Source organism: Alteromonas sp. 5E99-2, from assembly GCF_017368475.1.
GTDB lineage: Bacteria > Pseudomonadota > Gammaproteobacteria > Enterobacterales > Alteromonadaceae > Alteromonas_F.
The window spans coordinates 115,343-204,103 of the sequence record NZ_JAFNJE010000006.1; the positions used below are offsets into that span (position 1 = coordinate 115,343).

85 protein-coding genes and 1 tRNA gene (1 of these 86 running past the window's edge) are annotated in these 88,761 nt (G+C 40.4%); 40 read left to right on the top strand and 46 right to left on the bottom strand.

The features are described 5' to 3' along the window. A protein-coding gene (locus J3L16_RS08285; RefSeq protein WP_207612502.1) for an efflux RND transporter permease subunit crosses the window boundary here: on the top strand, positions 1-2,748 show its 3' portion. It extends 573 nt beyond the left edge of the window; only the last 2,748 of its 3,321 coding nucleotides appear in the window; its start codon lies off the left edge, out of view; its stop codon occupies positions 2,746-2,748. Beyond that, on the top strand, positions 2,741-5,815 hold the full coding sequence (locus J3L16_RS08290) for an efflux RND transporter permease subunit (protein ID WP_207612503.1): 3,075 nt from the start codon (positions 2,741-2,743) through the stop codon (positions 5,813-5,815). The genes J3L16_RS08285 and J3L16_RS08290 overlap by 8 nt, the downstream gene beginning before the upstream one ends. A 115-nt stretch (positions 5,816-5,930) precedes the next feature. On the opposite strand, the gene J3L16_RS08295 is transcribed toward J3L16_RS08290, so the two are convergent. The 3 genes from J3L16_RS08295 to J3L16_RS08305 all read right to left on the bottom strand — a co-directional run bounded on the left by J3L16_RS08295 (position 5,931) and on the right by J3L16_RS08305 (position 8,995). Then, on the bottom strand, positions 5,931-7,310 hold the full coding sequence (locus J3L16_RS08295) for a class II fumarate hydratase (RefSeq protein WP_207612504.1): 1,380 nt from the start codon (positions 7,308-7,310) through the stop codon (positions 5,931-5,933). A 29-nt stretch (positions 7,311-7,339) separates the two neighbouring features. Continuing rightward, positions 7,340-7,669 carry a hypothetical protein gene (locus tag J3L16_RS08300; RefSeq protein WP_207612505.1) on the bottom strand — a complete coding sequence of 110 codons (330 nt, stop codon included), beginning with the start codon at positions 7,667-7,669 and terminating at the stop codon, positions 7,340-7,342. Positions 7,670-7,870: 201 nt separating this feature from the next. Beyond that, positions 7,871-8,995, bottom strand: a complete 1,125-nt coding sequence (locus tag J3L16_RS08305; protein WP_207612506.1) for a putative manganese transporter — start codon at positions 8,993-8,995, stop codon at positions 7,871-7,873. A 258-nt stretch (positions 8,996-9,253) separates the two neighbouring features. Here J3L16_RS08305 and J3L16_RS08310 point away from each other — a divergent pair, with 258 nt between their 5' ends. Then, positions 9,254-9,643: a hypothetical protein gene (locus J3L16_RS08310; RefSeq protein ID WP_207612507.1), complete on the top strand. Its 390-nt coding sequence runs from the start codon at positions 9,254-9,256 to the stop codon at positions 9,641-9,643. A 122-nt stretch (positions 9,644-9,765) separates the two neighbouring features. Next, on the top strand, positions 9,766-12,204 hold the full coding sequence (locus tag J3L16_RS08315; protein WP_207612508.1) for a TonB-dependent receptor: 2,439 nt from the start codon (positions 9,766-9,768) through the stop codon (positions 12,202-12,204). 201 nt (positions 12,205-12,405) lie between these two features. Here the strand turns inward: J3L16_RS08315 and J3L16_RS08320 are convergent, their stop codons facing one another. Then, positions 12,406-12,816: a GNAT family N-acetyltransferase gene (locus J3L16_RS08320; protein WP_207612509.1), complete on the bottom strand. Its 411-nt coding sequence runs from the start codon at positions 12,814-12,816 to the stop codon at positions 12,406-12,408. Positions 12,817-13,008: 192 nt separating this feature from the next. Here J3L16_RS08320 and fur point away from each other — a divergent pair, with 192 nt between their 5' ends. Then, entirely contained in the window at positions 13,009-13,431 is a 423-nt protein-coding gene (gene fur / locus J3L16_RS08325; protein ID WP_207612510.1) for a ferric iron uptake transcriptional regulator, read from the top strand. Here the strand turns inward: fur and J3L16_RS08330 are convergent. From J3L16_RS08330 to J3L16_RS08345, 4 genes are read right to left on the bottom strand one after another with little or no spacing between them, the layout of a single operon-like run. Continuing rightward, on the bottom strand, positions 13,428-14,294 hold the full coding sequence (locus J3L16_RS08330; protein ID WP_207612511.1) for an aminotransferase class IV: 867 nt from the start codon (positions 14,292-14,294) through the stop codon (positions 13,428-13,430). The two genes, fur and J3L16_RS08330, sit on opposite strands and share 4 nt — an antisense overlap. Then, positions 14,291-15,217 (bottom strand): biotin-dependent carboxyltransferase family protein, encoded by a 927-nt coding sequence (locus J3L16_RS08335; RefSeq protein ID WP_207612512.1) that lies wholly within the window; start codon positions 15,215-15,217, stop codon positions 14,291-14,293. Before J3L16_RS08335 ends, J3L16_RS08330 begins: the two co-directional genes overlap by 4 nt. Beyond that, on the bottom strand, positions 15,201-15,917 hold the full coding sequence (locus J3L16_RS08340; RefSeq protein WP_207612513.1) for a carboxyltransferase domain-containing protein: 717 nt from the start codon (positions 15,915-15,917) through the stop codon (positions 15,201-15,203). The genes J3L16_RS08335 and J3L16_RS08340 overlap by 17 nt, the downstream gene beginning before the upstream one ends. Next, complete coding sequence (locus J3L16_RS08345) at positions 15,907-16,623, bottom strand: 5-oxoprolinase subunit PxpA (protein WP_347564650.1); 717 nt, start codon at positions 16,621-16,623, stop codon at positions 15,907-15,909. Before J3L16_RS08345 ends, J3L16_RS08340 begins: the two co-directional genes overlap by 11 nt. Before the next feature lie 72 nt (positions 16,624-16,695). On the opposite strand from J3L16_RS08345, the gene J3L16_RS08350 reads away from it, so the two are divergent. After that, the gene (locus J3L16_RS08350; protein ID WP_207612514.1) at positions 16,696-17,544 is read left to right on the top strand and encodes a S1-like domain-containing RNA-binding protein; all 849 of its coding nucleotides are present in this window, start codon (positions 16,696-16,698) and stop codon (positions 17,542-17,544) included. A 124-nt stretch (positions 17,545-17,668) separates the two neighbouring features. On the opposite strand, the gene guaD is transcribed toward J3L16_RS08350, so the two are convergent. Genes guaD through xdhA form a run of 6 tightly spaced genes read right to left on the bottom strand, consistent with a single transcriptional unit; the run spans position 17,669 to position 24,497 of the window. Then, entirely contained in the window at positions 17,669-18,964 is a 1,296-nt protein-coding gene (gene guaD / locus J3L16_RS08355; protein ID WP_207612584.1) for a guanine deaminase, read from the bottom strand. A 15-nt stretch (positions 18,965-18,979) separates the two neighbouring features. Continuing rightward, entirely contained in the window at positions 18,980-19,303 is a 324-nt protein-coding gene (gene uraH / locus J3L16_RS08360; RefSeq protein ID WP_207612515.1) for a hydroxyisourate hydrolase, read from the bottom strand. A 38-nt stretch (positions 19,304-19,341) separates the two neighbouring features. After that, positions 19,342-19,848 (bottom strand): 2-oxo-4-hydroxy-4-carboxy-5-ureidoimidazoline decarboxylase, encoded by a 507-nt coding sequence (gene uraD, locus J3L16_RS08365; RefSeq protein ID WP_207612516.1) that lies wholly within the window; start codon positions 19,846-19,848, stop codon positions 19,342-19,344. Beyond that, positions 19,839-20,702 carry a xanthine dehydrogenase accessory protein XdhC gene (gene xdhC / locus J3L16_RS08370; protein WP_242698751.1) on the bottom strand — a complete coding sequence of 288 codons (864 nt, stop codon included), beginning with the start codon at positions 20,700-20,702 and terminating at the stop codon, positions 19,839-19,841. Before xdhC ends, uraD begins: the two co-directional genes overlap by 10 nt. Further along, a complete protein-coding gene (gene xdhB / locus J3L16_RS08375) occupies positions 20,699-23,041 on the bottom strand; it encodes a xanthine dehydrogenase molybdopterin binding subunit (RefSeq protein WP_207612517.1) in 2,343 nt (780 codons plus the stop codon). The genes xdhC and xdhB overlap by 4 nt, the downstream gene beginning before the upstream one ends. Further along, on the bottom strand, positions 23,034-24,497 hold the full coding sequence (gene xdhA, locus J3L16_RS08380; RefSeq protein WP_207612518.1) for a xanthine dehydrogenase small subunit: 1,464 nt from the start codon (positions 24,495-24,497) through the stop codon (positions 23,034-23,036). The genes xdhB and xdhA overlap by 8 nt, the downstream gene beginning before the upstream one ends. Before the next feature lie 120 nt (positions 24,498-24,617). Between xdhA and J3L16_RS08385 the strand changes: the two genes are divergently transcribed. Then, positions 24,618-25,247: a TetR family transcriptional regulator C-terminal domain-containing protein gene (locus J3L16_RS08385; RefSeq protein WP_207612519.1), complete on the top strand. Its 630-nt coding sequence runs from the start codon at positions 24,618-24,620 to the stop codon at positions 25,245-25,247. Then, entirely contained in the window at positions 25,247-26,143 is an 897-nt protein-coding gene (gene puuE, locus J3L16_RS08390) for an allantoinase PuuE (RefSeq protein ID WP_207612520.1), read from the top strand. The genes J3L16_RS08385 and puuE overlap by 1 nt, the downstream gene beginning before the upstream one ends. A 36-nt stretch (positions 26,144-26,179) precedes the next feature. On the opposite strand, the gene J3L16_RS08395 is transcribed toward puuE, so the two are convergent. Next, a complete protein-coding gene (locus J3L16_RS08395; RefSeq protein ID WP_207612521.1) occupies positions 26,180-27,505 on the bottom strand; it encodes an NCS2 family permease in 1,326 nt (441 codons plus the stop codon). Between the two features lie 238 nt (positions 27,506-27,743). On the opposite strand from J3L16_RS08395, the gene J3L16_RS08400 reads away from it, so the two are divergent. Then, positions 27,744-28,763 (top strand): adenosine deaminase, encoded by a 1,020-nt coding sequence (locus tag J3L16_RS08400; protein ID WP_207612522.1) that lies wholly within the window; start codon positions 27,744-27,746, stop codon positions 28,761-28,763. A gap of 288 nt (positions 28,764-29,051) precedes the next feature. Here the strand turns inward: J3L16_RS08400 and J3L16_RS08405 are convergent, their stop codons facing one another. The 9 genes from J3L16_RS08405 to J3L16_RS08445 all read right to left on the bottom strand — a co-directional run bounded on the left by J3L16_RS08405 (position 29,052) and on the right by J3L16_RS08445 (position 38,865). After that, complete coding sequence (locus J3L16_RS08405; protein WP_207612523.1) at positions 29,052-30,197, bottom strand: polysaccharide lyase family 7 protein; 1,146 nt, start codon at positions 30,195-30,197, stop codon at positions 29,052-29,054. A 598-nt stretch (positions 30,198-30,795) separates the two neighbouring features. Beyond that, positions 30,796-31,146: a hypothetical protein gene (locus J3L16_RS08410; RefSeq protein WP_207612524.1), complete on the bottom strand. Its 351-nt coding sequence runs from the start codon at positions 31,144-31,146 to the stop codon at positions 30,796-30,798. 17 nt (positions 31,147-31,163) lie between these two features. Continuing rightward, positions 31,164-32,411, bottom strand: coding sequence for an allantoate amidohydrolase (locus J3L16_RS08415; RefSeq protein ID WP_207612525.1), 1,248 nt, complete (start codon positions 32,409-32,411; stop codon positions 31,164-31,166). Next, the gene (locus J3L16_RS08420) at positions 32,404-33,627 is read right to left on the bottom strand and encodes an alanine--glyoxylate aminotransferase family protein (RefSeq protein ID WP_207612526.1); all 1,224 of its coding nucleotides are present in this window, start codon (positions 33,625-33,627) and stop codon (positions 32,404-32,406) included. Before J3L16_RS08420 ends, J3L16_RS08415 begins: the two co-directional genes overlap by 8 nt. Before the next feature lie 9 nt (positions 33,628-33,636). Next, positions 33,637-34,455 carry a sulfite exporter TauE/SafE family protein gene (locus J3L16_RS08425; RefSeq protein ID WP_207612586.1) on the bottom strand — a complete coding sequence of 273 codons (819 nt, stop codon included), beginning with the start codon at positions 34,453-34,455 and terminating at the stop codon, positions 33,637-33,639. An 8-nt stretch (positions 34,456-34,463) separates the two neighbouring features. Further along, complete coding sequence (locus J3L16_RS08430; RefSeq protein ID WP_207612527.1) at positions 34,464-36,071, bottom strand: gamma-glutamyltransferase; 1,608 nt, start codon at positions 36,069-36,071, stop codon at positions 34,464-34,466. Between the two features lie 6 nt (positions 36,072-36,077). Next, the gene (locus J3L16_RS08435; protein WP_207612528.1) at positions 36,078-37,286 is read right to left on the bottom strand and encodes an amidase; all 1,209 of its coding nucleotides are present in this window, start codon (positions 37,284-37,286) and stop codon (positions 36,078-36,080) included. Between the two features lie 111 nt (positions 37,287-37,397). Next, positions 37,398-38,228: a MurR/RpiR family transcriptional regulator gene (locus J3L16_RS08440; RefSeq protein ID WP_207612529.1), complete on the bottom strand. Its 831-nt coding sequence runs from the start codon at positions 38,226-38,228 to the stop codon at positions 37,398-37,400. Positions 38,229-38,343: 115 nt separating this feature from the next. After that, positions 38,344-38,865, bottom strand: a complete 522-nt coding sequence (locus J3L16_RS08445; protein WP_207612530.1) for a hypothetical protein — start codon at positions 38,863-38,865, stop codon at positions 38,344-38,346. A 123-nt stretch (positions 38,866-38,988) separates the two neighbouring features. Here J3L16_RS08445 and J3L16_RS08450 point away from each other — a divergent pair, with 123 nt between their 5' ends. From J3L16_RS08450 to J3L16_RS08475, 6 genes are all read left to right on the top strand, one after another. Beyond that, entirely contained in the window at positions 38,989-40,209 is a 1,221-nt protein-coding gene (locus tag J3L16_RS08450) for a pyridoxal phosphate-dependent aminotransferase (RefSeq protein WP_207612531.1), read from the top strand. Further along, positions 40,209-40,814, top strand: coding sequence for a 5'-deoxynucleotidase (gene yfbR, locus J3L16_RS08455; protein ID WP_207612532.1), 606 nt, complete (start codon positions 40,209-40,211; stop codon positions 40,812-40,814). The genes J3L16_RS08450 and yfbR overlap by 1 nt, the downstream gene beginning before the upstream one ends. Before the next feature lie 375 nt (positions 40,815-41,189). Then, positions 41,190-41,882 (top strand): hypothetical protein, encoded by a 693-nt coding sequence (locus J3L16_RS08460; RefSeq protein WP_207612533.1) that lies wholly within the window; start codon positions 41,190-41,192, stop codon positions 41,880-41,882. A 23-nt stretch (positions 41,883-41,905) separates the two neighbouring features. Beyond that, the gene (locus J3L16_RS08465; protein ID WP_207612534.1) at positions 41,906-42,274 is read left to right on the top strand and encodes an alpha/beta hydrolase; all 369 of its coding nucleotides are present in this window, start codon (positions 41,906-41,908) and stop codon (positions 42,272-42,274) included. Between the two features lie 200 nt (positions 42,275-42,474). Beyond that, positions 42,475-42,996 carry a hypothetical protein gene (locus tag J3L16_RS08470; protein ID WP_207612535.1) on the top strand — a complete coding sequence of 174 codons (522 nt, stop codon included), beginning with the start codon at positions 42,475-42,477 and terminating at the stop codon, positions 42,994-42,996. A gap of 224 nt (positions 42,997-43,220) precedes the next feature. Further along, a complete protein-coding gene (locus J3L16_RS08475) occupies positions 43,221-43,880 on the top strand; it encodes a carbonic anhydrase (RefSeq protein ID WP_207612536.1) in 660 nt (219 codons plus the stop codon). 189 nt (positions 43,881-44,069) lie between these two features. On the opposite strand, the gene J3L16_RS08480 is transcribed toward J3L16_RS08475, so the two are convergent. After that, entirely contained in the window at positions 44,070-44,573 is a 504-nt protein-coding gene (locus J3L16_RS08480) for a hypothetical protein (RefSeq protein WP_207612537.1), read from the bottom strand. 234 nt (positions 44,574-44,807) lie between these two features. Here J3L16_RS08480 and J3L16_RS08485 point away from each other — a divergent pair, with 234 nt between their 5' ends. The 7 genes from J3L16_RS08485 to J3L16_RS08515 all read left to right on the top strand — a co-directional run bounded on the left by J3L16_RS08485 (position 44,808) and on the right by J3L16_RS08515 (position 50,682). After that, positions 44,808-45,365 carry a hypothetical protein gene (locus J3L16_RS08485; RefSeq protein ID WP_207612538.1) on the top strand — a complete coding sequence of 186 codons (558 nt, stop codon included), beginning with the start codon at positions 44,808-44,810 and terminating at the stop codon, positions 45,363-45,365. A 75-nt stretch (positions 45,366-45,440) separates the two neighbouring features. Beyond that, positions 45,441-45,926 (top strand): hypothetical protein, encoded by a 486-nt coding sequence (locus J3L16_RS08490; protein ID WP_207612539.1) that lies wholly within the window; start codon positions 45,441-45,443, stop codon positions 45,924-45,926. A 205-nt stretch (positions 45,927-46,131) separates the two neighbouring features. Continuing rightward, complete coding sequence (locus tag J3L16_RS08495; RefSeq protein ID WP_207612540.1) at positions 46,132-46,614, top strand: T6SS immunity protein Tdi1 domain-containing protein; 483 nt, start codon at positions 46,132-46,134, stop codon at positions 46,612-46,614. A gap of 468 nt (positions 46,615-47,082) precedes the next feature. Next, positions 47,083-48,438 carry an anti-phage deoxyguanosine triphosphatase gene (locus tag J3L16_RS08500; RefSeq protein ID WP_207612541.1) on the top strand — a complete coding sequence of 452 codons (1,356 nt, stop codon included), beginning with the start codon at positions 47,083-47,085 and terminating at the stop codon, positions 48,436-48,438. 133 nt (positions 48,439-48,571) lie between these two features. Continuing rightward, positions 48,572-49,591: a protein-methionine-sulfoxide reductase catalytic subunit MsrP gene (gene msrP, locus J3L16_RS08505; protein WP_207612542.1), complete on the top strand. Its 1,020-nt coding sequence runs from the start codon at positions 48,572-48,574 to the stop codon at positions 49,589-49,591. After that, entirely contained in the window at positions 49,591-50,217 is a 627-nt protein-coding gene (locus tag J3L16_RS08510; RefSeq protein ID WP_207612543.1) for a protein-methionine-sulfoxide reductase heme-binding subunit MsrQ, read from the top strand. Before msrP ends, J3L16_RS08510 begins: the two co-directional genes overlap by 1 nt. Positions 50,218-50,349: 132 nt before the next feature. Further along, entirely contained in the window at positions 50,350-50,682 is a 333-nt protein-coding gene (locus J3L16_RS08515; protein WP_207612544.1) for a hypothetical protein, read from the top strand. Positions 50,683-50,746: 64 nt separating this feature from the next. Here J3L16_RS08515 and J3L16_RS08520 read toward each other — a convergent pair whose 3' ends face one another. The 4 genes from J3L16_RS08520 to J3L16_RS08535 form a co-directional block, all read right to left on the bottom strand. Continuing rightward, the gene (locus J3L16_RS08520) at positions 50,747-51,478 is read right to left on the bottom strand and encodes a TorF family putative porin (RefSeq protein WP_207612545.1); all 732 of its coding nucleotides are present in this window, start codon (positions 51,476-51,478) and stop codon (positions 50,747-50,749) included. 267 nt (positions 51,479-51,745) lie between these two features. Further along, complete coding sequence (locus J3L16_RS08525) at positions 51,746-51,988, bottom strand: EF-hand domain-containing protein (protein WP_207612546.1); 243 nt, start codon at positions 51,986-51,988, stop codon at positions 51,746-51,748. Between the two features lie 56 nt (positions 51,989-52,044). Next, positions 52,045-53,034, bottom strand: a complete 990-nt coding sequence (locus J3L16_RS08530; RefSeq protein WP_207612547.1) for a rhodanese-related sulfurtransferase — start codon at positions 53,032-53,034, stop codon at positions 52,045-52,047. 53 nt (positions 53,035-53,087) lie between these two features. Beyond that, positions 53,088-53,615 (bottom strand): hypothetical protein, encoded by a 528-nt coding sequence (locus tag J3L16_RS08535; protein WP_207612548.1) that lies wholly within the window; start codon positions 53,613-53,615, stop codon positions 53,088-53,090. A gap of 111 nt (positions 53,616-53,726) precedes the next feature. Here J3L16_RS08535 and J3L16_RS08540 point away from each other — a divergent pair, with 111 nt between their 5' ends. The 5 genes from J3L16_RS08540 to J3L16_RS08560 all read left to right on the top strand — a co-directional run bounded on the left by J3L16_RS08540 (position 53,727) and on the right by J3L16_RS08560 (position 57,743). After that, positions 53,727-55,379 carry a tetratricopeptide repeat-containing response regulator gene (locus J3L16_RS08540; protein WP_207612549.1) on the top strand — a complete coding sequence of 551 codons (1,653 nt, stop codon included), beginning with the start codon at positions 53,727-53,729 and terminating at the stop codon, positions 55,377-55,379. A gap of 9 nt (positions 55,380-55,388) precedes the next feature. Then, positions 55,389-55,679 carry a hypothetical protein gene (locus J3L16_RS08545; RefSeq protein ID WP_207612550.1) on the top strand — a complete coding sequence of 97 codons (291 nt, stop codon included), beginning with the start codon at positions 55,389-55,391 and terminating at the stop codon, positions 55,677-55,679. A 105-nt stretch (positions 55,680-55,784) separates the two neighbouring features. Continuing rightward, the gene (locus J3L16_RS08550) at positions 55,785-56,087 is read left to right on the top strand and encodes a DUF2282 domain-containing protein (RefSeq protein ID WP_207612551.1); all 303 of its coding nucleotides are present in this window, start codon (positions 55,785-55,787) and stop codon (positions 56,085-56,087) included. A gap of 16 nt (positions 56,088-56,103) precedes the next feature. Then, positions 56,104-56,964, top strand: a complete 861-nt coding sequence (locus J3L16_RS08555; RefSeq protein WP_207612552.1) for a DUF692 family multinuclear iron-containing protein — start codon at positions 56,104-56,106, stop codon at positions 56,962-56,964. Then, positions 56,961-57,743, top strand: coding sequence for a putative DNA-binding domain-containing protein (locus tag J3L16_RS08560; protein WP_207612553.1), 783 nt, complete (start codon positions 56,961-56,963; stop codon positions 57,741-57,743). The genes J3L16_RS08555 and J3L16_RS08560 overlap by 4 nt, the downstream gene beginning before the upstream one ends. A gap of 34 nt (positions 57,744-57,777) precedes the next feature. Here the strand turns inward: J3L16_RS08560 and J3L16_RS08565 are convergent, their stop codons facing one another. The 4 genes from J3L16_RS08565 to J3L16_RS08580 all read right to left on the bottom strand — a co-directional run bounded on the left by J3L16_RS08565 (position 57,778) and on the right by J3L16_RS08580 (position 61,499). Then, positions 57,778-58,683, bottom strand: a complete 906-nt coding sequence (locus J3L16_RS08565) for an EamA family transporter (protein ID WP_207612554.1) — start codon at positions 58,681-58,683, stop codon at positions 57,778-57,780. Between the two features lie 101 nt (positions 58,684-58,784). Further along, positions 58,785-59,492, bottom strand: a complete 708-nt coding sequence (locus J3L16_RS08570) for an AraC family transcriptional regulator (RefSeq protein ID WP_207612555.1) — start codon at positions 59,490-59,492, stop codon at positions 58,785-58,787. A 99-nt stretch (positions 59,493-59,591) separates the two neighbouring features. Next, positions 59,592-60,425, bottom strand: coding sequence for a LytTR family DNA-binding domain-containing protein (locus J3L16_RS08575; RefSeq protein WP_347564651.1), 834 nt, complete (start codon positions 60,423-60,425; stop codon positions 59,592-59,594). A gap of 3 nt (positions 60,426-60,428) precedes the next feature. Further along, a complete protein-coding gene (locus J3L16_RS08580; protein WP_207612556.1) occupies positions 60,429-61,499 on the bottom strand; it encodes a histidine kinase in 1,071 nt (356 codons plus the stop codon). A gap of 177 nt (positions 61,500-61,676) precedes the next feature. On the opposite strand from J3L16_RS08580, the gene J3L16_RS08585 reads away from it, so the two are divergent. After that, positions 61,677-63,449, top strand: coding sequence for a PDZ domain-containing protein (locus tag J3L16_RS08585; protein ID WP_207612557.1), 1,773 nt, complete (start codon positions 61,677-61,679; stop codon positions 63,447-63,449). A 188-nt stretch (positions 63,450-63,637) separates the two neighbouring features. Next, positions 63,638-65,284 carry a methyl-accepting chemotaxis protein gene (locus tag J3L16_RS08590; protein WP_207612558.1) on the top strand — a complete coding sequence of 549 codons (1,647 nt, stop codon included), beginning with the start codon at positions 63,638-63,640 and terminating at the stop codon, positions 65,282-65,284. A 12-nt stretch (positions 65,285-65,296) separates the two neighbouring features. Here the strand turns inward: J3L16_RS08590 and J3L16_RS08595 are convergent, their stop codons facing one another. The 8 genes from J3L16_RS08595 to J3L16_RS08630 form a co-directional block, all read right to left on the bottom strand. Then, on the bottom strand, positions 65,297-66,718 hold the full coding sequence (locus tag J3L16_RS08595; RefSeq protein WP_207612559.1) for an adenosine deaminase: 1,422 nt from the start codon (positions 66,716-66,718) through the stop codon (positions 65,297-65,299). A gap of 48 nt (positions 66,719-66,766) precedes the next feature. Next, positions 66,767-67,849 (bottom strand): purine nucleoside permease, encoded by a 1,083-nt coding sequence (locus J3L16_RS08600; protein WP_207612560.1) that lies wholly within the window; start codon positions 67,847-67,849, stop codon positions 66,767-66,769. 248 nt (positions 67,850-68,097) lie between these two features. Further along, on the bottom strand, positions 68,098-68,457 hold the full coding sequence (locus J3L16_RS08605; protein ID WP_207612561.1) for an MmcQ/YjbR family DNA-binding protein: 360 nt from the start codon (positions 68,455-68,457) through the stop codon (positions 68,098-68,100). 74 nt (positions 68,458-68,531) lie between these two features. Continuing rightward, complete coding sequence (locus J3L16_RS08610; protein WP_207612562.1) at positions 68,532-69,011, bottom strand: AAA family ATPase; 480 nt, start codon at positions 69,009-69,011, stop codon at positions 68,532-68,534. Between the two features lie 34 nt (positions 69,012-69,045). Beyond that, positions 69,046-69,540, bottom strand: a complete 495-nt coding sequence (locus J3L16_RS08615; RefSeq protein ID WP_207612563.1) for an HAD family hydrolase — start codon at positions 69,538-69,540, stop codon at positions 69,046-69,048. A 48-nt stretch (positions 69,541-69,588) separates the two neighbouring features. Beyond that, a complete protein-coding gene (locus J3L16_RS08620) occupies positions 69,589-70,083 on the bottom strand; it encodes a GNAT family N-acetyltransferase (RefSeq protein WP_347564652.1) in 495 nt (164 codons plus the stop codon). A gap of 251 nt (positions 70,084-70,334) precedes the next feature. After that, positions 70,335-70,628, bottom strand: coding sequence for an ACT domain-containing protein (locus J3L16_RS08625; protein WP_347564653.1), 294 nt, complete (start codon positions 70,626-70,628; stop codon positions 70,335-70,337). 120 nt (positions 70,629-70,748) lie between these two features. Then, the gene (locus tag J3L16_RS08630) at positions 70,749-71,420 is read right to left on the bottom strand and encodes a GDSL-type esterase/lipase family protein (RefSeq protein WP_207612564.1); all 672 of its coding nucleotides are present in this window, start codon (positions 71,418-71,420) and stop codon (positions 70,749-70,751) included. Positions 71,421-71,607: 187 nt separating this feature from the next. Here J3L16_RS08630 and J3L16_RS08635 point away from each other — a divergent pair, with 187 nt between their 5' ends. Next, entirely contained in the window at positions 71,608-71,817 is a 210-nt protein-coding gene (locus J3L16_RS08635) for a hypothetical protein (protein WP_207612565.1), read from the top strand. Between the two features lie 29 nt (positions 71,818-71,846). On the opposite strand, the gene J3L16_RS08640 is transcribed toward J3L16_RS08635, so the two are convergent. Next, positions 71,847-73,049, bottom strand: coding sequence for a bifunctional alpha/beta hydrolase/OsmC family protein (locus J3L16_RS08640; protein WP_207612566.1), 1,203 nt, complete (start codon positions 73,047-73,049; stop codon positions 71,847-71,849). Between the two features lie 175 nt (positions 73,050-73,224). On the opposite strand from J3L16_RS08640, the gene J3L16_RS08645 reads away from it, so the two are divergent. Next, positions 73,225-75,411, top strand: a complete 2,187-nt coding sequence (locus J3L16_RS08645; protein WP_207612567.1) for an NAD-dependent epimerase/dehydratase family protein — start codon at positions 73,225-73,227, stop codon at positions 75,409-75,411. A 59-nt stretch (positions 75,412-75,470) separates the two neighbouring features. On the opposite strand, the gene J3L16_RS08650 is transcribed toward J3L16_RS08645, so the two are convergent. Further along, positions 75,471-77,930, bottom strand: coding sequence for an immunoglobulin-like domain-containing protein (locus tag J3L16_RS08650; RefSeq protein WP_207612568.1), 2,460 nt, complete (start codon positions 77,928-77,930; stop codon positions 75,471-75,473). Positions 77,931-78,122: 192 nt separating this feature from the next. Continuing rightward, positions 78,123-80,417, bottom strand: coding sequence for a peptidase U32 family protein (locus J3L16_RS08655; RefSeq protein WP_207612569.1), 2,295 nt, complete (start codon positions 80,415-80,417; stop codon positions 78,123-78,125). 244 nt (positions 80,418-80,661) lie between these two features. Here J3L16_RS08655 and fos point away from each other — a divergent pair, with 244 nt between their 5' ends. The 5 genes from fos (at position 80,662) to J3L16_RS08680 (ending at position 83,784) form a co-directional block, all read left to right on the top strand. After that, positions 80,662-81,060, top strand: a complete 399-nt coding sequence (gene fos / locus J3L16_RS08660; protein ID WP_207612570.1) for a fosfomycin resistance glutathione transferase — start codon at positions 80,662-80,664, stop codon at positions 81,058-81,060. A 161-nt stretch (positions 81,061-81,221) separates the two neighbouring features. Then, a complete protein-coding gene (locus J3L16_RS08665) occupies positions 81,222-81,776 on the top strand; it encodes a hypothetical protein (RefSeq protein WP_207612571.1) in 555 nt (184 codons plus the stop codon). A 130-nt stretch (positions 81,777-81,906) separates the two neighbouring features. After that, positions 81,907-82,746, top strand: a complete 840-nt coding sequence (locus J3L16_RS08670) for an alpha/beta hydrolase-fold protein (RefSeq protein ID WP_207612572.1) — start codon at positions 81,907-81,909, stop codon at positions 82,744-82,746. 82 nt (positions 82,747-82,828) lie between these two features. Continuing rightward, positions 82,829-83,518, top strand: a complete 690-nt coding sequence (locus tag J3L16_RS08675) for a glutathione S-transferase (RefSeq protein WP_207612573.1) — start codon at positions 82,829-82,831, stop codon at positions 83,516-83,518. A gap of 59 nt (positions 83,519-83,577) precedes the next feature. Beyond that, positions 83,578-83,784 (top strand): hypothetical protein, encoded by a 207-nt coding sequence (locus J3L16_RS08680; RefSeq protein ID WP_207612574.1) that lies wholly within the window; start codon positions 83,578-83,580, stop codon positions 83,782-83,784. A gap of 55 nt (positions 83,785-83,839) precedes the next feature. On the opposite strand, the gene J3L16_RS08685 is transcribed toward J3L16_RS08680, so the two are convergent. Beyond that, positions 83,840-84,388, bottom strand: a complete 549-nt coding sequence (locus J3L16_RS08685) for a carboxymuconolactone decarboxylase family protein (protein ID WP_207612575.1) — start codon at positions 84,386-84,388, stop codon at positions 83,840-83,842. A gap of 112 nt (positions 84,389-84,500) precedes the next feature. Between J3L16_RS08685 and J3L16_RS08690 the strand changes: the two genes are divergently transcribed. Further along, positions 84,501-85,079, top strand: a complete 579-nt coding sequence (locus J3L16_RS08690; protein ID WP_207612576.1) for a TetR/AcrR family transcriptional regulator — start codon at positions 84,501-84,503, stop codon at positions 85,077-85,079. A gap of 127 nt (positions 85,080-85,206) precedes the next feature. On the opposite strand, the gene J3L16_RS08695 is transcribed toward J3L16_RS08690, so the two are convergent. Then, positions 85,207-85,283, bottom strand: a tRNA-Met gene (locus tag J3L16_RS08695). A 418-nt stretch (positions 85,284-85,701) separates the two neighbouring features. On the opposite strand from J3L16_RS08695, the gene J3L16_RS08700 reads away from it, so the two are divergent. The 3 genes from J3L16_RS08700 (at position 85,702) to J3L16_RS08710 (ending at position 88,649) form a co-directional block, all read left to right on the top strand. Beyond that, positions 85,702-86,100 (top strand): DUF3718 domain-containing protein, encoded by a 399-nt coding sequence (locus J3L16_RS08700; protein WP_207612577.1) that lies wholly within the window; start codon positions 85,702-85,704, stop codon positions 86,098-86,100. 122 nt (positions 86,101-86,222) lie between these two features. Further along, positions 86,223-86,480, top strand: a complete 258-nt coding sequence (locus J3L16_RS08705) for a hypothetical protein (RefSeq protein ID WP_207612578.1) — start codon at positions 86,223-86,225, stop codon at positions 86,478-86,480. A gap of 171 nt (positions 86,481-86,651) precedes the next feature. After that, complete coding sequence (locus J3L16_RS08710; RefSeq protein WP_207612579.1) at positions 86,652-88,649, top strand: extracellular solute-binding protein; 1,998 nt, start codon at positions 86,652-86,654, stop codon at positions 88,647-88,649. The last annotated feature ends 112 nt before the right edge of the window (positions 88,650-88,761 follow it).

An 88,761-nucleotide genomic window follows, 5' to 3' on the forward strand; every position in this document is an offset into this window, starting at 1 on the left:
AACGAAATTCAAGTGTTAGTCAATCAGCAACGTTCAAGTCAGTTAAACATCACTCTAGCCGAAATTATACAACGATTAAAAACAGAAAACGTAAATACAGCAGGTGGCCGAGTCGAAGACGGCTCTCAAGAATATTTAGTTAGAACACTAAACCAATTCCAAACACTAGACGAAATGCGGGATCTTTTCATCGCCACAAGAGAGGGGAAACACATTCGTCTTGGCGACATCGCAGAGGTTCAAGACACTTACAAAGAAAGAAGTTCTGTCACGCGCTTTCAAGGCTTTGAAGGGGTGGAAATTGCTATCTATAAAGAAGGAGACGCAAATACTGTCAAAGTCTCTGAAAATGTTCAACGTCGACTGCAAGAAATCGAACAAGAAATGCCTGAAATCTATCAACTTCAGATGGTTTATGATCAATCCACTTTCATTGCAAACGCGGTCAACGAAGTAAAAACATCGGGGATGATAGGCGGCATATTAGCCATGTTAGTGCTTTTCTTATTTCTGAAAAACGTTTGGCCAACACTCATTATCTCTATCTCTATCCCTGTCTCTATCGTTGCCACATTTAACCTTATGTATAGTAACGATATCAGCTTAAACATTATGAGTTTAGGCGGTATTGCATTAGCAATTGGCTTGTTGGTTGATAACAGTATCGTCGTTCTCGAAAACATCGATAGACATAAAAAGAAAAGTAAAAATAGTAAAAAAGCGGCGATTAATGGTACCAAGGAAGTATCTATGGCTATAGTCGCCTCTACGCTTACCACTATGGCTGTATTTATACCTTTAGTTTTCGTTGAAGGAATTGCGGGCCAATTATTTAGTGATCAAGCATTAACTGTAACCTTTGCTCTTGCCGCTTCACTGTTAGTCGCTTTGTCTATTATTCCAATGATGGCTGCTAGAGAGAAATCCAGTGCGCTCAAGTCCGAATTAGATTTAGGTGAAAGCCAAGTAAAAACTAAGCCAACCAGTAAACTCGGGTTAGTTTTCTATTACATTTTGTTTGTCCCCAAACTTGCCATTACAGGCATCAGTAAAGCTATTTACTTCACATTATTCGTTATCACTAGCTTGACGTTATTAATAACACGCGTGGTACGCAAACTGTTGACTATTTTGTTCACGCCAATTCTTTGGGCTTTTGACAAGGTTTATCAGTTTTTAGAGCGCCTTTATATCTCAGCGTTACGCAGTGCATTAAAAGCACGCTTAGTCATTTTGACTACTGTCATTGTCATTTCGGGCTTTTCAATTACTCTGCTACCCAAACTCGGGCTGGAACTTATACCCCCCCTCTCTCAAGGTGAGTTTTTTGTAGAAATAAACCTGCCAACGGGATCTAAACTGGAAAATACTGACGCCATATTGGCAGATTTGAGCCGTTTTGCAAAAGCATTACCGGAAGTAGAAAGAACCTATTCGTTAGCTGGAACGGGCAGCTTAATTAACGCATCACCTTCACAAGGCGGCAATCACTGGGGTAGATTAAACGTCGTGCTAAACAGCGAAACCACTGAAAAACAACAAAAACACGTTATTCACCTTATGCGCGATTACCTCGCTCAACAAGCAGGTGTGCAAAGCAAATTCGGCGAACCCGAGCTGTTTAATTTCTCTACACCGCTAGAGATACAACTTTCAGGTTATGACCTTGCTACATTAAAAAAATATAGCGATGTAGTCGTCGAAGAAATGAAAAAAGTTGATCGCTTCGCCGACATTAAATCGACATTACAGAATGGCAACCCTGAGTTAAAAATTCAATTTAACCATGCCAAACTTGCTCAACTTGGGCTTAATGCACCTGACGTATCTAATTTGATCTCTACCAAAGTTGGAGGTGAAATTGCGACACAGTACAGCATTGAAGACAGGAAAGTAGACATACTCGTACGCACATTAGAAAAGCAACGTGATTCTATTACCGATATTAGTCGAATAATTATTAATCCAGGTGCAACCAACCCTATTCCATTAGACGCTGTTGCCGACATAGACCTATCAACAGGCCCGAGCGAGATAACACGTGTCGGACAAGAGCGTGTGGCGCTTATATCAGCCAATTTAGCCTATGGTGATTTAGGAGAAGCGGTATTCATTGCGGAAGATTTACTAAAAAAACAACAATTCCCGTTGAGTATTCAAGCGCAAGTTACTGGTCAAAGTGAAGAAATGCAAAACAGCTTTCGGTCATTGCAGTTCGCTTTAGCACTAGCGGTATTTTTAGTTTACTTGGTTATGGCATCACAATTTGAATCCTTGCTCCATCCATTCCTTATACTATTCACTGTACCCTTGGCTTGTGCCGGTTCAATCTATGGGTTGTTTGTAACTGGCACCAGTATCAGTGTGGTCGTTTTCATTGGTGTAATAATGCTGGCAGGTATCGTGGTCAACAATGCCATCGTCCTTATTGATCGCATTAACCAACTCCGTGAAAAAGGTGAAGAAAAATCACAAGCAATCAAACGCGCAGCTGAAAGCCGATTGCGCCCAATCCTTATGACAACAATGACCACAACCTTGGGGCTCCTTCCAATGGCTATTGGGCTAGGTGAAGGAGCAGAAATCAGGACGCCCATGGCAATAACCGTTATATTTGGATTATTATTCGCGACATTCTTAACGCTCTTCTTAATTCCCGTTTTATACAGTTTATTTGATCGTAAAACGTTCGAACTAGCCGCAATTGAATCAACGATTAATGGCAACGAGGACACAGCTTATGAATAAGTTCCAATCAGCAGGTGCTTCATTAGCTTCCTTTGCCTTGAAACGCCCAGTAACAGTGTCTATGTTTTTTCTCTCAATGTTAGTCTTCGGTTTGATTTCAAGTCGATTGTTACCTCTTGAGAAATTCCCTGGAATTCAACTTCCATTTATGGTCATACACGTGCCTTACGCTAATGCTACACCTGAAGAAGTGGAAAAAAGCATTACTCGCCCTATTGAAGAAACATTAGCCACAATGTCTGGTGTTAATCGGCTCTGGTCTGAATCTAACGAAAACTATTCTGAGATATTTATGCTGTTTAGTTGGGGTGAGAATATAAAGGCAAAGAGCGTTGAAGCCAGAGAAAAAATTGATGCCATACGGCATCTGCTGCCTGACGACGTGGAACGTATTATCGTGCATAAGGAAAATACAGCCGATCAAGCTATTTTCCAAATGCGGATTTCCAGTGAACGAGACTTATCGAACGCATACGACTTACTGAATCGTAATTTAAAACAACCCATAGAGCGGGTGAAAGGTGTGTCTAGAGTTGCACTTTATGGTGTCACAGAAAAACAGATATCCATCCGCTTAGATGCTGAAAAAATTACAGCTTTACATGTTGATACAGCACAACTAACGCAAACACTCAGAAATGCCAACTTCTCAATGACGGCAGGCAGTTTCTTCGATTTAGAACAAAAAATTACAGTTAATCCCACCGGTGAATACAAAAGTATACAAGAAATAGAAGATCTTCTGGTTACACGAACCATTCGCCTTAAAAACATCGCCACCGTCACCTATGAAAAACCCGAGCGAGTTGAGGGAAGACACTTAGACCAAACATTTGCCATTGGTTTAGATGTCTTTAGAGAGTCTGGCGCAAACTTAGTTAACGTCTCTGACAACGTACTGAAAGTTGTCGAAGAAGCAAAATCTAATCCTGCGTTTCGTGGCATTAATATTCTCTATTTCAATAACGAAGCCAAAAGCGTTACTTCTTCCTTATCCAATCTCCTCAATTCAGGCTTAATTGGTGCCCTGCTTTCGGTTATTGTTTTGTATTTCTTTTTACGTAATATTTCATCTACGCTTATTGTTGTACTGTCAGTCCCATTCTCTATCTGCATAACCCTTGGTGTTATGTATTTAATAGGCTATACGCTAAATATTCTGTCCATGATGGGATTAATGTTAGCGGTTGGAATGCTGGTTGATAATGCCGTCGTCGTAACAGAAAGTATAGAACAAGAAAAAGTCAGTAATACCAACCTTACAGAAGCAACAAAGTCAGGTGTTGCAAAAGTGAGCTTGGCAGTAATAGCCGGCACAGCAACAACCGCTATCGTTTTTTTACCAAATATTGTTGGCGTAAAAATCGGCTTAACCATATTTTTGGAACACGTTGCAATTGCAATATGTATTTCCTTATTTGCGTCGCTGTTACTCGCTCAAACGTTGATCCCCTTGCTAACGTCCAAAATCAAATTTAAGCCCAAGCCCCAAACTAAAGTAAACAAACCTAGTAAATTTAAGATTATTTACAAGCACATGCTTGAATCAATGTTAAAAAATCAAGGACGTACAGCCCTTATAGCGTTTCTCCTATTGGCAAGCGCAGCAATTCCCATGTCGAATGTTTCTATGGATGGTGACGGAGATAGTGATGGTGATCGTATTTGGTTAAACTATGATGTGCAAGGCAACTATACCCTTGAAGAAGTTGAGAAAGCAGTAACCAAAATGGAGACTTTTTTATACGCAAACCAAGAGCGATTTTACATAACTCAGGTATATACGTATTACACTCCTGGCTCTGCGGTCTCAGGGATAACGTTAAACCCTGACTTTCCAGGTAAGATAGCTGATCTTAAGAAAGAGATTAAAGAAGCGATGCCAAGTTTTGTCCGCATAAATCCATCATTTGAATGGGACGGCGGTAACGACGGAGGTGTTCGTTTACTCTTACTCGGGCAATCATCGGAGGTTTTGAGTCAAATTGCAGATAACGTCGTTCCTGTATTAGCCAAGATCAAAGGCTTTACCGATGTTAAAACTGAATCTGACAGCCTGAAAAAAGAACTTCGAATATCGATTGATCGTCAAAAAGCATTTCGTTTTGGTTTAGATAGCTCTGAGATTTCAAATATTGTCTCCACCGCGTTACGAGGCACTAACTTACGTACATTTAGGCACTCTGTTGACGGAGAAGTTGATATACGCCTTATGTACGAGGAAGAGATGCAACATTCAGTAGAAAATCTTAAAAACTTAACGATAAAACGAGACGCAACTCAAAACGTCACATTAGATATGGTAGCGAACTTAACTATAAAACCAGTAAAATCGAAAATTCAGCGTCAATTTCGTCAGACATCACTCAGTATAGGAGCGAACCTTGAAGAAGGAATGACCACCGAACAAGCAAAAGAAAAAATTGAAGGTGTTATGCAACACATCCAACTTCCTTCTGGTTATCATTGGACGCTAGGCAGCGGATTCCAACGCCAAGACGAAGAACAATCGATTATGACCACCAATATGCTATTAGCTGTATGCATGATTTACATTGTTATGGCCGCATTGTTTGAATCTCTTTTGCTACCCACTGCCGTTATTACATCACTGCTTTTTTCTTTCACCGGTGTTTATTGGACCTTTTTCTTAACCGGAACACCAATGTCAATTATGGGCATGATAGGAATGCTGATATTGATGGGCATTGTGGTAAACAACGGTATTGTACTTGTTGATCGAATCAATCAGCTAATAGATACGGGTTGGTCTGTACAAAAAGCCATCATAGAAGCATGTTTAACACGCTCTAAACCTATTTTAATGACGGTAGGCACAACGGTTCTTGGACTTGTACCGCTCACGGTAGGCGGAGCAAGAATTGGTGGAGATGGCCCTGCCTACTCCCCTATGGCCATTGCTATTATTGGAGGATTAGTATTCTCAACAGCAACAAGTCTTGTATTAATCCCTTATGCGTACTTAATGTTGCTAAAACTCAGAGCTAAAACAGGAGAAATGATGACTAATAGTAAAGTACTAGTAGCAAGGTTAATCAAAGCTTGATTGCCTTACCCTATGAACGGCAAATTGCTGGGTCATTTTAAAGAAAGTGCGTTTTCAAACGATTAAGTCCTATCTTAAATGATAGGACTTAATCATTATTAACCCACGCTAACCGTTAAACTCCGCCTTCGGTTAGCTTCGTTGGATCGAGAAGTTGAGTTAACTCTTCTCTAGAAAGGTCAGTATTTTCCTCTGCAACATCAATAATGGGACGTTTTTCCCCATAGGCTTGTTTCGCTATTTTAGCCGCTTTTTCATAACCTATTATAGGGTTTAATGCAGTGACTAATATAGGGTTTCTGGTTAACGCTTCTTTTAATTTATCTTCGTTAACAGTGAAGCTCTTTATTGCTTTTTCTGCTAATAAAACACTCACGTTAGACAAAATTTCAATACTCGAAAGTAAGTTATTGGCAACTAAAGGCAGCATAACATTCAGTTCGAAATTACCGGACTGCCCCGCCACAGTTATTGCGGCATCATTACCAATAACTTGTGCACCCGCCATAGCCGCCGCTTCGGGTATTACAGGGTTCACCTTGCCCGGCATAATAGAAGACCCCGGCTGTAACGCTTCTAGCTCTATTTCACCTAGTCCAGCTAATGGTCCTGAATTCATCCAGCGTAAATCGTTGGCTATTTTAATAATAGATACGGCGGTTGCTTTAAGTTGACCAGACAAGGAAACAGCAATGTCTTGAGTACCAATATGAGTAAAGAAGTTGTTTGCCGGCGTAAAAGTAATGCCGCACATATCAGATAGAGTATTGGCAAATTCTTTTGAAAATTCAGGATGTGCATTAATTCCTGTCCCAACAGCGGTTCCGCCTTGAGCCAGGCTTTGAATACTAGCTTGTAGACTTTGAAGGTGTTCGATATTCAACTCTATTTGCGATGCCCACCCTCGCAAGCTTTGGCTTAAACGAACCGGCATAGCATCCATCAAATGGGTACGCCCAGTCTTTATATGATGGTGAACTTCCACCGCTTTCACTTTAATTACTGAAGCTAATGTAAGTAATGCAGGCAGTAGTTTGTCGTTTAACTCTAATGCCGCACTCACATGAATTGTAGTAGGTATTACATCGTTGCTACTTTGACCATAGTTAATATGATCATTCGCACCCACTTTTTCACCGTAAATAGAGCTAGCTAAAGTGGCTAAAACTTCATTGGCATTCATGTTCGAACTAGTGCCCGACCCTGTCTGAAATACATCTACAGGAAAGTGAGACATAAGTTCGTGATCGCTTAATAAGCGATCCGCAGCTGCGCTAATTGCCGCTCCCATTTCTTCGGGAATTTGCTCTAATTTAACATTTGCTTGGGCAGCAGCGCTTTTAATTAATAGTAACGCGCGAATAAAAGGCTCCGGCATTCTGTTTCCACTGACTGGAAAGTTATTAATTGCTCGCTGGGTTTGCGCTCCGTATAACGCATCTTTCGCTACATCTAGCTCACCCATACTGTCTCGTTCAATACGCGTATTCGTCATGTTTAATTCCTAATATCGAAGTCTTTTCATTAAGTAGCCAAACCGGCTTTAACGTAATCACTCATCACCCTGAGCTCATAGTAAAGTTGATTAATTTCATAATTTTGCTGGTCATTACGTGCTAGTTGACGCAGCTTAAACAAGGGCTTGTATATATGGTCAAGACACTGTTGGCGCCAATGTGGAGGTAAGCTTTCATCAGTCAGGGTGTCTAACAGCAAATGAAATTGATTTAAAAAGAAGTGCCACTGTTGCTGATGGCAACATACATTCCCTTCACCACAATTAAGTAATTGTGTGAATAGTTTTGGGTTTTCTACATTTTCAGCATATCTAATTTGTCTATGAAGGGTTTCCATAAGCCTCCCAATACCCTGCTGAATGCTCAATAAATCTCATTAACACAGAACTTATTTTTAATTTACAAGCAAAAAATGTAGGCCCCAATGAGAGGCCTACTAAAAGTAAAATAAACACACACATGTTTAATTTCAGATAGTCTAGGGTAAACTCACCTCAAACACAAATAAAAACAATTACCATTTAGATTAATAAAGGGGTTATTCAAAAAATAAGTAGTAACCGTACCCTGCAATTAACGCAGGTATTGTTGAATAAAACGTCGCGACAATGGCAGCTTTAGGTGCAAGAGCTATAGCAGGAAAAAGTGCATCTCCATCATTACTTATGGCATTGCCAATTTGAGCTGAAAATGGAATTGTATTTTGTAAATACAAGGTAGTTATCAAAATTTGAGGGCCACATCCTGGTAACAAACCTACTGCGATAGCCAAAAGAATAGCTAGTGGGCCTAAACTCTGAAAACTGGCCGCTAAATCAAACCCAGTCCACGTAATTACCAATTCAAAAGTAAGAAACGCGGTCACAACCCAGCTGGTAACAAATTGCGTATCTAGCGCGGCTTTCATAACCCAGTTACTTTTAACATTTAAGTTCTCTTCACTGGTTACCTCTTGATAAGAACTACCAATGGAAGAAATAGACCATAAAAACACAATAAAAAAACACGCTATAGCCCCTGCTTTTTCGACGGTTCCCAACTCAAAACCAAACAGACTATTCGGGTCTACTTGAAATGAAATTAACAAAGCAATAATTAACGTAGGAAAAAGCGCAACTCGCCAAAATTGATAAGACACTAGGCTAGCCTGAGTTTGTAATTTAGAAGGCGTTGAGTAAATTCTATTTGGTGTTGATGTGTCTATTTTTGTAGCGGGACGCATAAAATTTTCTTGATGAATACAATTGGTTATTCCTCCAGACACTACCCCTACCGAAAACCCTAACGCCATCACGACTAAGCCATCAAAGGGCTTTTGTGCGAGTAACAAAAAGGCTGCATCTCCCATGGTGGATGTTAACACCGCAACCACTGAACCAAAGCGCAGGCTACCTCGAGTAAATTGTGTAATAACAACAATCGCTCCCCCGCAACCAGGAAGTGCGCCTAAAAATGCGGAACCGATTAATTCAAACCAAGAGTTGTTTGTAATTACATGTACAGATATTCGGCTTTCCACATAATGCGTAATTAAATAATACAAAGCGAGCGTTGCGGCAACAAATGCCGAGACTTGAAGAAAGGCATCAGACAGCACTGATAATACTATTTTTTGTGTATTAGGTTGAAAGCACAGCACAACCAAAAACGCGGGCAATAACATTCTGCGATACCTAATTTTTAACGACTGGGCAAATACCACACCGTCGTTTCCAATGCGTTTAATATTTAAAATAATCAGTTATCCACTTGGGTTAATTTTGGCGAGCCAAAAACGTTATTTTCAACGTTTAATCAAAGTAAAAAAATCACAATTAACATTTGAAATTGATAATATGATGACAAGATACAAATAAAAACAATTATCATTTAGATATAAATAATATAGTATTTATACAAATACGCAATCGAGACGTTAATTATGCAAGTGACGTATTTAAGTCGACAAAAAGCTCAGTGGATACAACGCCATCCCGTTAGTGCATTGAACTTTTTAATGAATAGTGAACTTGTTGGTGAATTACACGCGACCAACGGAGAGTACAAAGATGCCATTGTGCAATATGGCTGTGCCTTTGAGATTGCGTCTATTTTATTGAAAATATATAAATCAAATACGGGTCCGTTACGCAAAAAGATTGCCTCTTTAGCGCTAACCATTTATCGCCTGTGCATACTTAGCCAAACCAAACATCAGCGCAACAGGGTTATCAAACAAGCAATATTTGACCTGTTCCCAAATCAGCCTTTATTAAACCAATCAAGTATAAATACTGCGCTGGAAGCATTAGCCAGCGAAGCAAAAGAATAAGCATTTGCTCACATTGAGGGCTATTTCTCGTTTGTTATTGATTAATTTGTGATACTTCTGTTAGAATACGCCGCAAATAATAATAACTATCATTTGCGTTTAAATTTAACACTCGAGGATCTATGAATATTTCACTCAACAAAATAACAACAGCGATTTCTTTATCATTAACCTTAGGAATAAGTGCCCCTTTCGCTTTTGCTGCTGACAGCACCGAAATTAGTGTCGAAAGTACTGAAAAAGAAATGGAAAAAGTCACAGTTTATGGCCGTCACAATAGACTTATACTCGAATCAGGCACTGCTACGAAATCTAATTTAAGTTTGCTTGAAACCCCAGCGCCAATAGTTGTTGTTGATGAAATACTTTTGCTCGAACAAGGCCAAAATACCCTTCAAGACGCCATTCGAAATGTGAGTGGTTTAACCCAAAGTGGAAACAACTACGGTATAGGTGACAACTTATCTCTTCGAGGTTTAGGTGTTAACTTTACCATTGATGGCGTATACGCTGGCGCTGATTTAGACAACAACTATAACCCTACTCGCTCGCTGACCAATATTGAAAGTATTGAAGTATTAAAAGGGCCAGCTACCGGCTTATATGGTACTGGCGCTGCTGGGGGGATCATTAATTTAATTGAGAAAAAACCCCAATTTATCCCCTCTTATGAAGCTAGAGCATCAATAGGTAGTTTCGAATCCTATTCCTTATTTTTTGATGCGACGAACAAAATTAATGACGACCTCGCATACAGATTGGTAGTCAACCACGAAGACTCTGAAGGCTATAGAGATAGAAGCTCAGAGCGTTCTGAAATATATGCCTCTTTGCGTTACAAAGCGTCAAAAAACCACGAGTTTATTTTTTCTTCAGCTTATATAGATGATGCAATTCAAATCGACTCTATTGGTGATCCTGTTCGTTTAATAGACTTATCCTTTTTTAATTTAGACCCAGCTACTATCACTGCTGATGATCTGGCCAATGGCCCTATTGCTGATGGTGGGTTGCAACTTACTGACGCCCAGCGTCAAATTCTCGCAGATACAATATTAAGCACAGACGGCGTTCAGCCTTTTGCTTTAGGCGACGACGTAAGCTTAGTGTCTCCACTTAGCACGCCAAACGAAGGGGAAGAATTTAGGTTAAAAATCCGCCATGACGCCGATTTGGGCGCCGACTGGTTTCTTACCCAACAACTACTCTATCGTACTTACGATAGCGACTATATTCGCCAAACAAGTGCTTACAATTACATCTATGTTGAACGTAATGGTGTAACTAACCTAGAGCCAAGAGCGCCATTAGTTATCGATGGTGAACTGTATCCTTATGCTGCCAGAAGACAAGAGTACAGAAATATCACCGCATCTGAAGACACTATTCAGTACTTCTTTGATTTATCAAATAGTTGGGAACTAAACTCTATCGAAGGTGAACACCTAATTACCTTTAACTATGAAAACCGAGATATTAGCTTTCAACAACTCTCTATATGGGATGGTGACGATTCAAGAAGCTTTGCTGTTCCCTACATTTTAGACATTCGCAATCCAAACTTCCCTACGGGTAGTTTTGAAGATTTCATCGACGAAGAAAACGGCGAATCTCTGCGCTCTAAGTACGATAAAACAATACAAGCATGGGGCATTAACTTGCAAGAAGTCGTGCACTTTAATGATGCTTTAATTGGTCGCTTTGCTGTTGCAGTTAGTGGCGTGAAACAAGAGTACACAAATCTAAGGCTAGACGCTGAAGAACGGGAAGAATTCGATTTTGACGATTCTGGTTTTACCTATAACTTAGGTTTGACGTACCGAATTACTGAAGAAATTTCGACATTTGTTAATTTCGCTAAAGGTCGCACGGCGGCAAGTGTGTTGGGCAGCCTTCAAGCTTTTGACAACACTCCTGACACAGAATCAGAGTCTTTCGATTTAGGCGTAAGGTTCACAGCATTAAATGAGCAGTTGTTAGGGTCAATAGTGATATTTGAAACATCAAGAACGAACATCAGACACTCCAACTTTTTGTTTGAAGACAACCCTGATGATCCAGCGTTTAACACTACAGTACCTGAGTTTTTATTTGATGAAAACGACAGTACACAAGGTGTTGAACTTGATTTGAATTTTGATATCAATGAACAATGGGCTATGAACGTGAATGCCACTTATCAAGACCCGATTACAGAGCCAGGCAGTGGCAGAGAAAGCCGTGAAGATGAAGAAACAAAAGGACTTCCAAAGACCTTTGCTCGTGCATGGTTAAGCTACTCAAACAACTTCGGTGTACTTAAAAACCCATTGAAATTAAGTTTAGGTATTAGCTATGAAGACGAAAGAAGTATTGATTCTTCTTCCTTTGGCATAGACCGCGCCTATGTAAATTCATACTCAAAATGGGATGCCGCAGTAAGTTATGAAGGCGACAACTGGAAAGCTCAGCTTAACGTTCGTAACTTAACAGACAAAGACTACTACAGTAATGCATTATTCCTAGGCGGATTGCCTGGTGCAGAGCGCAATGCGGAACTAACCGTAAATTATTTCTTTTAATCATTAAGGTTATAAGTAACATCACAGTATGCCCGTATAATACGGGCATACTTTCCACTAAAGATCATGCTATTTACCATCCGCTAAAATCATTGAAACTATTGAAGTATTTATGGAAGATACACCCGTTTTACACTACCGAATAAAAGACAAAAAAATGAGGGATTCCCAAAAGAGTTACTTGTTTAAGTGCAAACAAGCTTATTCAACAAATTTACAAAAACCATACCCCAAGGTTTCTCCATCCCTACACAAGTAGTTAAACTTTTTATAAAACCCCTCTTTACCTTTTGCCGCAAGTAAACCAACAGTGGCATTGGGTAGAGCGTTTTTTTCTAGATAAGATTCAATATACTGCATAATTTTTGCACCTATCCCCCGCCCCTGATACTCGGGAAGTACAATGACATCTTGAATGTAAAAGTACATGGCTCCATCACCAATTACTCTTCCAGTTGCAATTAAACGCTTACCATCATAATACGAGACCCAAAAAAGACTATTTTGAACACTTCTTGTAGTCGTTTTTCGATCACAATTCCTCCACCCTATACTTTTTCTTATCAACATGAAGTCTTCAATGTTAGGCTGAGAAAAAATTAAATTAAACATATGAGCTTAAATCTCGTGTACCAATTAAACGAAAACACACCATGACGCATGCTAATAGTAATAAATAAATTCAAATAATGAACTATCCTAAGTATAGTAATGACATTAGTTTTTGCTTTATGAAACTAAAACGTTAAAACTTTGCTATCATAGCTATTAATGTCGTTATTCACTCGAGATCGCTGACGAATTATGGACCAAAATAAAGAACTTAAAAAAGCGGGCCTAAAAGTTACACTGCCCCGTTTAAAAATATTAGAAATACTACAAAAACCAGACAACCAGCATATTAGTGCCGAAGACGTATATAAGTTACTAATAGAACAAGGTGAAGAAATTGGTTTAGCAACGGTTTATCGTGTCCTTAACCAATTTGACGATGCCGGCATTCTAAACAGACATCACTTTGAAGGTGGAAAATCTGTCTTTGAAATTAGCCACAAAGCACACCACGACCATTTAGTATGCCTAAAATGCGGTAAAGTGATTGAGTTTGAAGATCCAATCATTGAAGATCGCCAAGAACAAATAGCGAAAAAACACAATATCAAGCTTACTCACCACAGCTTATATTTGTATGGTGAGTGTACCGATGGCGATTGTCAGCCTGATTAATCGTATTTGATTTTAGAGAGAGCAATTATCGCTCTCTCCCATATTTCCCCAGCTTTTCCATCAGCAATAACACGACCATTGACACGGGTTACCGGCGCAATTTCTTTAGTAGAGCTAGTTAACCAAACTTCGTCTGCTGAATACAGAGTCTCTAAATCGAAAAATTGCTCTTCAACCTGTATATCTGTGTGCTCTTGAATTGCTTTAATCACCAACTGCCGCGTAATACCAGGTAGTAATTGATTATCTAAAGGCGCAGTTAAAACCACACCATTTACAACTACAAAAACATTACAGGCACTGGCTTCTGTTACTTCATTGTTACCGTTATACAAAATAGTTTCGCTATAACCACCGTCAGCCCCTTCTTGAAAATGCAGTACATTTCCTAACAGTGAGGTTGATTTAATATGGCAACGACGCCAGCGTAAATCTTGCTCAACTCCCACTTCCAAGCCTTTCACCAATGTTCGATCCTGCACCGGTGGAGAAGCCATTTCGAACATAAACGCAAATTGCGTGGGCGCTATATTTTGTGGAAAACTATGGTGACGCTTGATATCAGCACCGCGAGTAATTTGAATATATAGCCCCTGGTAGGGGCAGTCTTCACTGGTGTTTTTTTCTATAATCTCGGCAATGATAGTGCGTATAGAAAGCAAAGCCTTATCAGTATCAATGCCAATAGCACTTAACCCTGATTGCAAACGTTCAATATGTGCTTCTAAAGCAATGGGCTTACTGTGATGCACAGGAATAACTTCGTAAATGCCATCGCCAAACAAGAACCCTCGGTCCAAGACATTCACTTTAGTCTCTTCAAGTGGAGACCATTGTCCATTTAAATATGCAATATTGTTCATACCTGACTCTCAGTAATTAATCGATTCATTTTTTGTTTTTGCAAACGCATTAGGTTTCGCGCTTGGTAAACGTCAATAGGACTAAAATGTAACTTTTCACCTGGTAAGGCTTGTACCAAACGTGGAATATCCACCGCTGCAACGGCACCAATTTTAGGGTAGCCCCCTAAGGTTTGACGATCTGCCAGCATCACAATGGGTTGTCCGTTAGGCGGAATTTGAATCGCTCCTTTATCAAGTCCTTCAGAGTATAGACTTGTACTGGGTAACGAAAGTGGTTTTCCTTCAAGACGGTACCCCATACGATTACTGTTAGGTGACACTTGATATGTTTGATTAAAAAACTGGGCCAGCACAGCGCCTGACATACTGTTTCCTTGATAACCGACAATCACCCGAAGCGGTTTGTTCAACGAATAATCAGGGCTAGGTAAGCTCACTTCCTCCACATCTTGTTTCGATGTGTTTTTTGACGTATTTGTTGACAACAAGGATTGCCCTTTTTGTAGCGGCTTAATCCCCATCAATGTGTTATCCGTTACGCCAAAACCGCCTTCAATAGCGAAATAATAACGCTGTCCTAACTGCCCATTTTTATTCGGCTTTATTGTAATTTCACTGTTTTTTGCAACAAATAATGAGGCCCAAGCCAATACTTCATTACCATTAACATACACACTGACGTTAGGACCCGTTACCGCTATATAAGTGTCTTGCAAGGCTGTTAAGGTTATTTCGCCTATGCCTTCTAAGGTAAACGACTGTGCACATAATTCATTGCCTAATAATAAATTAGCACAACTAAATGCTTGTTCGTCCATTGGTCCAGCTACCGTTATGCCTTGATGCTGAAAACCGCGATTTCCACTATTTACCAGTAAACTCAATAGGCCAGTATTGTCTAGTTTAACTATTGGCTTCATACCAGGGCATTCCTTCACGTTTTTTATATTCATTGGCGTCGATAACTTCAAAGCCCACCTGTTGCCCAACATCAAAGGGAGACACTTTTTTATACTCAGGCGTCACTAAATTCAAAGGGCAGTAACCAACAATATTCCAACCACCTGGCGATGATGCTGGGTAAATAGCTGTTTGTGCGTCGGCTATGGCGACAGCCCCCTTGGGTACACTAACTCTGGGTGTGTTTTTTCGTGGCACTGCTAATTGTTCAGGAACAAAGCCCATGTAGGCAAACCCTGGTGCAAACCCTACGGCATAAACTTGATAACAAGATGAGCTGTGTAAACCCACCACCTCGTCTTTACTCAATTGAGTACGTTTAGCGATATCGGCTAAATCATTCTCGCTATCAAGAGAATAGCAAATAGGTAGAGTTAACCGGTTGATATCCGTACTTATATCAGTCTTGATCTTTAATGAAGACAACCACTGGAAGACGTCGTGTTGGTCAACATTCATTCCGTCAAAATGCAACATAACACTGTCATAAGAAGGGACAACGTCATACAACCAGTTAGGTCGCTGTTGATTAAAAGCACTTTGGGTAAAGGCTCTGCATACGCTATTTTTTTCGCTGATGTCTCCACTGCGTGCATACAAGATAACTGCACCTTCTCCTACACAGTGAAATTCAAAAAGGTCGTTGGTGTTATTTTTCATTAGGGATCAAAGCTCGTATCGATTTAACCATAGCAATTGCCGAAGGCGAATCACCATGCACACAAATAGAATCTACAGGAAACGGGCTCCCACCACTAATGAAATTTTTCGCTTGGGCAATAGCGTCAGTTTCGCTTAACACAGCATCGGATTGAGAACGAGCCGTCAGTGCTCCTTCTTCGGTATAACGTCTATCAGCAAAGGCTTCAAACCTGAGTTTTATTCCTAACTTTTCAGCTTTTTCTTGAAAGTCTTTATAATTTGGCGTAGCTAAAATCATTAAATCAAGACTATTTGGCAACTTAGACACTGCCTGCAAAACCGTATTGAAGATAGCTTCATCTTTCATCATATCGTTGTATAAGGCGCCATGGGGCTTTATATAACTCACCGCAATTCCATGTATTTTAGCTAACCCTACCAAGGCACTCACCTGATACAAAATGCAGGCTTCAAGTTCTTCCGCTGACATTGCCATACTGCGACGTCCAAAGCCTTGGCGGTCTGGGTATGACGGGTGTGCCCCTACACTGACATTGTGCTGCGCACATAAGGATAACGAGTCCATTAACGTGGTAGGATCACCGCCGTGAAAGCCACAGGCAATGTTTGCTTGGTCAATAAGAGGAATAATAATCCGCTCATCCGTTAAGGTATATACGCTATACCCTTCACCTAAATCACTATTTAATGCTATTTGTTGCACCTATCTCACCGTTTTCATGTGGTTTTTGGTAGTATAACGTTTTAACTCGTTATGCTTAAGCCTTAGGTTTTTATGTTTACTGAAAACACATCTGAATTACACATTGGTTCTATTGTCGAACTATCTATTGAAGAATCTCTTCCTACTGGATATTGGTTGTCAGTAAGCAGCGAGCAACGGTTGTTTTTACCTATAGAAAATTGCCCGCAAGCCACCACGGACAAGGTAAAGGTGTTTATCACTGTTGATAAAAACGGCCAAAAAATCGCAGACGCACAATTACCAAAATCGGAATTGGATAAAGCAACAGTATTAACAGCGAAAGATGCCACCGACACCGGCGCATTTTTTGATTGGGGAACCAGTCGCGACTTATACGTACCGCAAAAATGGCAGGAATCCCCCGTTAATCCGGGTATGGATTACTTGGTTGTGCCTTTTGTTGATGAAAAATCTCAGCGTATTGTAGGCTGCACTAAGCTTAAGCACTTTTACCCTGAAACCAATGAATGGCTAAAACCCAAACAAACTGTTTCTCTACAAGTATTTGCTAAAACTGATTTGGGTTACAAAATGCTCATTGACGAGAGCACACTGGGTTTGTTGTTTCACAGTGACGTACATGTTGCATTGCGTATCGGCGACAAACTACAAGGCAGTATTAAAGAGATTCGAGACGATGGCAAAATAAACTTATCTATTGGCCCACAATCAAAAGACACTCGGAAATCTTTAGCACAAGCCATACTCGACGATTTAGAAGCCCATGATGGCTTATCTACGTTAACAGATAAAAGCTCACCTGAAGAAATATATGAACACTTTAAAGTCAGTAAAGCGGCGTATAAAAAAGCACTGGGTAACCTTTTTAGAAATAAAAAGGTATTGCTTGAGAAAGGTATTGTTAAGTTAAACAAATAACAAATTGTGAAGTGCAAGGTGTAAAAGTCATGTAATAGTGATTCTATTGCTGGCTTTTACAACGCATTAATTCGCACTTCTAGCAGTATTGAGCGCCGTATATTAAACAGCAATTCAGGTTAATTTATGTGTTTGGCGTTAACATCTCCTGACCTGCAACATAGGTTTGCTCAACAGCTCTATCATCACCTAAAATACTCAGCGCAAACAACACATCACTCACTTGCTTTGCGTTTTCATTTCGCAATGCTGATAATTCGTCATAACACGGATTTAGCACAACAAAGTCTGCATAGGTTCCAGGGTTTAAATTACCTATTTCGTGTTCCATACCATGAGCAGCGGCTGCGCCTTGAGTCATCATGTATAACCCGGAAAGCGCATCAACAGGATTTTGTTGTAACTGGCACACTTTATACGCCTCACCATAAGTTCGCAGCATATTAAAACTGGTACCTGCCCCTACATCACTGGCTAGCACAGTGGGAATATCGTATTGATTTGCAGACGCCAAATCGAATAAACCACTGCCTAAAAATAAATTAGAGCTAGGGCAAAAAGCGATACTGGCACCCTTTTCACTTAAGGTTTGCCACGACGACTCGGGCAAGTGAATGCAATGTCCAAATACAGCACGTTCTCTTACTAACCCATAATGATCGTAGACATCTAAATAGGAAGCTCGCTCGGGAAAACGGGCTGCAACAATTTCAATTTCTGTTTTGTTTTCTGACAAATGCGTTTGTATAAACACATCTTTATATTGGCTGGCTAATTCACCTAAAGCACCTAATTGAGCGCCAGTACTTGTCGGCACAAATCGAGGTGTGATTGCATATTTACAACGGCCGTTATTGTGCCAACGGTTAATCAGCATTTCAGACTCTTTTACCGCTAAATCCGCAGTATCACGCAGGTTCTCAGGGCATTCGGCAGCAAAATCCATACAGGTTTTCCCCGTAATCAACGCCATATTTTTACTTTGTGCCGTTGAAAACAAGGCATCAACTGAATGCGCATGAACAGTGGCATAAGCCAAGGCCGTTGTTGTACCATTTTTTAATAACTGGTTTAAGAACACATCGGCTATCTGATTACAGTATGCTGGCTCGGCAAACTTCATTTCTGTTGGAAACGTATAATTTTCCAACCACGCCATTAATTGTTCGCCGTAGCCGGCAATCATTTCTGTTTGTGGAAAATGCACATGGCTGTCGATTAAACCAGGAATAATCAACTTTCCGCGGTAATCATGTACTCTTGCTTGAGGGTAACTATCCTTGATAACACTATAAGTATCGAGGGCCAGAATTTTAGTACCTTCCACCAGCAAACCACCGTCTTCATAATAACAATGTTCTTTGCTTGGTTCTCTTGTTGTAGATGGAAAATGAACAATGCTAGCGCGGTAAATATGCATGTCTGAATTCAACGTTTAACTACCTCGATACGTACTAAAACCATAGGGAGTAACCAAAAGCGGTACGTGATAGTGGGCGTCGTCGCCGGTGATCTCGAATGCAATGTCGACATAAGGATAAAAGCTAGCGCCGTGGTGCGCTAACAAATACTCTTTGCACGCAAAACGCAGTGAATATATGCCTTCAGAAAACTGAATGTCGCCCCACTCGTTGCATCGTCCATCGTCATTAGTAACAGCGGTTACACTTTCTCCATTAGGTGTTGTTAACGTCAAAACCATATTATGGGCTGGTTTGCCCAGTGTAGTATCAAGTACATGGCTAGAAAGTGTATTCATTCCCAAGTTCCTTTAAAAGTGTTTAGCACAAATGCTGATTAGCTAGCGAAGGCTTTCGCTATGCGTAATTTGGTTATTTTCAATTGTTCCGCTGCTGCAGTGGCAAACTCTTGCTCTGTGATGTTGTTCACTCGCAATTGAATTTGATGCAACATTTGCGCAGCCGTTAGCCCCGACGCACAAATAATAAAAATGAAGCCATGTTTTTCTAGATAAGCGTGATTCAAGTTTTTTAGTTGCTCGAACACTTCATCACTCGCGCTATCCATGCCACCTTGCTCGTTTTTAGCAAGGCTTTCCGTGTTCGCATATTTGGCTTTTAGCGATGTAATATCCCCAATCATAGGGTGTCCAGCAAAGGCTTCCATCACATCATAGTGTTCCATTTTGGCCCAGTGCAGCTCGCTTTTTTCAATCACATCATGTTCAGATAAAAAAGGACGGCTTGAAGCCATTAGTTCGCACCAACGGCTTGCCGTACATGTGAGAGCAAACCATTCAATTGCTGCTGTTGCAGAGAGTTCATTTAATTGTTTTACACACATTGAGTGGTTTGCTCCCCCACCGTTTCTGTCGTTAACGGCTTAGTGTTTGGTTGAGTGCTGTTTGGCTGAATACCGTTCAATAAATTTATAATTTGAGCACTAATGGAAACCGCCACTTCCACGGGGCGTTTTCCTTGTACAGATAAGGCCCCTATCGGACTTACCAGCGAATCTATCTGGGATTGTTCAAACCCTCTATTTTGCAGGCGTAGGCGGAACCGTTCTGCTTTTGTATCAGACCCAATCATGCCTAAAAAGCCTAGCTGATTATGTTTTAACCCCTGCTCTACAAGCTCGTAATCTAGCTGATGGTTATGGGTTAAGATAATGGTCCATGCATTGGTGGGCAAATGCTCCATCTCGCTCACAGCATCATCGTTAAATAAACACGTCACGTTGCTAGGTAATGCCGACGTATCAAAGGTTGGTGGACGGTTATCAACCCAACGTATTTGCAGTGGTAGCTGAGCCAAAATAGGGACCAATGACTGAGCTACATGGCCACCACCAAACACAGCCAATGTTTGCCCATGGTGAACATGGGTTTCGAATAACACTTTCACTGCACCACCACAGCATTGCCCCAGTTTTGCAGCCAACGGAAATGATTCAACTGATTGAGATTGTTTACCGACGATCAGTAACTGGCGAGCTTTTTCTATAGACACATATTCTAAATGGCCCCCCCCAATGGTGTCGAATTGCCCATCAGCGGTTACCACCATTTTAGCACCAGCGTCTCTAGGCGTTGAACCCGCAGCGCTTAAAACGGTAATGAGTACATATCCTTGCCCTTGCTGTTGGCACTGATACACAGCTTCGTGCCAACGTTGAGCTTTCAAGAAAGGATTCATTGCTGTTGCCCTTTCATTTGTTGTATTGCGTTAAACACACGCTCAGGTGTTGCCGGCGTGTCTAATTTTGGATCAATACCATAGTCAGCAATACTGGAAATAGCGTCTTTAATGGCACACCACACTGACATGGCTAACATAAAGGGTGGCTCACCCACCGCTTTTGAATGATAAATGGTGTCTTCTTCGTTAGCGCGATCGTACAAATCCACGTTAAAAATACGAGGCGTATCGCCAATAGCGGGAATTTTATAGGTTGCTAAATTGTTGCTCATTAGCTTGCCTGAATCGTCCCATTTTAACTCTTCAGTAGTTAACCAGCCCATACCTTGTATAAAGCCACCCTCTATTTGACCAATATCAATAGCCGGATTTAAGCTTGCTCCAACATCATGTAATATATCCACACGATCAACTTTGTGCTCTCCGGTCAAGGTATCAACACTGACTTCTGACACAGATGCACCATAAGCAAAATAGAAGAACGGCCGGCCTTTACCCGTTTCACGGTTATAGTGAATTTTAGGTGTTTTATAAAAGCCACTGGCCGATAGCGATACCCTTCCAAAATAGGCTTGTTGAACAAGCTCAACAAAAGGCATCTTATTATCATCAAGTACAATATGGCCTTGCTCGAACGTCACATTTTCAATAACGTCAGCGGCTTGTTTCAATACTTCTAATACATAAAACTCGGCCAAGCGCTGTTTCACAATTAAGCAGGCATTTTGCGCCGCTTTACCGTTTAAGTCACTGCCACTTGATGCCGCGGTTGGCGATGTGTTGGGCACTTTATCTGTGCGGGTTGATGTTACCTCAATAACATCCATATCAACGCCGAATTCATGCGCCACCACTTGTGCGATTTTAGTATGAAGCCCTTGCCCCATTTCTGTACCACCGTGGTTTATCTGAATACTGCCATCTGTGTATATGTGCAACAGCGCCCCAGCTTGATTCAAATGTTTAGCGGTAAACGAAATACCAAATTTAATCGGAGTAAGAGCCAACCCTTTTTTAATAACCGGACTGGTTTTATTAAATTCTGCAATAGCTTTTCGGCGTTGCCAGTAATCACTTGATTGTTCTAACTGTGCAATTAAATCAGCGACTAGGTGATGCTCAATGTCCATACCATAAGGCGTAACACTGCCATTTTCATTACTGTACAAGTTGCGTTTTCTAACGGTAAGTGGGTCGAGTCCCGTGGTTCTGGCTATTTTATCCATAACGGCTTCAGCCATTATCATGCCTTGAGGGCCGCCAAACCCGCGATACGCAGTATGGGAAACTTGATTCGTTTTTAGACGATGGCCCGCTATGTCGCAATTGTTTAGAAAGTAACAATTGTCCGCATGAAACATAGCTCTATCTACAATGGCATCAGACAAATCCGGTGAATGCCCGCAGTTTCCATTGATAGAGTGGCTAACACCCGCAATCACACCTTCAGCTGAAAAGCCCATGGTATAGCTATTTTCAAAAGGGTGGCGCTTACCCGTTACAATCATATCTTGCTGTCGAGGTAAGCGTACTTTTACCGCACATTGGTTGCGTGAGGCTAACAAGGCGGCAATACAGGCCCATTGTGCAGCTTGGGTTTCTTTACCACCAAATCCACCGCCCATACGGCGCATATCAACAACCACTTTGTTTAAACTTGTATCTAACACTTCAGCCACCAGCTTTTGCACTTCGCTAGGGTGTTGGCTTGAGGTATACACAAACATTCGGTCTTCTTCTTCAGGAATAGCCATAGACACTTGACCTTCCAAATACAAATGCTCCTGACCACACACAGACACACTGTCGCTCACTACAAATTCTGCTCGTGCTAGTGCCTCATCCACATTCCCCATCGACATATAATGTGGTGGACGCACTGTAGAGTGTTTGTCTTTCGCTTCGGCTACCGTGAGTACTGGTGTCGCTTCATCAACCTCTATAAGAGCTTTTAACGCGGCTTTTCTAGCGTTCGTTACACTGTCTGCAAGCACTGCAAATACTGCCTGACCATGAAATTTAATTTCATGGTGTGCCAATACAGGGTCGCCATCGAATACTGGCGCAATATCAATATGCCCTGGCACATCTTCAGCAAGGATAACGTCAATAACCCCTTCACTTTCTTTTACTTTAGTTAAATCTATATGAGTAATTTTTCCCGCTGCACATTGGCTAATACCAATCGCACCATGCATCAGGTTAGCAGGCTCTGGAATATCATCCACATATCGCGCACCGCCCCCAACTTGTCGAATGGCGCTTTCGTGCTTTTTACTTTTTTTATCAGCTTGATAGGAAGCCGTGTTTGCTGGGATATCAATTAATTTACGCATGGGCTGCTCCTTCCAACACAGAATCCACGCGCACAGGGATCATCGACTCTTGAGTATGAGTTTCTAACCAGAATCGATGCCATAAATTACCTAGCATATTTTTGCGGTATTCTGCACTGGCTCTCACATCGTCGATAGGTGTAAATACATCAATTAGCGCCTGTTGTCCTAGTGCCATAGTGTCAGCATCGGCCCAATTTCTACCCACCAAATCGCGAAGCTGATCACAGCGTGTTGGCGTAGCCGCAACCCCACCAAAACCTGAATGAATAGCAGTGACCTTGTTATTTTCAGTGGTCAGAGAAAATACCGCACACACTGCCGAGATATCGTCTTCATTACGCTTAGATATTTTATACGCGCGAATTTGCGTGTTCGCACTGGATAAAGGAATAACGATACTGTGTACCCATTCCCCTTGCTCAAGCACAGTTTGTTTGTAGCCTGTGAAAAAATCACTTAACGGCACGGTTCGCTGATTGTCGCCTTTGTCCAAAATCACCTTTGCTTGTAACGCAATAAGTACTGGGGGCATGTCGCCAATTGGCGAAGCGTTAGCAATATTGCCACCTAAGGTTGCTTGATTTCGAATAGGCAAAGACGCAAAGCGCTCTACAATTTCAGATAAGCTTGGGAAATACTGTAAAAAGATAGCTGAAATATCATTAATCGGACACGCGGCACCAATACTCAATTCGTGTTCGTTAACAGAGACTTTTTTCATTTCAGTCATGGCCGCTACGCTAATTAAGGTATTGATAGAAGATAACTGCTGAGTGACTTCTAGCGCCAAGTCTGTGCTACCTGCAACTAATCGGCTATCAGGGTGTTGACTGAGAGCTTCAGCCATTTCTTTTGACGTGGTCGGCATCAGTATGCCTTGCGTACCCGCATCAGTTTGACCAGCAAGCTTTGAGAGTTGCTCAACAGTGTGCTTTTCGTTGGTAATGAACTGATCTTTGGCTTCTTGATTACAGCTGTCTAAAGCGGCATCAATAATAGGACGATATCCCGTGCAACGACAAAGGTTACCCGACAATGAATGTACTACGTCATCCCGAGAAACAGAATCAGCTGAGTGATACAGCGCAAACGTGGACATCACAAAACCAGGGGTACAAAAACCGCATTGCGACCCATGGTGGTCAATCATGGCTTGCTGTACTGGGTGAAGTTGGTTTTTCCCAGAGGCTAAATGCTCAATGGTAATAAGTTGCTTACCGTGAAGCGCAGACAAAAACGTCACGCAACTGTTAATTGCACGATAATGAAGCCCACTTGCTTCAAGGCCACTAAGTTCAGCAAGAACGACGGTACAAGCTCCGCAATCTCCCGACGCACACCCTTCTTTTGTGCCTGTCATTTTAAGACGTTCACGCAAATAATTAAGCACGGTAAGGTCCGCAGGTGCGTCTTTTATCGTAACAAGCTTTTCATTCAGTAAAAAACGTATCATTATGGCTCCAAGCAAACTATCTAGGTAGATAACTGTTTCTACCGTGCAAATAAAAAAGTAGACCGATTGGTCAGATTTGTATAGTTTATTGATTAATGAATTAATTTCAACACTATTAATATGCCAGTTAACGTATCAAGCAAAATTTCAGAGAAAAATCGCTCAATTATCATTGCAGCCGCGGAGCGTTTATTCGCTTCAAACGGGTTCAAAGGCACCTCTATAAAAGAAATAGCAGATAGTGCAGGCTTACCCAAAACTAACGTTTTGTATTATTTCAAAACGAAGCAAGGCTTATACCATGCAGTACTTAATCAGATATTAGATGTGTGGAACTCTCGCTTTGATCAAGCAAAAGAAGAAGATGATCCTGCCCTCACGCTGGCAGAATATATTTATGAAAAAATGCAAAACTCGCTACACAACCCTTGTGCGTCAAAAGTTTTTGCCATTGAAATCATAAATGGCGGACATAATTTAAGTGACTCGTTTTTAGCCGAGCATAAAAAGTGGATGGAAGGAAGAGTCACTATTCTTCAAAGCTGGATAGACCAAGGGAAAATGAACGCCGTCAATCCTGAATATTTGCTCTATCACATATGGGCTTGTACCCAGCACTATGCCGATTTTTCATCTCAAATTACTAATTTGAAAGGCAAGCCCATGAAAAAAGGTGATTTTTCGCAAGCTACCGATGAGCTAATCAATCTTATATTAACAGGCTGTGGCCTTTCTTTACCCAAGGAATAATGACAATGCATTACCCTCGTGATCTTGTTGGTTATGGTGCTAACCCGCCTCATGCTCGTTGGCCCAACAAAGCCAAAATTGCAGTTCAATTTGTGCTTAATTACGAAGAAGGTGGAGAAAACTGTGTGCTCCATGGTGATCAGCAATCAGAAGTATTTTTATCTGAAATTGTGGGCGCACAAGCGTTTAACGACCGCCACCTCAGTATGGAGTCTATGTATGAATATGGAAGTCGAGCTGGATTTTGGCGACTCCACAGGCTGTTCAACCAATACAAGCTTCCATTAACCGTATTTGGTGTTGGTATGGCCATGGAGAGAAACCCCGATGCGGTGGCGGCTATGCTCGAATCAAACTGGGAAATTGCAAGCCACGCACACCGCTGGATCCACTTTCAAGATATGTCAGAACAAGAAGAGCGTGAGCACATAGACAAGGCCATTGAAGTTCACAAAGCCGTGACGGGTAAAGCGCCATCTGGCTGGTATACAGGGCGAACCAGTCCAAATACACTTAAACTTGTTGCTGAACGGGACGACATTCTATATTGCGCCGATTCTTATGCTGATGATTTACCTTATTACGATAATCACTACAGCAAACCATTATTGATTGTTCCCTATACTTTGGATACCAACGATATGCGTTTTGCCACACCACAAGGTTTTAACAGTGGTGAGCAGTTTTATCAGTACCTAAAAGATGCATTTGATGTGCTATACGAAGAAGGTGAAACGGCTCCTAAAATGCTTTCAATTGGATTACATTGCCGTTTAATAGGACGCCCGGCAAGACTAATGGCATTAAAACGCTTTATTGAGTATGTCATTTCAAAAGAACAAGTGTGGGTGTGTACTCGCGAAGATATTGCTAAACACTGGCAAGCACACTTTTAGCCGTTAAACGAGGGCCCGGTTTGTAGGGATACTGGTTTATATAAACCAGTATCTAAGTAAAAACACAAAGGCTAAGCCATAAGTGAATGGACTCACTTCTTTGTATTTACCACAGCCTAGCTTCAATCCGACATAAGTAATAAAACCCAGCGCAATCCCTTCACTAATACTAAAGGTTAATGGCATCGCAATAAGTGCAACTGATGCTGTGGCAAGGGATATCAAGTCATCAAAATCCAACTCTTTAATAGATTCCATCATCAATATGCCAACAATGACTAAGGCTGGTGTTGTGGCCATTAATGGGATGACTTTCATAATCGGTGTCAAAAACAAAGCCAGTAAAAAGCAAAGACCTACAACAACTGCTGTTAACCCCGTTCGACCACCTGTAGACACGCCAGCTGCCGATTCCACATAACTGGTTACAGGTGATGTTCCTAACGCCGCACCAGCAACACTTGCCGCTGCATCTGCTGTCATAGCTTTTCCCATTTTGGGTAGGGACTTGTTTTCATCTAACAAGTTTGCTTTGCGAGAAACTCCAATTAAGGTACCTATGGTATCGAACATATTCACAAACATTAGCGCAAGGATAAGGTCCCAGGTCGCTGCAAAGTGCTTAATTGGATACATGATATCCATAGCAAAAAACGTGGAACTAATTGGCTCTGGCATGCCGACAATGGCATCAGGTCGTGCAGTTAAAAACCCGTTTTCGGTAGGAATGAGCATGCCAATAAGTGAAATCACTACAATAGAAATTAAAATACCTGCGGTTACATTTCGTATCACTAACACCAAAGTGAAAATAACACCTATAAACGCAAGTAAAACCGCGGGGTCAGATAAATCACCTATAGACACTAAGGTTGCAGGGTTATCTATAATTAACCCCGCATTTTTTAATCCAATAAAACCAATGAATAATCCAATACCACACTGTACCCCTATTTTGAGGCAGTCCGGTATGGAGTTAGCCACCTTAGTCCTGACGCCTGTGACAGTGAGCAATACAAATAAAATACCGTTCCAAAATACGATCCCCAAGGCCGCTTCCCAAGGGATTTCTCGATTTAAGCATATGGTAAACGCGAAAAACGCGTTAAGTCCCATTCCTGGCGCCAGTGCAATGGGATAATTAGTCATTGCCGCCATTAACAAAGTGCCAATACAGGCTGCTAATGCGGTTACTGTAATCAAACCAGCTGCAGGCATGCCGCTAACCGACAAAATACTTGGGTTAACAATGAGTACATAAGACATTGCGGCAAATGTAGTGAGCCCTGCAATGATCTCTCGCTTAACGGTTGTTTTATTTTCTGTTAATTTAAACCAGGTCTCTAATAGTGTTCGATTCATTTGTTTAGTCTTTTATGTTGATATAACTATAACGGCCGTGTTAAACGACGTATTTAGCGAAAACTTAAAGCAATTTCTTGACCATGTGGTCAAATTTCGGCATAACTAAGCTTAATTGAAACAGTTCTCGATAATAGTGACGTTATCGTAACGACGTTATCGTAACGGATACACAGGATTAATTCGCACTAGATTTGCACAATCGCAACATATTGGTGCGTTCACACAACAGGTTACAATGAAAACAAAAACCCTTATTCAATCTATTCCAAAAGTAGAGCTGCATTTACACATTGAAGGCACCTTAGAGCCTGAGCTTATGTGGCGCCTTGCGAAAAAGCACGAGTTATCCCTTCCTTTCGATAGCATACAAGAGATTGCCAACGCGTATCAATTCGATAATTTACAAAGCTTTTTAGATCTCTACTACCAAGGTGCTGCGGTACTGATTGATGAAGACGATTTTTTTGAACTGATGTGGGCCTATTTTTTACGCTGTAAAGAACAAAATATTGTTCATACAGAAATCATGTTCGACCCTCAAACTCATACTCACCGAGGTATTGATTACAGCGTATTCATGCCTGGTTTTTTACGTGCGAAAGCACAAGCAGAAAGTGAACTAGGCATTACAAGTTGTTTAATATTGTCTTTTTTACGTCATTTGTCACAAGAAGACGCACTGCTCACCCTTGCACAAGCAGAGCCTTATTATGACGCTATCGACGCAGTGGGTTTAGACAGTTCAGAACTAGGGAACCCACCTGACAAATTTATCGATGTTTTTGCCAAAGCCAAGACACTAGGCTTTAAACGGGTTGCTCATGCAGGAGAAGAAGGCCCACCTGAATATATTTGGTCAGCATTAAACGACCTAGATGTGCACCGCATCGACCACGGCGTACGCTGTATTGAAGACCCTAAACTCATGGCTCATTTAGTGGCAAACAAAATGCCACTAACCGTATGCCCGCAAAGTAACTTAAAACTCTGCGTGGTTAACGACATGTCTGAACACAACATTCTCGATTTATTAGAACAAGGTGTAATGGTTACGGTCAATTCAGATGACCCCTCTTATTTCGGAGGCTATTTAAACCAAAACTATCAAGCCTTGGATACCCATCTAGCTATGTCAGATGAGCAATTCATTCAACTCGTAAAAAACAGTTTTGAAGCCAGCTTTCTTAGTGATAAATTAAAACAGAAGTGGATAAAGGAAGTTGATAAGCTCAATCACTCGCTTAGTCATAACTAAGTCACATAACTCTAACACTCGTCGAGTTCGTCACAAGATCGCATTAGCAGTTTTAACTGCAATCGTCAGTTAAATAGAGGTATTTGAAAGCCCATATCCTTCATTGAACTCTCGAGACATCGCAGTATGAATGACTTTATACTCAATATGCACGCCTGATTATTGTCGTAGCTTAAATAGTTCTCGGGTTAGCTAAAATTCAATCAATAATAAAAAGGCGAACTCATACTTAAGTTCGCCTTTTCTGTAACACAATGCGATGTTAAACCATCACTTTAACGATAATTGCTATTCACTACATGCAGTGCAATCATTATCATCATGACTTACTTCTAATTGATAGAAGGTAATTTGGTCAAAATCAGCTTCTGTGCCATCAGGACCAAAACCTGTTGTATCCGCACCTGGTAAAAGTTGATTATTAAACTCTTCAACAGCAACGTTATTTTGTGTATAAGCACCTGCTTTGAAATACATCCATTCATTACGTCTATCATAATCACTGTTTTCAGCTTCCATATCAAAAGTGATTATATCAATGATATCGCCATTTAAATCACCTCTTCGAACAGTAACGTTAATCAAAGCACCAACGTTTTCTATTTCATAAGAAAATAATTCATCTAAAGCAATGCCTTCATCTGGGTTTTCTGCATCATCATCTCGTGAGCCAACAAAAACGCGCTCTTCTAAATCGCTGCCCCCATTAATTTCATGAAGCGCATAAATACTGCCTCGTTCATTTTGAGGTAGCTTACGATAATACAGTCTAAGCGGCTCATCATCTTCAGCATGAATTTGACCAATAATAGTCGCCCCAATATCATCAGGTCGGCCTGTTTCAGTCACTTTGTTAACACGAAGTGTTGCTCTTAAAAGACCGTTTCGGCCACCTACATTCTCAACACCTCGGCCACTACTTCCATTATCATCAAGTATTAAGTTGTCTGGTTGATAACCTAAAACCCAATTATTTTCATTTACGCCTGAGATTCTAATACTTAAGCCATTATCACGGCTTGTCACGCCACCGCGAACATATTCACGTAGCTCTGAACGAGGAAAACGTGTATTCAGAGATGTTCTGCCTCCATTGACAGGCGACTTAAATACCATGCCACCGTCAGGCCCAGTAAAGAAGTAAGGGTCTGATGATTCCACATCGCTATCGCTACCGAAGAAAAGGTCTTCTGCATCATCAAAGTCTGAGTTATTCGGCCCTTCACGCAAGGCAATAAACTCAAAATCATCGATGCGTACACCAGTTTCATTATTTGCTGATATTTCTCGAAGTGCGGGAGAATCAAGACCCCAAACACTCAAATCAAAGTTTTCCCAAGGAGCAAGATTTGGGTCTAAACCAAACTCATTAACTTGTGCTGACGCTGCACCTGCGAATGACATAAAGATCGATACCATCACTAACTTTTTCATAACAACTGTCCTCCAATGGACTATATAAGTAGTGTTATTAATACTGAAGAGCCAGTATTAACGCTCGTACTAAAAATGAAAATTAATTGATACTTGCTTTCTTTAAAGTGAACAAAAATTAGTCCACAACCAGAGTATCTTCGTAAAAAAACAAAATTTCAATCTATTTTTTTGATCATTTTAAAGGTGTACAATCTACTTTACAGAACGCAAACCTATAAACTTAATCTACATATATGACATTCAGAAGAAGATATCGTGACAACTATGGATATAGGCATAAACAAGCAAGCTCATGAAGCACTAGCCGAGCATTTAAAAAGGATACTAAAACAAATAGTTAACTGAATATAAGAAATATTAACACCATGCGCTATCCACTGTGTCAGTGGTATTTAAGGCTAGTGCGGAGTTCGCTATGCCAATGCAAATTGTCAATTTGAAGATTCGTTTATAGAAGTCGATACCGACGGTAGCTACATCGGGGCTTTTTTTACTTACGGCTTTTAAACGTTAAAAACGAAAGAAATACCATATTACTAACATGAACTTGGTATTTTAGTCGCACCAAAATATCAAGTTCAGTCATTGCGCTAAATTAGACTAAAGTCACAAATATAGAATGTCGCACTTCGTTGTTCAGAGCTTTTGAGCAATGTCCTTCGCCAAATGTATCCTCTAAAAGCAATACATCTCCCCCGCCGTAAATGCGTTTTTCACCATTTGACACGGTAAATTCCGCACTGCCTTTTAAGATAAACAGCAATTGTCTCGCTGGTGCAGGGTGCCATTTAAAGTCGTAATCCGCTGGTGTTTCTCTAAAAATAACGCTGCCTGCTGGGTGTTTCTCTGACAAAAGCCCAATTGGTCCGCCATCGGCTAACGGAATATCCAATGTTCCAAAATGACTTTTGCCGTCTTCGCTGGCATAAATTCTGTCTATGATCATAAATACGCTCGGTTTGTTTATTTTGTCGTTGAATATTGTTCAGAAAGTAAAAGTAAAAATTGATGTAATACGATCAGTGACGCTTCTACATCATGGGTTTTAATCGATTCTGCAGGATGATGGCTAATGCCTTTGTAACAACGCACAAACATCATAGCCACATCGCATATGTCAGCAATTGCCATAGCGTCGTGACCCGCACCTGATGAAAGCGAATAAGGCGTAAAGTCGGCATTGTTTATCGCTTGAGTTAACATTGCCTGTAGCTCAGGTGCACAGCTCACTGCATTTGCACTATGGGTTTGAGTGTAAGTTAAGCCTGTGTTTCTGTGTTCTGCAATTGATTCAAGTTTCGCTAAAATAGCGTCGAAAGCGCGGTCCCGTAAACGGTCATCTTCACTTCGAATATCTAAAGAAAACCGAGTTTTACCGGAAATCACGTTGACCCCATTAGGCCTATTTTCTATCGCGCCAACAGTGGCAACAACACCAAATTCTGCGGCGATGCTTTCTACCGCTAAAATCATTTCAGCACTGGCGGCCAGAGCATCTTGACGCAACCCCATAGGCACAGTACCCGCATGACCAGCAAACCCTTCGATATCAAACCAAAATCGCCTTGCACCATTAATAGCCGTCACTATGCCCACGGGCAGGTTTTTATCTTCCAGCACCGGCCCTTGTTCAATATGGATTTCCAAATAGCCGAGCAGTCCTGAAGGGTTAGTAATTTTGCTATTGCCAATATTGGCAAAGGACAAACCAAAGTTGGACATGGCCTGACTTAACGTAATGCCTTCACTGTCTGCTAAATCGGCCCACTCTTTTTGCCATTGCCCAGTTAAGGCTCGGCTACCCAGCAGAGTTGAACCAAATCGCGTTCCTTCTTCATCGCCAAAACCAACGATATCGATGTGAAATGGAAGACGAATATTGTGACTATGTAAGTAATTCACTACGGCTATAGGTGCTAAAACCCCTAACATACCGTCGTATTTTCCGCCATTTGGCACTGTATCTAAATGGCTACCCAAAATAAATCGCTGGGCATTTTCATTATCACTTTCGTATCGGCCCCACAAATTGGCTGCGCCATCTTCCCATGTTTTGCATCCCGCTTGCTGCATCCAGTGCGCAACTAAGTCGTTAGCCTGTCGGTGTTGTTCGGTTAAATAACGTCGGTCAACATAATCAGCTTGGCTCACCGCCCCTAACTCATTACACCATGTCATCACCTGACTTGCGGCCTGTACAAAATCAGTCACTATAAACCGCCATTGCTGCGTCTATTCCTTCGCCCGTAGGTAAGCTATGCCCCGCCCTTCGAAGTACAGTTTCTAACGATTGTAAGGTGTGAAACACTGCATCGGGTCTTGCGTTGTAGCCCATAGTACCAATGCGCCATATTTTTCCGTGAAGCGGTCCAAAACTGGTGCCTATTTCTATATTGAACTTGTGTAACATGTCATGGCGAATCGCTTCACCGTCTACGGCATCAGGAATGTATACCCCGACAACATTATTCATCTTGTTCGATAAGTCGCCAAAGGGCTGCAAGTTCAAGCCTTGAATACCTGCAAGCATGGCATCTCCGGCCTGTTTATGGCGAGCAATGGTTTGATCAACACCTTCTTCCAGCAAATTAATCGCACATTCACGTGCACAATACAGCATAGATGCGGCTTCAGTGTGGTGATTTAGCCTTTCACTTCCCCAATAATCCATAATCATAGGTAAATCGAAATAATTAGAACGAATGCGAGACGCGACACCATCTTGATGATCGTCGTTGCGAATACCCGCCTCTACATGTCTTCGTTTATTCACCGTATTGACGTATTTTTCACTTAAGGTGACTGGCGCGCTTCCTGAAGGGCCTCCCAAACACTTCTGTAACCCAACAGACACAGCGTCGAGTTTCCACAAGTCGGTTTCAAAAGGGTTACCGCCTATTGACGCGGTAGCATCACAATAAAACAGCACATCGTGGCGCTCGCATATTTCACCTATATCAGCCAAAGGCTGAAGCATAGTAGTAGAGGTATCTCCCTGAACAATGGCAAGTAACTTAGGCTGCACACGCTTAATGGCATCTTCAATTTGCTGAGCTTGGACAACTTGTCCCCATTCCACTTCAAAGGTATGCACTTCTGCATCACAACGGGTTGCGATTTCCGCCAACAAGTGGCCAAAACGTCCAAAAATAGGAATAAGCACTTTATCGCCCGGCTCAATAGCAGACACTAAAACCGCTTCAATACCTGCTCTTGATGTACCATCAACCAATAATGTTTGTTCATTTTCAGTACGAAAAACTGAACGGTACAAAGCCATCACTTCATTCATGTATCCCGTCATTACTGGGTCATATTGGCCAACTAACTGAGTAGACATGGCACTTAACACTCTGGGATAACAGTTTATTGGGCCTGGCCCCATTAACAAGCGAGGTGGTGGCGCTAAACGAGAAAACGTTGTCATAAAATGTCCTTACAGAAAAAGTTGAGCAAGCATGCGAAGACCAGTGATCATCAGCACAACGGCAAATATTTTTTTCAGCTTTTGCGCATCTAATAGTGACGCTAATTTGGCCCCAATAGGCGCAAACATAACGGTTAACGGTACGATACAAACAAAGCCGATTAAGTTAACCAAACCAAAGGTGCCCATTGGCGCATCGGCGGGAGTTTGTCCTACAACAAGCATGGTGATTGCTGCGGGTAGTGAAATAAGTAAACCTACACCTGCAGCCGTGCCCACAGCTCTATGAGCTGGGTAGTTACAAAACGTCAACATAGGTACGGTTAATGTGCCTCCACCAATACCGACCAGTGAACTAAACAAACCAACACTGGTTGCCATGCCCGCTTGGCCTGCAGTATTCGGTAAGTCGTTGAACAGAGCTTTTTTGCTGCCAATTAGCATATTCAAGGATGACAATATGGCAATCACACCAAACAATAATGTTAACCACGAACCATTCACTCGAGTAACCAACCAACTTCCCAGTAGCACGCCTATTAAGATGAAAACGCCCCAACGCTTCAACAAAACAAAGTCCACATTGCCTTTTGCATTGTGTGCGCGAATAGAGCTAATAGACGTTGGAATAATAGTGGCCAATGAAGTGGCTGTAGCCACTAACATTGCTGATTCAGGTGATACGCCAAAAGCTTGAAATAAAAAGAATAAAACAGGAACAATAACAATGCCCCCGCCAACGCCAAGCAAACCGGCAAGTAAACCAGCAAAAATACCTGTTGTGATCAGCGCAACGAGTACGGGTAAATTATCGATAATGGTGTCAATGACCGACATTAATTAATATCCTGTGTTGTTAAGGTGTTAGTTATAAGTGAAGAGACTAACCCTTTCCCATCGCTACGAGGGTCAGATTCAGCCTCAAGATCTTCGTTATTTGTTTGAATGATTGCGCCTGCATGGCCCATTAATTCATTTTTAGCGTCGATTACCGCAATATCATGGCCCAATGCCCCTAGCTCATCCCCTACGTAATCAGCTAAATCTCTTTCTAACTTCAAGTTGTTGGATTCATCACCCCATGTTCTGCCTAACAACCACCGCCCTAAACGAATTGATTCCTCTAAAGGTTGTTGGTGGTATACATGACGGGCAAAAATTGCCGCTTGTGTTTGTGGCTGGCCTTCACCGCCCATAGTGCCATACGCAATGCGACGCCCATCGTTTAGCTCGGCAAACGCTGGGTTAAGAGTATGAAACGGGGTTAATCCTGGAACTAAATACTGAGGGTGATTAGGGTCGAGAGAAAACGAAGTACCGCGATTATTCCACACTATTCCGGTAGATGGGCTAACCACCCCACTTCCAAATTCCCAGTACAAGCTTTGAATATAGCTGACCATTCTTCCTTTGCTATCACATGCCGCCATCCAAACGGTGTCGCCATGTGCGGCTTTATGAGGCCAAGGCGCCGCTTTTTCCACGGATATCTCAGATGCCAGCGTATCTAAATAGCTGTCTTCTAGAAGTTCATTCAAGTTTTTGCTTAAACGAGACGGATCGGTAACGTATTGGTTACGTAAAATAAAGGCTTTTTTCGTACATTCCACCAGCAAGTGTACATTGTCTGCATCAGATTTCGCTTTATGTACAACACGGTCGTATAAGGCCAATATAATTAAAGAGGCTATGCCTTGGGTGGGTGCGGGCAAGTTGTAAAGTGTGCCTTTGCTTATTTCAACATTTAACGGCTCAACGAATTCAGCCTTGTAGGATTCAAAATCCTGTAAGCGAATGGGCGAGCCCGCTTCTGCCAAATCATTGGCTAGCATTTTTGCAATTTCGCCGTGATAAAAATCGTTTAACCCATTTTCCGCTAGGGTTTTCAGTGTTTTGGCAAGCTTCGGTAATTTAATCACCTTACCTTTTTTTAACGCTTTTTCTTTTATCAAAAACTGCTCAAAACCTTCGCCACTGGCCATTTCATCAAAGGTTTTAAAACTTGCATCAGATAAGCTTTGAGTAACTTCTATGCCCCATTCTGCCTGATTAATGGCTGTATCAAGTAACTTTGATAACGCTATAGGGTCTTGCCATTGACGACTTAAGGTTAATGCTTTTTCCCAGCCTGCCACAGCGCCAGCCATAGTTAAGGCGGCTTTAGGCCCACGACTGGGGATCCCTTGCATACCTTGATAAAAACCGGCGTTGGCACCCTGTGCCGCGCAGCCACTCGCATCAATAGCCACAGGGGTTTTACCCGGTTCGCTAATTAACCAAAAACCGTCTCCGCCTAACCCATTCATGTGAGGGTATTCAACAGCGATTGACGCAGCGGCTGCAACCATAGCTTCTATGGCCGTTCCGCCTTCTTCTAAAATATGTAATCCGGCTTGGGACGCAGCAAAATGCGGAGCCGTAAATGCGACTTGATCATTGTTCATAGTTCTTTATTCCGCTCTTTGTTCACACAGTACTTTCGCGAAACGTATTAATTGCAGATCAGAATGCTTTGGACCAATAAGCGATAAACCACAAGGCGCACCGTCTTCCTCAAACAATGGAAGGTGCAACTGAGGTAGTCCGGCAAGACCTGCAATAGACGTTAGCGTCAGTAAGTTCGTTCTATACTCAGCCAACTCCGCTGAAGACGAAGTCAGTAAAGGGGCAATCCCTGGCGTAGTCGGTACTACAAGACAATCAAACTCCTGAAACACAGAGTTTACTACGCTAACAAGGGCATTTTGTATTTTTTTCGCACCATCAATTTCTGGCAAAGTCAGGGCTTTACAGGCATTAAATCGGCTATTGATATCGTCGGCAAAATCAGGCTTGTGGTTTTCAATCCACTCGCCGTGTTGTTGCCATATTTCTGCGCCTTGCAGTATACGAAACGCGTTAGACAATTCGGGTAACAAAGGCAACAAATCATCATTTAGCGCGACATTGTGGGCATTGTTCCAAGCAACAATGTGCTGCTGGTGTGACGCCAATTTCACGATATCAGTACAAGAGCACAAACGCATATCTGCGCTTTCTTCTGCACTTTTTTCTGTACTTTCTTCTGTATCATCACTAAACAACACATTAGCGGCTTGCTCCATTTCTTCAATGGAGCGAGTTAGCCATCCCACAGTGTCAAACGAAGGCGCTAGTCCAACCATGTCATCAGTGCTAATTCGCCCATGGGTTGGGCGCAAACCAAACAAGTTATTATAGCTGGCAGGCACTCGTATAGAGCCACCCGTATCTGTGCCTAAACCAATATCAGCAAGGTGCGACGACACTGCAACAGCAGAACCACTGGACGAACCGCCCGGAAGCCGCTGTGGCGTAACTGGGTTTGTGGGTGTTCCATAATGTTTATTTTGGCCATTTAAGCTATATGCAAGTTCGTCGGTAATGGTCTTACCTACAAATTTAGCGCCCGCTTTTAGCAAGCGTTCCACGGCCTCATTGGTTTGATTAGGTATGTCGTGGCTTGCTAACCACTCGGGGTTTCCCGCACTGGTAGGTATTCCAGCAATATGAAATAAGTCTTTTACCGCCAAACGCAAAGGCGACAATGTTCCTGCGCTTTCGCGAACACTCTCAGCCCCGTGAATACCATCAACGGGCATAAATGGGCTTACGCCACTAGACGAATGAATATCTGACATAACAATCCAACAAACAAAAGAAGAGTAAAAGGAGAACCACAGACAACATGAAACATTTGTTTCACTATTTTGTCAAGTGAAACAAATGAAACAATTTAATAAATTCAAAACTTAACTTAGCTCGTCGAGTTCTTTATATAAGGTTGAGATTTGCTGGCTTCTCGCTGAACCTGTATCACCGCTAAGCTGATAAGCTTGATTACACAACAAGGATACAACCGCCATAGGCGCCGCGTAGCTGTCGAACGCTTGCGCTTGGCCCAGCTGACATACAATAACGTCTTGCACGTGTTGTCGATAAATTTGTCCACCGGGCTCGGTAATCAATAAGGTGTTTTTATTGGGTAACGCGTTGATGAGTTTTTCAAAAATTTTAGGGCGACGGCGAAGACCAAAAACAATCACGTAGTCATTTGAACCGATATCGATGAGGTCTTCAGCTAAGGTTTGCCCTGATTTTGGCAAGAGTTCCACGTCGTTTCTGATCTGAGTTAGCTGTTGGCGTAAACTTAACGCCAGCGGATACGAGGTTCTAGCGCCAATCACAAACACCTTTTTCGCATTAATTATGCGCTGAGCAATATCAGCAATATCTTGGGTGTTAATAGCGGCTAAGGTAGTGCTTACGTTTTCTAACTCTTGTTCAAGGGTTGCCGCCAAACTTGACGGATTAGCAATAGGCACGCCCTGCTCTCGTTGTTTTAACACAAACGCTTTTACATCTTGATGAGAGTTAAACCCCAATTGCTGGAAGAATCGACTTACCGAAGCTTTAGACGTTCCCACTTTTTCTGCGATTTGTTTCACCGACAAGGTCACAGCAGCAAGGGGATTTTGCTGCATATAATCAGCAACCTGCCTTGCAGAAGGTGCAAGCTGGCTATAATTATTCTTAATCTTTTCAGAAAAATTTACGCTAGTATCTTCGCTGTGTTTACCCAAAATAAAAGTGTCTCGTTATTATCAGCTAATTCAAGTTATGGGCTAAAGCCTACCGTGAATAACCTAAACTTCACAAGTAAGACGCTTATTTTACTTTACACTGCCGCTTTTAACTTTACACTGCCGCAGGAAGCCAATAAATAGGCTGACCAAAATGGTCGCTTAAAAAATGATTCAGCTCGGTGAAGGTAGTAATACCTTGGTCAGTACCAGACAAACATTCAGCAACAAAGCGATTGCAGTTATTTTTTACCACATGATAATCGCGATATTCATACAGTTTAGACACAGCGCGTTGCATTAGTGTGTTATCGGTAAGAGGCGTGTTATTGCAATCACAGGCTACATAAATCGTATTGCCGCTTCGGTCATGAGTAAACCTTGAGGGGGAAATCCCTCGAATTAACCCAGTGCCTTGCAGTTCAATTACGTTGCCGTCTACCCAGATGCCAGAATGCTCAAACATTTCATAGACATCGCAGCACACAATGCCGCCGGTTTGAGGCTCTACAGTGAATTTACTTTCACCGGGAAACGCGCCCACAATGCCATTTTTTCTGTCATTGTGTTTCGATATTTGATTACTTGCGTACGCCGCTGCAATACCAGCACCTAAAACAATAAGAGGTAATGCCAAAACAATTCTCCTGTGTGAATACACCAAGTGTTAAATTAACTGGCTAATTTCGCAAACCTTAAATTGTAAGAAAATGCGATATGCGATACTCTGACAGCCCCGTAAAATAAGAATTTTTTAACCATGAGAGCTGTTGATAAATCAAATAAGTTAGACAATGTATGTTATGACATTCGCGGGCCCATAGCGGCGCGAGCCCGCCAAATGGAAGAAGAAGGTCATCGTATTCTAAAACTTAATATTGGTAACCCGGCTCCTTTTGGTTTTGACGCCCCAGACGATATTCTAAAAGACGTCATTCATAACTTGCCTACGTCTCAAGGCTATTCAGATTCCACAGGCATTTATGCAGCCAGAGTTGCCGTTATGCAGTATTACCAACAAAAGAACCTTAAAGGCATTGATATCAATGATGTTTTTATAGGTAATGGCGTTAGTGAAATGATTATGATGGCAATGCAAGCATTGCTAAATCACGGTGACGAAGTGCTTATTCCAAGCCCAGATTACCCACTTTGGACGGCCGCAGTAAGCTTATCTTCAGGTACGCCTGTGCATTACCGCTGCGATGAACAAGCGGGTTGGTTCCCTGATATTGCGGACATAAAAAGTAAAATTACCTCAAACACAAAAGCCATTGTGCTGATAAACCCCAATAACCCAACCGGCGCAGTGTATAGCCCTGAGCTATTAAAAGAGGTTATTGAAGTGGCGAGAGAGCACAAGCTGGTTATTTTTTCAGACGAAATTTACGACAAAATACTCTACGACGAACACCAGCATACTTGCATTGCGTCTTTAGCTGACGATATTTTCATTGTGACCTTAGGCGGACTCTCCAAAAACTATCGCGTTGCTGGGTTTCGTGCGGGCTGGATGCTAGTCAGTGGTAATAAACGCATTGCGAAAGGCTATATTGATGGGCTAAACATACTGTCTTCCATGCGTATGTGTGCCAATGTGCCTTGTCAAAGTGCAATACAAACTGCCTTAGGTGGATACCAAAGCATTAACGACCTCATTGTGGGTGATGGCAGATTGAAAGTGCAGCGCGATTTAGCTGCCGACCGTTTAAATCAAATCGACGGTATCAGCTGTGTTAAGCCCAAAGGCGCTATGTACTGCTTTGCCCGTGTAGACGAGAAGAAATTCAACATTCACGACGACCAAAAGATGATTTTCGATTTACTCAACAAAGAGAAAATCTTATTGGTACATGGCAGTGCATTTAACCTAACCGATGGTTGCTATTTCAGGTTGGTATTCCTTCCACATACCGATGTATTAAAACCTGCATTGGACAAAATAGAGCACTTCTTTAATGGTTATCATCAGGTTCTTTAATGTCAGAAAATAGTCACTTTTTTGCTCACCTAGCCAGAATGAAATTAATTCAACGCTGGCCGCTAATGCACAATGTTCGCACCGAAAATGTACAAGAGCACAGCTTGCAAGTGGGCATGGTTGCTCACGCATTAGCGCTAATAAAAAACCGTTTTTTCGACGGTAATTTAAATGCTGACAGAATTGCCACATTAGCCCTATTTCACGATGTTTCAGAAGTTATTACCGGTGACCTTCCTACCCCTATTAAATATTCCAACCCTGCAATTAAGGAAGAATATAAAAAAATAGAAAAAATGGCGGAGCATCAGCTTATTGAAATGGCTCCCGAGGTATTTCGTGAAGACTATGCCAAGTTAATCGACGGTCAACATCACTCAGAAGACGAAGCTTTTATCGTTAAAGCCGCCGATATATTGTGTGCTTATTTAAAAACCCTAGAAGAACTTAACGCAGGTAACCAAGAATTTAAACTAGCGAAAAAACGCCTAGATCGCATTTTAAAAGACTACCATTCACCCGAAGTCGACTACTTCTTAACTCGCTATGTACCGAGTTTCTCACTCAGCTTAGATGAAATAACCCAAGACGATCATCACGAATAAGCCTATACAGGCTTAACTTTTGTCATTAAGACCCTTCCCAAGCTCACACCACTTTACAAATCTGACAAGCACTAAACCCCTTGTCAGATTTGATAGAAGACAATATATTGAGAAGCTAAATAATTACTGCTAGTCAGTGGCATAACTCTGACCAAGAGTATCTGTAAACCAGCCCAAGGCAAAGTAGTTAACAGATATTAAATACAAGCTTAGGTGTTGAGGCGTTAGTCGGAGCTATTTATTTTATAACCAAAAAGCGTTAAATAATATTTCTGACAAGGCATTGTAGTAGACTTGAGACTGTCGCCTATTTCGCTGAGCCCATTGATTTAACCAACAATTTCAAGCTTCTGAATGAGGCATTAGGCACTAATTATGATTTCAGGTTTGGGTTTCGGTTTACAAACTTTTTATTCAATTAAACACCTTAAAACATCTATATATTTTGTTGAAAGAGCCAAGGAAATTGAATGTAGTTTAACTTCTAACACGGGCGAAGCGGTAGACATTTTACATTCATATGTTACTGGTGCGCTTTTTAGCTCTGTGGCTTTTTTGGAAGCTCTAGCAAATGAAATGTTTGCAGAAGCTAGTAAAAGTAACGGAGGCTGTTTCAACTCTTTGGAAACTGCAATCATTGATAAGATTTCAGATAGAGCTAACTCTAAAAAATTCGAACAGGTTAAAGTTCTTGATAAACTAAATTTACTACTTGAGCTTTGCGGTCATGACAAACTGACTAAAGGTGGCCCCCCATATCAACACACAAAGACTCTGATAGACATCAGAAATCAACTAATGCACTACAAAGCGTCATTTTTGGATATTGGGACTGAAGGAATGGTTCGCCCAGGCAGTTTTGGTTCAAGTGACCTAGCAAGATTTGTCAGAGGGCTTTTCCCAGATCGCAAAAACTTCAACAACGCTATTAGAAGTGATGGCTGGATTGGGTTTGGTTGCGCAAACTGGGCACTTAAGACTGCGCGCAATCACGCGGATTTAATACATGAAACCATTGGTATAGAACCATACTACAGCCACGTCACTTCGAGAGTAAGATATGTGTAAGTGCCATACAAACGTTTCAAGTCGTGCGCTATCGTCCTTATGATTTACCGCCTGAGTTTAAAGAGCTTGGCCCCTCCTATCGTTGGGCACACCCGAAAGGGGTAAAGGAATGGATTAAAATGGAGCAAAAGTCTAGAGGTGATGAGATTCGGCATGGTCAAAAAGCGAAAAGCAATATTACATGGGAAAAAATTAGAGATGCTAATATTCCAATCTTTTTTATCGCAGGAGGAGCTGATTTATATCAACCGCCTTCAATGATGCGAGCAGCCGCTCGAGAAATACCTCACAGCAATACACTTGTGATCCCAGAAGCTGGCCACGCTGTTCAGTGGGAACAACCTGAATTATTTAATCATTCGGTTCTCAAGTTTTTAAATAAACACCGTTAAACTCCCTTGGGCGAGTTGAAGTTAATCAATTTTACGGTTTGAATATTGAGCAACAAATACATTGGTTAAGTTGAGTTATTGGCTTACAGTGCGATATAGGAACTTCATTTTTTACTGATTTAGGCTTTTGGATAAATTCTACGGTCTCGTTATGTTCTGATGGCTAATAGCTTAATTCAATTCACTATTGGAATTGTAATATGAAAATAGGCAATAAAGCTCTTGTTGAATTGATAGGCGTACTCACAGTAACCGCGTCGTTAGTTTTTGTTGGGATGCAATTAATGTTAGATCGCAAGATAGCCACTGCGGAACAATATTTTAATCGCACCGAATCAGCCAAAGAAGACAGAAGGACCCTCCTTTTGAGTCCCGTATTTTATCAAGAAGTAGAAGATTGGTGGTCTACTGGAGAGAGACCAGAATACTGGAATGAAGAGTGGGAAATTGCGAAACAGCTAGACCAAGGAAAATATAGCGTTACCACTTTGTATCACCGGATTGTAGAACTTCAACTCTCTATTTTAGGTTATGACAACGTTTATTTTCAGTATCAACAGGGACTTATTAACGAGGAATCTTGGCTGAATTTTCGAGCTCAAATAAAAAGCGGAATGATATATGACCCAGAGCTTACTAGAGCTGTCTATTTAAGGCATGCCAGAGCCACAATTAAGCCCATTATCCAAGAAATTTCGGATGAAATTGATTCTGGGAAATGAGCTACTTCAAGATAATTGGACTCCCCACCACCATTACGCAACAGTGTGGTATTTATGTTTGATTTTGAAGAATATTTTGTCCTTCATGCATAACAGGTTATTATCCATATAATGCATAAACTCGGTTACAAGCTCGCTGTGACAAAATACGTGGGCGATGTCACTTCGTTCCCATTACACTATAAAGATTACTGCCCGTTATAAAGAAGTTATGAGGTAATAACATGGCTAATAACCATACTGATAAATATCTAGAAAACAACAAACGATATGCGAATGGCGAAGCCGTTCATACACCATCGTACCCTGGTGAACAGCCGATTAATCCTGACAAAAACGTGGCCGTTGTAGCTTGCATGGATGCGCGAATGAATATAGAGGACCTACTTGGCTTACAGACTGGTGACGCTCATATTATCCGTAATGCAGGAGGTGTTGTAACTGACGACGCGTTACGTTGCCTGATTATTTCTCATCACCTGCTCAATACGGATGAAATCATACTAATTCACCACACTCGCTGTGGTATGTTGGCCTTTACTGATGAATTACTTAAAGCGGGTTTAGAAGGTGATCCTGAAGCAGAGGCGTTGCTACAAAAAGCAACTGGACGGAATTTCACTAGTTGTAATTGCAGCTCTGGAACACCTGAACAGTTTCATGCATTCAGAGGGCCTATCGAGGCGCTTGATGCACCAAGGAGTGAGAAACAGGATGAGCGCCTTTCTTGGGACGTCAGACGTTCGATTTCAAGAATTGAAAATCACCCATGGATACCAACAGAAGGCTCCGATGCCGTGACAGTAAGAGGATTCATCTACGACGTTGATACGGGAAAGCTTGACGAAGTTAGTTATCCTGGGCCAATGGGCACATTTAGCTGAATATTGTCTGCGGCCCTGCCGCAGCAACCAAAAGCCGCATAACACATATGTGGCTCTCTAGCTGGCACTAGTTTCGAGTAACCTCCTGATAACTTAAGGAAGTTGCTGCAATTTCAGCCTAAATAGAACCACACTCAAACCAACTACAAAAGGCACCTACGTGCTTTGTAGTTAACCTATTTTCATACGCTAACTAGCTTTAGGCTCTTTAACTAAATTGATTGGTGTTGTTGGGTTATAACCAAAAGCAGTATCGGGTAAGGTGAGTTTACGAATATGTAAAATATAACCAATAATCGCAAAGTGGTGAATAGCATGACTATGAGCTTGGAAAATAACATTTCCCAATGTTGCTGGCGTTGACACTTTACCGTCTCCCAAATCGTCGATTAACGTGAGTATTTGAGATATTGAGTGTTGCTTTAACTCAGAAAGCCCTTCGATAGTTTTGTCTAAATAAAGTTGAGCTTCTAAGGGGTCATTTTCCGTTTCTTTTCCTCTAACACGAGCTGTTAAATCTATTTTTTCATTGTTTAAGCCATTTATTAGACAATTAAAAATATCTAAAATATGGCGTACATGCCCGCCAATACTGCTGTAGTAAGGCCCAGCAGATTTATCACTGTAGTCTTCAGGTGAAAGCGTTGTTAACGATCGAATTCGGTATAGGTTATTAATAACAGTTACTAACATAAGTAGAAATAATTCAATATCTAGATTTTTTGTTATCCGAATTATAAACGTATAAAAAACGTATAAAGTTGATGTAGATCAGATATACGGATGAATTATGGTATTTATATATCTGTGACTGCGCAGCAAACGAGGGCTTTCACTATGAATAAGTTACTTTATACTAAACTTACTTAAATTTTGTACCATAACGCTTTGAAAGTTAGCAAAGTATTTCACTTTAAAGGAACATACATGCCCTACTCTACATTTAAAATTACTTTGTTATCTGTATTAGTACTTTTTGCTGGCTTTGCGTCAGCCGCAAACCCGAAAGTACCCACAGAGCCACCGTATATAGCGCTTAGTGAGAATATAGATGAGCCTAATGGATACGGCTTTTGCCTAGATACTTATGGCCCTGGCCAATCAGAATTAATGCAAACGCACTCATGTAAGCCCAAAACAGCCAAAGGAACGCCCAGAAATGACTCTGGCCACGACGTTCGTTTTGAATACAACGCGGAAACAAAGCAAATCCGCTCTTATGCTTTTGAAGGTCAATGCATGCAAGTTCTCACCGCAATTGGAAAATCGGAGTTTGCATTGCTAAGTTGCAGCGACCATCCCCACCAAAAATTTATTTACAGCACAACAGATAAAACTATTCGACTTGATAGCGACCAAGACTATTGTGTAGTCGTAGACTCAAAAACGGTAGAAGCCGGACCTTGGGTTAAGCGAGCCTTGCAACTCGTTGAGTGTGACAAAACCGAAGCCGAACTAAAACAATGGTTAGTCGCTGTAAAATAAGCTATTTAGTATATTACCAACTCAGTAAAAATCTGCTGTGGGCGTTAGGCGCCATCAACTAAAAGGATGTATAAATTGAAAGTAGCATTTCTAATCATTTTACTTTTTTTGACAAGTTATCATTTAAAAGCAGAAGAACGCTTTCTCAGCCATGAGGAAGTCCCAAAAAGCATCCTGTCTAAAATAAAAGAAGGAGCAAAGCATACAGTAAGCCAGATGCATGAACAGGGAATATCTCACTTTGATTATAATGAAGCGTCAGTGAAATTTCTTAGTGAGGTAATCACAGATGAGCGCCTTCATTTATCTGATAATGCGAAACGAGTTCTACCTGAGATATGGGGTGCATTCTTAGGGGAAGTCATAATCGAGGAGCTTGGCGGCAAATGGGTTAAATTTGGCGACCAATATGCCGTATTGGTTAGTGATAGTCATTTATGTTTTCCAATGAACAAAGTACATGAGCAAATCTCGAACGGGCAAATAGATTCTATTTACGCTTTTTATTTATCAACAGCTAGGATAGCAAATGAAATTTCAAGCACATACGATGGCACCTAACAAGTGCATTATGGTGGGAATTTTATATTGCCATGCTCATCTACACCATGAATACTAAAAACTAATTTGGCTAAATCAATGCCAACGACTTTAATTAAAGACATATGGGCTCTCCACTATTTTTGAAAATTCGCACTTTCACTATGGCACAACAATGCCAATTTCGGCGGTGAATCCATATCATTCGTTATGAGGATAAACTGATATGAAAAAACTACTTATCACTTTAATTTGTATGGTTAGCATATCAAACTCTGCAAATGCTTATGAAATTTTTAAGCCTATTGACACTAAAGAGACAATTTCTTGTTGGGCAAGTTCCTTCCCTAATTATACTGAAATAATTGGTTATTCTAGTCTCGGCCATATATTTATGAAATCTCCCAGTGATAATGCATATGCTGTTCTTCACCCATTTAAAAAGGGTGCAAAATCATACGGTGTATTTGAAAACACTGCACAGTTTGAGAAACAGATTTTGCAAGAAGAATCGTTTCAGACTTTTGTTTTGAATCTTGACCATGTTGAACAAATTGGTAAACACTTGGGGCCACTCAAGGAGGAAGAAATATACATACCTCACCCCTACCCATTTTTGGGGGGCGACGAATCAATAGATTCGTATAGCAAAGGTAACGTTTGGGTTATGTTAGAAATAGTTGGTCAATTCTATGATGTATGCTCGTAGCAAGAATAAAGACATATAACAACCGCGTTAAGTCGTTCGCAGGCACCCTGAGGTGCAATTGCATTGGTTAATTAGAGTTATTAGCTTACAGTGCTATACGGAGACTCAATTTCTCTTGATTCAAGCTTTTGGATAAACCTCTATAGTCTCGTTGCCCTGCCCCCAACAACACCATTCCATCTAGACCTTTAAATAACATAAAAAATAAGGGCATAATACATATATTGGAGATAATGGCTCATTCAAAATACAGGAAGTAAAAGGGAGTAAATCTATTCTTATAGATAAAGAAGGGGCTGACAAAAAAAAGGTAGGTGATTTATGAATAGTCTTCAGAATACCAAAGATAAGTTATCCAATAAAGTGTACTCTCCAAAGGCCACAGCAGGGCCCGCTGAGTACAAGTAACCATTGGTTTATAGCGGGAAAACAAGATAAACTAGGGTTTGTTTATTTTTGAGTAGAGCAATGACTTCGTTTTCGCCAAACATTGAATGGCAAATATCCCCTTGGCACGAACGCTACTTGCCTCGTTCAGATAGCCAAGATGGCGATCACAGAACGCCTTTTCAGCGGGACAAAGCAAGAGTATTACATTCCGCTGCTTTTCGTCGTTTACAAGCAAAAACCCAAGTTCTTGGTGTTGGGTTAAGCGACTTTTATCGCACTCGTCTTACTCATTCCTTAGAAGCTGCGCAAATAGGCAGTGGCATTACTTCACAGTTACAAGGTAAATATCCTCAAGAAGCGGCCTATGTTGGCCTTGATGGTATGCTCATTGAAACCTTGTGTTTAGCTCACGATATCGGCCACCCTCCTTTTGGTCATGGCGGTGAAGTTGCACTGAACTATATGATGCGAGATCACGATGGTTTTGAGGGAAATGGACAAACATTTCGTATTGTCACTAAGCTAGAACCTTATACTCAAAGCCATGGTATGAACTTATCAAGACGAAGTTTGTTAGGGCTTGTTAAATACCCCAATTTTCTCGATACGCTTTCAGCTGAACAACCCGCTGCTGTTACCTCCACTCACAGAACGGTTATTGCGAAAAATTGGGTTCCGGCTAAAGGTTTATTCCGTTGTGACCAAGGCCATTACGAATGGATGATGGCGCCATTTTCACAGCAAGATAAAGACATTTTTAGCACCTTTAATCAATTTTCGGACAAGCACAGTAAAACTCAATATAAATCTCTAGACTGCTCGATTATGGAACTGGCCGATGACATTGCCTATGGTATTCACGATTTAGAAGATGCCATTGCCATGGGAATGATAGACCAAACTCAATTTGTCGATAGCATAGTTCAGCCTATTATTAAGCTTGACGTACCTTGGCTTTCAAAAGAAATAAATGTAATTCAGCAAAAACTGTTTAGCAGTGAACACCACATTCGCAAAAACACTATAGGCGCGTTGGTTAATTGTTTTATTACCTCTATCGAACTCAGCACGTTAAATACCTTTGAGCACCCTCTTCTCGATTTTAACGTGGCATTCCCGCCAGCCCATAAAAAGGCTTTGGATATCTTCAAATTGTTTGTGTATCAACATGTTATTCTCAAACCTGAAATTCAAATATTAGAATACAAAGGACAACAGGTTGTAATGGAACTGTTTGAAGCTTTTTCTTCTGATCCAGAGCGACTATTACCCACTAACACAGCTAAACGTTGGCTAGCAGCAAAAGAAGATGGCAACGAATACAGAGTGATTGCAGATTACATTTCAGGTATGACTGACGAATTTGCATCCCGACTCTATTCAAATATGTTTATTCCTAAACGAGGCGGAACTCACGATACCTTATCGCTATAAAAACTAGACCATATTAGGCCCACTTTTGTCTATATTTGGCCGTAATTATAACATTTGTATCCTACCTGCAACCCATTGTAGTAAAACACGGTCTATCTTTAGAGTAGTAATATAATAATAATGGATTGGATACATGAGCAATAAGCGGTTCACACCAAGCGTAAAATTAACAGAAGCAGACGTCACAGACCAAAACGTGTTTAACGGTAGACGTAAACTATTAAAGTCTATGGGTTTTTTGGGAGCCTCGTCGTTACTTGCTTCCTCGGGACAAGCCAATGCTCAGCTGTTCGATTTGTTCGGCTCAAGTGAAGAAGAAACAAAAAAGCCAAGTTCTTACCTGCCCCTTGAATACAAAAAAAGTAAAGATAAGTCACAAGTGCTTACCCCCTATGAAAAAGTGGTGTCTTACAACAACTTCTATGAATTTGGCACAGACAAAAGTGCACCTGCCGCCTATGCCCATGAAATGACTACAAACCCGTGGACGCTAAAAATAGACGGTTTATGCGAAAAACCCACCACTATTAGCTATGACGACTTGCACAATAAATTCCCTTTAGAAGAGCGTATATACCGACTTCGCTGTGTAGAAGCTTGGTCTATGGTTGTACCTTGGGTTGGCTTTGAACTAGCTCGACTAATAAAATTGGTGCAACCGCTTTCGAGCGCTAAATATGTCGCATTTGAAACCTATGCCAATGCTGATGAAATGCGTGGTGTTAAAAGCCGGTTCGCTGGCGGCGGTATTCAATATCCCTATGTGGAAGGCTTGCGTATGGATGAAGCCATGCACCCGCTAACGTTAATGGCAGTGGGTTTGTATGGCAGTGCATTACCGAATCAGAATGGCGCACCTGTGAGACTTGTGGTGCCATGGAAATATGGTTTTAAGAGCGCCAAATCCATAGTCCGTATTCGATTAACTGACAAAAAGCCACCAACGACCTGGAATATACTTGCTCCCCATGAATATGGCTTTTACGCTAACGTTAACCCGACTGTATCTCATCCTCGATGGAGCCAAGCCAGTGAACGTCGCATCACTACAGGTGGCTTACTCGCAAGAAACAGAACTGAAACTCAGCTTTTTAATGGTTATTCAGAAGTTGCGTCTATGTATTCCAATTTGAATTTAAAACAAAACTTTTAATGAAAAGACTGTTATCAAAGCCCTTACGCATATCAAATAACGTACGTGTTACTGCTAAAACCCTAATACATTTAATTGTATTGGGGTATTTGGGAGGGCTGTTTTATTTTGGGCTAAACGATGCGCTGGGTGCTGACCCGGTAAAAACGCTTATTCACAATTCAGGCTTAACAGCGGTTATATTATTGCTTATTACCCTTGTGATCTCTCCGCTAGCTCAGCGTCTACCTTGCGCTGACTTAATGAAATTTAGACGGCTATTTGGCGTGTATGCGTTTTTTGCGGCCTTATATCACCTAGCCATATTTACCGTGTTTGATTTACAAATGAATATTGGCCTTCTTATTAGTGAAATAATAAGAAGACCTTATATTACCGTAGGTTTAATTACATTCATTTTGCTACTTGCATTAAGTCTAACCTCATTCGATCGTATCAAACGAAAAATGGGTAAGCATTGGCAAAGCCTACACAATTACGTTTATTTGACCTTGTTTTTAGCGTTATTGCATTTTAGTTGGTCAGAAAAGACCTTATTACAAACATCGCTTTACTACTGGCTGGTAGCATTTGTTGTCATGACGACAAGAAGCATGAAAATAAAGCGTTTATTCAAGTTTAAATAATCAATAAAAACATAAAGATAAAATACACATAATCATTATTTGAGCAATTTGTTCAAAAAAAACACTTGCATGTATGGGCATACAGTATTACTGTATGCCCATACACTGTATAAATTAACAAGGTTTATGATTATGCAAAATGTTCTCACACTTCCTATTACTCATAAAAACCATTCAGCTTTAAAGCAAAAAAGCTGGTCTTATTTGTTAGCGGATTCTCTGGCGTTTAATAAAGAAGTTGATTACGGCATACGCATTCAAAAGCCATGCTCTGAAAACATTCCTAAGTGGATAGAAAAAATTGTAGTGAGCGGACAATGCAGTTCTATTTACGTAGAAAATTTGAAGCTAAAAAAATCAGATAAACTTTTTATTGAAGGTTTGTGCCATAAGCACAATGTGAGCTTGTTCAGCATATCTGTTGTAAAAGGCGCTAATGCAAAGGTAGTACAAGGACCTTGGTAAAATTCAGACAAAAAAAGAAGAGCACATGTGCTCTTCTTTTTTGAATAGATTATTTTCTTAGCGATTAAAGCGCGAAATCTACTGCGTAACCAACAACAAATTTAACTTCGTCATTGTCTAGACCGTCTGGACCAGCATCTTCAAGATCAGTCGTAGTTACAGTGAAGCTAAAGCCATCTTTAGCAAGGCTTACGCTGTAATCAAAGTAACCATTTTCAACACCGTTAAAGGCTTCACTGAAGTCACCATCTTGGAAACCAATGTGTAAACCAAGCTCTAGACCTTCTTTAATTTCGTATGCGTAGTCAGCAGAGAAATAGAATGCGCTCGCGAAATCAAAGTTTTGCTCGTCACCACTTGGAGAGAAACCTTCATCGGCTTCAGTGTTAGCTAGTAAATAAGCTGTGAAAGTGAAATTGTTGAAACCGATAGAACCATAGATTTCACCGAAATCAAACTCAGCTTCTGAATCGTAGTTGTAGTAAAGGTAACCGATGTCGTAAGTAAAAGTATCCGTTTCGCCTGCATAACCAAAGTAAATGTCATGCTCATATGAGAATACATCGTCTGCCGCATACTGAACATTTGATGCCCAAGTACCTGCATAAAAACCAGATTCACTTGTGTAGTCAATACCACCTTGAACAGCTGGTTCATTAGTAGTCTGAGTAAGACCACGCCAAATATAGTTATTTGTTACAGATGCATTTGCACTCCATTCAGCTTGTGCTGAAAAACATGCAAGTACACTTGCAGAAAGCGCTGCAAACTTAAAAATACCTTGTGATGCTTTCATCTTATACTCTCTCCGTTGATGTGTGATAAGTGTAAAAACTATTACTTCTTGTTGTTATTTCTAAATATTAAATAAAAGGATGATTCTTAAACTATTCATCCTAATTTTGATAAAAATAAATAACTTTATTTTTAAATATTCTCACATAAATAATAATTATGCTAATTTTTAGAATAAAAAATTGCTATTTTGCAACAAAATAGCAACATTGTGAATGAAGTGTAAACTCAATTAAAATACCATTTACAAAAAAGAGGCTTTCGCCTCTTAATATTCCCACCAACCTTCTTGCCACCAGGTCAGGAATTCGTCAAAGTCGATAAAACCGTCGTCGTTTTCATCAATTAACTTAAACCCTTCCTCAACAACACTCACCTTCGTTTTTGGTGAAAGGCATGTAAGAAGTTCAACGAACTCCGATAGTTCAATTTGACCATTGCCATCTCTATCGAAAAACGCAAATTCTTTTCGAATTTCACTGATTTTTTCAGCTGATAATTGTGTATCCATAGGTAAATTCCTTGGCAATTCAAAGTAATAAGTGTACCTGCACGTATTAGTTCTGTCTATCCCTGTTTAGCGCTTAGGGCTCTAGCTCTTTGTGCTTGCGCTTTTTCCGTACGTCGTTTCACCGTTAAGTCGTGAGCTTCGGTTCCAACGTGATGCTCATTTCGCTGACTCGCCAACTGAACTTGTTTTTCTCTTTCCCTAAAGCGCGAAATTTGTTCTTCAGTATGTGTTCCAAAGCAATGTGGACAACTAACCCCAGCCTCATATTGAGCTGATTTTTTGTCTTCTTGAGTGATGGGTAAGCGACAAGCATAACATTGATCATATTTACTTTTTTCAAGGTCGTGGTTTACTGCAACACGGTTATCAAAAACGAAGCAATCCCCTTTCCACATGCTTTCTTCTTTTGGCACATCTTCTAAATACTTAAGTATGCCACCTTCCAAATGGTACACTTCTTCAAACCCCTGCTCTTTCAAATACGCAGTGGATTTTTCACAACGTATTCCCCCTGTACAAAACATAGCAACTTTTTTTTGTTTCGCAGGATCCATATTGTTTTTTACGTAATCAGGGAATTCTCTGAAACTATCGGTATTTGGATTCGTAGCATTTTCAAACGTACCTATGTCAATTTCATAGCCGTTGCGTGTGTCAATAACGGTAACCTCAGGGTCACTGATCAAGGCATTCCACTCACTAGGCTTCACATAAGAGCCTACAGTTCGCCGAGGATCTATACCTTCAACTCCCATAGTTACGATTTCTTTTTTCAGCTTCACTTTTGTGCGGTAAAAAGGTTGTTCGTCGTGCAGTGATTCTTTAAATGATATTGGATTGATACGCTCGTCTGAATTCAGCCAAGCTAATAAGTTATCAATCCCTTTACGGGGGCCAGAAACCGTACCATTAATACCTTCATTAGCTAGCAGTAAGGTACCTTTTATTTGATTTTCACGCATGACATCATGAAGAGGCGCGCGCATAGATTCAAAGTTTTCAAGTGCGACAAATTTGTACATCGCACAAACGATTGTTTTTTCCATTGTAGTATCCTTTGCGAATTGGAACGTAAAACCAGAGCAAAAATTCGCGCGGACTATAGCATAGCTTGGGAAGCTTCAACAACATCTACAAGTAGTGTTGCGTCTGTATCTAAAGGCAAATGTATTGCATCCTCATCAACCTCTTCAGCCAGTCCCCATTGCGTAGACAAAGCACAATTTGTTTTAATGCTTTGTTCAATATGATTGGCATCGTCTTTATAGTGAAGTGGTAAGGGGTGTAAACATTCTTGTAACCAGGCTGCAGTTTGCTCTCCTTCGCTTCTCAAGTTACTTTGAATTAATGAATTCTGTTCCGCTTCAGAAGAATATGAAAATCTAGCACGGCGATAGTGATTTAACGCATTTAACTTATCTTCTAATGATTTTTCATCATGGCCGTTTTCACGGATTTTAGGGGCAACTTTACAAAGTGATTCATGCATTGCTAAATACAGATTGAATAACTTTGAATCACCTGCACTATCAGCCAGAGCACTGCTCCACTCAAATGCAATGTAATCTAGCGCACTGTTTCCTTTTACTGTGTTTACGTTTGTGGACTTTACGTCTGTGGACAACATATTTATTCTTTATTTTTTAATTACACTCTTTTATCGACATAAAGCACAGGAAACTTGAGAAATAGCGTATTTTCTACCAAGATTAACAAAGACAAGCGATGACGAGCTCTAATGACGGCGTTTACTTTTACAAATAAAAATATACTGATAATTGAAGACCAACGCCCCTTTCTAATGTTGTTGCGTGGCTTGCTACAAAGTTTGGGGGCCAAAGACGTTATCTCATGCGCAAACGCAGAAAAGGCAACAAACCTTTGTAGAAAAAATGTATTCGATATCATTATTTCAGATCTACACCTTGGCAGCGGCCGCAAAAATGGGTTTGAGCTAATAGAAGAGTTACGTATAAAAAAATGGCTAAAGCCTCAGTCTATTTATATGATTATCAGTGCTGATAGTGCTCGCCCTATGGTTATGGGTTCGGTAGAACGACGCCCCGATGACTATTTAGTGAAACCTTTTTCCCAAGCCCAATTAAAAGCGCGTTTAGTCCGTGCTTGGAATAAGCGTCAATTCCTAGCCCCCATTTTCGTTGCCGCAAACAAAGGGCAAGTGCAACAAGCCATCGATATAACCATTGATTTAATAAATACAAACTCAAATTATAAGAACCAATGCCTTCAAATTCTGATTGAGCTTTATTGGCGAACCCAAGATTATGATTCCGCAATGGCATTATTCACGAAAGAGCCAGGTTTACGGTCTGCATTATGGGCGCAAGTCGCCCGAGCAAAAACACAACTAGCACTCAAACAGTATAATGAGACCATTAATTCGGCTTCCATTTTAATTAAAAAAAATAAATTTTGTGTCGAAGCCTATGATTTACTCGCAGACGCTCAATCCGCACTAGATCAACCAGAAAGTGCTATTTTAACGATTCAAGATGCACTAAAAATTTCGCCTTACAATCTAGAGCGCCAATTTACCGCATCTCGTATAGCAAGAGAGTACGGTGACTATGAACTTGTCACGCAAACGTGTTTGTCAATTTGGGAACAATCTAAACGCTCTGTACACCAATCGTCTCGGCATTGGTGTGGATATATTCGCAGTTTGCTAGAAGCCGCAGAACAAGCAACAGAAAAGAAATTTAAGAATAAATATCAACAAGAAGCATTGCTTGCCATGCAACGGAGCAAATTTGATGACACTTTGGCGAGAATAAATGACGATTTTGACATAGAGCTATATGAAAATTTGATCAATGCACGTATCAATGTCATTGATGGAAAGCTAATAGAAGCAAAACGAATGTTATCTCAATCACAATTGGATATCGATTCTCGATTTAGTGAATTTCCAGCATTTTATGCACCAGACAGTATTCACACACTGCTAAAAATAGGTGAATATGAGGAAGCCCTTTTATTACAAGATCGGTTGGAAAAAGAAGCAACAGAACTAGACCCAAATAGTGCCTTTGCTATTGAACAAGCAAAAAAAGAAGTAAAAGATAAGCAAGGGTCCTATGCTGAACTTAATCGCAAAGGGATCAAACTGTATCAAGAAGGTAAATTCGTTAAAGCCAAAAGTATCTTTGAACAAGCCCAGGATATTGCGCCAGTCAATACCGGTGTCGCCTTGAATTTATTGCAGTGTTTATTAAAAATAATGCAGCAAAGTGAAAAGAAAAAGGTAGATCCTCTATACGCCCGTGAATGTCGCAAAGTATTTCGCATAGTTGATGGGATGCCTCTTACTGGGCAACATTTGCAAAAATTTGATACATTGTGTGAAGAGCTTTTACCCCTCATAAATTAGGAATTAAGAATGAAATTCAAATATGGCATCGCCCCAGCTTTATTGGCATTGATAGTGGGCTGCTCTTCAAAATCACCTTGTGAGGATGTGCTTGAAGTCAAGCGCCAAGAACTTGAGTGTAAACGATTACAAGCTGCATCAAATTCGAAAAACTTACAACAGGCCGGTGTAGCAAAGTCTCGTTTTAAAGCTGAGTGTGAGAACCTGCGCTATTATAGAGATGATTACGACACAATTTGTAAAGGTGAGCAAAAGCCTATTGGCGAACCTCAAACTGCTCCCGCGGTAAAGCAAGATTAACTTATTTTACAAATAAAATTTTTGGAACAATTTGAAAGTTATACAAAGACGAAACGGTCAGGTTTAGTAGTCTAGAATTAACTTTCGTCAACACTAGGAAACGATATGAAAAATGCAATTGCTTTATCAGCTGCTCTCACTGCTGCAGTATCTCTAGGTACAAGTGCACCGGCTTCTGCTGAAGGTGAGAAGGTTCGCAAAGAGAAATGCTATGGTGTATCACTAGCGGGTCAAAATGCCTGTGCTAACATCCAAGGTACGCATAGCTGCGCGGGACTTTCAACAACAGATAACGATCCTGGTGAGTGGCGCTTAGTGACTGCAGGTTTATGTGAAGACTTAGGTGGTTTTGATAGAACCGCAGCAAAAGAAAAAGTCACAAAAATGGCAATGGCCGAAAAATCCTAATCAAGGCTTGTGATTAATGGTCGGTGTTGGCTTAAGGCATGAACACTATTTTGATGCAATAAATAATGTCGCTCCAATCGACTTTGTTGAAGTTCATGCTGAAAATTTCTTATCCGATGGCGGTGCTCCTCGCCATTTGCTAAGCCAAGCTAGGCAGTACTATGACCTTTCTATCCATGCAACGTCTTTAGGCTTGGGTTCTGTGAGCCCTCCTGAACCAGAAATAGTGAGCCGCATCGCAGATCTCTGCGACACAATGAAACCCTTTTTATTTTCTGATCATGCTTGTTTTAATCGCGCAGAAGTTCATGGTAAACAATTACACACCGGTGATTTACTGCCATTGCGATTCAATCAAGCGTCGCTAGACATTTTATGTCGCCACGTCGATTTAGTGCAAAATACACTAGGCAGAACGCTGCTACTAGAAAACTTATCAAGTTATATTCCAAACCAAAATCAACATTTCGACGAGTTTGAGTTTCTTGCCAAACTAAGTCAAAAAACGGGCTGCAAACTGCTATTAGATCTTAATAATTTACTTGTTAATGAGCACAACACTCAAGTCATGAATGGTCGCTCTGTTGAAGTAACGAACACCGTGCTTGAAAAAATAATGAATGATTTGCGATACCTTTCTACAGATATGATTGGGGAATATCATTTAGCCGGTACCACATCGGTCGGTTCAACAGAACTCATGATAGATGATCACGCGAGACCTGTTTCTGAACCATGCTGGTCGCTTTACTCACAGGTGTTAAATGAATTTGGTATTAATCCCACATTGATAGAGTGGGATCAAAATTTACCCCCGTGGGCAGATTTAACCGCGTTAGCGATGAAAGCAAAAGCGATACAGCAAGATATAACATGAGCACAGAAACAGACTATCAATCTCAATTCGTCAGTGCGATTTTCAATCAAAGCAAAGCTGATTCAGTGGGCATGCAAATATACAAAAACAACTGGATAGAAGGCGCACACAATGCACTTTCTATTAGCTTTCCAACGGTTAAAATTTTATTAGGTGATGCTAATTTCAGACTACTTTGTCGATTTGCTTGCCAATCAATACCAAAAAAAAGTTATAACTGGGAAGAATGGAGTATTCCCAACACTTTCGTCACTGTTGTATCTGACTTTCTTCGTTTGCAAAATACAACGGGCCTTAACTATGTGGCTGAATGTGCAAAGCTCGATGAAATGCTCTTTATCAATCAAAAAGCAATCGACCCGATAATCAAGGTAGATTTGCTGAACAGCCTAGGTCAGGCTAATCCAGACAAAACCATTTTTACCGTTTCTAAAGCAACTCAGTTAGGCACCTTTTCATTTCCTGCAGACAAGGTGTATAAACACGCTCACTTAAACGAGGGAAATATTGCTGAAATTCAACAGCAATTAATCACACCAAGTAGCTACTTTATTCAGGTGAGCCGATCAGCGTTGAGCCCTTCAGGCGTCGACAGGTCAGAATTTCGCGCAAGTATAAGCCCGTTGTCTCGGCAAGAATTTATACTGTTCGACATGGTCAACAAAGGCCATTCCATTACGTCACTTTTCGAAACTGCAAACGACATGAATATGGATTTCACTGCGTGGCTCGGAGATGCTATTAGCAAGGATGTTATCATTGGATCCACAACCATTTAGCTAAGCTCGATTTCATCTCCCCTTTCCAATTAATTTACACTCGTGTTTTAAACGGCCAGGTTTGAATCAATAAGCATAGAAAGACTAAAGCCATACCGAACCAGCCCACTGGGATAAAAGATTCACCAATAACCAACACTGCCAGTATGGCCGCAACCAAAGGTTCAATAAGAGTGATTAACGTCGCTTTGCTCGCATCTACCCACTTTAAACCGAAAGCAAACAACACGTAACCTAAATACATTGGAATAATAGCCATATACAAAGATACGAAAGTATTCGTGAAGTTTGAAAATAAATTTCCACCGGTAAACCATAAAGACGGCAGCAGCAGTAAAGCTGCACAGCCAAACATGGCTGACATTGCCGATTGTGAATGTATGCCCTTTTCAATTAAGTCTCTTGCTACCCAAGAGTACAGTGCGTAACTTAAGCCTGCGAGAACACCTAAGGCAACCCCAAGGTTTTGCCAAAATGCATTGATTATTACCTCACTATTTTGTTCCTTGCCTAACACAAGGAAAACAATACCTATCATTCCAATTACAAAACTGACAATCCATTGAGCCGATATGTGCTTTTTACTGACAATACGCTCTAAAAGCGCTGTAAAAAATGGCGCTGTCGCTATGGATACAACAGTACCAATTGCCACACCTGACAAGCTCATGGAAGAATAAAATGCCAATGGGTAAATCGCTATTGATATAGCCCCTAGAAGTACGAATTTTAGCTGATAGAATAAGCTCTGACTGTCTATAAATAACTGTTTTCGAGCGGTAAAAACAAGCAATACACCTGCGTTTCCCATTGAGAAAGCACCAATGGCTAATGGACTGACGTCCACAGAGAAACTTGAAGCAGCACCTGTGGTTCCCCACAGCAAACTGGCCAACACAATAGCAAAAACACCTTTAAAAGAGCCGAACTGATACGCCACAAGTTAACCTTACTTCTATAGCTTTAATAGTGGAATTGTATGTGGTTGATGGAATATTTTTTTGACGATTCAGACGGTTTTATTAACAAAAACGACTTACCTTATTTTCTGAATTTATTCGGTGACAAACCAAAATACTGAGAAAATTTTCGGCTAAATGCGGATAACTCCTTGTAACCTACCTTTTCACCAATAATCTGCAAAGAGTAATCAGTGTGCGTAAGTAAAGCTTGCGCTTTTTCCATACGGCGCTTAGTTACATACCCCATTACTGTTGCATTTGTTTGTTGCTTAAATAGTTTTTTAAACTGCGTTTCACTTAAAAACGCAACCTCAGCTAGTGTCTTAATTTGAAGCGGTTCGTCAATATTTTGATCTATATAAGATATCGCAGCACCAAGTCTTTTATCTAATTTCGGTGATAAAGGTTGCTCTGAAAGCAGTAGGAAAAAAGTGTCGAACATCGCAAGCTCTAAAGCCCCATTAATTTGATGCTCTAACTGGTTTTCAACAAAGCTCAAATAGCGAATAAGAGAATTATTGATCCCAAACACGATATTCTGTGAAGACGCTATATTTAATGGTAGTTTTTGCATATCAGCGACAACGAACCTAGCCTCAGGATCTGCCGTAAACAAATGCTCTTCTTTAGTTTTCACAACAACACATTCACCTAGTGCAACTTTGCCATTATAGTTGCCCACATGAATATTAATAGCGCCACGCAAAGGTAACACTAATTGATTAAAGTTATGAGAATGACGGGTGGGCTTCGTACTATAAGAACGAATAGACAGCGAATTTTGCATAATGAATGAGTTTCATCCTAACTTTATTCACTAAAAGTTACTTTGAACACAACTGTGCTAATAAAATTAAATAGTGGCGTTTATTAGCGCAGTTACATTTTAGCTATTCATCGCTTGTTTCACCTTGTCTCGATGAGAGCGAGAGACTTTCAATTCAGTGTCATTTTGTAAAATAAGGTGATATTCGCCGCTCACATGGCTCACCATTTTCTTAACAAAATTAATATTTACAATGGCCGAGCGATGAACACGAATAAACAACTTCGGATTTAGCTCTTGCTCTAACTCTTTCATTGTTTTGCGCATAATATGCATGCCTGATTTTCCATGCACGCACATATAGTCACCTGCCGCATCAATCCAAAGAATGTCAGATACGTTGACTCGTGTAACCTCAGAGCCATCTTTTATCGCCAGCACTTCAGGGTATGCATCTTGGATAACGGGCTCATTATTGGCCAAACGCTGTGCGACATCTCTAGGGTTTTGCCCAGTTAATTCAGCCACTGCACGCAACAATTTATTTGAATGTTCCGATTGTAATTGCTGTTTCAAAGCGTTTCGCACTCGTACCAAGGCTTCGGCAATACGCTCATCATCAGCAGGCTTCAATAAATAGTCTAATGCGTGAATATCAAACGCCTTCAAAGCGAAATCATCATACGCCGTGATAAACAAAACAATGGGCAAGGTTGTAAGTGATTTATTGAGTTGCTCAACCACTTGTAAGCCGGTTAGTTCAGGCATTTGTATATCTAAAAAAACAACGTCTGGTCGATTAGCTAAAATGGCTTCTAATGCTTCCTTTCCAGTACTGCACTCTTCAACAATATTAATGTCTTTATGTTCTTGTAAACGGTACTTAAGACCCCGTCTTGCCAAGGGTTCGTCGTCGGCAATCACGACAGAAATCTGGTTTTCTACTTTCACCACTACTTAATCCTTAACTTCGTACGGAATTCTAATTCTTACTCTGACGCCTTGAGGCTGGTTGTGTTCAATCGTAAATGCGAAATTTTTATTGTACAAGGTTTTCAAGCGGTCTTTTATGTTCGCCAATCCTACGCCATTTTCACGCCCTAACTGACCATTTACAATATCAGCACCTGGACCATTGTCAGCGACATCTAACAACAAATCCTCTCCGAACACAGTTGCAGAAATAGCAATTTTGCCTCCATTTGGCATTTCAGATATTGCGTGTTTAATACTATTTTCGATAATAGGCTGAAGCAACATGCTAGGCACTAAGGCATTTTCACATTGATTACACACTTCAAAATCAATAATTAACCTGTCATCAAAGCGTACTTTTTCAATCTCTAAATACAAGCGTAAAGCTTTAATTTCCTGTCCCAACTCAACTTTGTTTATTGGATCATTGTCTAAAGAATAGCGTAAAAACTCACTGAGTCGAGTGACCATTTTTTCAGCAGTTTTATTTTCTTTCATTAGTATTAACGTAGAAATAGCGTTTAACGTATTAAACAAGAAATGAGGATTCAATTGATACCGCAACATTTTCAAATGCGCTTGGTGTGCCATAGTTGAGGCTTTAAGCGCATTTTGCTTTTCTTTTTGCAGCATTTTAAAGTTATTTATACCGAAATATAAACCGCTCCAGCAACCAATCATAATTGAAGAGTTAACCGAACCTCTTAAATATAAGTAAATATTTTCAGGTTCAAAGCCGTGCTTATAAATCTCCCAAATCGTAATATTTTTTATAATGGACCAAATCACCGCTGCAATGTAAATAGACACAACAATGGTTAGCAACATTTTGGGAATACTTTGCTTTCTTGCCCAGTGAAAGACGTAACGCAAAGGTACGGTCAGTAACCAACCTGCATGAGCATTTAGCAGAACAATAAAAAAGAAAATAGGTCTTACGTCATGAATAAAAGAACCTATATAATAAACCATAGCGAACCCAACCCACCCCGCGGTGTGCAAGATCCAAAACAGTCGCTCATTACTTTCAAAAATTTTTTCCCAGCGGATCACAATTAACTCAATCAGTTTTTCACACAGTAATTATACCTCTAATTTTCAATTAGTTTTAAATACTTTAGCGTTGCCAGCCACCAATTTGTCGCATTCTAAATCTTCTCTATTGGCACTTTTCTTTGGTTTAAATAATGAATATGATGTTCCCACTCATTATTCCCAATAAGCTCATTAATGATTTCTTATCACGTTTCGCTATTATCTCTTTCCCAACAAACCCTAAAAATTACCGTTTCTGTTCCTGCTGTAGGCGATGTCATTTCCGCATCCTTACCTGCGTGGATACCCGGAAGTTACAAAATTCGTGATTTTGCACGAAACATCGGTGAATTTTCAGTATTAAACACTAAAGGCGAAGCAGTTAATTGGTCGAAAAAAGACAAGCAATCATGGGAAATACACAGCAACAATGAAGCCTGTGAAATATCTTATACGGTAATTGCAAACGATTTTTCTGTACGAGGCGCATTCATAAATGACGACTATGCATTTATGAATGGTACTAGCGTGTTTATTGATATTGAAAATACGCCGGACGTAAAGCGCAATGTATTCATTAATACCTGTTCAGCACCAAGCTCATGGCAGGCATACACAGCTATGCCGTCTTCACCCTCACCCGATAGCGCCAACTCTTTCATATGCAATAGCTATTACGAGCTTATCGACCATCCAATTTATTGGGGAGTCGCCACCGTTAAACAATTTGAAGTAAAAGGCGTAACGTTCGACTTTTTGCTGTCGGGTACCCAGCCCATTGATATCAATCGTATTACTGAGGATTTAGCCCCAATTTGCGAACATCATTTGTCGTTGTTTGGTGCCCCCTCCCCCATAGATTACTACTTGTTTATTAGCTTACTTGCCGATACCGGATATGGCGGTTTAGAGCACAGAGATTCTACCGTACTTATGTACCCAAGGTTTGACTTGCCGTTAATAAACGAACCAGGCCCAGCGTCGGATGCGTATATCGATTATTTAAGTCTGTGTAGCCATGAGTTTTTCCATACTTGGCATGTTAAACGCCTGCGTCCAGAGGTGATGTTAGCCCCTGATTTATCAAAAGAAGTGTATACAGAACAACTCTGGATTTACGAAGGCATCACCAGCTTTTACGATGATTTAACCGTGGCTCGCACAGGCAAAATGTCGCCTGAACACTATTTAACTATTTTAGGTCGTCATTTAACCCGCCTTTACCATACGCCGGGAAGAGCCAAGCAAACGCCTATGGAGTCGAGCTTTGATGCCTGGACGCGCTTTTACCAGCAAGACGCTAATTCCAATAACCACATTGTCAGTTACTATGTGAAAGGCGGCATTATTGCCATGGGCTTAGATATATTACTTCGCTCTAAATCGAATAACCGGGTTTCGTTAGACCATGTCATGCAGTATTTGTGGAACACCTTTGGTAAAAATGAAGTGGGTACGCCTGACAATGCAATTCACACGGCTTGTAACGCCCTAGGTGTTAACGTAGACGAGTATTTATCTGATGTAGCTAATGGCGTAACTGATGTGGATTTAACTTCGTTGTTAAACGAAATAGGCCTAAACCTTGAATTTAGAGGTCGTACTCATTCTTCTGACAAAGGCGGTACCCCGTGTGACAATCCAATAAGTAATGACTTTGGCGCAACCTTGTCGCAAACGCCGCAAGGTTTAAAAGTGACTCAACTTCAACAAGGCAGTGCGGCAGAAAAAGCAAATCTGTTGATTGGCGATAAGATAATTGCAGCAAATGATTGGTTAGTCACTGAACCTTTATTTATGAGGTTAATACAAAGTCAACAAGACCACAGCTCAATCGCCCTTACTGTTGCTCGGCAAGGTCGCTTAATTTCATTGGAATTACCTGTTCAAAATGCACAACAAAAGGTTGCCGTTGTGAGTATTAAAGAGAAACCAAAATACCTGCAATGGCTGGGGTTAGAAGCTTAATCACGTATATCTTTAAAAACTACTTTCTTAACATAGAAAGTAGTTTTTAAATCGATAAATTAGAAATATCACAATTCCTTTCCTACACTTACTAGCCTAAAACTCTCTGCTTGCAGTAAACGCAAACTTAAACACCTTACTTTTGAAGGCTTTACTTTTTAAGTTCCTTCTAACACCGGAAAAACACTATGCAATTTATAAATCAATCAACAGTAAAACAAAGGCTTACCGTTGGTTTTAGTACTGTCATTCTTATGATCGTTATTCTGACAGTTATTGGTATGTTTAAGGTTCACTACATAAATAATGCGTTAACTGAAATCACAGACAACAACGCATTAAAACAACGACAAGCAATTAACTACCGCGGCAGTGTGCACGATCGAGCGGTAACAATAAGAGATGTAATCCAAAGTCGTAACGACGTTGAGTTAAAGGTTTTCTCAAATGAAATGAAAAACCTAGCTGCATTCTATGAAGAATCTGAACAGAATCTGAAAAATATGAAATCTGACGGTGTTCCTTTTAACTCAGAAGAAAACGCTATTTTAGATAAAATTGAAAGCGCAGAAACAAAAGCACTCGCAGTAGTTCAAAAAATATTTGATATGCAAAAAATGCAACAAAGAGATGAGCTTAGAGACATTATTCTAGATGAAGGCCGAATGGCTTTTGTTAAATGGCTATCGGCCATTAATGAGTTTATTGACTACCAAGAAAGTCAAAACCAAGTTGCAACTGACATAGCGAGAAGCCACGCTGAAAACTTTCAAACCATCATGCTTATAGTCAGTGCAATTGCTGTGGCCATAGGTTTAGCTATTGGTTATGGCATTCAAAGCAGCATTTACTACTCCTTAGGCGGTGAGCCTCGCGAAGCAGCCGTGTCGCTAAATACAATATCTGAAGGGAATTTAACTCAGCCAATTACGCCATCTCATAGCAAGAGTATGCTGTCGTCCATGGCGCGAATGCAAGACAGGCTAAAAGGTATCGTTACCAACATAATGAAAGCCTCTGACGACTTACACAAACAAACCAATACCGTTGCTTCTGGCTCAGAGCAAATATTTGAGTCAGCCCAACGTCAGCAAGTTCTTACGTCTAAAACAACAGAAAACTTGGTTCAAATGCAAGATAGCGTTGCCCAAGTTTCTGAAAAAGCGACTGAAAATAAAGAAAATGCACAAGGTATGGTTGAACGTGCCAACAATGGACTTGAGGCCATAAATGAAAGTGCTAAAACTATGGAAAAAGTGACAACTGAAGTCAGCAAAACTGTTGAAAAAATAAGTCACTTAGAAGAGCTAGCTAACCAAATTGGTGGTATTACCAATGTGATACACGGTGTGTCGGACCAAACCAATCTACTCGCCCTTAACGCTGCAATTGAAGCTGCCAGAGCAGGAGAATCGGGCCGTGGCTTTGCTGTGGTTGCCGATGAAGTTCGCCAGCTCGCATTAAGAACCAGTGAAGCAACAGCAGAGATTGCAAGCACCGTTGAAAAAGTACAAAGCGAAACGGCCAATGCGGTTATATCTATGCAAGACACTTTGCCTCATGTTGAAGAAGGAAAAGAGCGCACATTAAAGGCAATGAATTTATTACAAGAAATAGAACAACATGCAGCTCATTTATTGTCTAATGCCGGTACGAATGCTGAATCGGCGCAAAATCAAGCGAAACGCATTAATGAAATAACCAGTGTGGTTACTGAATTAGATGGCATGTCTAAAGAATCGTTACAGTCTTTAGACAATAGTAAGTCCGCGTTAATTTCGTTGAATGCACTGGCTGAAAAACTCAACAGCGATGTAGGGTTCTTTAAGTTGTAAATAGCAGATCGTTTAATTGCAAATGTTAAACTGCTTACACGCAAATGAATAATGTACTGGCTTAACGTGAGTCAGTGCAGCCATTTTCTTGTCAATAAAAGCCCGTTCAAACGCTGCAACACGTTGGAAGTAATCGTCTAATAATTGCTGTTTTTGTTTATCATTCAAAAAAGAATGCTTTAACGAGTTAGCGCCGACTTCCACTAACTCAGACCAAGATAAATTAAACTGGGTAACGGCGGTGTAATATTCATCGGTCATGTTTGAGTCCCACATACCTCTGTCATCGGTAGACAGTGCGACAGGTATTCCTAAACGCAAATATTCTGGAAAAGGGTGCTGGGCATAATTGTCTACGTACTCCAGTAATAAGTTACTGATAAGATTAACTTCAATCAGGTAACGGTTGTATCGCATGAGCAATAAGGTATCGGGATCATCAATTAAATTAATACCATGACCAATGCGGGTAGCACCGAGTAATAAGGTGTTTCGTATATGCTGGTTGGGTTCATCAGATTCCCCTGCGTGAATAGATAAATGCACGCCATGGTGTTTATGCCTAAGTGCTCTTAACCCATTTAGAAAACGTAACGGATGGCCTTTATTGTTGTCTTCCCGCCCCACCATATCAAGCCCTACATACAAATCTGAATGTGTTGCCACAAAGTTATAAATCCATTCAAGGGTTTCTTCCGCGTCCTCGGTAAAGCGAACCATGGCGTACTGTAAACGGACCGTTACGCCAGTGCTCAACGCATCTTGTTGGTTAAATCGTTCTACATACAGTTGATAGACTTCTTCGCTATCAAAGGGACTTCCATCAGGGTGTACGAACCCTTTGACACCGGCATCGGTTTCTAAATACCTTAGCCCTTCTGCTGCAAACGCTTGCATGTTTTTTACAATCAAATTGGCTTGCATATAAGGGTTAGCCATCAATGAATTTAGTCTTGCCCAATGAGTTTGAAAAAACTCATCACGGCCTTCACTTTCTTTATCAATACGTATGCTATTTAGCCAAGCCTGTTTTTGTACTTCGTTAAGGTCTTGAATACGTAGGTATTCAGATTTTTCACAAGGGTTAAGTTTGTTGTATTCAAATGCCTGAATATTGACAAACAGCAGTAAATAAGGAGAAAGCCCAAATTCATTTGAGCCATAGGCTTTGCAGTTATTAATTTTGACTTTGGTGTAATAGATATAGCCATTTTTTTCTTGGTTTAGAATTTCGTCATACCACCACTCAGACAGGTTAGAGCCTGTCGAGTGGTTATGTAAGTCGCCGCCTTTGGGAACAGAGTATAAAAAGGTGTACAGATCATCTGCAGATGCCTCTTGCTTAAATGCAGAAAATACATCTTCCATTGTGTTTGCGTTGACACCAAACACGAGATTTACCAAAAGTAACCCTAGCAAATAAACCTGTTTCATTATTCTTACTCCAAAGCTCGGCGCTTTTACTACTAATTAGAAATAGGATTATTTAATGTCATAAGGCAGCGTATTTTCATAGCTAGCCCAGTGTTTAACAATGTTTTCTACTATGGTGTTCCCTACTACATAAGCTGCGTCTTTAGCAGGAAACCCACCATCGGGATAAGGTGCGGTTACGCTCCAACTTGTTGCCTTGTCTCTAGGTGCCGTTGTGAAATTACTGACGGTTCTTAACACCATTACCCGCTTCGGGTCGACTTTTCCAACTCTAGAAAGGCGCATAAGCGACGTTAAGGTACCTGAATCTTCCATGTTACTAGTCATGAAGTTTGCCGACTCATCACCGTATAGCTTTAACCAATCATTAGCCCACTGGTTTAGGTAATTGCCGTGCCAGTATGTGCTAGCACTTAAGGTATCACCCATAGTAACAAAAGGCGCTTTTTGCGCATTTGGGTAAGTTTTATACAACTCTCTAAAAGCTTTTATTTCTTCCGAATCATTCAGTTTTACGTCTTTTGTTTGCCCATAGGCCCAATCTGCCAACTGACCATTTAATTCAAACGACACTGTGTTTAAGGTCCAACCTGTAGAGATATCTTCTGGTTTTTCAGCAGGCGCTTTTGCTCCAAGAGGAATAGTACCGTAAGGCCATGATTCCGGTATTTCTCGTGAATCTATTTGGTAAATAAGATCACCATCAACTATGTGTTTAGCCCACGCCGCACTACCCAATGAAATATCTTCAGGATCGCCACCGGCGATACCCGCTATAAGCCAGTACGATTTCGTGAGATCAAAACGGGGATCCAAACCCAAAGCCATAATAGAAGACGTCGCATTAGGAATACCACCACCCACACAAATAACTAAAACACCATCGTCATTCATGTATAAATCATATTCACCTAGAGGGAAATCGAGCTGGGTAGAGAAATCGCCGCGCTCTAACCAAAGCTGAAGTTCACCAGCGTTATCGCCTCTGGCTTCTCCATCTTCATACATGGTAACAACGACGGTTTTAACAGGGATAGTTTCAATATCGGCGGATTGTGCATTTTGGCTAGAAAGCGCAAAAAGGCACGAGAAAGCAAACAGTGCTTTTTTAGTATTTTTTAAACGGAACATGAGAGGAGATTTCCAAAGTGGCTATTAAAAAGTTGACTGATCGGTCAGCAATTTTCATGCCTTAGGTAAAATAATAAACAATTTATTGTCTAACTCCTTCAATCTAAAAGGAAGTTATACATAAACATATGGATATTAAGAGAAGTGATTTTTAAATATAGTGTGGTTTATTGCACTCTTTTAGTGAATATATTCAGTGAAAACACTTAATGAAAAGCTTTAGTGACACTTAACGGGAACTGAGTTGTTCATTGGTTCAACCCTAATTCCTTTTGTAACTTTTTTGTCAGCCCCAATGACACAATACGATGAGATTCCTGTAAATAGTAAATTAGCCCATCGTCATCGTCCAAATAGCGGTATTTTTGTATCCACTTCATTCCTCTTGACGCTAAATAAGGAGCCGGTCTATATCCGTCTTCATCTTGTAAAAGGTGAAAGTGCAATTCCGACACTTTAAACGTGAACGCGGGTTCTTCACACTTTTCCCAGCCTCCCACAGCAAACACTTTTCCCCCAACCTTCCACACTTTAGCCCCGCGCCATTGCTCTACAAAGGTCGTTGCGGGTAACGAAGCACAAAATTCATTAAATTCTTGGTATGTCATAATAGTAATGCCGCAGCCCAATCGTTATTTAGAAACACCATGACTGTTCTTTGTGTCAAACTCGCCAAGCTTATTCACACATTCGTTGTGAACATGGTCTTTTTACCGTCGAATTGCGTATACAAATTTTCATGGGCCTGTTGAGAAAAGGTATCGGTTCTAGAAGGGTAAAGTGCTATCCAGTCGATGAGCATAGCTAAATTGTCATTTTGGGCTGCTTCACTTTCGTATTTATGGGGCTCCCAAGGTCGATTTTTAGCATTTTCTATGCAAGCCGAGACAGGTAGATTGAGAAAAAACATTTCATCTGCATAAGGCAAAACAAGACTGAGTAAATCAGCATAACACCCTTCAATAACCCAATCTTTATGATGGCCTATAAAGTCGCAAAGCTGGTCATTGGATTCTTCAATTGGCATTCTGACTGGCGGGGAAACGGGCTTCCACGCAATAGTATCTAAATCGAGATGAGCTAGGTTCTGACTCGCCGCCAACGTCTTTGCCAAGGTTGATTTACCCGAACCTGAATTTCCAAAAATAACTATTTTTGACAAACTTAAACTCCCATTTCGATGAATGTTAAAACGCTTAAACTAAGTCACTTAGTTGTGTGATGACTTGAGCCTGACTTGGTGTATCAATTGATTTATTCACGTTAAACCAAAAACCTTGAATACCGGCTGCAATTGCTGGCTTAATGTCTTTTTCTAGGTTGTCTCCTACCATGGCAACAGAGTCAGAAGACACCTTTAGTGTATCTATAATAGTCGGCAAAAACATGGCGTGACCTTTGGAAAATCCCACATTTTGTTTACAGAAGTAACCTGAAATATATCGAGCTAAGCCGACCCGCTCAAACGCCTGTTGAATATCTGAAGGAGATGAGTCTGCGGCTCCTGTCGCAATAAAAATGTGAGCATGTGCTGATAGTTGTTCCAGTGTTTGCTTGGCCCCAGCAACTGCTTCAACCTTGCCCCATTGATACATTTTCCCTTTCATGCCAGGAAAGTCGACCATGAGCGTATCTCCCCAATCGAAAAGATAGACTTCAATAGTTTTGCGACTTTTTGTTGTGGAATTCATTCAACCGTTACTCATAGTTATTTGGCATCAATACCAAACTATTTCATTTTAGCCATAGTTTGGATGTATTCTAGCCATAATCAAGGTATCTATGTAACGTCCCGCTTTAAACGTACTTAATTTTTTTCGGCCTTCAAGGTTAAAGCCTAACTTTTCATATAACCCGATAGCAATATCGTTATCGGCATGAACCTCTAATTCTAATCGCACCAAGTTCAACCAATTGTCCGCCTGATTAATTGCTTCCTCCATTAAGGCTTTACCCACTCCTTTTCCATGAAACTTAGGATGAACCGCTATTGCGATACCTGCACAGTGCTTAATTCTGGGTTTCGTCTCTAAAATAAAGGTAATATGGCCAACAGTCATGCCGTCCCATTCAGCTATTAACGTGTAGGTGTTTTCACTTGTAAACAACTTTGAAAGTTTATTTGTATCTAAAAACGGAAGCTGTGAAGAATTCTGAGTAACTTCTGTATAGCAATATATTTCGTACAAGCCTGAAGTATCATTTTGATCTAAACGCTTAATTGTCGGTTTCACTTTTTTCCCTTTTTAAATTCGCAATGGAAGTGGCTACTTCTAACTCTATTAAAAGTTCTTGTACACTGTGTTCAACCGTTTTTCCAGCTGTGTCCACAATAACATTACAAGAAGGCCAAGGCTGATATTCTCTTGATGTGACACTTTCTTGTTCCAGGTAATCCTCCGAATATATACAACACGTCAGTTATCTACCTTTTCTCGATAGCAAACTCATTTAACGCTTCTAGTGCCAACGCTGCTTTTTCTTTTTATACAAAAATATGGTCGTGATAATAGGCCGCGATGACATTTGCGCTAATGCCTTTGGAGGCTAATTTAGATGCCACAGCAGCCGTTAACCCCACTACGTCAAGACTTGAATGGACTGTTAATGTAATCCCTTTGAATACTGACTCGAACGTTAAATTATTCGCGACTGCGGTTTCTTTTCGCAATATCAAGGTAAGCCTTTCCACTTCATTAAAGGTCGCTAATAGCGACAGCGAACTCACATCGAGATTGGAGCCACTTTGCACACAGCAAAACACATAGTCGCCTGAGATAAGTTACGGAGACATAGTATTGAGTAATTTGTCTAAATCAGTTTCTCCAACCATGATCCTGTCCTTTAATAATACTGTTGTTTAACACGGTTAATGCACACCAAAGATTACCTCATTGCATTAATCATTGTCATTAATTAACCTTTCAATCTGTTCTCCCCACTTAACATACTGAGGACTATTGGGATGCAAAAAATCAGACATAACATTAGCTTCAAGCACGCCATCTTTTGTTAAAAACTGCGCTGACATGTTCAACCAAAAAACCTGCTTTTCATCGCACAGCGCTTTTAATAAAAGATTGGTTTGTTCAACCCGTATTCTTAATCGCTGATTGGGCGCTTTGCTTCTAGGAAAAATAGCATTTAACACAATTCTGGCGCTGGGCCTGAGGACTTTTAACTGTTCAACAATAGATTGAACACCACTGGCAATGCTCTGTGGTGAGTCATCAAAGTGGCCCGCATTGTTCGTTCCAGCAAGTACACAAAACCATTGAGGGTGTAAATTCCCAAGCTCACCATTTTTTAACCGCCACAACATGTGCTCGGTGCAATCACCACCATAACCTAAGTTAACGCAGTGCTTTGTTGCAAAATATGTCATCCACGCGTCTATACCTTCGTCTTCCCATCGATGAATAATGGAATCGCCCAAAAATACGATTTGGGGCTGCTTTTCTTTTGGCAATGGTTGCTGATGTTTCACGCAATGCGCATCAAAACGCTGCTGCCACCAAAGCTCACTTCGCGGCTGACTATTTCTACGAGTCACAGGTGAATGGTTTTTCATTGTTCTTATCACTCGGTCGTAAAATAGACACCTGTTATTTCCTCTCTAATTTTACTTTTAAAAACGAATAGCCCCATTCTACGTTTCATTTTTCAATGCTTTAGCGGTAATTTATAGGCTAAAAGAACAAAAGTAGGTACTCTACAGGTTATTCAACCTTCACCAACAACACTGTAAGTCTACTATTATGGAAGAAATCAATCCGAATTTCATTCTGTCTGTCGCAGAACAGCTTTCTTTTGTTAGCGCATTTTTAGGCGGTGTTTCAACAACGATACTGGTAACCATAGTCGTTTTTACCTCACCCAAAAAGTCTGTGAATTGGATTGTTGGTTCATCAGCACTGGCAGCATCTAGTTTGCTAATAGCCGTTATCGCATCATGGCGATTAACTTAAATTAGCGAAATTTATCATCATTATTTATGTTACTTGGCTAATTTGCTGACCACTGCAACATTATTATGCAAGGTTTTGTGTACTGGGCATTTATCTGCTATTTCCAAAAATCGCGTTTCTTGTTCAGCACTTAACTGCCCTTCATAGCTTATTGTACGCACAATGGCTTCCATTCCGTTTTGCTGTTCACAATTATCGCAATCGTCTTGATAATTTCGAGTGTGAGACAGCTCAACTTTAATATGACTAATAGGCAACTTTTTGCGATCTGCGTACATTCTTAATGTCATTGATGTGCATGCGCCTAAGCCACCTAAAAGGTGTTCATAAGGATCAGGCCCTGTGTTTTTGCCCCCGACTTTTAATGGCTCGTCTGCTAACCAGTAATGACTCGCGGTACTCACATGCTGAGTAAATTTGTGGTCTTTTTCTTCTACAAGCACATGACCTTGAGTCACCTTTGCTTGGTAAGCATCAGCGTCGCTATCAACATATCGCCCGACCCAAGCGCTAATAACATCAGCAGCATATTCAGAGTCAAATTTGTCAGTAAGCAAATGATCGGCGTTATCTAAACTCACAAAACTTTTAGGATGTTTTGCCGATACGTAAATTTTTTCCGCTTGAGCAATATTCACAATACTGTCTATTGGCGAATGCATCACCAATAACGCTTTATTCAATTTGCCAATATTTAAGGTTTCATACTGGCCAATATCGTCTAGAAATTGCTTTTGAATAGTGAACTTTCTACCCGCTAACGTTACTTGAGCTTCACCATTTTCGTTGATGTTATCTATGTCTGCTGAAAAGTTATGAGCGACATGAGCTGCGCCAGATGGTGCGCCAATAGTCACTACCGCTGAGGATTCCGGTATGCTTTGCGCTACGCTCAATACCGCTGCACCTCCCAAACTGTGTCCAATAAGCAATTTAGGCGCAGCATATTCACTGCGTAAAAACTCTGCCGCAGCAAGTAAGTCTTGAACATTAGATGAAAAATTCGTGTTGGCAAAATCACCATCGCTATTACCAAGCCCAGTAAAATCAAAACGCAGAACGGCAATACCTTTGGCAGTTAATGCTCGACTTATGCGCGATGCTGCCGCCACATCTTTCCCACAGGTAAAACAATGTGCAAATAGCGCATAAAAACGAATCTCTGAATCTGGTGTTTCAAGTAATCCACTTAATGTACTTTCCCCACTGCAAAACTCTATTTTTTGTTTCATACCCAACCCTGTTCACTAGATGTGCTAAACACACATTAACCATAATTACCTATATAGAACACTTACAGCGCGAATGTATTTCATTTGTTTAAGTGACTTCGTCTTATCATTGCGCGTATTATGGTGATAACGTTTATATTTAAATGAATTAAATTTGGCAATAAGGAACTATTGAATGCAATTCAACATTATAATTGTCGGTGGCGGCGCTATTTCACAACAATGCCATCTCCCGATATTATTAGGTAAATCCAATGTAAATGTCATTGGCGTTGTTGATAAAAGCCCTAAAACCCGCGACGACCTTGCTTTAGCTTATCCTGAGTTAGCAGTTTACGCTGATGTCGATGACATAAATCCCAATAGCTATGATAGTGCCGTTGTTGCCACACCTGCTGCATTCCATTTCCAAATAACCCAATCTTTGTTAAACAACAGCAAACATGTTTTAGTTGAAAAACCGGTTGCATTTTCTGCGACTGAAGCCGAACAACTGACTGAGTTAGCGGATAAAAATAATTGTAAATTGTCAGTCTCTCTATATCGCCGTTTTTACCCTAGTGTTACACGCCTCAAGGAGCTAATTGAATCAGAAGAATGGGGCAAAGCACTCAGTTTCGACTTCCAGTGGGGCGACAGCTACAGCTGGTCAGCAACCTCATTAGGCAATATGCAAAAAGAACTCGCCGGCGGCGGTGTATTGATGGATATTGGCCCTCATGCCCTTGATTGGCTGTGTTACTTGTTTGGACCAGAAGTGCGTTTAACTGATTATTATGATGACGCGGAACAAGGCATTGAAACCGATTGTGGTTTAAAACTCGCTTTCGACACCAATAATGCCACAATTGAAGGCCAGCTTTGTTTATCTCGCATACGTCAATTAGGTGGCGACCTTATTGTGGAATGTGAAAAAGCCACGTTGAATTTAAGTGTAGGTGAACGTTTCCAAATTACTATTGAACCCAAAGGTTCAAGTAACGGAAACGTGTACCACTATTCTTCACCAAAGAATAACTCTGAAGATTGGTTTGCGACCTTTGCAAAAGAACACGATGATTTTTTCAATGCCATTGAAAACAACTGTGAACCCTTTTTATCATCAAAAAGCGTGTTACCTGCTGCCCGTATTATCGACCAGTGCTATGCCACAAAAAACACCGTCAAGTACGATTGGCAAAACACCAGCAAGTTTGCTGAGTTTAATAATTTAGGTATCAAAAAAGTACTTATCACTGGTGCTTCTGGCTTTTTAGGTGGTCGTATCGTTGAAGTGTTAAGTGAACAAACTTCGGTAGAAATTATTGCGGCTGTGAACAACCCCAATAACGCCACGCGGATTTCTAGATACAACAATAAATTAATGTTGTGTGATATTAATTCACCAGAAAGCGTCGGCAATGCCATTGATAGTTGCGATGCGGTTATTCACTGTGCCGTAGGTACGGCTTATGGTGATGACAAACTTATTTACGACACTACTGTAGAAGGGACGCAGAACTTACTTACTGCGGCAAAGCGCAATAATGCCAAAATTTTTGTGCATATTAGTAGTTTGGCGTCAGTAGATATGAATACTTCCGCGTCAGTTATTGATGAAGATTCGTTTACTCCATCACAAAGTGATGATATTTATGCTCGCTCTAAATTGGCCGCAGAACAAAAGGTTCAAGAAGCGGCGAATGAAGGGTTAAATGCGGTTATCCTGCGACCTACCAATATTTACGGTCCTTATGCCCCTTTCTTTAAAGTCGGAGCGGGAAAGCAGGCCGTAACCAATGGCGTAGCCTTGCCTGCTAGCTCGGCTAACAGCCCATCAAACAGCGTCTATGTGGATAACGTTGTTGTAGCAATTTTAACGTGCTTGTCTAAGCCTGCCGATGTCACAGGCAAAGCCTATTTCGTTAATGATGATGACGGTTTTACCTATACTGATTTCTTTACCGCCTTTACCTCAGCCTTTGACAAGCCCATTGAGTTAAACGCACCTCAGCCCATCCATTCAGGCGAGGAGCAAAAACTGATTGGCGCTTTAGTAAAAGAAACCAAAAATCTTGCTACATCAAAAGAAATGCGCAAGTTGGCACTTAAGTTATTTAACAGCCCTAAACTTGGTTTTCCGTTCCGTTGGACCGTAGAAAAGTTACCTGGCGTTGAAAATAAATTGAGAAACAATGATGGCCCTGTGTATAAAGACAGCAAGGCAAAAAAAACAAGTCTACCAGTAATAGAAGCGTCGACTAAAGCACGAGTCTCTAACGCTGTACTTGAAACTTTAACCGGTACCCAAGCCATAACGAGTCGAGATGAAGCCATAGCCAATACTGTAGCTTGGATTAAGTTCCAATCGAACAGTAATTAATTGTTAAGTTGAAATACAGTTCGTATATAGCGCCAACTTAGATTGGCGCTACAAATATTTTATTGTGCAGAGTGTGGGTGTCCGTATACCACGATTTCATTGAAGTAATTTTGCCCAAAACGAGTAATTTCAATATATCGAGCACTTCCTTCAAGTTCATGGCTTACCCAAACGTTATAACGAGAGCCTGGGTCAGTGATAGACCAATTTGTAGTAGCGTTGTCGCCTTCGCTAAAACCACTCACTTGTAAATCGCCTTTGCCGTTGGTATCGAACAAGTAGATTTCAGAAATACGGTATTCCTCACCCAAGTCTATTCTCATAGTATGAGGCAAACTACTACCACCATCTTCAGTTTTCCAGAACGTATCAGCGTCGTTTGCATTTCCCTCTCTAGGGCTACCCACTGATAACTGCTCGTCTACTAACGCAGTTGCATCGCCATTACCCTCTATCAATGTAACCATCTCTGGGGTCAATATGATTTGCGGTGCGAGCACTTGTATTTTACGCTCTACAGAAGCACTGTTCCCCGAACTATCAGCGACTTGGTATGAAACGGTATAAGTCCCTGCTACATCGGTATTTACTTCGCTGTTGTCTACAATAATATTATTCGAAATATCACCATCGAGGTTATCAATCGCAGTAGCACCTGCATCAACATAAGTTTGTCCTAAGCCTATTGTTATGAAATCGTCGCCGTTCAAACTAATTTCAGGCTCAACAAAATCTCGAAGGTACCCATATAGTACTATCTCGTGGAAACGATTTTGAGCAAATCGCGTCACGTCAATGTATCGCGCTATAGCATTCACCGAATGTTGTCGCCAAACATTGTAACTCGTTCCTGGATCAGTAATTTGCCAAGACTGACCGTCTATACTTGTTCCTTGTAATTGAATATCACCATGCCCATTCGCATCGTACAAATAAATATCTGTGATAACGTAATCTGTTGCCAAATCAATACGAGCTGAGTGAGGTAGTGTTTTTCTACCGTCTGTGGATTTCCAATACGTAATAGGTTGCGCTGATTCGCCATTTAAGGGGTCACCTACTAGTTGCTGTTCGTCCACTAACAACGCAGGGTCTCCATTACCCGATAGCATTTCAATCATATTTGGGTCCAATTCGATTTTTTCCACTTCGCTTGTGGGTCCCAAGTCTCCTTCGTCAACATATTCTGGTTGAGTTGATACTGACCCAAATTCAAATGCGCCAATATCAGCAAAGCCATCGCTGCGCTGAACGCCAGAGAAATCAGTGGTTATGCTGCTAGACTCAGCCGCATTTAACGCTATTGACTGGCTAGTAATACCAAAGTTGTTATCGTTAACACTAACAAAGCCAGCTTGATCAACATTGGCTAAAAATAAGTTAGATGTACTACTTGAATTAAAACCATTGATATCTTTATCAACCCAATTCACAAAAATATTATTCACGAGGGTTATGCTTTGTGGCGTGTATGCTTCAATAGCATCGTCACCCATGTTAACGAAAGTGTTGTGGGCAATTAAGAAGGAACCGTCTCGGTTAGCAAATGAAGCGGAACGGTTATTTAAATATACGCCGTCATCACCTGAATTAATGACAACATTATTGAATATTTGAGTATCTCCAAAGGCATTGACTTGTAGCCCATGCCCCGGACCATTTTCAATCCAGTTACTATAAACCCAGCCTTCAAAGCCATCGCCGATAAAAATCCCTTCATCATGAGAGCCTTTTCCTTCTAACCCATAATTACGCACGACATTATTATAAATACGCGCATTTAAATCGGCATTCTTAACTTGAATACCGTCGTAGCCAACGTCAGTAATAATATTGTCGTAAATAGATAAATTATGAATATTATGAGCATAGGTTATGACGCCTTCATCACATCGAGACTCTTGGCGACCTTGATAGAAACCGTGCCCTGCGTATATTCCTTCTCCTCCGAGATCATGTATGTAGTTATCATGAACACTCACATTATCCATTAAAAACCCAGATTTTGTTGGGTCTTCAAATAAGTCACAATCTTGATAAGGGCTGGTTTTCATACCAATACCAGCAAAACCATTATCTGCCACTGTGGCACCTAAACCTGCAATTTCTACATGAGCAATTTCGAAGTCGGTCGTAAAATACTCCATAGTAAGGAAAAAGCCCGTTTTTGTGGTGACTTTAATGCCATATTCGTATCTAGGGTCGCCATCTCCTAATATTTTGAAGTGTTTAGAATTAAGAAATTTCCAACCGTACGCACTGGTATCCGGGTTTATGTGTACCTGCCCACCGCAATTTTGAATAATAACCGGCTCTTCAGCCGTACCTATAATGTTTTCCCAACGAAGTGGCCCGCCATTATATGATTGCGTTCCATCCAAACATATCTTATCCCCTGGTTGAACACCGAGAGCAGCACCATCGATACTCCCAGACACTAAAAAGTCGCAGTCACATTCGTTTGCATTAACGTTAGCTAATACAAACAAACTTAGCCCACATAGCATTTGTTTAAACATTATATTTATCTCTTCTTGTTTTAAAGTTCGAAAATAGTAAAACAGAGATTGTTCTTTTAAAGTATGAATCTACATACCAAAATATGTTTAACATCACATTTACATGATTAAAATATGACGGAATAAAGCGAAGTATCAATAGCAATAAATAAACAGGTAGTTCACCGTAAATGAACAACCTGTTTGATCCAGTTAAAGTCCAGTGTGATATTGGCTAACGGTCGACTTAGGCACTAGCGTAGGTAAAGTTGATGCAACATCATCACCTGCCAATAGTTGTTCGAACTGTTGAATGAGGAGTTCCTTATCAGGCATGTCTTTCCCGCCACTCCCTATATTCGTTAAATCAATCATAAAACCATCAAACAGATGGCTTAAATCATTGATAATTTCCATATTCAAAAACTGATCGTCGTTGTAAATACTAGGGTATCCCGCTTTTTGTTTATCAATAGCAAACGACACCCCTTTAAGATTGGTAATACTGGTCGATTTATCACAAGACAACATACAACCATTATCAATTCGAGGCTTTTCACATCCTACGCTTTGCTGGAAAAAGCACTGCCGGCTGGTCATCAATAAAATGGGGTGATAAATGCTGTAAAACAATTTGAAGTTATCTGGTCGAGCAATGTGTTGTATTTGCTGCTTGTTTATTTCATTTGAAATAAAGGCCCCACTGCAATCAAACTCTTCCTGCATTGCCATTAATGCATAAGAATTGGTAATGTTCAGGAACGGACCCGCTACCCATTTAATGCCAAGCTCATAAGCTTTAAACGCAATACCTGTGTTATTGGTAACAATTAACGGCGGTTTTACTTGTTCTAAAATAGCCTCTGCCACATCGTAATCTTTACCAATTAAAACCGATGGAAACCACGGGATAATGTGTGGATTTTCTTTTAGCAGCGCTATATAACGAGTGCAGTTGCGTTTGTATGCGTCGGGTAATTTAAAATAAATATCTGCGTCGGTAACATTAGCTAACTTAAAATCTGCCGGGTCGCTTATTAATAATGACAGCTTAGCTTTGTTACTTTCGTCGGCTTGTTTAGGGTGATGAGCTAATGGCGGCAAGGTTACCGCAGGTAGAATAGCTTGAGAGTGATTTAACAAGCGGGCAATTTCATTTTTAAGTATTGCCAAATCTTTAAACGGTAAGCTCAGGTTATTCCCTAAGTTTTCGGTAACAATCTCGTTTAATACAAATTCGGTGCTGTTGATGTTTTTAAATCGTTTTTCAATAGCCAGTTTCAGCCCATTGTCGTTATCACTTTGACTTAATTGATTAGTGGATTTCACCACAAATTGTTTGGTTTCTGTTGCACTTTTATCGCCAGTACTGTGACCTTTCACCGATACAAATTCAGTCACCGCAGTTACTGTGAGTTCAGTCCCCAAACCGCCTTCGAAATACAAGGTTAAGGGCAGCTTTTCTATGTTCAAATATTTAATTTTGTCTTGTACTGACGCATTGATTTGGCTTTTTTCTTCGTACAGGCTTTTTGCTGGATCCTGTATTTGTACTACTGAAATAGCATTTGCCGCTAGCGCATGTTTTGTTGAATTATCTCGAGGATTATCAATGAACATTGATTGATTTAAATCCCCTCTTAAAAAGGCATTGGAAAAATCCCGATTAAACACCTTATACAAACGTTCACCGTCTTCTAATAATTCTCCCGTTTTTACAAAACCGTCTATTTGCTTACGAAAACTATCAACAACAGTATGAACGTAACTTGCGCCTTTAATTCGCCCTTCAATTTTAAAGGAATAAACCCCGGCTTCAATCAGCGCTGGTAAATCAAAAAACGCTGAATTGTCTTTTATATTCAAAGGAAAGTTATTGCCTGTGGGAGTGGTTTCATATTCTTCCCGACACGCCTGACTGCACTGCCCGCGATTTCCCGAATTCCCTACACTGGCCGAGGTTGAATAACACAAACCTGAAAACGCAATACACAATGAACCATGCACAAACACTTCCATTAGCACATCATGTTCACGACCAACGGCTGTAATGGCTTTTATTTCTCTTAGATTTAACTCTCTTGATAAGTTAACTCGAGAAGCCCCTAGTTGCTTTAAAAACGGAATTTGCCCTGCATTATGGGTAGTTAACTGGGTGGAAGCATGTATGTCTAGGGTTGGAAAATGTTTTTTCAGTACATAAAATAAACCAATATCTTGAACTATTACACCGTCTAAGGTGGTATTCACCAACTTGCTGAGTAACTTGCAAAGCGCCGGAAATTCCCGTTCTAATATAACGATATTTAACGTGAGGAAAATTTCACATTGATACTGGTGTGCTAAGCGAATAAGGCCAACAAGCTCGTCAAAGGAAATGTTGGCGGCCCTATTTCTTGCATTAAAGGTATCTAAACCACAGTAAACCGCATCTGCACCGGCAATAATTGCAGCTTTAATCGCATCGACATCACCACCTGGGGCTAGTAGTTCAATTTTGGAATTCATAGGGTACGTCGAAAGCTAATAAATTTAAGTCGTGATTTTACCTGTATATTCAGTCAATGAATATCGTTACCGGTACAATATTGTTGTTAAACAAGATGAATTCATTTTGATTGGTGTAGATAAGCTCACAATTATGCGCGTTATTTTTTACCAACAAGCGAACAGGTTTGACACACCTGCCTGTTTCAATACTATTGTTTCAATACTATGTTTAAAATAGATTAACTATTATCGGAAAGTAACAATGATCCATGGCATAAACCATATCACCATTGCAGTGTCGAACATCCAGCGGTCTTTAGATTTTTATTCTGATGTTCTTGGGTTTACTGGCCACGTGATGTGGGATTCAGGCGCTTATCTTTCTCAAAAAGACATTTGGCTATGCTTGTCTCTGGATAAACCGAGCCCATCAAACGATTATTCTCATATAGCCTTGTCCGTTCAACCTGACGACTTTCATCTTCTTACTCAAAAAATCATTGTGTCAGGGGTAAAAATCTGGAAACAAAACAAAAGTGAAGGAAGCTCTTTCTATTTTTCAGACCCCGATGGCCATAAACTAGAAATACATGTTGGCGGACTATCCCAAAGGTTAGCCAGCTTAAAACATACCCCTTATTCAGGTTTGAAGTGGCTTTAAACTCTGAGGTGTATATTTTTTCTAAACCACTTTCAAACGATTCAAAACATACAATACACATCAACACACTTCAGAATAAAATGGTTGGAATTAACCATCAAATAATTTACTTTGGTTGGCAACAGCATATTAGCTACTTTACTGATTTAAAGGGTATTAACATGAAAGAACAAATGGATTTGGGGTTGCCCGATAAAATAGACATTCATCACTTTGCAGATCATATTCATATATCTCGAAAATGGTTTGGAGCCTCAACCCTATTTCTCATTGTTTTCGCGGCGTTTTGGGATATCTTTCTATTCAGCTTCTATTCCAATATGAGCACTGAATCAGACATTTTCACAAAGCTGTTTCCTTTAATTCATGTTGCCGTTGGTATAGGAATTACTTATTTCGCTATCGCCAGTTGTTTTAATAAATCAAATATATTCGTCAGTAAACAAACTTTAGAGATCAACCACAAACCTTTTCCATGGGTTGGCAATAAAACACTTAAATCCTACGAACTAAAACAGCTTTATACAAAAGAAAAAATCTCAACAAGTAACAACAGTACAAGGGTGACTTATGAGGTTCACGCAATTATGAACAAAGGTAAAAATACAAAACTTCTTAGCGGATTAGAAAGTAGCGAACAAGCCTTGTACATTGAGCAAGAGATTGAAAAGTATTTACAAATTCAAGATATTAGAGTTAAAGGGGAAATAAGCTGAGCTAACTAAGGCAGTTAACTTGCTCTTTTCTATAAGTAAAACTTTTATTACAGATTCGATATACCCTGTACATTTTTAATTTGGCCAAAGGTTAACCTTTGAAATGGTTAGTAGAGTAAAGGAAAATGATATGAATAAAATAATTTCAACAGTTCTATTGTTTATTTTTGCCTCGAACGCAATTGCCTCAGAAATAATTGAATTGGGTACATCTAATTCATTAGAATCGAAAATTATGGAAGAGCGCAGATCTTATATGGTTTACTTGCCTCCGTCCTATCATGAAAGTAAAAACCGATATCCAGTTATTTATTTGCTCGACGGAGATGTACATAGATTCAAAGGTTTTGTTGGCGTATTAGAATCACTAAGTACAGAAACGCTAGGAAGCCAAGTTCAACAAGCCATTGTTGTTGCCATCCCCAACACCAATAGATCCAGAGACCTCACGCCATCAACTCTTATAGAATGGAAATTTAAAAATAGGGTTTTAGACACCTTTTCTCAAACCGGTGAAGCCGCTCGTTTCACCGCTTTCCTCAATAACGAACTCATTATTAACATAGAAAATAGCTATCGAACTTCAGATAAACGCATTTTAGTCGGCGAATCTTTTGGTGGTTTGTTTGCCGCAAACGCCTTGCTGTATCATCCATTAATTTTTACTGACTATTTGATAATTGACCCCACTGCGCTTTGGGATAATGACTATTTAAATCGTACTTATGACGCTAATTTCAAAAAGACTAAATTCGATATCAATGTCTTCTTTGCGTTTGCAAACAACTCCCACCTTGGAGAAATAGGGCTAACTAATTTTAAATGGGGTAGCATGTTTGCTTCATCTATCATAAGTAACACTGATGGTTTTGCAGAGCAGCAGTTCTTTGAAAATGAAACTCATGGAACTGTTGCACTATTAGCATGGTATGAAGGGTTAAAAGCGCTTTTACCAACCACTGAAGAATGACTTAGCGAATATCAATAATTGGTTTTAAAATTCAACACGCCTTATTCCCTATTAATATTAACCTTGAGTATTGCCTCCTAAAATGAATCACACCTCAAGTTACCCCATACTTTACTCATTAAGACATTGCCCTTACGCAATGCGAGCCAGAATCGCTATATATAAATCGCGAAAATCGGTGCTATTACGAGATTTAGTATTAAGCAATAAACCACCTGAAATGCTAATAAGTTCACCTAAAGGCACAGTTCCTGTGTTAGTGGTAACCGACAGTGAGGACGGTGAGGCAGGTGAATGCGTTATTGAGGAAAGTATAGAAGTCATGCTCTGGGCTTTAGCCCAAAGTGATCCTAATGACCTATTGCATAAAGATAATACAGATGCTTTGCCCGAAATGTTTCGCCTAGTGTCTCGCTTTGATACTGAATTCAAAAACGTATTAGAAAAATACAAATGCGCCAAGCGTTACAAAGAAAGTAATTTGATTGAATCCAGACAAAAGTGTGAACCTTATTTGTTAGAATTAGAGCAACGTTTACAACACCATTCTTTTTTAATATCCGATAAGGAAAGTTTTGCCGATATCGCCCTACTCCCTTTTATTCGCCAATTTGCCCGTGTAGAACGTCAGTGGTATTTGCAATCACCTTACCCAAACCTTAGACAATGGCTAAACACTTACCTACAAAGTGTTATGTTTACTAAGGTAATGGCTAAATACCCTTTATGGATGGATGAGCGTAAAGAACTTATCTTTCATTACAAAAACTGAACTTAGTGGTTGTTTTTTCATCTGAATAACGTAAACATGGAACACATTTAGGAAAATCTATGAAAGTACGTTTAATCATTGCATCTTTATCTGTTGTGTTAACGAGTTGCAGTAATCAGCAGTTGTATCAATTTGGACAGAGCGTTCAAGAAGGCCAGTGCATTGAAAACGCTGTATCAGAAGAGCAATACAATCAGTGTAAAAATGCAGAAAAAAAAGCATATAAAGAATACGATAGAGAAAGAAAAGGCGTTAGTAAAAAATAAACTCCCGCTTTTTGAATTAAGCGGGGTTTATTGAGTTTCAGTTAACTTTTATAGGTTACTTAGCCCACGCAAACATTGAGAACTTTTCATCTATCGGTGTTTCAGCTAAATGATTGGTATAATTACTCATTACTTTTTGTCCCAACACTAAAATAATATCGAGCAAATTCTGCTTGGTGAAACCTGCAGCATAAAACAACTCAAGATCAGTATTATCAACCACACCTCTATTTCTCACTATCAGAAGCACAGTGGTTCTCAACGTTTCAAGCTTTGGCGATTGAAGCGGGCTTTGTGTACGCAACGCTTCAGTAATACCGTCATCCACTTCCATCATTTTCGCAATAGCAGTATGAGCAGGAACACAATAATGGCAAGCATGTTCTACATTAATGGTTTGCCAGACTACGGTTAATTCATCTTTATTAAAAGACGACTTTTGCGCTAGGCTGTGCAGCGTTTGATAACCTTCTAGTAAAACAGGGGATTCAGCCATTACTGCATGTAAATTAGGGATCATACCAAAGCCTTTTATAGACTTATCTAACAACGGCTTAGCTGCATCTGGTGCGGTATCTATATTATGAAGTTCAAAATTACTCATTATTGGACCTTGTTATCATTAACTCACTTTAGGAAGAACAAAGATAACTGGACTTGAACACTTGTTCAAGTTAAATTTGAACAAATGTTCAAATTGTTATTTTAGGCACCCAATGAAATACAAACCTGCTGATGCATTAAACAAAGCAACCGAGCTGTTCTGGCAAAAAGGATTCCAAGGAACAAAAATGCGCGACTTACAAGACAAGCTCGATATGCGCCCAGGTAGCATTTACGCAGGTTTTGGCAGTAAAGAAGGGTTATTTTTACAAGTTATTGATTGTTATGTAGAGCAAAGCCTGAAAAAAATAGACGATTACAACGAATTAGCAAAAACGCCTTTAGACGCTCTTTATAACTTTGTGACTGATTATATTTTTGTAGATGGAAAGTTAGAAAATTGTCGAGTTTGTTTGCTGGTAAAAACGGTATCTGAAACGGAAACAGGCCCAGAACACTTACATGCTCATGCTTTGGCTGGACTTGAAAAGATGGAACAAAAATTCTGCGAGTTGTTTACACAAGCTCGACAGCAGGGATTGTTAAAACAAGAAGCTAACCCAGAACTGTTAGGTAAATGGCTTCAAATGCAAATTATGGGGTTAGTGATGTATTCAAAAAATTGTACAAACAAAAATGATATAACAATGATGATTGAGTCGGTATTTTCTAGCTTTCAGCCCCACGTTTAATACAGGTTTGTAAGTATTTACGAAAGGAATTCTGAAGATTGCTATAAAACAATACAGAGTTAAATGATTAACTATAAATAATGAATTTTTTTGTGTTTTTTAAACTTCAACATAGGACATGTTGAAGTGGTTGCGGGAGCTGGATTCGAACCAACGACCTTCGGGTTATGAGCCCGACGAGCTACCAGACTGCTCCATCCCGCGTCCGGATTTATTGAGTTAGCTTAGTGCGTACTGCTCTTTGCTGCTCAAGTGGGGCGTATTATACATAGCAAAATTAGGTGCGCAAGCTTAGTTTTCACTTTTTTTACAGTTGGCCTATTAATTGCTCACACAGTGAGCGATTAGTGCTTTATTCGCACAATTACAGTTAAAGAGCACTCTAAACTCTCCTATTTAACGATAGCCGAAGACCAGTTTATTCAGTTTTAATTGGTTATTACTTTGCAGCGGCAATAAATAAACGACAAAATTCTATGGTTATTAAAAGAAATACCTAAGTATCACTATTGCTGTTTTTCTATTTTCATTTTTTGTCTTTAATACACCCCATCGAAAGGCTAACAACCTGACGTCAGAATTTAATTAACTATTACTAATAATCTCTTACGAGGACTTAACCATGTTGAAAATTGTTAAAACTTCTCTAATCCTAGCGACTGCTACTCTAGGTTTTTCTGTTCCAGCTCAAGCTCAGGACGTATCTGAAGCACTTGCAAACATTTGCACAATCATCAAAGCAGATGACAAAGGTGAACTTAGAAAGAAAATGCGTACAGTACAATCTGATTACAATATGAAGCTACGTGATTACTACTCGGGTATCAGTTGTAACGGCAACAGTTTAATTCGCACAGCAATGCTGAGTGACGCAGTTGAAACAGGTACATTGCTTGTGAAAAAAATGCCTAAGTCAGAATTAGCAAACCCCGAGCAAGATGGCAAGACTCTATCTGCGTGGATTTCAGAAAATGATCTTTCTGCCAGCCCAATTGCAACAGTGTTAAATGAAAGAATCTAATGATTTTAATTTGCATCATGCTGAACTTTTCAACATGGTCGTAGAGCAATGCTCTGCACTCTTAAACGGCTCCTGATACGGAGCCGTTTTCCCTTTCAAAGTTACGATGAATGGATACTCAAATGAGTGATATTTTACGAAAAGTTAAATTCGTTTCAGTTGCACTGTCTATGTGCGCGACGTTAGGACAAAGCGCCTTCGCAAATGAAAAAATATTGGGCATCGGGCAGATGGTAGAAAAAAAGAAGGTTAGCGCCGTTAATAACAGCAGCGATTTATTTGCGAAAATGGCGTTACATACAAGCAAAAAACAACGCCCTCAAAATAAACAATATCTTTTAAATGAGAATATGCCTTATTCGAACAACAAAGCAGAGTAATCCCTTTCACATTTTAAAAGCACACATGCCATTGGGCCGATTCACATAAATAATCAGGCCAAATTACGTACAACTGCTATTATAGATAAAGACCCGATACAGATTGGAAATATCATCTATAATATGTTGTTACGATCTCTATTTTTTTTCCCTCTTTTTTTAGCCGTCTCGTTGAGCCCAACAAAAACAACACTGGCTAACGAAAAAGTCTATATCGCTGCTGCTGAAAAAATACCTTATATATCCCAGTCTCAATCAAATCAAGGTTACGTCTACGAAGTTCTGCAACATGCATTTGAACGCTCTGGTTATGAAGTAGATATCGACTTTTATCCTTTAGCTCGCGCAAAAAAACTTGTTCTGGATGGTCGCTTAGATGGTTATCTAACACTTTCATCATCAAACCAACTTAAAAGCAACAAGTGGTTATCGCAACCATTTCCCGCAGGTCAAATGGGTCTGTTAAAAAGAATTGATAACCCCCAGCCTTTATACGCCAATACAAGCACTCCCATACTTCAACAATTAATGAATGTGAACAAGTTTCAGTTTAGTATGGTGAGAGGAAGTGATTTAACCGATGTAAAAGAGTATGTCCCTGAATCCAGCATACAATGGGTTGTAAACGAACTTCAAAACATCGATGTTGTAGCCGCACAAAGAACTAATTTCGCCATTATTGATAAGTTTAGCGCTGGCGACCTTATTGTATCTCGTCGCCCTCATTTAATAGGCAAATTAGAATTTTTACCTACGACTATCGCTGACCAGCAATTTCACATTAATTTTTCGAATGAATCACCTCGAAATACAATTTTATTGAAAGCCTTCAACTCAGGGCTACAGCACATTACCGCTGATGGCACCCTTGACACTATTTTAGCAAAATATGGCTTTTTCCCTTCAAGTCAAAAATCGGATTTAACCACAAAGCTAGTCATTGGAGCCGTTGACTCTATAGATATTTTATTATTGAAAGAAGTGTCTAAATTATATGAAGAGCAAAACCCCACAGTGCATTTAGAATGGCGTTTAATGAATGAAACGACACTACGCACTCGGGTTTTAACGGATTTAGCATTGTCCGATGGCCAATTTGACGTAATGACCATTGGTGCGTATGAAACTCCCATTTGGGCTAAACAACAATGGCTAACTGCGTTGGAAAACCTGCCGAAAAGCTATGATATCGAGGACATTGTAAAACCAGTTAGAAACGTACTTTCTATTAGCGGTAACTTTTACGGCTTACCCATTAACGCTGAAAGTTCGGTTTTGTACTATCGAAAAGATCTCTTCTTAAAAGCAGGTCTGTCGCTACCAATTCAGTTTACTTACGAAACGCTCATCGAATATTCAAAGCAATTACATCAAATCGAGGATGGCGTTTCAGGAATATGTTTGCGAGGTAAACCAAGTTGGGGAGAAAGTATCGCGTTAATCAGCACTATTGCTCAAAGTTATGGCGGAACGTGGTTTGACAGCGATTGGCGGCCTCAGCTTAATACTCCTCAATGGAAAAAAGCACTTGAAGTTTACATTCTCTTAACCAAAAACTATGGACCAGCAGAAACAAGTAATAAGGGATTCAATGAGCTACTTACGCTATTTTCAAGCGGACGTTGTGCGATATGGATAGACTCAAGTGTTGCTGCCGGCACCTTGTTTAATCCAAACACATCCCAAGTGAGTGAAGATGTAGCCGTTACCAAAGCGCCGAGTGGCTATTTGTCTGCGCCTTCTGAGTGGTTTTGGACTTGGGCTTTTGCAATTCCCACCTCTTCAAAACATAAACTAGAAGCAACCAAATTCATTACTTGGGCAACATCAAAAGAGTACATCAAACATATTGCCCGTAACAAAGGCATTTATTCCGTTCCCTCTGGTACTCGCTATTCAACTTATGATACTCGTTTTAGTGATATCAAAGTCCCTTATAGCGCAATTACCTTAAGTACCATAGAAGCAAGCGGCGCAAAATACCAAAATTCAAAAGCAAAACCTTACTTAGGGATTCAATACGCCAGTATTAAAGAATTTCCTGCAATAGGGAATCAAGTAGCGGATTTAATTGATCAAGTTGTACGCGAACAGTTAACCGTAGATGAAGCACTAAAAGCTAGCCAAGCTATTGCCGAAAAACAAATGAAAGCATCGGGTTATTACTAGGGCGTGTTGATCTTTGATGTACAATTTTGCAGCGGTTTGTGCCCTATTTATGCAATGCAGAACGACTGTAGTGTAGTTACTCTACATAAAGGAGTGATAAAGCAGCAGAAAT

Bases quoted from the DNA above. Each gene is read 5' to 3' on its own strand.
- J3L16_RS08290 (WP_207612503.1), top strand. From the start codon at position 2,741: ATGAATAAGTTCCAATCAGCAGGTGCTTCATTAGCTTCCTTTGCCTTG.
- J3L16_RS08295 (WP_207612504.1), bottom strand. From the start codon at position 7,310: ATGACGAATACGCGTATTGAACGAGACAGTATGGGTGAGCTAGATGTA.
- J3L16_RS08300 (WP_207612505.1), bottom strand. From the start codon at position 7,669: ATGGAAACCCTTCATAGACAAATTAGATATGCTGAAAATGTAGAAAAC.
- J3L16_RS08305 (WP_207612506.1), bottom strand. From the start codon at position 8,995: ATGTTATTGCCCGCGTTTTTGGTTGTGCTGTGCTTTCAACCTAATACA.
- J3L16_RS08310 (WP_207612507.1), top strand. From the start codon at position 9,254: ATGCAAGTGACGTATTTAAGTCGACAAAAAGCTCAGTGGATACAACGC.
- J3L16_RS08315 (WP_207612508.1), top strand. From the start codon at position 9,766: ATGAATATTTCACTCAACAAAATAACAACAGCGATTTCTTTATCATTA.
- J3L16_RS08320 (WP_207612509.1), bottom strand. From the start codon at position 12,816: ATGTTTAATTTAATTTTTTCTCAGCCTAACATTGAAGACTTCATGTTG.
- fur (WP_207612510.1), top strand. From the start codon at position 13,009: ATGGACCAAAATAAAGAACTTAAAAAAGCGGGCCTAAAAGTTACACTG.
- J3L16_RS08330 (WP_207612511.1), bottom strand. From the start codon at position 14,294: ATGAACAATATTGCATATTTAAATGGACAATGGTCTCCACTTGAAGAG.
- J3L16_RS08335 (WP_207612512.1), bottom strand. From the start codon at position 15,217: ATGAAGCCAATAGTTAAACTAGACAATACTGGCCTATTGAGTTTACTG.
- J3L16_RS08340 (WP_207612513.1), bottom strand. From the start codon at position 15,917: ATGAAAAATAACACCAACGACCTTTTTGAATTTCACTGTGTAGGAGAA.
- J3L16_RS08350 (WP_207612514.1), top strand. From the start codon at position 16,696: ATGTTTACTGAAAACACATCTGAATTACACATTGGTTCTATTGTCGAA.
- guaD (WP_207612584.1), bottom strand. From the start codon at position 18,964: ATGCATATTTACCGCGCTAGCATTGTTCATTTTCCATCTACAACAAGA.
- uraH (WP_207612515.1), bottom strand. From the start codon at position 19,303: ATGAATACACTTTCTAGCCATGTACTTGATACTACACTGGGCAAACCA.
- uraD (WP_207612516.1), bottom strand. From the start codon at position 19,848: ATGTGTGTAAAACAATTAAATGAACTCTCTGCAACAGCAGCAATTGAA.
- xdhC (WP_242698751.1), bottom strand. From the start codon at position 20,702: ATGAATCCTTTCTTGAAAGCTCAACGTTGGCACGAAGCTGTGTATCAG.
- xdhB (WP_207612517.1), bottom strand. From the start codon at position 23,041: ATGCGTAAATTAATTGATATCCCAGCAAACACGGCTTCCTATCAAGCT.
- xdhA (WP_207612518.1), bottom strand. From the start codon at position 24,497: ATGATACGTTTTTTACTGAATGAAAAGCTTGTTACGATAAAAGACGCA.
- J3L16_RS08385 (WP_207612519.1), top strand. From the start codon at position 24,618: ATGCCAGTTAACGTATCAAGCAAAATTTCAGAGAAAAATCGCTCAATT.
- puuE (WP_207612520.1), top strand. From the start codon at position 25,247: ATGACAATGCATTACCCTCGTGATCTTGTTGGTTATGGTGCTAACCCG.
- J3L16_RS08395 (WP_207612521.1), bottom strand. From the start codon at position 27,505: ATGAATCGAACACTATTAGAGACCTGGTTTAAATTAACAGAAAATAAA.
- J3L16_RS08400 (WP_207612522.1), top strand. From the start codon at position 27,744: ATGAAAACAAAAACCCTTATTCAATCTATTCCAAAAGTAGAGCTGCAT.
- J3L16_RS08405 (WP_207612523.1), bottom strand. From the start codon at position 30,197: ATGAAAAAGTTAGTGATGGTATCGATCTTTATGTCATTCGCAGGTGCA.
- J3L16_RS08410 (WP_207612524.1), bottom strand. From the start codon at position 31,146: ATGATCATAGACAGAATTTATGCCAGCGAAGACGGCAAAAGTCATTTT.
- J3L16_RS08420 (WP_207612526.1), bottom strand. From the start codon at position 33,627: ATGACAACGTTTTCTCGTTTAGCGCCACCACCTCGCTTGTTAATGGGG.
- J3L16_RS08430 (WP_207612527.1), bottom strand. From the start codon at position 36,071: ATGAACAATGATCAAGTCGCATTTACGGCTCCGCATTTTGCTGCGTCC.
- J3L16_RS08435 (WP_207612528.1), bottom strand. From the start codon at position 37,286: ATGTCAGATATTCATTCGTCTAGTGGCGTAAGCCCATTTATGCCCGTT.
- J3L16_RS08450 (WP_207612531.1), top strand. From the start codon at position 38,989: ATGAGAGCTGTTGATAAATCAAATAAGTTAGACAATGTATGTTATGAC.
- yfbR (WP_207612532.1), top strand. From the start codon at position 40,209: ATGTCAGAAAATAGTCACTTTTTTGCTCACCTAGCCAGAATGAAATTA.
- J3L16_RS08460 (WP_207612533.1), top strand. From the start codon at position 41,190: ATGATTTCAGGTTTGGGTTTCGGTTTACAAACTTTTTATTCAATTAAA.
- J3L16_RS08470 (WP_207612535.1), top strand. From the start codon at position 42,475: ATGAAAATAGGCAATAAAGCTCTTGTTGAATTGATAGGCGTACTCACA.
- J3L16_RS08475 (WP_207612536.1), top strand. From the start codon at position 43,221: ATGGCTAATAACCATACTGATAAATATCTAGAAAACAACAAACGATAT.
- J3L16_RS08480 (WP_207612537.1), bottom strand. From the start codon at position 44,573: ATGTTAGTAACTGTTATTAATAACCTATACCGAATTCGATCGTTAACA.
- J3L16_RS08485 (WP_207612538.1), top strand. From the start codon at position 44,808: ATGCCCTACTCTACATTTAAAATTACTTTGTTATCTGTATTAGTACTT.
- J3L16_RS08495 (WP_207612540.1), top strand. From the start codon at position 46,132: ATGAAAAAACTACTTATCACTTTAATTTGTATGGTTAGCATATCAAAC.
- J3L16_RS08500 (WP_207612541.1), top strand. From the start codon at position 47,083: ATGACTTCGTTTTCGCCAAACATTGAATGGCAAATATCCCCTTGGCAC.
- msrP (WP_207612542.1), top strand. From the start codon at position 48,572: ATGAGCAATAAGCGGTTCACACCAAGCGTAAAATTAACAGAAGCAGAC.
- J3L16_RS08510 (WP_207612543.1), top strand. From the start codon at position 49,591: ATGAAAAGACTGTTATCAAAGCCCTTACGCATATCAAATAACGTACGT.
- J3L16_RS08515 (WP_207612544.1), top strand. From the start codon at position 50,350: ATGCAAAATGTTCTCACACTTCCTATTACTCATAAAAACCATTCAGCT.
- J3L16_RS08520 (WP_207612545.1), bottom strand. From the start codon at position 51,478: ATGAAAGCATCACAAGGTATTTTTAAGTTTGCAGCGCTTTCTGCAAGT.
- J3L16_RS08525 (WP_207612546.1), bottom strand. From the start codon at position 51,988: ATGGATACACAATTATCAGCTGAAAAAATCAGTGAAATTCGAAAAGAA.
- J3L16_RS08530 (WP_207612547.1), bottom strand. From the start codon at position 53,034: ATGGAAAAAACAATCGTTTGTGCGATGTACAAATTTGTCGCACTTGAA.
- J3L16_RS08535 (WP_207612548.1), bottom strand. From the start codon at position 53,615: ATGTTGTCCACAGACGTAAAGTCCACAAACGTAAACACAGTAAAAGGA.
- J3L16_RS08540 (WP_207612549.1), top strand. From the start codon at position 53,727: ATGACGGCGTTTACTTTTACAAATAAAAATATACTGATAATTGAAGAC.
- J3L16_RS08545 (WP_207612550.1), top strand. From the start codon at position 55,389: ATGAAATTCAAATATGGCATCGCCCCAGCTTTATTGGCATTGATAGTG.
- J3L16_RS08550 (WP_207612551.1), top strand. From the start codon at position 55,785: ATGAAAAATGCAATTGCTTTATCAGCTGCTCTCACTGCTGCAGTATCT.
- J3L16_RS08555 (WP_207612552.1), top strand. From the start codon at position 56,104: ATGGTCGGTGTTGGCTTAAGGCATGAACACTATTTTGATGCAATAAAT.
- J3L16_RS08560 (WP_207612553.1), top strand. From the start codon at position 56,961: ATGAGCACAGAAACAGACTATCAATCTCAATTCGTCAGTGCGATTTTC.
- J3L16_RS08570 (WP_207612555.1), bottom strand. From the start codon at position 59,492: ATGCAAAATTCGCTGTCTATTCGTTCTTATAGTACGAAGCCCACCCGT.
- J3L16_RS08585 (WP_207612557.1), top strand. From the start codon at position 61,677: ATGATTTCTTATCACGTTTCGCTATTATCTCTTTCCCAACAAACCCTA.
- J3L16_RS08590 (WP_207612558.1), top strand. From the start codon at position 63,638: ATGCAATTTATAAATCAATCAACAGTAAAACAAAGGCTTACCGTTGGT.
- J3L16_RS08595 (WP_207612559.1), bottom strand. From the start codon at position 66,718: ATGAAACAGGTTTATTTGCTAGGGTTACTTTTGGTAAATCTCGTGTTT.
- J3L16_RS08600 (WP_207612560.1), bottom strand. From the start codon at position 67,849: ATGTTCCGTTTAAAAAATACTAAAAAAGCACTGTTTGCTTTCTCGTGC.
- J3L16_RS08605 (WP_207612561.1), bottom strand. From the start codon at position 68,457: ATGACATACCAAGAATTTAATGAATTTTGTGCTTCGTTACCCGCAACG.
- J3L16_RS08615 (WP_207612563.1), bottom strand. From the start codon at position 69,540: ATGAATTCCACAACAAAAAGTCGCAAAACTATTGAAGTCTATCTTTTC.
- J3L16_RS08630 (WP_207612564.1), bottom strand. From the start codon at position 71,420: ATGAAAAACCATTCACCTGTGACTCGTAGAAATAGTCAGCCGCGAAGT.
- J3L16_RS08635 (WP_207612565.1), top strand. From the start codon at position 71,608: ATGGAAGAAATCAATCCGAATTTCATTCTGTCTGTCGCAGAACAGCTT.
- J3L16_RS08640 (WP_207612566.1), bottom strand. From the start codon at position 73,049: ATGAAACAAAAAATAGAGTTTTGCAGTGGGGAAAGTACATTAAGTGGA.
- J3L16_RS08645 (WP_207612567.1), top strand. From the start codon at position 73,225: ATGCAATTCAACATTATAATTGTCGGTGGCGGCGCTATTTCACAACAA.
- J3L16_RS08650 (WP_207612568.1), bottom strand. From the start codon at position 77,930: ATGTTTAAACAAATGCTATGTGGGCTAAGTTTGTTTGTATTAGCTAAC.
- J3L16_RS08655 (WP_207612569.1), bottom strand. From the start codon at position 80,417: ATGAATTCCAAAATTGAACTACTAGCCCCAGGTGGTGATGTCGATGCG.
- fos (WP_207612570.1), top strand. From the start codon at position 80,662: ATGATCCATGGCATAAACCATATCACCATTGCAGTGTCGAACATCCAG.
- J3L16_RS08665 (WP_207612571.1), top strand. From the start codon at position 81,222: ATGAAAGAACAAATGGATTTGGGGTTGCCCGATAAAATAGACATTCAT.
- J3L16_RS08670 (WP_207612572.1), top strand. From the start codon at position 81,907: ATGAATAAAATAATTTCAACAGTTCTATTGTTTATTTTTGCCTCGAAC.
- J3L16_RS08675 (WP_207612573.1), top strand. From the start codon at position 82,829: ATGAATCACACCTCAAGTTACCCCATACTTTACTCATTAAGACATTGC.
- J3L16_RS08680 (WP_207612574.1), top strand. From the start codon at position 83,578: ATGAAAGTACGTTTAATCATTGCATCTTTATCTGTTGTGTTAACGAGT.
- J3L16_RS08685 (WP_207612575.1), bottom strand. From the start codon at position 84,388: ATGAGTAATTTTGAACTTCATAATATAGATACCGCACCAGATGCAGCT.
- J3L16_RS08690 (WP_207612576.1), top strand. From the start codon at position 84,501: ATGAAATACAAACCTGCTGATGCATTAAACAAAGCAACCGAGCTGTTC.
- J3L16_RS08700 (WP_207612577.1), top strand. From the start codon at position 85,702: ATGTTGAAAATTGTTAAAACTTCTCTAATCCTAGCGACTGCTACTCTA.
- J3L16_RS08705 (WP_207612578.1), top strand. From the start codon at position 86,223: ATGAGTGATATTTTACGAAAAGTTAAATTCGTTTCAGTTGCACTGTCT.